The 112,468-nt window shown below is 65.4% G+C and carries 103 protein-coding genes, 1 tRNA gene, 1 pseudogene and 1 riboswitch (2 of these 106 running past the window's edge); of the genes and pseudogenes, 42 read left to right on the top strand and 63 right to left on the bottom strand.

The window, feature by feature from the left end:
• From hflX to ACYVGK_RS14350, 7 genes are all read left to right on the top strand, one after another.
• A protein-coding gene (gene hflX / locus ACYVGK_RS14380; RefSeq protein ID WP_460734886.1) for a ribosome rescue GTPase HflX crosses the window boundary here: on the top strand, positions 1-202 show its end. Its footprint begins 1,130 nt before the window's first position; only the last 202 of its 1,332 coding nucleotides appear in the window; its start codon lies beyond the left edge, outside the window; the stop codon is at positions 200-202.
• A 128-nt stretch (positions 203-330) separates the two neighbouring features.
• Complete coding sequence (hflK, locus tag ACYVGK_RS14375) at positions 331-1,446, top strand: FtsH protease activity modulator HflK (protein ID WP_460734884.1); 1,116 nt, start codon at positions 331-333, stop codon at positions 1,444-1,446.
• Positions 1,443-2,306, top strand: coding sequence for a protease modulator HflC (hflC, locus tag ACYVGK_RS14370; RefSeq protein WP_460734882.1), 864 nt, complete (start codon positions 1,443-1,445; stop codon positions 2,304-2,306). The genes hflK and hflC overlap by 4 nt, the downstream gene beginning before the upstream one ends.
• A gap of 9 nt (positions 2,307-2,315) precedes the next feature.
• Positions 2,316-2,507: a DUF2065 domain-containing protein gene (locus tag ACYVGK_RS14365; RefSeq protein WP_460734880.1), complete on the top strand. Its 192-nt coding sequence runs from the start codon at positions 2,316-2,318 to the stop codon at positions 2,505-2,507.
• Positions 2,508-2,711: 204 nt separating this feature from the next.
• Entirely contained in the window at positions 2,712-4,004 is a 1,293-nt protein-coding gene (locus ACYVGK_RS14360) for an adenylosuccinate synthase (RefSeq protein ID WP_460734878.1), read from the top strand.
• A 181-nt stretch (positions 4,005-4,185) separates the two neighbouring features.
• Positions 4,186-4,695 carry a hypothetical protein gene (locus tag ACYVGK_RS14355; protein WP_460734876.1) on the top strand — a complete coding sequence of 170 codons (510 nt, stop codon included), beginning with the start codon at positions 4,186-4,188 and terminating at the stop codon, positions 4,693-4,695.
• A 24-nt stretch (positions 4,696-4,719) separates the two neighbouring features.
• Positions 4,720-5,973, top strand: coding sequence for an XVIPCD domain-containing protein (locus ACYVGK_RS14350; protein ID WP_460734874.1), 1,254 nt, complete (start codon positions 4,720-4,722; stop codon positions 5,971-5,973).
• Positions 5,974-6,258: 285 nt separating this feature from the next.
• Here the strand turns inward: ACYVGK_RS14350 and ACYVGK_RS14345 are convergent, their stop codons facing one another.
• On the bottom strand, positions 6,259-6,711 hold the full coding sequence (locus ACYVGK_RS14345; protein WP_460734872.1) for a hypothetical protein: 453 nt from the start codon (positions 6,709-6,711) through the stop codon (positions 6,259-6,261).
• A gap of 163 nt (positions 6,712-6,874) precedes the next feature.
• Between ACYVGK_RS14345 and ACYVGK_RS14340 the strand changes: the two genes are divergently transcribed.
• Complete coding sequence (locus ACYVGK_RS14340) at positions 6,875-7,984, top strand: S-(hydroxymethyl)glutathione dehydrogenase/class III alcohol dehydrogenase (RefSeq protein WP_460734870.1); 1,110 nt, start codon at positions 6,875-6,877, stop codon at positions 7,982-7,984.
• A gap of 1 nt (position 7,985) precedes the next feature.
• Entirely contained in the window at positions 7,986-8,819 is an 834-nt protein-coding gene (gene fghA, locus ACYVGK_RS14335; protein ID WP_460734868.1) for an S-formylglutathione hydrolase, read from the top strand.
• Positions 8,820-8,917: 98 nt separating this feature from the next.
• On the opposite strand, the gene ACYVGK_RS14330 is transcribed toward fghA, so the two are convergent.
• Genes ACYVGK_RS14330 through ACYVGK_RS14320 form a run of 3 tightly spaced genes read right to left on the bottom strand, consistent with a single transcriptional unit; the run spans position 8,918 to position 11,388 of the window.
• Entirely contained in the window at positions 8,918-9,274 is a 357-nt protein-coding gene (locus tag ACYVGK_RS14330) for a hypothetical protein (protein ID WP_460734866.1), read from the bottom strand.
• Positions 9,275-9,326: 52 nt separating this feature from the next.
• Positions 9,327-10,106 (bottom strand): LytR/AlgR family response regulator transcription factor, encoded by a 780-nt coding sequence (locus tag ACYVGK_RS14325; protein WP_460734865.1) that lies wholly within the window; start codon positions 10,104-10,106, stop codon positions 9,327-9,329.
• Complete coding sequence (locus tag ACYVGK_RS14320) at positions 10,099-11,388, bottom strand: sensor histidine kinase (protein ID WP_460734863.1); 1,290 nt, start codon at positions 11,386-11,388, stop codon at positions 10,099-10,101. Before ACYVGK_RS14320 ends, ACYVGK_RS14325 begins: the two co-directional genes overlap by 8 nt.
• Positions 11,389-11,708: 320 nt before the next feature.
• Between ACYVGK_RS14320 and ACYVGK_RS14315 the strand changes: the two genes are divergently transcribed.
• The 3 genes from ACYVGK_RS14315 to ACYVGK_RS14305 all read left to right on the top strand — a co-directional run bounded on the left by ACYVGK_RS14315 (position 11,709) and on the right by ACYVGK_RS14305 (position 16,461).
• Complete coding sequence (locus ACYVGK_RS14315; protein ID WP_460734861.1) at positions 11,709-14,369, top strand: M1 family metallopeptidase; 2,661 nt, start codon at positions 11,709-11,711, stop codon at positions 14,367-14,369.
• A 151-nt stretch (positions 14,370-14,520) separates the two neighbouring features.
• The gene (locus ACYVGK_RS14310) at positions 14,521-14,802 is read left to right on the top strand and encodes a hypothetical protein (RefSeq protein WP_460734859.1); all 282 of its coding nucleotides are present in this window, start codon (positions 14,521-14,523) and stop codon (positions 14,800-14,802) included.
• A 297-nt stretch (positions 14,803-15,099) separates the two neighbouring features.
• A complete protein-coding gene (locus ACYVGK_RS14305; protein ID WP_460734857.1) occupies positions 15,100-16,461 on the top strand; it encodes a hypothetical protein in 1,362 nt (453 codons plus the stop codon).
• 87 nt (positions 16,462-16,548) lie between these two features.
• On the opposite strand, the gene gcvP is transcribed toward ACYVGK_RS14305, so the two are convergent.
• The 3 genes from gcvP to ACYVGK_RS14290 all read right to left on the bottom strand — a co-directional run bounded on the left by gcvP (position 16,549) and on the right by ACYVGK_RS14290 (position 22,410).
• Positions 16,549-19,434 (bottom strand): aminomethyl-transferring glycine dehydrogenase, encoded by a 2,886-nt coding sequence (gcvP, locus tag ACYVGK_RS14300; RefSeq protein ID WP_460734855.1) that lies wholly within the window; start codon positions 19,432-19,434, stop codon positions 16,549-16,551.
• A gap of 59 nt (positions 19,435-19,493) precedes the next feature.
• Positions 19,494-19,636: riboswitch (glycine riboswitch) on the bottom strand.
• Positions 19,637-20,018: 382 nt separating this feature from the next.
• Positions 20,019-21,386, bottom strand: coding sequence for a sensor domain-containing diguanylate cyclase (locus ACYVGK_RS14295; protein WP_460734853.1), 1,368 nt, complete (start codon positions 21,384-21,386; stop codon positions 20,019-20,021).
• Positions 21,387-21,486: 100 nt separating this feature from the next.
• Positions 21,487-22,410 (bottom strand): LysR family transcriptional regulator, encoded by a 924-nt coding sequence (locus tag ACYVGK_RS14290; RefSeq protein ID WP_460734851.1) that lies wholly within the window; start codon positions 22,408-22,410, stop codon positions 21,487-21,489.
• Between the two features lie 104 nt (positions 22,411-22,514).
• On the opposite strand from ACYVGK_RS14290, the gene ACYVGK_RS14285 reads away from it, so the two are divergent.
• From ACYVGK_RS14285 to ACYVGK_RS14270, 4 genes are all read left to right on the top strand, one after another.
• Positions 22,515-23,156 carry an NAD(P)-dependent oxidoreductase gene (locus ACYVGK_RS14285; RefSeq protein ID WP_460734849.1) on the top strand — a complete coding sequence of 214 codons (642 nt, stop codon included), beginning with the start codon at positions 22,515-22,517 and terminating at the stop codon, positions 23,154-23,156.
• A gap of 49 nt (positions 23,157-23,205) precedes the next feature.
• Positions 23,206-24,132, top strand: a complete 927-nt coding sequence (locus tag ACYVGK_RS14280) for an alpha/beta fold hydrolase (protein WP_460734847.1) — start codon at positions 23,206-23,208, stop codon at positions 24,130-24,132.
• A 34-nt stretch (positions 24,133-24,166) separates the two neighbouring features.
• The gene (locus ACYVGK_RS14275) at positions 24,167-24,592 is read left to right on the top strand and encodes a VOC family protein (RefSeq protein WP_460734845.1); all 426 of its coding nucleotides are present in this window, start codon (positions 24,167-24,169) and stop codon (positions 24,590-24,592) included.
• A gap of 134 nt (positions 24,593-24,726) precedes the next feature.
• A complete protein-coding gene (locus ACYVGK_RS14270; protein WP_460734843.1) occupies positions 24,727-25,980 on the top strand; it encodes a multidrug effflux MFS transporter in 1,254 nt (417 codons plus the stop codon).
• 175 nt (positions 25,981-26,155) lie between these two features.
• On the opposite strand, the gene ACYVGK_RS14265 is transcribed toward ACYVGK_RS14270, so the two are convergent.
• On the bottom strand, positions 26,156-27,421 hold the full coding sequence (locus ACYVGK_RS14265) for an amino acid permease (RefSeq protein WP_460734841.1): 1,266 nt from the start codon (positions 27,419-27,421) through the stop codon (positions 26,156-26,158).
• Positions 27,422-27,609: 188 nt separating this feature from the next.
• Entirely contained in the window at positions 27,610-28,695 is a 1,086-nt protein-coding gene (locus tag ACYVGK_RS14260; RefSeq protein WP_460734839.1) for an aromatic ring-hydroxylating oxygenase subunit alpha, read from the bottom strand.
• Positions 28,696-28,851: 156 nt separating this feature from the next.
• Between ACYVGK_RS14260 and ACYVGK_RS14255 the strand changes: the two genes are divergently transcribed.
• Together ACYVGK_RS14255 and ACYVGK_RS14250 are read left to right on the top strand one after the other, a co-directional pair.
• Complete coding sequence (locus tag ACYVGK_RS14255) at positions 28,852-29,163, top strand: antibiotic biosynthesis monooxygenase family protein (protein WP_460734837.1); 312 nt, start codon at positions 28,852-28,854, stop codon at positions 29,161-29,163.
• A gap of 83 nt (positions 29,164-29,246) precedes the next feature.
• Positions 29,247-29,951, top strand: coding sequence for a glutathione binding-like protein (locus tag ACYVGK_RS14250; RefSeq protein ID WP_460734954.1), 705 nt, complete (start codon positions 29,247-29,249; stop codon positions 29,949-29,951).
• A 340-nt stretch (positions 29,952-30,291) separates the two neighbouring features.
• Here the strand turns inward: ACYVGK_RS14250 and ACYVGK_RS14245 are convergent, their stop codons facing one another.
• The 7 genes from ACYVGK_RS14245 to ACYVGK_RS14215 all read right to left on the bottom strand — a co-directional run bounded on the left by ACYVGK_RS14245 (position 30,292) and on the right by ACYVGK_RS14215 (position 38,002).
• Complete coding sequence (locus ACYVGK_RS14245) at positions 30,292-32,277, bottom strand: M2 family metallopeptidase (RefSeq protein WP_460734835.1); 1,986 nt, start codon at positions 32,275-32,277, stop codon at positions 30,292-30,294.
• Between the two features lie 116 nt (positions 32,278-32,393).
• A complete protein-coding gene (locus ACYVGK_RS14240; protein ID WP_460734833.1) occupies positions 32,394-34,490 on the bottom strand; it encodes a phosphocholine-specific phospholipase C in 2,097 nt (698 codons plus the stop codon).
• A gap of 329 nt (positions 34,491-34,819) precedes the next feature.
• Positions 34,820-35,275: a hypothetical protein gene (locus tag ACYVGK_RS14235; RefSeq protein WP_460734831.1), complete on the bottom strand. Its 456-nt coding sequence runs from the start codon at positions 35,273-35,275 to the stop codon at positions 34,820-34,822.
• 156 nt (positions 35,276-35,431) lie between these two features.
• A complete protein-coding gene (gene minE / locus ACYVGK_RS14230; protein ID WP_460734829.1) occupies positions 35,432-35,695 on the bottom strand; it encodes a cell division topological specificity factor MinE in 264 nt (87 codons plus the stop codon).
• A gap of 1 nt (position 35,696) precedes the next feature.
• Positions 35,697-36,506, bottom strand: a complete 810-nt coding sequence (gene minD, locus ACYVGK_RS14225) for a septum site-determining protein MinD (RefSeq protein WP_460734827.1) — start codon at positions 36,504-36,506, stop codon at positions 35,697-35,699.
• 120 nt (positions 36,507-36,626) lie between these two features.
• Positions 36,627-37,400, bottom strand: coding sequence for a septum site-determining protein MinC (gene minC, locus ACYVGK_RS14220; RefSeq protein ID WP_460734825.1), 774 nt, complete (start codon positions 37,398-37,400; stop codon positions 36,627-36,629).
• A complete protein-coding gene (locus tag ACYVGK_RS14215) occupies positions 37,397-38,002 on the bottom strand; it encodes a GNAT family N-acetyltransferase (protein ID WP_460734823.1) in 606 nt (201 codons plus the stop codon). The genes minC and ACYVGK_RS14215 overlap by 4 nt, the downstream gene beginning before the upstream one ends.
• Before the next feature lie 194 nt (positions 38,003-38,196).
• Between ACYVGK_RS14215 and ACYVGK_RS14210 the strand changes: the two genes are divergently transcribed.
• The 5 genes from ACYVGK_RS14210 (at position 38,197) to ACYVGK_RS14190 (ending at position 42,638) form a co-directional block, all read left to right on the top strand.
• Positions 38,197-39,405 (top strand): sensor histidine kinase, encoded by a 1,209-nt coding sequence (locus ACYVGK_RS14210; RefSeq protein ID WP_460734821.1) that lies wholly within the window; start codon positions 38,197-38,199, stop codon positions 39,403-39,405.
• The gene (locus tag ACYVGK_RS14205; RefSeq protein ID WP_460734819.1) at positions 39,402-40,055 is read left to right on the top strand and encodes a response regulator; all 654 of its coding nucleotides are present in this window, start codon (positions 39,402-39,404) and stop codon (positions 40,053-40,055) included. Before ACYVGK_RS14210 ends, ACYVGK_RS14205 begins: the two co-directional genes overlap by 4 nt.
• A gap of 316 nt (positions 40,056-40,371) precedes the next feature.
• Positions 40,372-41,430 carry a polyketide cyclase gene (locus ACYVGK_RS14200; RefSeq protein WP_460734817.1) on the top strand — a complete coding sequence of 353 codons (1,059 nt, stop codon included), beginning with the start codon at positions 40,372-40,374 and terminating at the stop codon, positions 41,428-41,430.
• A gap of 149 nt (positions 41,431-41,579) precedes the next feature.
• A complete protein-coding gene (locus ACYVGK_RS14195; protein ID WP_460734815.1) occupies positions 41,580-41,954 on the top strand; it encodes a DUF423 domain-containing protein in 375 nt (124 codons plus the stop codon).
• A 9-nt stretch (positions 41,955-41,963) separates the two neighbouring features.
• The gene (locus ACYVGK_RS14190; RefSeq protein WP_460734813.1) at positions 41,964-42,638 is read left to right on the top strand and encodes a DNA-3-methyladenine glycosylase family protein; all 675 of its coding nucleotides are present in this window, start codon (positions 41,964-41,966) and stop codon (positions 42,636-42,638) included.
• A gap of 6 nt (positions 42,639-42,644) precedes the next feature.
• Here ACYVGK_RS14190 and ACYVGK_RS14185 read toward each other — a convergent pair whose 3' ends face one another.
• The 11 genes from ACYVGK_RS14185 to ACYVGK_RS14135 form a co-directional block, all read right to left on the bottom strand.
• Positions 42,645-42,941 carry a hypothetical protein gene (locus ACYVGK_RS14185; protein WP_460734811.1) on the bottom strand — a complete coding sequence of 99 codons (297 nt, stop codon included), beginning with the start codon at positions 42,939-42,941 and terminating at the stop codon, positions 42,645-42,647.
• A 47-nt stretch (positions 42,942-42,988) separates the two neighbouring features.
• Positions 42,989-43,786 carry a M15 family metallopeptidase gene (locus ACYVGK_RS14180; protein ID WP_460734809.1) on the bottom strand — a complete coding sequence of 266 codons (798 nt, stop codon included), beginning with the start codon at positions 43,784-43,786 and terminating at the stop codon, positions 42,989-42,991.
• A 9-nt stretch (positions 43,787-43,795) separates the two neighbouring features.
• Entirely contained in the window at positions 43,796-44,359 is a 564-nt protein-coding gene (locus ACYVGK_RS14175) for a hypothetical protein (RefSeq protein WP_460734807.1), read from the bottom strand.
• A gap of 136 nt (positions 44,360-44,495) precedes the next feature.
• A complete protein-coding gene (locus ACYVGK_RS14170; RefSeq protein WP_460734805.1) occupies positions 44,496-44,681 on the bottom strand; it encodes a hypothetical protein in 186 nt (61 codons plus the stop codon).
• A 31-nt stretch (positions 44,682-44,712) separates the two neighbouring features.
• On the bottom strand, positions 44,713-45,261 hold the full coding sequence (locus ACYVGK_RS14165) for a PH domain-containing protein (RefSeq protein ID WP_460734803.1): 549 nt from the start codon (positions 45,259-45,261) through the stop codon (positions 44,713-44,715).
• 10 nt (positions 45,262-45,271) lie between these two features.
• Positions 45,272-46,588, bottom strand: coding sequence for an alpha/beta hydrolase (locus tag ACYVGK_RS14160; protein WP_460734953.1), 1,317 nt, complete (start codon positions 46,586-46,588; stop codon positions 45,272-45,274).
• A 48-nt stretch (positions 46,589-46,636) separates the two neighbouring features.
• Complete coding sequence (locus tag ACYVGK_RS14155) at positions 46,637-46,807, bottom strand: DUF4177 domain-containing protein (RefSeq protein WP_460734801.1); 171 nt, start codon at positions 46,805-46,807, stop codon at positions 46,637-46,639.
• Positions 46,804-46,995, bottom strand: a complete 192-nt coding sequence (locus ACYVGK_RS14150) for a type II toxin-antitoxin system antitoxin (protein ID WP_460734799.1) — start codon at positions 46,993-46,995, stop codon at positions 46,804-46,806. Before ACYVGK_RS14150 ends, ACYVGK_RS14155 begins: the two co-directional genes overlap by 4 nt.
• Positions 46,996-47,008: 13 nt before the next feature.
• Positions 47,009-47,182, bottom strand: coding sequence for a hypothetical protein (locus ACYVGK_RS14145; protein WP_460734797.1), 174 nt, complete (start codon positions 47,180-47,182; stop codon positions 47,009-47,011).
• 34 nt (positions 47,183-47,216) lie between these two features.
• Complete coding sequence (locus ACYVGK_RS14140; protein ID WP_460734795.1) at positions 47,217-48,080, bottom strand: SPFH domain-containing protein; 864 nt, start codon at positions 48,078-48,080, stop codon at positions 47,217-47,219.
• A gap of 155 nt (positions 48,081-48,235) precedes the next feature.
• Positions 48,236-49,150 carry an SdiA-regulated/phytase-like domain-containing protein gene (locus ACYVGK_RS14135; RefSeq protein WP_460734793.1) on the bottom strand — a complete coding sequence of 305 codons (915 nt, stop codon included), beginning with the start codon at positions 49,148-49,150 and terminating at the stop codon, positions 48,236-48,238.
• 121 nt (positions 49,151-49,271) lie between these two features.
• Between ACYVGK_RS14135 and purT the strand changes: the two genes are divergently transcribed.
• Positions 49,272-50,471, top strand: coding sequence for a formate-dependent phosphoribosylglycinamide formyltransferase (gene purT, locus ACYVGK_RS14130; RefSeq protein WP_460734791.1), 1,200 nt, complete (start codon positions 49,272-49,274; stop codon positions 50,469-50,471).
• A 32-nt stretch (positions 50,472-50,503) separates the two neighbouring features.
• On the top strand, positions 50,504-50,896 hold the full coding sequence (locus ACYVGK_RS14125) for a hypothetical protein (RefSeq protein ID WP_460734789.1): 393 nt from the start codon (positions 50,504-50,506) through the stop codon (positions 50,894-50,896).
• A gap of 92 nt (positions 50,897-50,988) precedes the next feature.
• On the opposite strand, the gene ACYVGK_RS14120 is transcribed toward ACYVGK_RS14125, so the two are convergent.
• The 5 genes from ACYVGK_RS14120 to ACYVGK_RS14100 form a co-directional block, all read right to left on the bottom strand.
• Entirely contained in the window at positions 50,989-51,336 is a 348-nt protein-coding gene (locus tag ACYVGK_RS14120) for a hypothetical protein (RefSeq protein WP_460734787.1), read from the bottom strand.
• A 124-nt stretch (positions 51,337-51,460) separates the two neighbouring features.
• Positions 51,461-52,207 (bottom strand): arginyltransferase, encoded by a 747-nt coding sequence (locus ACYVGK_RS14115; protein WP_460734784.1) that lies wholly within the window; start codon positions 52,205-52,207, stop codon positions 51,461-51,463.
• A gap of 110 nt (positions 52,208-52,317) precedes the next feature.
• A complete protein-coding gene (locus ACYVGK_RS14110) occupies positions 52,318-53,166 on the bottom strand; it encodes a hypothetical protein (RefSeq protein ID WP_460734782.1) in 849 nt (282 codons plus the stop codon).
• Between the two features lie 3 nt (positions 53,167-53,169).
• A complete protein-coding gene (tesB, locus tag ACYVGK_RS14105) occupies positions 53,170-54,054 on the bottom strand; it encodes an acyl-CoA thioesterase II (RefSeq protein WP_460734780.1) in 885 nt (294 codons plus the stop codon).
• 249 nt (positions 54,055-54,303) lie between these two features.
• A complete protein-coding gene (locus ACYVGK_RS14100) occupies positions 54,304-54,885 on the bottom strand; it encodes an N-acetylmuramoyl-L-alanine amidase (protein WP_460734778.1) in 582 nt (193 codons plus the stop codon).
• A gap of 50 nt (positions 54,886-54,935) precedes the next feature.
• Between ACYVGK_RS14100 and ACYVGK_RS14095 the strand changes: the two genes are divergently transcribed.
• Genes ACYVGK_RS14095 through ACYVGK_RS14080 form a run of 4 tightly spaced genes read left to right on the top strand, consistent with a single transcriptional unit; the run spans position 54,936 to position 58,753 of the window.
• Entirely contained in the window at positions 54,936-55,439 is a 504-nt protein-coding gene (locus ACYVGK_RS14095; RefSeq protein ID WP_460734776.1) for an MOSC domain-containing protein, read from the top strand.
• Positions 55,440-55,496: 57 nt separating this feature from the next.
• Complete coding sequence (locus ACYVGK_RS14090; protein ID WP_460734774.1) at positions 55,497-56,021, top strand: hypothetical protein; 525 nt, start codon at positions 55,497-55,499, stop codon at positions 56,019-56,021.
• Positions 56,018-58,162 (top strand): bifunctional 23S rRNA (guanine(2069)-N(7))-methyltransferase RlmK/23S rRNA (guanine(2445)-N(2))-methyltransferase RlmL, encoded by a 2,145-nt coding sequence (gene rlmKL / locus ACYVGK_RS14085; protein ID WP_460734772.1) that lies wholly within the window; start codon positions 56,018-56,020, stop codon positions 58,160-58,162. Before ACYVGK_RS14090 ends, rlmKL begins: the two co-directional genes overlap by 4 nt.
• A gap of 27 nt (positions 58,163-58,189) precedes the next feature.
• Positions 58,190-58,753, top strand: coding sequence for a class I SAM-dependent methyltransferase (locus tag ACYVGK_RS14080; protein WP_460734770.1), 564 nt, complete (start codon positions 58,190-58,192; stop codon positions 58,751-58,753).
• A gap of 54 nt (positions 58,754-58,807) precedes the next feature.
• On the opposite strand, the gene aqpZ is transcribed toward ACYVGK_RS14080, so the two are convergent.
• The 9 genes from aqpZ to ACYVGK_RS14035 form a co-directional block, all read right to left on the bottom strand.
• Positions 58,808-59,524, bottom strand: a complete 717-nt coding sequence (gene aqpZ / locus ACYVGK_RS14075; protein WP_460734768.1) for an aquaporin Z — start codon at positions 59,522-59,524, stop codon at positions 58,808-58,810.
• 117 nt (positions 59,525-59,641) lie between these two features.
• The gene (locus tag ACYVGK_RS14070) at positions 59,642-60,079 is read right to left on the bottom strand and encodes a hypothetical protein (RefSeq protein ID WP_460734766.1); all 438 of its coding nucleotides are present in this window, start codon (positions 60,077-60,079) and stop codon (positions 59,642-59,644) included.
• A 208-nt stretch (positions 60,080-60,287) separates the two neighbouring features.
• Entirely contained in the window at positions 60,288-61,148 is an 861-nt protein-coding gene (locus tag ACYVGK_RS14065; RefSeq protein ID WP_460734764.1) for a pirin family protein, read from the bottom strand.
• Complete coding sequence (locus tag ACYVGK_RS14060; protein WP_460734762.1) at positions 61,145-61,519, bottom strand: hypothetical protein; 375 nt, start codon at positions 61,517-61,519, stop codon at positions 61,145-61,147. Before ACYVGK_RS14060 ends, ACYVGK_RS14065 begins: the two co-directional genes overlap by 4 nt.
• Before the next feature lie 109 nt (positions 61,520-61,628).
• Positions 61,629-62,297, bottom strand: coding sequence for a deoxyribonuclease V (gene nfi, locus ACYVGK_RS14055; protein ID WP_460734760.1), 669 nt, complete (start codon positions 62,295-62,297; stop codon positions 61,629-61,631).
• Positions 62,294-62,824 carry a phosphoglycerate mutase family protein gene (locus tag ACYVGK_RS14050; protein ID WP_460734758.1) on the bottom strand — a complete coding sequence of 177 codons (531 nt, stop codon included), beginning with the start codon at positions 62,822-62,824 and terminating at the stop codon, positions 62,294-62,296. Before ACYVGK_RS14050 ends, nfi begins: the two co-directional genes overlap by 4 nt.
• Before the next feature lie 59 nt (positions 62,825-62,883).
• The gene (locus ACYVGK_RS14045; RefSeq protein WP_460734757.1) at positions 62,884-63,672 is read right to left on the bottom strand and encodes a hypothetical protein; all 789 of its coding nucleotides are present in this window, start codon (positions 63,670-63,672) and stop codon (positions 62,884-62,886) included.
• Between the two features lie 50 nt (positions 63,673-63,722).
• Positions 63,723-67,196: a transcription-repair coupling factor gene (gene mfd, locus ACYVGK_RS14040; RefSeq protein WP_460734755.1), complete on the bottom strand. Its 3,474-nt coding sequence runs from the start codon at positions 67,194-67,196 to the stop codon at positions 63,723-63,725.
• Between the two features lie 148 nt (positions 67,197-67,344).
• On the bottom strand, positions 67,345-67,962 hold the full coding sequence (locus tag ACYVGK_RS14035) for a GNAT family N-acetyltransferase (protein WP_460734753.1): 618 nt from the start codon (positions 67,960-67,962) through the stop codon (positions 67,345-67,347).
• A 61-nt stretch (positions 67,963-68,023) separates the two neighbouring features.
• Between ACYVGK_RS14035 and ACYVGK_RS14030 the strand changes: the two genes are divergently transcribed.
• The 4 genes from ACYVGK_RS14030 (at position 68,024) to ACYVGK_RS14015 (ending at position 71,609) form a co-directional block, all read left to right on the top strand.
• Entirely contained in the window at positions 68,024-68,374 is a 351-nt protein-coding gene (locus ACYVGK_RS14030) for an MmcQ/YjbR family DNA-binding protein (protein ID WP_460734751.1), read from the top strand.
• Positions 68,358-69,668 (top strand): chromate efflux transporter, encoded by a 1,311-nt coding sequence (gene chrA, locus ACYVGK_RS14025; protein ID WP_460734748.1) that lies wholly within the window; start codon positions 68,358-68,360, stop codon positions 69,666-69,668. Before ACYVGK_RS14030 ends, chrA begins: the two co-directional genes overlap by 17 nt.
• Before the next feature lie 67 nt (positions 69,669-69,735).
• Complete coding sequence (locus ACYVGK_RS14020; RefSeq protein ID WP_460734746.1) at positions 69,736-70,650, top strand: cation diffusion facilitator family transporter; 915 nt, start codon at positions 69,736-69,738, stop codon at positions 70,648-70,650.
• A 35-nt stretch (positions 70,651-70,685) separates the two neighbouring features.
• Positions 70,686-71,609: a YwqG family protein gene (locus ACYVGK_RS14015; RefSeq protein ID WP_460734951.1), complete on the top strand. Its 924-nt coding sequence runs from the start codon at positions 70,686-70,688 to the stop codon at positions 71,607-71,609.
• Here the strand turns inward: ACYVGK_RS14015 and ACYVGK_RS14010 are convergent.
• Positions 71,606-72,463 (bottom strand): 23S rRNA (adenine(2030)-N(6))-methyltransferase RlmJ, encoded by an 858-nt coding sequence (locus ACYVGK_RS14010; protein WP_460734744.1) that lies wholly within the window; start codon positions 72,461-72,463, stop codon positions 71,606-71,608. The two genes, ACYVGK_RS14015 and ACYVGK_RS14010, sit on opposite strands and share 4 nt — an antisense overlap.
• Before the next feature lie 58 nt (positions 72,464-72,521).
• Between ACYVGK_RS14010 and creB the strand changes: the two genes are divergently transcribed.
• From creB to creD, 3 genes are all read left to right on the top strand, one after another.
• Positions 72,522-73,211, top strand: a complete 690-nt coding sequence (creB, locus tag ACYVGK_RS14005) for a two-component system response regulator CreB (protein ID WP_460734742.1) — start codon at positions 72,522-72,524, stop codon at positions 73,209-73,211.
• Between the two features lies 1 nt (position 73,212).
• The gene (creC, locus tag ACYVGK_RS14000; protein ID WP_460734740.1) at positions 73,213-74,667 is read left to right on the top strand and encodes a two-component system sensor histidine kinase CreC; all 1,455 of its coding nucleotides are present in this window, start codon (positions 73,213-73,215) and stop codon (positions 74,665-74,667) included.
• A 181-nt stretch (positions 74,668-74,848) separates the two neighbouring features.
• On the top strand, positions 74,849-76,243 hold the full coding sequence (gene creD, locus ACYVGK_RS13995; protein ID WP_460734738.1) for a cell envelope integrity protein CreD: 1,395 nt from the start codon (positions 74,849-74,851) through the stop codon (positions 76,241-76,243).
• A 148-nt stretch (positions 76,244-76,391) separates the two neighbouring features.
• Here creD and ACYVGK_RS13990 read toward each other — a convergent pair whose 3' ends face one another.
• From ACYVGK_RS13990 to ACYVGK_RS13920, 15 genes are all read right to left on the bottom strand, one after another.
• Positions 76,392-76,940, bottom strand: a complete 549-nt coding sequence (locus ACYVGK_RS13990) for a phosphatase PAP2 family protein (protein WP_460734736.1) — start codon at positions 76,938-76,940, stop codon at positions 76,392-76,394.
• Positions 76,937-78,115, bottom strand: coding sequence for a glycosyltransferase family 4 protein (locus ACYVGK_RS13985; protein WP_460734734.1), 1,179 nt, complete (start codon positions 78,113-78,115; stop codon positions 76,937-76,939). Before ACYVGK_RS13985 ends, ACYVGK_RS13990 begins: the two co-directional genes overlap by 4 nt.
• A 227-nt stretch (positions 78,116-78,342) precedes the next feature.
• Positions 78,343-79,224 (bottom strand): DUF6999 family protein, encoded by an 882-nt coding sequence (locus ACYVGK_RS13980; RefSeq protein WP_460734732.1) that lies wholly within the window; start codon positions 79,222-79,224, stop codon positions 78,343-78,345.
• Positions 79,221-81,149 (bottom strand): 3-oxoacyl-[acyl-carrier-protein] synthase III C-terminal domain-containing protein, encoded by a 1,929-nt coding sequence (locus tag ACYVGK_RS13975; protein ID WP_460734730.1) that lies wholly within the window; start codon positions 81,147-81,149, stop codon positions 79,221-79,223. The genes ACYVGK_RS13980 and ACYVGK_RS13975 overlap by 4 nt, the downstream gene beginning before the upstream one ends.
• 130 nt (positions 81,150-81,279) lie before the next feature.
• A complete protein-coding gene (locus tag ACYVGK_RS13970; protein WP_460734728.1) occupies positions 81,280-82,041 on the bottom strand; it encodes a sterol desaturase family protein in 762 nt (253 codons plus the stop codon).
• Positions 82,042-82,234: 193 nt separating this feature from the next.
• A complete protein-coding gene (gene dxs, locus ACYVGK_RS13965; protein ID WP_460734726.1) occupies positions 82,235-84,157 on the bottom strand; it encodes a 1-deoxy-D-xylulose-5-phosphate synthase in 1,923 nt (640 codons plus the stop codon).
• Between the two features lie 147 nt (positions 84,158-84,304).
• Complete coding sequence (locus tag ACYVGK_RS13960) at positions 84,305-85,444, bottom strand: hypothetical protein (RefSeq protein WP_460734724.1); 1,140 nt, start codon at positions 85,442-85,444, stop codon at positions 84,305-84,307.
• 160 nt (positions 85,445-85,604) lie between these two features.
• On the bottom strand, positions 85,605-86,294 hold the full coding sequence (locus ACYVGK_RS13955; protein WP_460734721.1) for an HNH endonuclease: 690 nt from the start codon (positions 86,292-86,294) through the stop codon (positions 85,605-85,607).
• 209 nt (positions 86,295-86,503) lie between these two features.
• A complete protein-coding gene (locus tag ACYVGK_RS13950) occupies positions 86,504-88,309 on the bottom strand; it encodes an acyl-CoA dehydrogenase C-terminal domain-containing protein (RefSeq protein ID WP_460734719.1) in 1,806 nt (601 codons plus the stop codon).
• A gap of 133 nt (positions 88,310-88,442) precedes the next feature.
• A complete protein-coding gene (locus ACYVGK_RS13945) occupies positions 88,443-88,928 on the bottom strand; it encodes an LEA type 2 family protein (protein WP_460734718.1) in 486 nt (161 codons plus the stop codon).
• A 334-nt stretch (positions 88,929-89,262) separates the two neighbouring features.
• Complete coding sequence (locus ACYVGK_RS13940; RefSeq protein WP_460734716.1) at positions 89,263-89,916, bottom strand: response regulator; 654 nt, start codon at positions 89,914-89,916, stop codon at positions 89,263-89,265.
• 59 nt (positions 89,917-89,975) lie between these two features.
• Positions 89,976-90,692 (bottom strand): sensor histidine kinase, encoded by a 717-nt coding sequence (locus ACYVGK_RS13935; protein WP_460734714.1) that lies wholly within the window; start codon positions 90,690-90,692, stop codon positions 89,976-89,978.
• Complete coding sequence (locus ACYVGK_RS13930) at positions 90,689-94,009, bottom strand: protein kinase domain-containing protein (RefSeq protein WP_460734712.1); 3,321 nt, start codon at positions 94,007-94,009, stop codon at positions 90,689-90,691. The genes ACYVGK_RS13935 and ACYVGK_RS13930 overlap by 4 nt, the downstream gene beginning before the upstream one ends.
• A complete protein-coding gene (locus tag ACYVGK_RS13925) occupies positions 94,006-94,917 on the bottom strand; it encodes an FHA domain-containing protein (RefSeq protein ID WP_460734710.1) in 912 nt (303 codons plus the stop codon). Before ACYVGK_RS13925 ends, ACYVGK_RS13930 begins: the two co-directional genes overlap by 4 nt.
• A gap of 81 nt (positions 94,918-94,998) precedes the next feature.
• Positions 94,999-95,868: a DUF6689 family protein gene (locus tag ACYVGK_RS13920; RefSeq protein ID WP_460734708.1), complete on the bottom strand. Its 870-nt coding sequence runs from the start codon at positions 95,866-95,868 to the stop codon at positions 94,999-95,001.
• A 326-nt stretch (positions 95,869-96,194) separates the two neighbouring features.
• Here ACYVGK_RS13920 and ACYVGK_RS13915 point away from each other — a divergent pair, with 326 nt between their 5' ends.
• Both ACYVGK_RS13915 and ACYVGK_RS13910 read left to right on the top strand, forming a co-directional pair.
• Positions 96,195-97,598, top strand: a complete 1,404-nt coding sequence (locus ACYVGK_RS13915; protein ID WP_460734706.1) for a S8 family peptidase — start codon at positions 96,195-96,197, stop codon at positions 97,596-97,598.
• A gap of 262 nt (positions 97,599-97,860) precedes the next feature.
• Entirely contained in the window at positions 97,861-100,332 is a 2,472-nt protein-coding gene (locus tag ACYVGK_RS13910; RefSeq protein ID WP_460734703.1) for a S8 family serine peptidase, read from the top strand.
• Positions 100,333-100,588: 256 nt separating this feature from the next.
• Here the strand turns inward: ACYVGK_RS13910 and ACYVGK_RS13905 are convergent, their stop codons facing one another.
• A complete protein-coding gene (locus ACYVGK_RS13905) occupies positions 100,589-100,819 on the bottom strand; it encodes a hypothetical protein (protein WP_460734701.1) in 231 nt (76 codons plus the stop codon).
• Positions 100,820-101,244: 425 nt separating this feature from the next.
• On the opposite strand from ACYVGK_RS13905, the gene ACYVGK_RS13900 reads away from it, so the two are divergent.
• Together ACYVGK_RS13900 and ACYVGK_RS13895 are read left to right on the top strand one after the other, a co-directional pair.
• The gene (locus ACYVGK_RS13900; protein ID WP_460734699.1) at positions 101,245-106,380 is read left to right on the top strand and encodes an amino acid adenylation domain-containing protein; all 5,136 of its coding nucleotides are present in this window, start codon (positions 101,245-101,247) and stop codon (positions 106,378-106,380) included.
• A 515-nt stretch (positions 106,381-106,895) separates the two neighbouring features.
• Complete coding sequence (locus ACYVGK_RS13895) at positions 106,896-107,360, top strand: hypothetical protein (protein ID WP_460734697.1); 465 nt, start codon at positions 106,896-106,898, stop codon at positions 107,358-107,360.
• Positions 107,361-107,544: 184 nt separating this feature from the next.
• On the opposite strand, the gene ACYVGK_RS13890 is transcribed toward ACYVGK_RS13895, so the two are convergent.
• Positions 107,545-107,620: transfer RNA gene (locus ACYVGK_RS13890), tRNA-Phe, on the bottom strand.
• A 164-nt stretch (positions 107,621-107,784) separates the two neighbouring features.
• Between ACYVGK_RS13890 and ACYVGK_RS13885 the strand changes: the two genes are divergently transcribed.
• The gene (locus ACYVGK_RS13885) at positions 107,785-108,222 is read left to right on the top strand and encodes a DUF6491 family protein (protein ID WP_460734695.1); all 438 of its coding nucleotides are present in this window, start codon (positions 107,785-107,787) and stop codon (positions 108,220-108,222) included.
• Positions 108,223-108,226: 4 nt separating this feature from the next.
• On the opposite strand, the gene ACYVGK_RS13880 is transcribed toward ACYVGK_RS13885, so the two are convergent.
• The 4 genes and pseudogenes from ACYVGK_RS13880 to ftsY form a co-directional block, all read right to left on the bottom strand.
• Positions 108,227-108,499, bottom strand: coding sequence for an oxidative damage protection protein (locus tag ACYVGK_RS13880; RefSeq protein ID WP_460734693.1), 273 nt, complete (start codon positions 108,497-108,499; stop codon positions 108,227-108,229).
• A gap of 3 nt (positions 108,500-108,502) precedes the next feature.
• Complete coding sequence (gene mutY, locus ACYVGK_RS13875; protein ID WP_460734691.1) at positions 108,503-109,573, bottom strand: A/G-specific adenine glycosylase; 1,071 nt, start codon at positions 109,571-109,573, stop codon at positions 108,503-108,505.
• Positions 109,573-110,838 (bottom strand): AsmA family protein, encoded by a 1,266-nt coding sequence (locus tag ACYVGK_RS13870; RefSeq protein ID WP_460734689.1) that lies wholly within the window; start codon positions 110,836-110,838, stop codon positions 109,573-109,575. Before ACYVGK_RS13870 ends, mutY begins: the two co-directional genes overlap by 1 nt.
• Positions 110,835-111,851, bottom strand: a pseudogene (gene ftsY / locus ACYVGK_RS13865) (signal recognition particle-docking protein FtsY); the annotation flags it as partial. The pseudogene ftsY and the gene ACYVGK_RS13870, both read right to left, overlap by 4 nt.
• A 209-nt stretch (positions 111,852-112,060) precedes the next feature.
• Between ftsY and rsmD the strand changes: the two are divergent.
• On the top strand, positions 112,061-112,468 hold the 5' portion of the coding sequence (gene rsmD / locus ACYVGK_RS13860) for a 16S rRNA (guanine(966)-N(2))-methyltransferase RsmD (protein WP_460734687.1). 261 nt of this gene lie beyond the right edge of the window; the window shows 408 of its 669 coding nt (coding positions 1-408); it begins with the start codon at positions 112,061-112,063; its stop codon lies off the right edge, out of view.

Raw genomic sequence — 112,468 nt, 5'->3', positions numbered from 1 at the left:
TTCGCAGGCTGCGCGCCTGCATGCCCGTCTGCACGCGATCGGCGCGATCCGCGAGGAGACTCACGACGAGCATGGCTGGCGCCTGCAGGTCGACCTGGCAATTGCCGACGCACAGAAGCTGTTCGCCCAGGCGCACGGCGAGGCATTGCGGCCGCTGCTGGAAGCGGCGGGGGCACTCGACGACGGAACGCCCGAGTGGTGATCGCCGCATCGCTGCGCATCGGTCATGCTCGGCGCTGTCTTGTTGAAGACGTCTTGTTTGAGGCCTTCCCGGCACTCACCTAGAATCGACGCGCGCCCCCGGGCGTGACCGTCCCCTTTGGAGCAGGCATGGCCTGGAATACCCCTGGAAGTAGCGGCTCTGGCAACAATCCGTCCGGTCCGGACGGACGCCGTCCGCAGCGCCCCCGCAAGCCGGGTGGCGGGCTCGACACCGTGTTCGATGCCTTGCGCAGCATCTTTGGCGGCGACGGCGGGATCTGGCGTTGGGTCGCCATCGTCTTCGGCCTGTGGCTGGTGTTCAGCACCTTTGTTCTGGTGACCGAACAGGAGCGCGGCGTGGTCCTGCGCTTTGGCAGCTTCGCCCGCATCCTGCAGCCCGGGCCGCATTTCAAGGCGCCGTGGCCGATCGAGACGGTGGAGAAGGTCAACGCCACTCAGAGCAACGCCTACAGCGAAAACGTGCCGGTGTTCACCCGCGACGGCAACATGGTGAATGTCGAGATCAACGTGCAGTACCGCATCGGTGATCCCTACCTTTACGAATTCGGCACGCGCGACGCGGACCAGACGTTGAAGGAAGCCGCGCAGAGCGCGGTACGCGAGCAGGTTGGCCGCTCGGACCTGGACACTGTCCTGAACGCGCGCGGTGAGCTCACCGTGTCCGTGCGCGAACATCTGCAGAAAGCATTGCAGGCGTACCGCACCGGTCTGGTGCTGACCGAACTCAACCTGCCCAACGCGCGTCCGCCGGACGACGTCAAGGACGCCTTCGACGAAGTGCAGCGCGCGCGCGCGGAAAAGAACACTGCCATCAACGACGCCCAGGCCTATGCCAAGCGCATCGTGCCCGAAGCACGCGGCGAAGCCGCGCGCACGCGCACGGTGGCCGAAGGCTACAAGACCGCGACCATGGCGCGCGCGCAGGGCGATGCCACGCGCTTCTCGCTGCTGGTCGACCAGTACAAGTCCGCGCCGGATGTCACGCGCAAGCGCCTGTGGCTGGAAACGGTGCAGGAGGTGTTGACCGAAAACCGCAAGATCGTCGGTGGCGATTCGCGCCAGCTGATCTACGTGCCGATGGAAGACAAGCGCACGGCGCCGGGCGCGGCCAACGCGCCGTTGCTGACACCGGATGTACTGTCGCCCGCGGTGACCGCGGGGACGGAAGCCGCACGTCCGGCGCGTAGCCCGCGACCGACCCGCGAGGAGGAGGACCGCCGATGAGATTTTCCCTGTGGATCGCCATCGCCGTCAGCGCACTGCTGGCGTTGCTCGGCTCCGTGTTCGTCGTGCGCGAAGGCCACAGTGCCATCGTGTTCCGCCTGGGCACGATCGTGCGCACCGATATCGGCCCTGGCCTGCACTTCAAGATGCCGCTGGTCGAGAACGCCAGCGTCTTCGACCGCCGCATGCTGGTGCTGCCCGCCGAGTCGGAGCGCTACCTCACCGAGGACAAGCAGGACGTCAGCATCGACTTCTTCGCCCTCGGCCAGATCGAGAACCTGCGGGTGTTCTACCGTGCCACCGGCGGCAGCGAAGAAGTCGCCGTACAGCGCCTTGCGCCGATCATCCGCGACTCGCTGCGTAACGAGATCAACGCGCGCACGCTGCAGGAAGTGGTTTCCGGCGATCGCACCGCGGTAATCGGCCGCCAGCTGAAGGCGATCAATGAAGGCGCGCAGACACTGGGCGTGAAGATCGTCGACATCCGCATCAAGCGCATCGAACTGCCGCAGGACAGCAACGTCGTGGGTTCGGTCTACGACCAGATGCGCTCGCAGCGCAAGCAGGTCGCCAGCCAGTTGCGTGCCGAGGGTGTCGAGCAGGCCCAGGTCATTCGTGCGCAGGCCGATCGCGACCGCGCCGTCATCCTGGCCGAGGCCGAGCGCGATGCGCAGAAGTCGCGAGGCGAGGGCGATGCCGAAGCCGCGCGGTTGTATGCCCAGGCGGCGAACAAGGATCCGGGGTTCTATGCCTTCCAGCGCAGCCTGCAGGCCTACCGCGCGTCTTTCTCCGACGGGCAGAGCGTGATCGTGCTGGATCGCGACGATCCGTTCCTGCAGTACATGAAGTCGGATCGCTGACGCGACGTGATGAGGGTCGAATTGCTGTCCGCGGTGTGCCTGGTCGCCGTGGCCGAGGGGTTGTTCCTCTTCGTGGCCCCGCGCGTCTGGAAGCGGGCCGTCGAGCAGCTGTACCAGCTGTCGGACACCGGGCTGCGCCTTCTGGGGGGCATGTTCGTGGCCGCCGGGCTGATTTCGCTGGTCCTGATCCGGCAGTTCTAGGCCTCAGGGGCCTCCGTACGGCCGGGGAGGGGTAGCCCCCTCCCCCCAAAACCCGGATAATGCACAAAAGCCGGATGGGGCCACGCCCCTCCGGCTTTTTCCGTGTCGCGCCGCCGAATAATCGGCTTACGGGCGACTCCCTCGCGCCGTAGCGCGTCAGTTGAACCCGCTTTGCGGGAAGCCAGATCTTGGAGTTCTAGACCGATGGGTCAGTCAGTCGTGGTGTTGGGCGCCCAGTGGGGCGATGAAGGCAAGGGCAAGATCGTCGACCTGCTGACGCAGGACATCGGCGCGGTCGTGCGCTTCCAGGGCGGCCATAACGCCGGCCATACCCTCGTCATCGGCGGCAAGAAGACCGTCCTGCACCTGATTCCGTCGGGCATCCTGCGCGACGACGCGCTGTGCCTGATCGGCAACGGCGTCGTGCTGCACCCGGGCGCGCTGCAGAAGGAAATCGCCGAGCTCGAAGCCAACGGCGTCGAAGTGCGCTCGCGCCTCAAGATCAGCCCGGCCACGCCGCTGATCATGCCGTACCACATCGCCCTGGATCAGGCCCGCGAAAAGGCCGCCGGCAAGGGCGCCATCGGCACCACCGGCCGCGGCATCGGCCCGGCGTACGAAGACAAGGTCGCGCGTCGCGGCATCCGCGTCGCCGACCTGCGCTATCCGGCCGAGCTCGCCGAGAAGCTGCGCGTGACGATGGACTATCACAACTTCGTGCTGACGAAGTACCTGGGCGTGGAAGCCGTCGATTTCCAGAAGACGCTCGACGAAGCGCTGGCCTTCGGCGAATACGTCGAGCCGATGAAGTCCGACGTCGCCGGCATCCTTCATGACCTGCGCAAGCAGGGCAAGCGCGTGCTGTTCGAAGGCGCGCAGGGCTCGCTGCTCGACATCGATCACGGCACTTATCCGTACGTCACCTCGTCGAACACCACCGTCGGTGGCGCCTACGCCGGCACCGGCGTCGGTGCGGACGCGATCGATTACGTCCTCGGCATCGCCAAGGCCTACGCCACGCGCGTCGGCGGCGGTCCGTTCCCGACCGAACTCAACGACGAGATCGGCCAGGGCATCCGCGACCGCGGCCAGGAATACGGCGCTACCACCGGTCGTCCGCGCCGTTGCGGCTGGATGGACATCGTCGCGCTCAAGCGCGCCGTCGCCATCAACGGCATCACCGGCCTGTGCATCACCAAGCTCGACATCCTCGATGGCATGAAGACGCTGAAGGTCTGCATCGCGTACGAGTACCACGGCAAGCGCAGCGAATACGCGCCGCTCGATGCCGCGGGCTGGGAAGAGTGCACGCCGGTGTACCTGGAGTTCCCCGGCTGGGACGAATCCACCGCCGGCATCACCGAATGGGACAAGCTCCCGCCGGCGGCACGCGCGTATCTGCGCGCGCTGGAAGAACTGTCGGGTTGCCCGCTGGCCATCGTGTCGACCGGTCCGGATCGCGATGCGAATATCGTGTTGCGGGATCCGTGGGGTTGATTGCTCACACTCCCGCTGTCTGAGATAGGACAAAGCCCCGCCAAGTGCGGGGCTTTGTTTTTTATCGTCAGATTTGTCTGACAGACACGTATTACGTCACGTGGCATGATCCTGTGGCGACTCGCCAATAAGGCGGCGAGCATCTGTGATGCCGAGGGTTGTTCAAGGGAAGGAGCCAATGATGTTTCAGCAAAGTGTGAGGTGGGTGGTTGTAGGCGTGGTTGCTTCGCTAGCGGCAATTTCATTCGTCGCCTGCGCGCCAAAGGCTTCCCCGGTCACTGCAGATTCCGGGTCAAGGAAGGAAAGCTTGCCGGCAGCAGTGAATGCAAATAGGGGGGCGCAATGCCCTGCCCAGAAGTTCGAAGAGTTTCTCGGAAAGTTTGCCAACGATGTAAAGGTGCAACGCGCATTCACGCGTTATCCCTACGTGACTACCGTGTACGACAGTGTCGATCTGGAGGCGGATCCCAAGGTAAGCCGACTCACTGAAGCCCAAGTCGCATTCCCGGTGATGCTGAGCGATAAGGAGCTGGCTGAGCATGGGGCAAGCATGCATCCCGAGCGCAAGTCGGAAGATTGGTATGAAGTTCCGACGCAAAGCGAAGGTAGTGGTGCATACACCATGACCTTTACCTTTCGTTATCAGGACGAGTGCTGGTATCTAACCGAATCTATTGATGCATCAACCTGAATGCCCTGATTCAAGGAGGAAGAAATGGGCGGGAAATACAGAGTCGTTGAAAGTGTGGGGAACACGCTTCAGAACGTGCATTCATACGAGGATCTAGAGAAGCACCACCCTACATGGCGGGAAGATCCAACCAAGAGGCACTACACCAGCATTGACGGACGGCGTGAGGAATTCGTTCCCTCGCCATCTGGCGAGAGGTTGGTTAGCAAGGACTTCGTGCTGATGTCGGACGCTGGCTCAGCCGTGAATGTGCCATCGCCTGTGGAGGGTTATGCACGGCGATCGCCAAAGCTGGATCGCTGGGGTACGGTGCAAATCTATGATGGCCCCGGAAAGGATGCTCGACTGATCGCTCAAGTGCGGCACATGGACCCAATCCACGTTTCGGATGGCGAGCACATCCAGTACGGGCAACCGCTGGGGCAACAAGGGCGCAAATCACCCCCAGGGACCAAGGTGGGCCTGCATACCCATATGGATGTGGCAGAAACTCATCTGAAGGAGTTCAAGCAGTACATCCATGATCTCGATGCTGGGGTCATCACGCCTGATGGTCAATTGCATCGTTCGCAAAATGCCTCCTCGGAGCAACATGCTCCTTTGCCGCAGAGCGATAAGCAGCCTGCCGCTGTTGCTGCCACCAGAAAGGACGGCCAAACCATTGATCATGGTGACCATGGTGCGGCGGTCCGCGACATCCAACAGCAGCTCCACAACCTCGGCTATGTCGGTCCCCAAGGTCATCCCCTGAAAGTCGACGGCGATTTCGGTGGCAACACCGAACACGCGGTGCGCGCGTTCCAGAAGGCGCACGGCCTACACGTCGATGGTGTCATTGGGTCAGATACTCAAAAGGCCCTGCTGAACGCCGAGAAAGCGCCGCTGCTGTCCGAGAAAACCCACCCGAGCCACCCGCTATTTCAAGAGGCCCAGCAAGGCCTCCGGCAGTTGCCGTCCGGTACGTTCCGGAACACGGAAGAGTTGAACAACACCGCCGCAACCTTGGCGCAGAAGGCCAAGGAAAGCGGCATTTCCCACATCGACCATGTGCTGATGAACACCCGCGGCGACGGCGTGTTTGCGGTGCAGGGCAATCCGCAGGACCCTGCGCGCCATCTGGCATCGGTGGACAAGGGGCAGGCGATGATGCAATCGGTGGAGCGAAGCACCGAGCTGATGGCGACGCACGATGGCAGCCGTCTCCAATCCGCTCAGGTGCAGACGCAGATGCAGCACCAGGAGCATCGCAGCGGCCTTTCGATGGCGATGCGGCCGTAGACGCGTACCGACATCCATGGCTCACGGGAAAAGGCCTCGCATCTGCGAGGCCTTTTCGTTGCAGAAATCACGCGCTCCAGCCGCGAACCACCGTCGCAAGCCGGCCACCGAGCCTTGCACGCGAGGCCTTCCGCTCGCTCGCCCGCCCGCGATCACCCCTCGCCCCGCTTGCGAGGAGAGGGCCGCTTCGCGTAAGCGAAGCAGGGTGAGGGGAGGTGAGCAAAGGCGCCATACGAAAATAGCCCCGCATGCGCGGGGCTCTTGTAGCCGACACCAGCGGCGGCACTAGCCTCGCGAAGCCATCGCCCGTTCGATGAAGTTCAACACCTCGGCGATACTCACGCCGAACGAGCCCGCGTTGCCGGCATCGAACTCCTGCTTCCATTGCGAGTATCCCTCCAGATAGGCCGGGTCGGGCGAGGCCATGTGAACGTACTCGGCGTTGCTTCGTTCGAACGTCTGCGCCGTCACCGGGATATGCGGCATCCCCTCGATAACAGGATTGCCGGGGGCGCCCTTCACGCGAATGCCACTGAGCGACACGTGATAGATCTTGCCCGTACCCATGGGGTGCTCATCGATGCGATTGATCAGCACCATCGGCACCTCGTCGGGTGTCCGGCCGTTGCAACGCCAGACCTGTCCGACGGCGAAGTCCGGGTGTGAAGAGGAGTTGGCCATGGCCGTGATCCCAAGAGGAAAGGGCCATGATGCCGTGTGCCGCGCGTTGCGGGCCATGCCGATTCAGGCCGCTTATTCCCGCCTCTCGACGCACTGGCCATTGGCGCGCGGACGGTGCCTTTTCTGACTGCCCGGCGCACGGCTTTGCGCACATAATCGGCCGCTCCGTATGCGGCGCGCCGCCCTGCGGCATCGCATTCCGCTCATAGAAGGAAAAACCATGAAATCACGCGCCGCCGTCGCATTCGCCCCTGGCCAGCCGTTGCAGATCGTGGAAATCGACGTCGCGCCTCCGCGCGCGGGAGAGGTGCTGGTCCGCATCACCCATACCGGCGTCTGTCACACCGATGCGTTCACGCTCAGCGGCGACGATCCCGAGGGCCTGTTCCCTGTCGTGCTCGGACATGAAGGCGCAGGCGTGGTCGTGGAAGTGGGTGATGGTGTCACCAGCGTGAAGCCGGGCGACCACGTGATCCCGCTGTATACCGCCGAATGCGGCGAATGTTTGTTCTGCAAATCCGGCAAGACCAACCTGTGCGTGTCGGTGCGCGCGACGCAGGGCAAGGGCGTGATGCCGGATGGTACTTCGCGGTTTTCCTACAACGGCCAGCCAGTGCATCACTACATGGGATGCTCGACTTTCAGCGAGTACACGGTCGTTGCCGAAGTGTCGCTGGCAAAAATCAATCCGGCGGCGGATCACGAACAGGTTTGCCTGCTCGGTTGTGGTGTTACCACCGGTATCGGTGCGGTTCACAACACGGCAAAGGTGCAGCCGGGCGACACCGTCGCGGTATTCGGACTGGGTGGCATCGGTCTGGCGGTGATCCAGGGCGCGCGCCAGGCAAAGGCCAGTCGCATCATCGCGATCGATACGAATCCGGACAAGTTTGCTACGGCCAGGGAAATGGGCGCCACCGACTTCATCAATCCGAAGGATCACGACAAGCCCGTGCAGCAGGTGGTCGTCGAGATGACCGGTTGGGGCGTGGACCATAGCTTCGAATGCATCGGCAACGTCAACGTGATGCGTGCCGCGCTCGAATGTGCCCATCGCGGCTGGGGCCAGTCGGTGATCATCGGTGTCGCGGGCGCCGGGCAGGAGATCTCCACGCGTCCGTTTCAGCTGGTGACCGGGCGCACGTGGAAGGGCACCGCCTTCGGCGGCGTCAAGGGACGCAGCCAGTTGCCAGGCATGGTTGAGCAAGCGATGCGTGGTGAGATCCAGCTTGCACCCTTCGTCACGCACACCCTGCCGCTGGATCGAATCAACGACGCCTTCGATCTCATGCACGAAGGAAAGTCCATCCGCACGGTGATCCATTACTGACATGCAAAGGATCGAGAGTCACGCCTGCTTCGGCGGCAGCCAGGAAGTCTGGCAGCATCGTTCCAGCGTGCTGGACTGCGACATGCGCTTCGGCATCTATCTGCCGCCTCATGTGCGACACGCGAGATGTCCGGTGTTGTACTGGTTGAGCGGCCTGACCTGCACCGAACAGAACTTCATTACCAAGGCTGGTGCGCAGCGCTACGCGGCCGAGCACGGCGTGATTCTGGTCGCTCCCGACACCAGTCCGCGTGGCGAGCACGTCGCGAATGCCGACGGGTACGACCTGGGGCAGGGCGCGGGCTTCTATCTCAATGCCACGCAGGCACCATGGTCCGCGCATTACCACATGCACGACTACGTCCTCGAAGAGCTTTCATCGCTGGTCGAAGCCAAGTTCGATGCAACCGATGCGCGCGCCATCAGTGGCCATTCGATGGGTGGACATGGTGCCCTGGTGCTTGCGCTACGCAATCCTGGCGTCTATCGCAGCGTCTCGGCATTTTCGCCGATCGTTGCGCCTTCCCAGGTGCCCTGGGGGCAAAAGGCATTCGCGGCGTACCTGGGGGAAGACCGCAGCGCTTGGAAAGATTGGGACGCCTGTGAACTGCTACGCGTAGCCCGTGCAGAGCGGCTTATGCTGTTGGTGGATCAGGGCGAAGCCGATGAGTTTCTCTCAATGCAACTCCAGCCCGAGTTGCTGGAAGCGGCCTGTCGCGAGAGCGGCCATCCGCTGACGCTACGCCGCCATGCCGGTTACGACCACAGCTATTACTTCATTTCTAGCTTCATCGGCGATCACATCGCGCATCACGCGGTGGCGTTGCATCGTTAGCTCCTTCCGGCAGTGCATGGGGTTTGCCTCAACGGGAGGTAGATGCGGAGAAGACGACCGTAGTCGCCTCCAGAGCAACGGTCCCTGCTGGGCCCGTTCTACTGGGGCCGCGAACAATCCCGACGCCTCGCCGCGTCATCCTCGGCCACGCACGCATCGAATTCCCGAAGGCCGATCACCTCGCGCTGGCTTCCAGCCGGAATAGTGAGGCGATCCATCGGTCGATCGCCGCAATTCCCGTCCAGGGATGCGCACCGGCGAGGGAATAGCGTGTAGTGACACGCGCCACTCGCGCTGGCAATGCATTCAAAGTGCGCGACGCCGGCTTCGAAGCGGGTGCGGCTATAGATGGCGTCGGCGCCATCGACAGTGGATCGGGTGATCAACGTCGTGCCGCTGGAGGCAAAGCCGAACAGAGCCAGAAGAAAATAGATCGCGGCGATGAGGGTGTGCATGACGGCTCCTTGCAGTCACTGCGTATGAGGGCAATGGCGGCGTGCAAAACGGCTACATGTGCCGGAACAGCGCCATGAACGGCTGGCTGACGGTCAGCGTCTCGGGTCGGTTCTTCAGTCGGACCGTGCCCTTGCCGGTGTCGTCGCGCACGATCGAAGCGATCGCCTTGAGGTTCACGATGGTGGAGCGATGAATCTGCTTGAACGTATCGGTGTCCAGAACTTCCAGCAGCTCGCGGATCGGCGTACGCAGCAAGGCCTCGCCCTCGGCCGTCATCACCGTCGTGTATTTGTTGTCGGCGCGGAAATAGGCGACGTCGTCGACAAGGATGAGTCGCGTCTCGCGGCCCGCGCTCGCGGTCAGCCAGGTAAGCGGTGGGCGTGATGTCTGCTTCGGCAGTGCCGCACCCAGGCGCTCCAGTACCTCGCTCAACGCCGCAGCGTCGCTGGTGCCGGAAGCCGCGCGCAGCTTGAGCCGCTGCACGGTGGCCGCCAGGCGCTCGGGTGCGATCGGCTTCAGCAGGTAGTCGATCGCGCCGCGATCGAAAGCGTCGATGGCGTATTGATCGTACGCCGTGACAAAGACGATCTGCGTTTGCGGGCTGGCCTGCGCCGCCGCTGCAGCGACTTCCAGTCCGGTGAGGCCCGGCATGCGGATATCGAGGAACGCAACATCGGGCTGGTGTTCATCGATCGCTTCCAGCGCACTGGCGCCATCTTCGCACTCGGCGATGATTTCCAGCTCCGGCCATGCCATTCGCAACTGTTCGAGCAGGGCGCTGCGCAGCAGGGCCTCGTCTTCGGCGACGACGGCAGTGATGCTCTTAGACATTGCTGGGGCTCTCCATCGATGCCGAAGTAGAGGCGGCGGCCCCACTTGTTGCGGACGTCGCCGACGGCAGAACGATGGTGGCGGCGACACCGGTAGGGAAGTTGGCGACAACGGCGAGCGAAGCCTTGTTGCCGTACACCAGCTGCAGGCGTTCACGCACGTTCTTCAGGCCGATGCCGGTTCCGCTGGTCTTCGCGTTGAAGCCTTCGCCGTCGTCGGCGACGGTAACCGACACGGTGCCGTCGCTTTCACGCGCACGTATCCACACGGTTCCTCCTGCCGTGCGCGGCTCCAGGCCGTGCTTGATCGCGTTTTCAACCAGCGTCTGCAGCATCATCGGCGGAAGCATCGTCCCACGCAGGCCTTCCGGTACGTCGGTTTGCACGGACAGGCGCTGTCCCATGCGGATTTTCAGAATTTCCAGATAGGCCAGCGCGCGCTCCATTTCATCGCCGAGCGTGGCCAGCTCATCCTGCGTGCGCGGCAACGAGTGGCGCAGGTACTGGATCAGGTGACCCAGCATCTCGTCGGCACGCAGCGGATCGGTACGGGTCAGGTACTGGGCACTGGCGAGTGTGTTGTAGAGGAAGTGCGGCTCGACCTGTGCGTGCAACAGATTGAGGCGGGCGACAGTGAGCTCCTTCTCGGTCGCGGTTTGCGTGGCGGCATCGCGTTCGTTGCGACGACGCTCGGAGACGCGACGCGCAATCGCGCGGGTGATCGCATTCGCGTTCTCCAGGTTGGTGCCATCGTCGACCCGAAACCAGTCGCTCCACGCACCGCTTTCCGGTTCGCAGATCAAGGTGACGCTGCCGGTTCCGTTGACGGGCGCGACCGTGGCCAGAATCTGGTTGCGGGTGCTGCCGAACCAGTACATCGGGTGGTACTTGCCCAGCGGGCGATCGCCATAGGTTTCCTGGCGCTGCACCTTGGCCCGGATCTGCAGGCTGTCGCGGGCACTCTCGATTTCATGGGTGCGCGGCAGCTCGCGGATCGCGGCGTCGAGCAGGTCGAAGGCCTCGCCTGCTTCGAACGGAATCTCGATCTGGCGGCGCTGGCGGTTGCCGAGCGATGCGTTCTCGCTGCCGTCGATCAGGCGGATGCGGCGAAGATGCGAAAACGCACTGGTGACCACCAGACCCAGTGTGAGGAAGGTGAACAGCACGATCGGCGTCTGGATTTCGCCGAGGAAGGGGATCTCGGACCAGAAGGCGTTCGCCAGGACCATGACCAGCACCCAGGCGATGGCGATGCGGGCGACGAAGAAGATGTTTCGGATCACGGCGGCTTCCGCGGCATTGGTTGCGGCGAAGAATAGCGGCCAGCAGCGCACTGGGAGGCTGCCTGCGACGGAACCGCGGCCAGCGGGATGAAGCTGCCGATCGGGAGGACGAATCCCGGGCCCCGCCCGGTTGCCGGGAGCTACCATGCGCAGCGGTGCGGTGTGCAATCAGTGCCAAATCGCCATGCCTGCACATCCAGCCGTGACTTCTGGCGCTCGGTGCCTGTAGGCGCAGCCGGCACCATGGTCCGTCCCTTCACCCCTTGGTTCGCGTCGACAGGCCCATGGTCGAGACGCTGGCCACCAGCACGAGAAACCACATGCGTCGCACCCTGGTTACCGCAATCGCGCTCGCCCTGGCGGGCACTGGCTCCGCCCTGGCCGCACAGCCGCAGACGGCAGCCGCTCCAGTAACGGCGCCGGAAGTGAAAGACGCCACCACCCAGCTCCCGCGAACGGTACGGCCCACGCACTACGACGTTGCCGTCGTACCGAATGCGCAGGCCATGCGCTTCGACGGCCATGTCGCCGTCACCCTCGATGTGCTGGAAACGACGCGATCCATCACCCTCAACGCCGCCGACATGACGTTCGCCAACGCGACGCTCGCTGGCGCGGGACGCAAGCCGCTGACAGCAAAGGTGTCGGTCGACAACGAAGCGCAGACGGCTACTTTCGCCTTCGACCAACCGCTCGTTCCGGGGCGCTACACGCTGACCACCGACTACACCGGCAAGATCGGCACTCAGGCCAATGGCCTGTTCGCGATCGACTACGACACCAAGGCCGGCAAGAAGCGCGCGCTGTACACGCAGTTCGAAAACTCCGATGCGCGCAAGTTCGTACCGTCGTGGGATGAGCCCAACTACAAGGCCACGTTCACTCTGACCGCGACGGTGCCATCCAACCAGATGGCCGTCAGCAACATGCCGACGGCCGAATCGGTCGATCTCGGAAACGGCACCAAGCGCGTGAAGTTTGTGCAGTCGCCGAAGATGTCGACCTACCTGCTGTTTTTCGGCCTGGGCGACTTCGAGCGAGCGACGCTGATGGCGGGCGACACCGAAGTCGGTGTGGTCACCCAGACCGGCATGCTTGAGCAGGCCCGGTTCGCCCTGGAATCCTCGGTCGGCGTGCTGAAGGAATACAACGACTACTTCGGCGTGAAGTACCCGCTGCCCAAGCTCGACAACATCGCATCGCCTGGCACCAGCCAGTTCTTCGGCGCGATGGAGAACTGGGGCGCGATCTACACGTTCGAACACACGCTGCTGCTGGATCCGTCGATTTCGACCCAGTCCGACAAGCAGGGCATCTATTCCGTCGCCGCACACGAGATGGCGCACCAGTGGTTCGGTGACCTGGTCACGATGAGCTGGTGGGATGACCTGTGGCTCAACGAAGGCTTCGCCACGTGGATGGCCGGACGCACCACCGCGAAGCTGCATCCGGAATGGAACACGCAGCTCTCCGTGGTCAGCAGCCGCGAAAGCGCGATGTCGCGCGATGCGGTCGCTTCCACGCACCCGGTTGTGCAGCACGTGGAAACGGTGGAGCAGGCCAGCCAGGCCTTCGACGCCATCACTTATTCCAAGGGCGCGGCGGTGATCCGCATGCTGGAAGGTTATGTGGGGGGCGATGCCTGGCGCGATGGTGTGCGCAACTACATGAAGGCGCACGCTTACGGCAACACGGTCTCCGACGATCTGTGGCGTCAGATACAGGCGGCCGCCGGCAAGCCGGTGCTCGATATCGCGCATGACTTCACCTTGCAGCCGGGCGTGCCGCTGATCCGGGTCGAGTCGGCGACGTGCGCGAACGGCAAGACCACGCTGAAGCTGACCCAGGGCGAGTTCACCAAGGACCGTCCCGACAAGCAGCCGTTGCAGTGGCGCGTCCCGGTGATCGCGCAGACCCTCGGCGGCGAACCTGCGCGCACCGTCGTGACCGGTGGCGCGGGCACGCTGGAAGTGCCGGGTTGCGGCGCCGTGGTGGTCAACGCGGGGCAGAGCGGCTACTACCGCACGCTGTATGCGGCGCCGCAGTTCGATGCAATCAAGAAGGGCTTCGCGAAACTCGCGCCGATCGATCAGATGGGTTTGATGGGCGATGCCTGGGCGCTGGGTATGGCGGGCATGCGCCCGGCGTCCGACTTCCTGGAACTGGCCAAGGCGACACCCGTCGATGCCGATCCGCAGATCTGGGGCGAAATCGCCGGCTCCCTGAGCAGTCTGGACGACTACTACCGCGGCGATGCGCAGCGCCAGACAAAGTTCCGCCGCTTCGCGATCAAGACCCTCACCCCGGTGTTCGCACGCGTGGGTTGGGAAGCGAAGGCGGGTGAATCCGACCCGGTGACGATCCTGCGCACGGATCTGATCGAAGTGCTGGGTTCGCTCGGCGATGCCTCGGTGATCAACGAAGCGCGCCGTCGTTATGCCGCCAGCGAAACCGATCCCAACGCGACGCCGGCTGCGCTGCGCAAGACCATCCTGCATGTCGTGGCGCGCAACGCCGACACCGCCACGTGGGAGAAGCTGCACACCGCCGCACTGGCCGAGAAGACGCCGCTGGTGAAGGACGAGTACTACGCGCTGCTGTCGGCCGCGGAAGATGCCGGCCTGGCCCAGCGTGCGCTGGAGCTGGCCCTGACCGGTGAGCCGGGCGAGACCAACAGCGCCAACATGATTTCGCAGGTGGCTTCGTGGCATCCGGAACTCGCCTTCGACTACGCCGTTGCGCATCGCGAGTTGGTAAACGCCAAGGTCGATACCACGTCGCTGAGCCGCTACTACCCTGGCCTGGCCCGCAACTCGATGGATCCAGCGACGGTGGACAAGTTGAAGGCGTTTGCCGATCAGTACATCGCGGCTGGTTCGCGCCGGGCGACGGATACCGCGATCGTCAACATCCAGTACCGGGTGAAGGTGCGAAAGGAGCGCCTGCCGGCGATCGATGCGTGGCTGAAGAGCAACGGCTGATCCGGCTGGTATGGAATTGAAAAAGGCCCCGCAATCGCGGGGCTTTTTTTGGTGAGCATTCCGGTAGGAACGACGAAGCGAGGAATGTCGCGACGAACGACATCCGGCTGAAACATACTAGGCAGACAGCTCGATTCAGGCGTCAAAACCAATGACAGTAGATCGCAAGTTTGCGGTTCCTAACTCGCTCATCCTCGCCGCCATTGGTCTCGCGCTGGCTGCTACGGGTTTGCTCATTGCCTTCCCCGGCAATCTGTTCATATGGAACGTCGGGTCATGGACGCTCGCTTTTGCGCTGCTTGCCTTGCTGGGCCTGGTCCTGAGTTCGGGCCACTCGCTCGTCACCAATCCTCGCGTGAGAACCTGGCAGCGGATCGCGTCCTTCGCGTTGGGTCTCGTCTGCCTGGCTGTCATTGCCATCGGCTCGCTCTAGGCGACACCAGTGTCCAGCCGATCCATGGCGCCCGCCCTGGTTTCATGCGGCGAAGCGCTCCGGAAGGGCTCGTTTCGCCGGTCCCGGTGAACGAAGCGGCAAAACAACTGTGATTCCCGTTTCAGACTCCGCCTCGTCCGATTGACGCCCGTCCGGGCCGCTCACACCATCGGGTTTGGCCTTCGCTGGACTGTCGAGGATCGTATGTTTCGGAGCGCCGTTCGCTGGGTTTCGGGCCTGGCCTGCTTTGCATTGCTGCTGCCGTCCGCGATGGCGCAGTGTCCAACTTCATTGCCCGTGCAAGGCGCATCGCCGCCGCAGCCGATCTTCCCCGTGGACAACTGGTGGAATACCGACATCAGTTCGGCGCCGGTCGATCCTGCGTCCGCCAACTTCATCACCTTTATCGGCGGTACGCGGCGCCTGCATCCGGATTTCGGTGGTGAAGAGTCGCCAGGCAGCGCGGCGATCTACGGGTTTCCGTACGCGATTGTCAGTGGTACGCAGGCCAAACAGGCGGTCACGTTCGACTACTGGGACGAGAGCGATGGCGTCGACAGTACCGGGAAGGGTGTGCCGTTCTATCCGATTCCCACGCAGGCGATCACCCAGACGCACTGGGTCGAAGGCGGCGCGGCTGGCAATGTCGATCAGCGTTCCAGTTCGGATCGACACCTGCTGATCATCGATTGCACCAATCGCCATTTGTACGAGCTGTACAACGTCTGGTACTCGTCCTCACAGGCGCGCTGGTTCGCGGGATCGGGCGCGTTCTTCGACCTTTCGCGCAACGATCGTCGGCCGGAAGGTTGGACGTCGGCGGATGCGGCAGGACTGGCGATCTTTCCGGGGTTGGTGCGTTACGACGAAGCAGCGGATCCCGCGGTGACGGAAATCCGTCATGCCTTCCGCGTGACCGTGCGGGCCAGCAATGGACATGTCTATCCGGGTTCGCATACCGCCGGCAGCACGAGCGGTGCGTTGCCGATGGGCGCGCGGTTGCGGCTGAAGACCAGCGTGAACGGTGCCGATCCGGCGACGCGCACCAGCGATCCGGCGGCGCGCAAGATCTTCCGTGCGATGCAGAAGTACGGACTGATCGTTGCCGACAATGGTTCGGACATGTACATCTCCGGCACCTTCGACGTGCGCTGGAACAACGATGTGCTCAACCCGGCGTTCAGTACGCTGTCGGCGAGCGACTTCGAAGTCGTCCAGTTGGGATGGAAGCCGGCCAGCGTGGTGTTGAATGCGGTCAGCGCGAATCCATCGACGGTGAACGGCGGTCAGTCCTCCACGGGCACCGTCACGCTCAGCGCCGCGGCGCCTGCGGGAGGCGCGACCGTGTCGCTGGCCAGCGCCAGCAATGCGTTTTCGGTGCCCGCCAGTGTGCTGGTGCCGCAAGGCGCGACCAGCGCCAGCTTCACCATCACCACACAAAAGACACTCGATGCTGCGTCGGGCACGCTGTCGGCCAGCTATGCAGCCGCCACGCGCACGATGGTGTTCACCGTCAATCCGCGTTTGGTTGGCGCCCCCGTCTGCAGGCTGCAGGAAGCGTGGTTCGTACCCACTGCGCAGTCGTCGGCACCGTCCGCCATTTCCGTGAAAGGTTCACGGCAGGTGACTCGCGCCGTGAAGGCCCGCAGCAGGAAATAGGCGAACCGTCAGGAGCGTCGATTCTGTGCGCAAAAGAAAAGCCCCGCAGATGCGGGGCTTTTCTGTTGCCTCAGTCGAACAAGTCGATTACGCCTCGACTTCATCCTTGTACGCATCCACCGGAATGCAGGCGCACATGACGTTCTTGTCGCCGTAGACGTTGTCGACGCGTGCGACCGGCGGCCAGTACTTCTGCAGCTTCAGCGACGGCAGCGGGAAGGCGGCCAGTTCGCGCGGGTAGGCGTGGGTCCAATCGCTCGCAGACACGGCCGTCGCGGTGTGCGGGGCGTTCTTGAGCGGGTTGTCTTCGCGATCGAGCTTGCCTTCCTCGACAGCGCGGATTTCGTCGCGGATCTGGATCATCGCGTCGATGAAGCGGTCGAGTTCGTGCTGCGATTCGGACTCGGTCGGTTCCACCATCAGCGTGCCGGCGACCGGGAAGCTCAGGGTCGGGGCGTGGAAGCCGAAGTCGATCAGGCGCTTGGCCACGTCTTCGGCGCTGATGCCGGTCGAGTCTTTGAGCGGACGCAGGTCGAGGATGCACTCGTGCGCGACCAGGCCGTTACGACCGGTGTAGAGCGTCTCGTAGTGCGGCGCCAGGCGCTTGGCGATGTAGTTGGCGTTGAGCAGCGCAACCTGGGTCGCCTTGCGCAGGCCTTCCGCGCCCATCATGGTCACGTACATCCAGCTGATCGGCAGGATCGAGGCGGAACCGAAGCTCGCCGCGCTGACCATGCCGACGTCGCCGTTGCCCACGCCCTGCGTGCGCAGGGCGTTCTTGTCGAGCGCACCCGGCAGATAAGGCGCGAGATGCGACTTCACCGCGCACGGGCCGACGCCCGGACCGCCGCCGCCGTGCGGAATGCAGAAGGTCTTGTGCAGGTTGAGGTGCGAGACGTCCGAACCCCACTTGCCCGGCTTGGCCACGCCGACCAGGGCATTCATGTTGGCGCCGTCGGTGTACACCTGGCCGCCGTGCTTATGGATGATCTCGCAGATCTCGACGACTTCTTCCTCGAACACGCCGTGCGTCGAGGGGTAGGTCATCATGATCGCGGCGAGACGGTCGCTGTACTTCTCGGCGTTGCGGCGGATGTCGTCGACGTCGACGTTGCCGTTGCTGTCGGTCTTGGTGACGACGACGGTCATGCCGCACATCTGCGCCGAAGCCGGGTTGGTGCCGTGCGCGGAATCCGGAATCAGGCAGATGTCGCGCTGCGACTGGCCGTTGGCGCGGTGGTAGGCGCGGATCGCGAGCAGGCCGGCGTATTCGCCCTGCGCGCCGGAGTTCGGCTGCAGGCTGACGGCGTCGTAGCCGGTGCACTCGACCAGCATCGCTTCGAGGCCGTCGATCAGTTCCTTGTAGCCCTGCGCCTGGTCGGCCGGGGCGAGCGGATGCAGGTTGCCGAATTCCGGCCACGTCACCGGGATCATTTCCGCGGTGGCGTTGAGCTTCATCGTGCACGAACCCAGCGGGATCATGGTGCGATCCATCGCCAGGTCCTTGTCGGCGAGTGCGCGCATGTAGCGCAGCAGTTCGTGCTCACTGTGGTGCGTGTTGAAGACCGGGTGGGTCAGGAACGCGGAGGTGCGCTTGAGACCGGCCGGGATCGCATCGCTGGTGGCGGCATCGAGTGCGTCGATGTCGGCGGTGGCACCGAACAGCGCGGCCACTGCGACCACGTCGTCACGCGTGGTGGTTTCGTCGAGGCTGATCGAGACGCTGCTGGCGTCGATCGCACGCAGGTTGATGCGCGCGGCCTTGGCCTTGGCGTGCGCCGCAGCGGCATCGATGCCGGTGACGTGCAGGGTGTCGAAGAAATCCGGACCGACATTGACGCCGGCCTTGCCCAACGCGGCGGCTAGGATCGCGGCGAGGCGATGAGTGCGCTGCGCGATGCGAATCAGGCCTTCCGGACCGTGATAGACCGCGTACATCGACGCCATCACCGCCAGCAGTACCTGCGCGGTGCAGATGTTGGACGTGGCCTTCTCGCGGCGGATGTGCTGTTCGCGCGTCTGCAGGGTGAGGCGGTAGGCCGGCTTGCCTTCGGCGTCGACCGACACGCCGATCAGGCGGCCCGGCATCGAGCGCTTGTAGGCATCGCGGCAGGCCATGAACGCGGCGTGCGGACCACCGAAGCCGAACGGCACGCCGAAACGCTGCGAGTTGCCGACCACGATGTCGGCGCCCCATTCGCCCGGAGCGGCGATCAGGGTCAGCGCGAGCAGATCGGTGGCGACGGCAACCAGGCCGCCGCGTGCATGCACGGCGTCAGCCAGCGCCTTGTAATCGCCGATCTGACCGAAGGTATTGGGGTACTGCAGCATCACGCCGAAGGCGTCGAGGTTCATTGCATCGGCGTCGTTACCGACCACGATCTCGATGCCCAGCGGTTCAGCGCGGGTGCGGATGACTTCCAGCGACTGCGGATGCACGCCGTTGGAAACGAAGAAGACGTTCGACTTCGACTTGCACGAGCGCTTGGCCAGCGTCATCGCTTCGGCGGCGGCGGTGGCTTCGTCGAGCAGCGAGGCGTTGGCGATCTCCATGCCCGTCAGGTCGGCGCACAGCGTCTGGAAGTTGATCAGCGCTTCCATGCGGCCCTGCGAGATCTCGGCCTGATACGGCGTGTAGGCCGTGTACCACGCGGGGTTCTCGAGGATGTTGCGCAGGATGACGTTCGGGGTGTGCGTGCCGTAGTAGCCCTGGCCGATGAACGACTTGAACACCTGGTTCTTGGTCGCGACCTCGCGGATCTTGGCGATGGCTTCGACTTCGGTGATCGGCGCCGGCAGCGCGAGCGGGTTGGCGGACTTGATCGAAGCCGGGACGATGGCGTCCGTCAGCGCTTCGAGGGAGTCATGGCCGACGACGCGCAGCATGTGCGCGATTTCGGCGTCATTGGGGCCGATATGGCGCTCGAGGAAGGCGTCGTGGTGTTCGAGTGCGCGAAGCGAGGTGTGGCTCATCGAAGGGGCATCCGGAGTAGGCCTAAGTAAAGGCCGGGACGTGCGGAACTCGCACGTTGGAGTGCCCCTCTGTCCTTTTGCCTGAGAGTTTGGAAGCGCGCGGGGTGGGGAGGGTGATCCCTGCGCGGCTTCTTGCCCCTTCGGCGCCGGTTCTCGCGATGGTGTCCAGCCGCTGCGAGTCGGTCTCTCCAGAGTTTTTCGCGACACGGAAGTACGTGGGCCTGAGCGATTCCGGGCGGTTGCGCCTTCGGCAGCGGCCCCGTCCCCTGTCGGTCCGGTCCGCTTCTCCCACCGTGTGCGTGGAAGCGGGAATTATAGCCGTTGCGAGCGGGCTGCCGCTGCGTCTCAGGGACAGCTCCCCACATGGTCGCCTGGGACGGCTCGTTCAGTTTCCCGGCCGCCTGGCCGCTCGGTGTGAACCCTCGCCCCGCTTGCGGGGAGAGGGACCGCGTCGCGCAGCGACGCAGGGTGAGGGGGCGTGTCGCGAGAAGCAAAAGCCGCCCCTCATCTGCCCTTCGGGCATCTTCTCCCCGCACGCGGGGAGAAGATGATTAGTAGTTCCCAGACGCGTTCGCGCCGGTTAGCTAGGAAGTGGCAACGACCGTTCCGCAGGAGTCGTCCGCATCCGGCAGATCGTCGGCACTGAACACCCGATTGCGTCCGGCCGCCTTCGCCGCGTACAGCGCCTGGTCCGCGCGCTTGAGTACGACCTCGATGCGCTCGGCGCCGTGGATGCAGGCGACACCAATGCTGATCTTGGGTTCGATTGAGTCGCCCCAGTCGCCGGTCAAGCAGAGCGCATCGACGCGCGTGCGCAGGCGTTCGGCCACGATCGCGGCGCCGGCGCCGGTCGTGTTGGGCAAGACCACGCCGAATTCCTCTCCGCCCAGCCGGCCGAGCACATCGCTGTCGCGCAACTCGGCACTCAATGCTTTCGCCAATGCCTTCAGCACATGGTCGCCGACGTCGTGGCCGTAGCGATCGTTGATCGGCTTGAAATAGTCGATATCGACCATCAGCACCGCCAGCGGGTGTCCGTAGCGGACCGCACGCGAGAACTCGCGGCGCGCGCTCTGCAACAGGCTGCGGCGATTGCGTACGCCGGTGAGCTCGTCGGTGTTCGCTTGCCGCGCCAACTTTTCCTTCAGCTGGTAGAACTCGGTGAAGTCAGTAGCGATGCCCAGCAGCGCGACGACATCGCCATTGGCATCGCGCTGGGGAATCTGCACGACCCAGAAGTGGCGAACTTCGCCGCCCGGCATGCACACGATCTGCTCGCCGGATTGGGTTTCCCCGGTCGCGAACACGCGATCGTCGAGCACGCGCCAGTTGGCGGCCACTTCGGCTGAAACCAGCTCCTCGTCGGCATGGCCGATGAGTTCCGTCGGCGTACGTCCTGCGACCGCCGCCATCTTGGCGTTGGCATAGGTGTAACAACGCGCGCGGTCCTTGGTGTAGATGCAGGCGTCGACGTTCTCGAGTACGGATTCGAGCAGCGCATTCTTGTGGCGCAACTCGGATTCCATCTGCTTGAAGTGGGTGATGTCGGTGGAGATGCCGGCGATGCCGGTGATGTGTCCACGCGCATCGCGCACCGGCGCTTTCACGCTGAAATAGGTGCGCGGATCGCGGCCGGGCTGGGCCAGCTGTTCTTCGGCCTCCAGACGCCTGCCGCCCTCGATCACGCTGCGATCGTTCTTCCACAGCGCCTGGGAGCGCGGCGGATCCCAGAAGTCGGTGTCGTCGTGGCCGAGGATTTCGGTAAGCGGTTTTTGATACAGCTTGTGCATGGCGCGATTGGCGAAGGTGTATTTACCCGCCAGGTCCTTGGCATAGACGAAAGCCGACAGCTCGTCCATCGCCGCGCGCAGGATGCGCAGTTCCGCGATGAGCCGACGTATCCGGCGTTTTGGCGCCGGCACGCCGTCCGATGGCGAGTGCTGTATGAGCATGGAGGCAAGGTAGCCGCCGGGATGTGGAGCTTTCATTAAGACGCCCCGGCATTTCGTGACGTGGATTGCACTCGTTCCGCGACCGGGTTTGGGATTGCTGTTATCCGTTAGCCCGCCAGTCACGAAAGAAGTCGATGAAGTGCCGGACCTTGCCCGCCGGCTGGCGCGTGGCCGGGTACACCAGATGGATGCCGCCGCTGGGCAACGACCACTCGGGCAGGAGCTGGCGCAGGGTTCCGTCGCGCAGATCGGCGGCGGCAGTGAAGTCGGCGACTACGGAAATGCCCGCCCCCCCGCGCAGCAGACCAAGCACGCCTTGCGGCGAGCTGGCGCGCAGGCCGGAGCGCATACGCACCGTGACCTGTTTGCCGCTACGGCCAGAGAAGCGCCAGGTCAAAGGGCTGCGCAGCAGACTCAGCGCGATCCAAGCATGCGAGGCGAGTTGCTCCGGCTGCCTGGGCGTGCCGTGCTGCGCCAGATAGGCCGGTGCGGCCACGGCCATCTGCGAGAAGTCGCCAATCCGCACCGCGCGCATCGTCGAGTCGCGCAGCCAGCCGAAGCGCACGGCGATGTCGATGCGTTCGCCGACGAGATCGAGCACATCGTCAGTGGCGATCAGATCGACCTGCAGACGTGGATGTTCGCGATGGAACGCCGCGAGCGCAGGACCGAGCACGTTGGCGGCGTAGTCGGATGGCGCGGTGATGCGCAGCGTGCCGCTGGGTTCTGTAGTGGCTTCGTTGAACTGCGCCACCGAAGCCGCCAATTCGTGCAGCAACGGCGCGGATTCGTCGAGAAGTCGCTGGCCGGCTTCGGTCAGCTCGACGCGCCGCGTGGTGCGGGTGAACAGCGCGCCGCCGAGTTCGTTCTCGAGCTTGGCGATCTGCTGGCTGAGCACCGTCTTGTTGATGTCCAGCCGCTGCGCCGCCGCGGTGAACCCGCCGGCTTCGGCCACGGCGAGAAACCATTGCAGGCGATCCAGCGAGACGGTGCGACGGGGGCGGGTGGCAGGCGATGCGGGCATGCCATCGATTGTCCACCATTCGTGGACAATAATTTCAGTTTATGGGGATTTATCCGGACAGTCCGCAGGCGGAGACTGCGCCCACCCCAACCGAGGAACCTTCCATGAAGATCATGCTTATCGGCGCCAGCGGCTATGTCGGCAGCGCCCTGCTCAACGAACTGCTGGAGCGCGGCCACCAGGTCACTGCGGCCGTGCGCAACCCCGAACGGCTGCCGGCGCACCCCGCGCTCACGGCCGTGTCGGTGAACGTCCAGGACGCGGCTTCGATCGCATCCGCGGCCCAAGGCCATGCGGCCGTGATCAGCGCCTTCAGCCCCGGCCTGGCCGATCCCGATCTGTACGCGAATCACGTCGCGGGCGTCGCCTCGATCATCGACGGCGTGAAGCGCGCCAAGGTCGCGCGGCTGCTCATGGTCGGCGGCGCCGGTGCGCTGGAAGTCGCCCCGGGCGTGCAACTGGTGGATACACCCGAGTTCCCGGCGCAATGGAAGCAGACCGCGCTGGCGACCCGCGAAGGCCTGCATCGGTTGCAGAACGAGTCCTCGCTGCGCTGGAGCTTCCTCGCGCCCGCGGCCCATCTGGAACCGGGCGAACGTACCGGTCAGTTCCGTCTGGGCAATGGCGAGTTCCTAGTCGATGCGCAGGGCAACAGTCACATCAGCGTCTCCGACTACGCGGTCGCCATGGTCGACGAGCTCGAACAATCGCGTCACGAACGCCGCCTGTTCAACGTCGCCTACTGATCCAGCCCCGCACGCTTCATCATTTGTCATCCATCAAGGAGGAAAGACCATGCTGCTGCCCACCATCCATCACCGTCATGTCGATATCGACGGTGTCCGCGTGTTCTATCGCGAAGCGGGACCGAAGGATGCACCGGCGCTGTTGCTGCTGCATGGCTTTCCGTCATCGTCGCAGCAGTTCCGTCGCCTGATGGATGCGCTGGGTGGGCGCTATCGGCTGGTGGCGCCGGACTATCCCGGGTTCGGGCATAGCGATGCGCCGTTGCCGGTATCGGCGGGCGGCGTGTTCGAGTACAGCTTCGATCGCCTCGCCGACGTCATCGAGAAGTTCTGCGAAGCCGTCGAGCTGCGTCGCTTCGTTCTGTACATGTTCGATTTCGGTGGCCCGGTAGGCATGCGCGTGGCCGAGCGCCACCCCGATTGGATCAGTGGCGTGATCGTGCAGAACGCCAATGCGTACGAGGACGGGCTGAGTCCGATGGCGCGGGATCTGGTTGCCTTGCAGCCAGGCGATGTCGCGGAGCAGCAGCTGGGTCATTTGCTGACCCTGGAAATGACCCGCAATCAGTACCTCGGCGGCACTAGCGATGCCACGCGCGTGGCCCCCGATGGCTGGACGCTGGACCAGCACTTCCTCGACCAGCCCGGTCGCAAGCGCATCCAGATCGAACTTGCGCTGGACTACGCCAGCAACGTCGCTCGCTATCCCGCGTGGCAGGCATGGATGCGCGAGCACCAGCCGCCGGCTCTCGTGGTGTGGGGACGCAATGATGCGTTCTTTCCCGAGCCCGGTGCGCATGCCTACCTGCGCGACCTGCCCGATGCGGAGATACATCTGCTCGACACCGGCCACTTCGCGCTCGAAGAAGAAGCGCCTCGCATCGCGACGCTGATCGACGAATTCGTGGCGCGCATCACGCTGCAGCGTTCCGCGGCCGTGCCTCATGGCATGGGACGGGAGGCGCAGCCGGCTTGATATCCTCGCAGACCCCGCGCCTCAGGATGACCGCATGCGCCAGCAACCGCCTTTCGCTCTGCAACAGATCGATCACGTGGTGCTTCGGGTGAAGGACGAGGCGGGAATGATCGCTTTCTACTGCGACGTGCTCGGCTGCACGCTGGAACGTCGCCAGGACGAAATCGGTCTCGTCCAGCTGCGCACCGGACGATCGCTGATCGATCTGGTGCGCATCGACGGCAAGCTCGGCGCCATGGGCGGTGCGGCGCCGGGCCCGGAGGGGCGCAACATGGACCATCTGTGCTTGCGCGTTGAGCCGTTCGATCGCGATGCGATCGTCGCCTACCTGCAGGCGCGGAATGTACGCATCGGCGATTTCGGTTCGCGTTATGGCGCCGAGGGCGAAGGGCCGTCGCAGTACCTGTTCGATCCCGAGGGCAACGTTGTGGAATTGAAGGGCGCTCCCGCCCGCGATTGAATGAAACACCCGCCCTCGATCGAATGAAACACCCAGGAAATGATGCCGCGCGGGCGGCTGGGGAAATGAAGCTCCGCGGCAATGGCTGATCCATTCCCCCGGATCAGCCCGCACCAAACCAAGCACCCAACAACATGACCGATACCGCGCGTTCAACTCTGTCTTTCCGCCGCCTGGCCCTGCTGCTGGGCGGCCTGGCCATGTTCGGGCCGTTCTCGATCGACACGATCTTCCCGGCGTTTCCGGCGATCGGCGCGCAGCTCGACGCCGACAAGGTGCAGATCCAGCAGACGATCAGCGTCTATCTGGTCGCCTATGCGCTGATGAGTCTCGTCCATGGCCCGTTGTCGGATGCGATCGGCCGCCGGCGCGTGATCATCGGCGGCCTGATCGTCTTCACCTTCGCTTCGATCGGCTGCGCGTTGTCGCGCGACCTGACCACGCTGCTGGCGTTCCGCGCGCTGCAGGGGCTGTCGTCGGGCGTGGGCCTGATCGTCGGACGTGCGGTGATCCGCGACGTGCTGCATGGCGAGGCCGCGCAACGGCTGATGAGCCAGGTCTCGATGATCTTCGGCATCGCACCCGCCATTGCGCCGATCATCGGCGGCTGGATTCTGGGCTGGACCGCGTGGCCGGTGATCTTCTGGTTCCTGGCCGCGTTCTCGGTGCTGTTGCTGGTGGTGACCTGGCTGGGCTTGCCGGAGACTCACGCGAAGGAAGCGCGGTTGCCGCTGCGTGCAGGACCTCTGCTGCGCGATTACGTCTCCATCTTCGCCAATCCACGTTTCCAGCGGCTGGCGGCCGTGAGCGCGTTCAACTTCGCCGCGCTGTGGTTGTTCATCTCTTCTGCGCCGGCGTTCGTGGTCGATCATCTCGGCCTGGGCGAAAGCGATTTCGGCTGGTTCTTCATCCCGATGATCGGCGGCATGGTCACCGGCGCCTTCGTGTCCGGCCGTTTCGCCGGCAAGGTCAGCGGCGAGAAGCTGGTGCGCATCGGCTTCACCGCGAGCGCGATCGCGATGCTGCTCAACGTCGCCTATACCTTGCTGGTCGCAAAGGCGACCGTGCCGTGGGCGGTGATTCCGATCTCGCTCAATGCGTTCGGCATCGCCCTGGTATTTCCGATCGTCACGCTGGCAATTCTGGACATGTATCCGCGCCAGCGCGGATCGGCCTCGTCGCTGCAGGCGTTCACCAGCCTGGTGTTGAATGCATTGATCGCGGGCGTGCTGTCGCCGCTGATCAGCGCGCATGTGCTGTGGATGGTGATCGTGGCGTCGGTGTTCCTGTCGCTGGCATTCGGCTTCTGGACCTGGGAGAAGCGCGTGTCGAAGCCGTTGCAGGCGCCGGTCTGCGAGGCGGAGACGGTGCCGGGTGAGACGCTGTAGGGATGTTCGATCCGACGCTGGAATGCGTGGATTCGTTGTAGAGTGGAGCTTGCTCCGCTGCTGTTGATTCTCGTGGATCCAGGCCTGACTTGCGGTTGACGCGCCGAGCCGGCTCGGCGCTACGCAAGCAAAGGCAGCGGAGCAAGCTCCGCTCTACAAAGAGCCTGTGCCTGCGTTACACCTTGCGCCGCGACATCAGATACACCGGCAATCCCGCGGCGACCAGCACGACGCCCCACACCAGCGATTCGCTGCCCACACCGATCAGTGCGTACAGGCTGTAGATCAAGGCAAGTATCGCGACCACGCGTCCCGTGCCATCCCCACGCCGCAGCCATGCCGCGCTACTGACGAAGTAGGGCAACAGCGTCGCCGCGGTCGACAGCAGGATGGCGAAGGTGAACAGCTGCACCAGTGACTTGCTGAAGTTGGCGAACACCAGCAGTGTGGCCAACGCGCCCGCGATCAACACGCCCGCGGCCGGCGTGCCGCGCGCGTCGAGACGCGAAAAGATCGGCGGCATCACGCCATCGCGGGCCGCGGCCATCGGTACCTGCGCCGAGATGAGCACCCAGCCGTTCAAGGCGCCGAGGCACGAGATCGCGGCGACCGCCGCAATGCCGACGCCTGCCGCGGGACCCCACAACGAGCGCGCGGCATCGGCCATCGGCGCGGCGGATTTCGCCAGTTGCTCGGCGGGCAGCAGGCCCAGCACTGCGCTGCAGGCGAGGATGGTGGCGAGGCCGGCCAGGCTGGTGCCCAGCAACGTCGCACGTGGCACCGTCTTCTCTGGATTGTCGATTGAGCCGGCCGGCACGGTCGCCGCTTCCAGGCCCAGTAGTGCCCACAGTGTTAGTGCAACCGTGGCGTTCACCACGTGTGGCAGCGATTCGCCGGTGGGATTCAACGGGTGGTAGTGACTGCCGTCGACGAACCACACCGCGACGCCGCCGAATACCAGTAGCGGCACGAACTTCAGCACGGTCAGCACCACCTGCGCGCGGCCGACTTCGCGCACGCCGACCAGATTGATCGCGATGCAGGTCCACAGCGCGACCAGGGCGCACGCCGCCGAGCGCAGCGGCGTCGCCGTCAACGTCGGGAAGATCGAGCCGATACTGCCGGCGAACGCCACCGCAATCGCGGCATTGGTCGTCCAGGTCGAGATCCAGTAGCTCCAGGCGATCACGAACCCGGCCAGATCGCCGAAGCCGGCACGCGCAAAGGTGTAAGGGCCGCCGGTCTGCGGCCAGCGCGTGGCCAGCTTGGCGAACGTGAGTGCCAGCATCACCGCGCCGAACAATGTGATCGCCCAGCCGATCAGACTGCTGGCGCCGTAAGGCGCCAGCGAGGCGGGCAACAGGAAGACACCGCTGCCGATGATGCTGCCGACGACGAGGGCTGTGGCTGACCAGAGGCCGAGTGGGCGTTGCTGGGACATGGGACCTCGTCAGTTGTCGGTTGTGTGTTCTGCTCCCTCCCTTTCGCCGCAGGCGAAGGGGAGGGAGGGGGCGAGCGCCGCAGGCGCGAGTGCAGTTGCTGTTGTTCTTCGTAGAAGCAACCGCAAAAGCACCCCCTCCCGACCTCCCCCTTGCGCTTCGCGCAAAGGGGAGGGGAAAAGCAAAAAGCTCAGCCCGCTTCGCGATACACCTTGCGCAGCAGTTCGTGGAAGTGATGCACGGCGTTCTCGCGCAGCGGATTCAGGCGTCCGGGTTCGTACGAGCCCGACGAGAGTCCGCGTTGCACGTCTTCGCAGATGGTCAGGTCCTCGAACTGCACTTCATCGCTGAAGTTCAGGTCGTTGAGCCGGCGCTGCGCGGCATCCTCGGATTCGTCCAGCGTGTAGTAGAAGTCGAATTCCACGCGGCAACGGTCCACGCCCTTGGGGATCACGCGATTGGTCTGCAGGCGTCCAGGCAGGATGTTGAGCATCGTGTTCGGCCACATCCAGTAGTACAGAGCGTCGCCCTCACCGTACAGGCCGTCTCCGCTTTCGAGCGGGCTGAACTGGTACGAGTACCACTTCGCGGTATCGGTGATGTAGCTGCGGTAGTCGAGCAGCTTGTTCAGGCCCGGATGGATATGCGGGACGTGATACCCCTCGAGGTAGTTGTCGACATACACCTTCCAGTTGCAGGCGACGTCGTAGCCGACGCGATGGTGGTGGCCGTACAGCTCAAGATGGCGGTTCGCGCCCAGGCGCTCGTCGATGCCTTTCACGAAGGCCTCGAACGGCGGCGCGTTGGCTTCATCCACGGCGGCGAACACCATGCCCTGCCACACACGTACCGCGAGTTGCGGCAGCTTCACCTGATTCACGTCGAAGTCGGGTGCGGTGCCCATTTCCGGCGCCGAGCGCAGCGTGCCCTCGAGGGTGTAGGTCCAGCCGTGATAGCGGCAGCGCAGCGACTTCGCCGCGAGGCCATCGCATGATGCGATCGGTCCGGCCCGATGGCGACAGACGTTGTGGAACACGCGGATTTCGCCGTCGGCGCCGCGCACGGCGATCACCGGCAGTCCTGCGAAATCGCCGACCACATGATCGCCGGCATGGCGCAGCTGGCACACGTGCGCCAGCAGCTGCCAGCCACGGTCGAAGATCAGGCGCCGATCCGTGGCAGCCATGGCAGGGTCGAAGTAGTAGCGCGCCGGCAGGGCGGTAGCGTGGTCCAGCGGCTGCGGGGCGAGGTCGTGCGCAATGTCGGATCGGTTCATGCGCCGAGTATCTCGCTCTTTTTGGCCGGCCCGCCAGAGGTGCCGGTACCGCGGGTCGGGCAGGGAACTGGTTCCCGGAAAGCGCCTGGATCTGGTTCCCGCAAGGGACAGCGCGGATCGCATTCTGTCGGTCAGAAACCACTTGAGGAGCAATGCATGGTCACCGTGATCTGGGATACCTGGTTGAAACCCGGCGCCGAACAGGAAGGCATGCGCCTGACCCGCCGGATCTGGTCGGACATGCGCAGCTTCGAGGGCTATGTGTCGCATCAGCTGTATCTGGACAAGGAAGCACCCGGCCATGTGTTGGCCCTGGGCACCTGGCGGAGCCGCGAACACGCCGACCGGGTTCGCGATCAGTACAAGGACTCCGACACCATCCGCCAGCTGACCCCGCTGCTCCTGCGTCCTCGCGATCGCTGGATCACGCAGCTGGACGCCCTGGCCGAAGCGCCCGTGCTGATCTGACGCATGTCCGGACCTTCAAGTTCGGATAGCCAACGCGACGTATGCCCGCTTCAATCCTCATGTCCATCCACCACGAGAACACCATGATCGATCTGTACTACTGGGGCACGCCAAACGGACTCAAGCTCAAGCTGTTCATGGAAGAAAGCGGCCTGCCGCATCGGATAGTTCCGGTGAATATCGGCAAGGGCGAGCAGTTCGAGCCAGAGTTCCTGGCGATATCGCCGAACAATAAGATCCCCGCGCTGGTCGATCACGATCCAGTTGGCGGTGGTGCTCCGATCCCGCTGTTCGAGTCCGGCGCGATGTTGTTGTACCTGGCCGAGAAGACCGGCCGCTTCCTTCCCACGGATGCGCGTGGCCGCGCCGAAGTGCTGCAGTGGTTGTTCTGGCAAGTCGGTGGCCTGGGTCCGATGGCGGGGCAGAACGGTCACTTCGTGGTGTTTGCGCCGGAACGGGTGCCGTATGCGATCGAACGCTACGTCAAGGAAACCAACCGGTTGTACGGCGTGCTCGACAAGCGCCTGGCCGATCGCGAGTTCATTTCCGGCGACGAGTATTCGATCGCCGATATGGCGACCTATCCGTGGATCGTGCCGCACGAACCGCATGGCCAGGATCTCGACGACTTCCCGCATCTCAAGCGCTGGTTCGAGGCGATCAAGGCGCGGCCGGCGACGGTGCGTGCGTATGAAGGCGTGGCGCCGGCGTATGTGGGCGGGCGTAATGCGCTTTCGGAAGAGGAACGGCGGATTTTGTTTGGGCAGACGGCGCGCGCGACGGCTTGATTCTGCGGCGGCGAAAGTCTGGTTCTTACCCTTCTCCCCGCTCGCGGGGAGAAGGTGCCCGAAGGGCGGACGCCCCGAAGGAAGCACCCTTGGGGTGTGAGGGGAGGCGAGCGTAGCGAGCTGCCTTGTCGCTCAAGCACAAGAAACAGCAAAGGCAACTCGCTGCGCTCGCTCCCCCTCACCCGCCCTTCGGGCACCCTCTCCCCGCAGGCGGGGAGAGGGACCAGAAGTGAAGAAGGACCAACTAGAAGCGGCAGGAGCTCAGACGCGTTCTGTCATCCCCAAAAACAAAAGGCCGGCAAATGCCGGCCTTTTGCGCTACTGCAGTCCGATGTTGCGATCAGCCTGCCGCCTTCTTCTCCGCCGGAGGCGCCGCAGCCTTGGCCGCATCCGCATTCCACCCGCAGGTCTTGCCTTCGTTCTGTTGCTTCAGCCACGCCTGCAGCGGCGAGAAGTATTCGAGGATCGCGGAGGCGTCCATCTTCTCGCCACCGGTCAGCTCCTTCAGCGTCTGCTGCCACGGCTGGCTTGCGCCCTTGCTCAGCATCGCCTGGTACTTCGCGCCGGCGGCCTTGTTGCCGTAGAAGCTGCACTCGTGCAGCGGGCCCTTGTAGCCCGACGCATCGCACAGCGCCTTGTAGAACTGAAACTGCAGCACGTGCGAGAGGAAGTAACGCGTGTACGGCGTGTTGCCCGGCACGTGGTACTTCGCGCCCGGATCGAAGAAGTCTTCGCCACGCGCGGTCACTGGGGCGACGCCCTGGTACTTCGCCTTCAGCTCCCACCACGCCTGGTTGTAGTGATCCGGCTTGATCGTGCCGTCGAACACACCCCAGCGCCAGCGGTCGATCATCAGGCCGAACGGCAGGAACGAGACCTTGGCCAGCGCCATGCGCATCTGCGCGTTGATCACTGCCTCGTTGCTCGCCTTCTGCTCGCCGACCAGGCCGATCGACTGCAGGTAGGCCGGCGTCATCGACAGCACGATGGTGTCGCCGATGGCTTCGTGGAAGCCATCGTGCGCACCCTGCTGGAAGATCGGCGGCTGGCCGTTGTAGGCCATGTAGTAATAGACGTGGCCGAGCTCGTGGTAGATCGTGGTGAAGTCTTCCTCGTTCGGCTTGATGCACATCTTGGTGCGCACGTCGCCGGCCATGTTGATGTCCCACGCGCTGGCATGGCACACGACGTCGCGATCGCGCGGCTTGATGAACTGCGTCTTGTCCCAGTAGCTCGCCGGCAGCTTGGCCATGCCCAGCGAGGTGTAGAAATCCTGGGCGCGCTCGGTCATCTCCTTGGCTTCCGCCAGGTCGGCCTGCTGCGCGATATTGCTGCGCTCGTCGTACGAGGCATCGTGATCGAGGCCCCGCAGCAGCGCGGCTTCCTTCGCGTCTCGCGCCTTCTTCAGCGTGCTGGTGATGTCGAGGTTGCCTGCCTGCGCGTCGCTGTACGGCTGCAGGATCGGCCACAGGTTGCCCCAGTCCTGCTGCCACATGTTGCCCATCAGATGCGCCGGCAGCATGCCGCCCTGCACGTGGCCGCGATCGCCGTACTTCTTCTCCAGCTGCGTGCGGGTGTAGCAGTGCAGCTGTTCGTACAGCGGCTTGATCTGCAGCCACAGGCGGTCGGTTTCGGCGGAGATTTCGGCCGGCGTCATGTCGTAGCCGGAACGCCACAGCTCGCCGGTATCGGCGAAGCCCATGTCCTTGGCGCCGGTGTTCGATAGGTCGACGAAGTGGGTGTAGTCCTGGCGCATCGGCTGCGCGATGGTGTGCCAGCCCTGCCAGGCGTCGAGTTGTTCTTCGTACGTGGCGGCGGGATCGCGCAGCACGTCTTCGAGTTCGCCGAGCTGGCGGCACTTGCGCGCGCTGCCTTCGCCCTTGCAGTACTCGCCCGAGCCGTACATGCCTTCCAGCTTGGTGGCCAGGCCGGTGAGTTCTTCCAGCTTCTTCGGATCCTTCGGCGGCGGCATCGACACCGAGAGCTTGAGCAGCTTGATCGCGCGTGCGGTCTCGGGCGACATCTTCTGCCCTTCGAACTTGCGCGATTCCTCGATCCACTTGTTGAGCTGCGACAGGAAGCGTTCGTTCGCCTTCGCCGTCAGCATCTCGGTGTCGCCATTGATGTACGTCGAAGACGTCCACTGCGCCGCGTTGAGCTCGGGGTAGATCTTGCGCATCTCTTCATTGACGCGCGCGACGAACTGGTCGGCGGTTTCGCCCTCCGGGGCCTTCCCGGCTTCAACGGGCGCCTGCTCCTTCTTACAGGCCGACAAGGTGAGGCCCGCGGCTACGGCGAGCGCGAGCAGGACATGACGGTGGTTCACGGGCAATCCTCTTCGGGCGCCCGGGCGGGCGCGAGAATCGCGAGGCTAGTGTGGGGAAGCGGGGGCTGCAAGTGATGGCGGCCGCCGGGAGGCGACCGCCATCAAGGTTTGTGCCGTCAGGCACCGATCGCCGGATCGCTGCAGGTGGCCAGTCCGTTTTCCATATGCCCCGCTACGCGGCGCAGGTAGCCGGCATCGGAGCTCGAGGTGACGCTCAAGTCATACCAGTGCCCGCTGGCGCTGATCGTCCAGGCATCGTCGATACTCGCGCCCGCGGCGAGCGTGTGGGTGCGTGCCGCCGCGGTGCTGTAGCGGTTGGGCTTCACCGTCAGCGTGCACGCCACACTGCCGGTGTTGCGCAGACGCAGCACGATGCGGCCGCCGGCGGGGTCGTAGATCGCCTGGACTTCCGGTTGCGCCTTGCCCGCGCCGGCTAGCGCGACATCGCCCTTGAATTCGCGCAGGAAGCCGTTCGGGCCGAACGCGCGCAGGTCGTACTTCCCGGCCGTGACCGCCACCGCGCTCCAGTAGTCGGACAACTGCTTGCCGGCTTCCACGGTGTAGAACCACGGGCCGTCGCTGCGGTTGAGTGAGTACACGTTGAAACCGGCGCCGGCCGAACCGGTATTGACGAAGTCGAGCCAGTACTTGCCGGCCGCAATATCGACACGGCCATTGACGTGCAGCTCGTAGGGCAGGGCGCACGCGGGACGCTGGCCGGATTCCTGGTGCGGCATGGCCTGCTTGGTCGGAACGCGCGGCGCGGTGAGTTTGCACGTGGCATCGGCGTCGCCGATGTTGCCGGCGGTGCTAGGCAGCGTCGTCGGCCATGCGTTGTCGGGATCGGCGAACTCGAGCGTAGTAGTGAGGTCGCCACACACCGCGCGACGCCAGGCGCTGATGTTGGGTTCCATCACGCCGAAGCGCTGTTCGAGGAAGCGGATCGTCGAGGTGTGGTCGAACACCTGCGAATTGACCCAGCCGCCCTTGCTCCACGGCGAGATCACGAACATCGGCGTGCGCGCGCCCAGACCGACGGGGACGCCACCGTAGTTCTCGGTGCTGGTGTCGACCGTGCTCAGGCCCATGTTGCTGTCGAGTGCCGGCAGCGGCGCGGGCACGTGATCGAAGAAGCCGCCGTTCTCGTCGTAGTTGACGATGAACACCGTCTTCGACCACACCGCCGGATTGGCGGCCAGGATTTCGAGCAAGCGTGCAGTCAGGGATTCGCCGTAAGCCGGCGACGCCGCGGGATGCTCGCTCATGATGTAGGGCGCGACCAGCCACGACACCTGTGGCAGCGTGCCGGCTTCGACGTCGCGTTTGAATGCGTCGATCAGGTATTCGCCGCGCGAGGAATCCTTGTTGGCCGCGGTCGAGCCCGCCACCCAGGCGCGGCCGCGCTGGTACAGCGGCGAGGATGTATCGAGCTTGCGGAAGTTCTTGAAGAACGGCAGCGAGTTGTCGCCGTAATTGTCGTACTCCTGGTAGACCTTCCAGCTCACGCCGGCGTTCTGCAACCGCTCGGCGTAGGTGGTCCAGGTGTAGCCGACGAAGTTCGGATTGTCTTTCGACATGTCCGCGGTCCAGTTGCCGTCGTCCGCGTTGTTGACCGCCTGCGTGCCGCTGTTGCCCACGGTCAACCCACTGGTGCCGGTGAACATGTGCATGCGGTTGGGGTTGGTCGGCCCCAGCAGCGAGCAGTAGTACGCATCGCACACGGTGAAGGCATCGGCGAGTGCGTAGTAGAACGGCAGGTCGGCGCGGGTGAAGTGACCCATGCAGAACTGGCCTTTCACCTGCACCCACGCGTCGTAGTTCTTCCACAGCGTGTGCGTGCCCTTCCAGTCGTGGTGGATGTCAGCCAGGCATTGCGCGGCGGTGGTGTCCGTATCGAGACGGAACGGCAGCGTTGTCTTGCTGCTGCCGATGCGGTTGGGCTGCTGAAACACATTCTTGCCACCCGGCAGCGGAATCGGACGCGGGTCGTCGAAGCCGCGCACACCACGCAGTGCGCCGAGGTAATGATCGAACGAGCGGTTTTCCTGCATCAGGATCACCACGTGCTGCACGTCCTGGATCGTGCCGGTAACGATTGCGGGTTCGACCGCGAGTGCATCGCGGATCACTTTGGGCAACAGCTGGATGCCGACGGCGCCGACGGCGGCGCCCGCGGAGAGTTTCAGGAAATGACGGCGACGTTCGGAAACCATGGCGTTCCTCGCGGTGGTTGCGTGTTGCGGCCGGATTGTTGGGTGGCGTGATTGCCGGGAAATGACTGAATGCGAGCAGGCGACGGCAGCGGGCGCCCGATGCAGTGGCGCGGAGCGTGCCGCACGAGTTAAGCCCTTGCAAACGCAAGCGATGTGCGGTTCGCCTTACGGTTCTCGGTTGTACTTGGTTGTGCGATACGCCGACGTGTTTTGGCGATAAATCAGCGCGGCTCACATGCTTTTCGGCACTTGGAACAGTAGCGGGCGCGTGAGGACCGCAAGCACCGCGTAGCCCGACTTACGAATTCGAACTGTACTTGTGCAGCGCGCTATGGACGTTGCGCCAACCCGCGTTCGATCAGCCACTGCCATGCGGCTTCGGCGTCATGCTCGAAATAGGCCCGGGCGGAACCGAGGCGGAAGGTGTAACCCCATTCATCCATGTCCGCGAGGATGCGGTCGCGGCCCACGCCGGGAAGCTCGTCACCAAGCAACGCCTGCAGCACGCAGACCGCGTCTTCTTCCTCGACCGAATCGGTGGCGTCGGTGTGGACCTGTGCGCGACGTTCGATCGGCAGCACGATCAGATGCGCCGCTTCGTGCAGCAGCGAGTGCACCGGCGTGTCGAGCCGGGCGTAGACGGTGGAACCGATCAGGCCGGCCTCGTTGTCGCCCCAGTAACTGCCGGGAATGGCTTCGCCGCCGGATACCAGCTGGAATTGCAGGTCGTGGCGGGCGAGGAGGGCGACGACGTCGGGAATCGCGATGTCGGCAAGAGTGAGCATTGCTTCTGCTTCTGCCCCCTCCCTTTCGCCGCAGGCGAAGGGGAGGGTTGGGGAGGGGTGCTTTTGTCGTGGCTCGTGATGTTTCGGGAGACAAGAGCAACCGCAAAAGCACCCCTCCCCAACCCTCCCCTGCGCTTCGCGCAAGGGAGGGAGAATTCACGCCTGTGCGGGGTGTTCCGGCAGCGCGACGGAGATGTCGAGCACCTTGTTGTCGCCTTCGCCGATCAGGTCGACCTTTACGGCTTCGTCCTCGACCTTGACGTACTTGCGGATCACTTCCAGCAGTTCACGCTGCAGCATCGGCAGGTAATCGGGGCTGCTGCCGCGGCCGCTGCGCTCGTGCGCGACGATGATGCGCAGGCGATCCTTCGCAATGGAGGCAGTGGGCTTCTTTGCGATCAGGAAATCGAACAGACCCATCTCAACCTCCAAACATCTTGCTGAAGAAGCCCTTCTTTTCCACCTGGGTGAAGCGCATCGGACGGTCTTCGCCCAACAGGCGCGAGACGGCATCGTCGTAGGCCTGCGCGGCGTCGGATTCGGTTTCCAGAATCACCGGTTCGCCCTTGTTCGAGGCGTTGAGCACATCACCGGATTCGGGGATCACGCCGACGCTCTTGAGGCCGAGGATTTCCTCGACGTCGCCGATGCTGAGCATCTCGCCGGTTTCCACGCGCTTGGGGCTGTAGCGGGTCAGCAGCAGGTGCTCCTTGACGCGCTCGCCGTTTTCGGCGCGTTTGGTCTTGGAGGCGAGCAGGCCGAGGATGCGGTCGGAGTCGCGCACCGAGGACACTTCCGGATTCACCACGACCACAGCCTGGTCGGCGTAGTACATGGCCAGGAATGCGCCCTTCTCGATGCCGGCGGGCGAGTCGCAGACGATGTAGTCGTAGCTGTCGCTCTTCAGTTCCATCAGCACCTTCTCGACGCCTTCCTTGGTCAGCGCGTCCTTGTCGCGCGTCTGCGAAGCCGCGAGCACGTGCAGGTTGTCGAAGCGCTTGTCCTTGATCATGGCCTGCTTGAGCGAGGCTTCGCCGCTGATCACGTTGACGAAGTCGTACACCACCCGACGCTCGCAGCCCATGATCAGGTCGAGGTTGCGCAGACCGACGTCGAAGTCGATGACGGCGACCTTATGGCCGCGACGGGCCAGACCGCAGGCAACGCTGGCGCTGGTGGTGGTCTTGCCCACGCCGCCCTTGCCCGAGGTCACAACGATGATTTCTGCCAAAATTTCTCTCCCAGTCCTGTTCGGCGCATGCGCCGTTTTTCTTGTAATGGCGGGTCTATGGCCCGCGTCGAACCACTATTTACAACAAAAACACGCCGGGCAGGGCCCGGCGTTCGTGAATCAGTCAAGCGCGGCGATCTTCAGCTCTTCGCCCTCGAGCCAGATCTGCACGGGTTTGCCACGCAGCTCCTTCGGGATTTCCTCCAGCACCTTGTAGCGGCCGGCGATCGCGACGAGTTCGGCATGGAATTCGCGGCAGAAGATCCGCGCCTGCGCCCAGCCCTGCGCGCCGGCGAGAGCGCGGCCGCGCAGCGGGCCGTAGATGTGGATCGAACCGTCGGCCATCACTTCCGCGCCGGCGCCGATATTGGCGAGCACGCTGAGGTCGCGGTTGGCGGCGTAGACCTGCTGGCCCGAGCGCACCGGGGTGGATTGGATCAGTCCCGGGGCATTCGGGGTGGGCGCGGCGGCTGCCGGGGCCGGTTCGGTCGCGGCGGCGCGTTCCGGCTTGGCACGCGGCGGGGGCGGCGGTGTCGATTCGGGCTCACCGTCGCGTTCATAGGACGCGCGGAACTTGGCCAGCAGTGGCAGGCCGAGTTGTTCGGACAGGCGCTCGATCTCGCTGGTGCCGTAGGCCAACGCCACCGGCAGCACGCCGGCGTCGCGCAGGCCGTCGATGAGCTGGCGTGCGGTATCGACGTCGGGCGTCTGCGAGAGGCCGCCGAAGTCGATCACCACGGCGGCGCGCGCGAACAGCTTGGGCGCGCGCTGCACGCGGCCGCGCATCTCGTCGACGAGACGCGGGACGTCGAGGTTGCGGATGCGGAGGTTGGCGATGCCGACCTGGCCGATCTTCAGATCGCCGGCCAGTTCGTAGTCGACCGCCACGCTCATGGATGCGTCCCGGTGGCGCGCGGCGCGAGGTGACCGATGGTGGCGCGCGGGCGGCTCAGCCACGGCACGTCCGGCAGTCGGTCGCCGTAGGTCTCGTGCACCCAGGAATAGCTGCACAGTGCTTTCATCAACATGGCTGCACGCACTCCGGTTTCGGCCATCACGTGCTGGCCGGCCTCGCGGAAGCCGAAGCTGCCATGGAACAGCAGCACCGGGTCGTTGGTGCCGTCGAGGAACACTTCGCAGGCCATGTGCGGATAGCGCAGTTCGGCATAGCTCTGCGCGTCGGCATAGAACGCGCGGCCGACACCGCCGCCGCGGCGACGGCTGGCGACCACGATGCGGTCGATGTAGAAGAATTCCGGGTAGCGCTCGCGGAACCAGCGGAAGTTGCTGCTGTCGTGATCCGAACCCGAGCCCATGCCGATCAGGAAGCCGACCAGCGTTCCGTCGCGTTCGGCGACACGGAAATACTCGGCGTGATCGAAAAAGTACCGTAGTCGCGTCGCGTCCAGCGGCAGGATGGCGGGTCCGGCGGCGTTGTTGAGAGCGAGGACGGAATCCAGCTCGTGCTCACGCACGTCGCGGACAACGATCGACATTTCGTCGTGACTCCATGGTTTCTGGCCGGCGGCGGCCCAGTGCCGACGACCCGGCGATTATCGCATGGCCCGCAGGGGCGGGCGAATTCCCTGGCCCGGCGAGGGCGCGGGGACTGTGCCGATTCCGGCCAGAAACCTCATGTGCATGACTTTCGGACGGCTCCGCTACAGCAGCGAGTGGTTAGCATGGGTTCATGCTTTCAAGGCTCAACCACTCGCGACTGCTCCGCTACGCCGGTTTGTTCACCTGGGGCGCGGTGGGTTTGTGGCTGCTCAACGTCTGGCTGGATCCGGCTGTCGTTCCGCCCCAGCCTGGGGAAGCTCCCGCCCTCAACATCATGCGCTGGCTGGCCGTGTACCTGGCTTTCGGCCTGGTCTATTGGTGGATCACCCGGTCGCTGGGTCAGCGCCGGCCCGGAATTGCCGACCATGCCCTGCTGCTGGTGCTGACCGCCTGCGCGATCGGCGTGAGTTACTTCTCCGGTACCGGCCTCGGCAGCATCCTGCTGATGGTGATCGCGGGCCTGTTGCCCTGGTTGTTGCCTCTGCCTGTCGGCGTTGCGTGGCTGATCGGGGGCAACATCGCGATCATTCCGGTCTTTATCGATGCGCTGGATTTTCCACCGGCGCTGGCTGCCCTGCAGTCGATGGGCTACCTGGGTTTCTCGAGCTTCGTCTTCGTCACCGCACTCGTCGCGCGTCAGCAAGCCGAGGCACGCGAGGAGCAACGCCGCCTCAATGCCGAGCTGCGCGCCACCCGCGCGCTGCTGGGCGAGAGCGTGCGTGTCAACGAACGCACCCGCATTTCGCGCGAGCTGCACGATCTGCTCGGTCACCACCTGACCGCGCTGAGCCTCAACCTGGAAGTCGCCGGTCACCTCGCGCCCGAAGGGCGTGCGCGTGAGCATGTCCAGCAGGCCCACACCCTGGCCAAGCTGTTGCTGACCGACGTGCGTGAAGCCGTCAGCCAGCTGCGCGAGGGCGGGGCGATCGATCTGGCTGCGGCGCTGCAGCCGTTGTCGGAGAACGTGCCGGCGATCGACATCCACATGGATATCGAGACGCCGCTGACCCTCGACGACCCTGAGCGTGCGCACGTACTGCTGCGTTGCACGCAGGAAATCATCACCAATGCGGTGCGTCACGCCAACGCACACAACCTGTGGATCCATGCGCGTCGCGAAGGTGGCAACATCATCGTGGATGCGCGCGATGATGGACGCGGTGCAGATGCGGTCGTAGCCGGCAATGGCCTGCGCGGCATGCGCGAACGCCTGGTCCAGCACGGCGGTGATCTGCGTATCGAGACACAACCCCGGCCTCACCCCGAGGCGGGATTCCGCCTGCGGCTGACCCTGCCGGCCTCGGCCACCCTGGCCGCAAGCGAAGGAGCGATTGCATGAGTGAAAAGAGCATCCGTGTGCTGCTGGTGGACGATCAGACCCTGGTGCGCCAGGGCGTGCGTTCCCTGCTGGCACTGGCCGAAGGCATTGACGTGGTCGCCGAGGCCAGCGACGGCAAGCAGGCCGTGGAAATGGTCCCGCAGGTACAGCCGGACGTCGTGCTGATGGACATGCGCATGCCGGTGATGTCGGGGCTGGAGGCGCTGCAGGCGCTGGCCCGCACCAATTCGCTGCCGCCGACGATCATCCTGACCACCTTCGACGACGACCAACTGGTACTGGCCGGGTTGAAGGCGGGCGCCAAGGGCTACCTGCTCAAGGACGTGTCGCTGGAGCAGTTGGTAGGTGCAATCCAGGCCGTGGCTGATGGCGGCTCGCTGGTGCAGCCGGCGATGACCCAGCGCCTGCTTTCGGGCCTGGAGCACATGCGCAACGACTTCGTCAGCCTCGATCGTCCTGATCCGCTGACCGAACGCGAGACTGAAATCCTGCGTCTGATGGCCGGTGGCTTTTCCAACAAGGAAATCGCCAATTCGCTGGGCGTGGCCGAAGGCACGATCAAGAACCACGTGTCGAACATTCTGTCCAAGCTCGGCGTGCGCGACCGGACCCGCGCCGTGCTCAAGGCTTTCGAGCTGCAGCTGGTGTAAGGCTGGGCACGCGAGAAGGGGCCCGACTTTCCCGCTATGGGCAGTCCCTCACCCCTTGCCCTCTCCCGCAAGCGGGAGAGGGGGAGTAGGGGCCGTGCAGTACCCGCTCCGGCCCGTGCGCTGGCGCGAGAAGGCTCCTGCCTTCGCCGCCCACTTATTTGATGGGCTTTGCGTTTTCGTGGCGGTCCACCCTGATATGCCCGCCCCTTATGCCATTCCTGCCCCATACGGTGCTGCCGCGCGGCCGCTGGCTGGGTTACGATTGCCGACTTGCACCCCCGGCCGATTGCCGAGACCGGGCCCTGGAGAAACCTGAATGACCCGTTTGCTCGAGATCCTGATTTCCCTGGCGATCGTCGCCGTGCTGTTTACTGTCGTCGGCTTCATCCTGCCGTCGAGCCGTCATCTGGAAAGTTCGGTTGAGACCAACCGCAAGATGACCATCGTCTTCGACACCTTGAACAGCGCGCGTCGCTTCAAGGACTGGAACCCGTCGGTAGCTGGCGATCCCAAGATCAAGATCAACGTGTCCGGCCCGGAAAGCGGCGTCGGCTCCAAGGTGAGCTGGGACTCCGAAGAGAAGGCCCTGGGTCAGGGCAGCTGGACGATCTCCAAGAGCGAACCCGGCAAGCTCATCGCCTACGCGATCGAAGACATCGACCGCGGCCACGACAAGCGCTCGGAGTTCACCTTCGAACCGACCGGCAAGTCTGGCCGCAACATCAAGATCACCCAGAGCTATGACGTCGACTACGGCCTGAACCTGCTGGGTCGCTATTCCGGCCTGTACGTGACCAGCAACGTCGGCGAGAAGATGAAGCTCGGCCTGAGCAGCCTGAGCAACATGCTGGCCACGATCCCGAACCTCGATTACACGACCCTGGCGCCGACCGTGGCCGATCGTGCCGGCGAGAACCTGCTGGTGCTGAACGCCGCGGTTCCGCTGAACCAGATCACGATCCAGGCCCAGATGAAGACCAACATCGAGTGGATCAAGAAGAACATGGCCGCCAATGGCCTGGAAGCTGCCGGTCCGGTGCGCATCATCACCAACGAAATCGGCAGCTCGATCTATTCGTTCGACGTCGCCCAGCCGGTCCGCAAGGCCGGTAGCGATCCGACGGTCAAGCTGGAAGGCCTGAGCCTGAGCAACAACGTCGAGCTGCTGTACAACGATCCGACCAGGATCGTCACCGTGCCGTTCAAGGGCCACATGTCGAACCTGCAGAACGCGCGTGATGGCCTGCGTGCCTGGGCGATGACCCGCGGCTACGAGACCACCGAGCGCGCCTACGAGACGTGGAAGAACGGCATCGACGCCGGCTTCGCTCCGGGTCAGATCGGCGAGTACGACGTGGTCTGGGCGGTCAAGTAAACCTCCGCCAAAATGCTTCATACGGAACGCCGCGCATTGCGCGGCGTTCTGCTTTTTTCGGTCCCGATTCTTCAACTGCGTCAATTCGTGCACACGCTTGGAGGCGCAGGGCACTACAAAGCATGCAAGGCCGGGGCTATCGTTGAGCCATGACTCTCGTTACTGAAACTTCGTTCTTCCGGCGCGCGCTGGTCGCGGCAGGCGCGGTGTTCTCCGGCTTGGCGATCGCGTTGTCCGCCTATGCCAGCCATGCCGCCGATGGCGCGGCGAAGACATCGCTATTTGTCGCCGCGGCGCTCGCGCTGGCCCATGGCATTGCGTTGTGCGCGTTGGTCCCGCAAGCGCTGCGACGACTGGGCCTGATCGCCCTGGCCGGACTTCTGCTGGGGACCTTGCTGTTTTCCGGCGGCATCGTGTTCCGTCATTTCGCCGGCTACTCGCTAGGGCTCACGCCATTCGGCGGCGGCCTGATGATCGTGTCCTGGCTTGTGTATGCAGTCGATGCCCTGAAACGCGACTACTGAGATATCGCCATGCCCCGACATCGTCGTGGATTCGACACCGCCGCCGCGTTCGAACATCTCTCGCGTCGCGATCGCAAGCTCGGTACCTGGATGAAGAAGCTGGGTCCGATCGATGCGGACCCGCGTTGGCGCAAGGCCTTCGATCCGGTCGATGCACTGGCACGTGCGATCCTCTATCAGCAGCTCAGCGGCAAGGCGGCTGCGACCATCGTCGGTCGGGTCGAAACCGCGATCGGCAGCAATCGTTTCCATTGCGACACCTTGGCGAAGATCGACGACGTCGGGCTGCGGGCATGCGGCGTTTCCGGCAACAAGACGCTGGCGCTGCGCGATCTCGCGGCGCGCGAAGGGCGTGGCGAGATTCCCGACCTGCGCCGCATGAGTACGATGGACAATGACGCCATTATCGAAGCGCTGACGCCTATCCGCGGCATCGGTCGCTGGACGGTCGAGATGATGCTGATGTTCCGGCTGGGACGTCCCGACGTGTTGCCGGTGGACGACCTGGGTGTGCGTAAGGGAGCTCAGGTGGTCGACAAGCTCGACGAGATGCTCAAGCCCAAGGAGCTGTTGGACCGTGGCGAGCGCTGGGGTCCCTACCGCACTTACGCGAGCCTGTATCTCTGGCGCATCGCGGACGCGGGCACGAAGGCCAAGGAGCCGACCAAACGCTCGCAGGAATAGAAGTGCTCACGCCCTGGCTTCGGCAGTGAGTAGGGTCATGAGGCTCACCAGCGCGAGGATCAGGCCTTGCAGCAGCAGGAAGGCGACGGTAGCCGCGATGCGGGTGCCGCCATCGGCAGTGATTCCCAGGCGCCAGAAGATTGTCGTGGCGGCAAGTCCGATCATCGTGTAACCCAGCAGCAGCACGAGCATGCCGCCTCCGGCGCGCAGTGCGGTGGCGCCGTTGAAAACGATGAAGTCGATGCAGCAGGTCGCGGCTGCCAGCGCGACGGCCCAGGACAACCATTTCGTCATCGGGTTCATCGCGATTCGCGGCTTGCCCTCCTGCGGTTGCGATCAGGCACCGGCCGTCAGTCGGTGTAATACCAGTGCCAGGGTTCGTAGACGATGCCGTGCGGGTTGTGGCGCGGATAGCTCATCACGAAGTTGTAGCCCTCGGCGTTGTTCTGCAACCAGGCGAACGCGGGCGTGTGTTCGAACGACTCTTCCGCCGGAGGCTCGCCGGGCGTGCCGAGATCCAGTGCACGACCGGAATGATGTTCGCTGTAACCCGGCGCGGCGTTGACCGTGAGGATCTGTTCCACCGTCTGCCCGCGCGCCAGCTTCCGCTCGAAGATGCCGAGCTGGTAATCGTGGCTGCGGTACCCGGAAATGGCTTCCAGCACGACGCCGTCATGCAGCGCGGCCGTCTGCATGGAACGCCATGCGCGCGCCGCCGGCGACACGAGCCATAGCGGGCGGCGGTAGCGATCAAATCCGGCGAAAGTAAGGGCGACGGGCTCGGCCACCAGCGGCAGCCCGGTGCGCTCGCCATAGCCATCATCCAACCCCAGTGCGTGCAGACGGTCCTGCAGACGTTCCAACGGCAATTCGCCGATGACGTCCAGACCGCTACGACGATGCTCGCTGAGGTGGTCGAGAGCGGACAGCGCAATGTCGATGCCGGGCTCGCGGCGCAGATGCGTCACTAGCGCCAGCAGGCCCTCGGGAAGGTCGGCTGCGAGGTACTGCCCGTCGCGTTTGCGACGCAGCACGTGACGTGCGCGCGACACAGCGCGCGCATCGTGGTTGCTGCGCGCACGCAGCAGGCCGCCGGGCCAGATTTCGATGTCGGGGGTATTGATCAGCAGGTATGAGGCCGGGCGCATGGGCGCAGGTTAGCCCGGGTCCCGCCGTGGTGCCATCGCATTGAGCGCAGCTAGCAGGGATTGCGGTTGCTGCAGTGAGATCAACAGATGCGGACCATCGCGTTCAGGCAGCCACAGCACGCGGCGGCGTTCGGTCAGCAGGTAGAAGCCTTTGCCCCATTGGCGTGTACGGAACCAGCCAGCCTGATAGCCGGACGAAGAAATGCCGAGCGTCCTGCGGCCGGGGAGCAGTTCGGTGCGTTCTTCCAGGTCGATGATGCGTGCGCGTTCGAGTTCGAGCGCCGCCGCCGGCACGCGCCGGGTATGGATTCCGGCCCTTATGACCAGCACACCCGATTCGAGCATGACCGAGCGACGCCACTGCAACAGGCAGAGTATCGCGAGCACCAGCAACGCACCGGCCGAAACAGCCCACGAAACGGGCCACAGCGTGCTCTGCGAGAGGTCCGGTGCAAGCTCGATCGACAGGCCGATGGCCGCCGCCGTGGCGACAGCGGCAAGAAGAATCTTCAACTTCGCCGATGGCGGTTCGATGACGGCGTAGCTGCTATTGGCGGCGCGTAGGTCGGCCATCGCGAAGTCCCCGGTGCTGGTTCCGGGGATTCTGGGGCTCGGTTCACGCCGTTGTGTCCATCCATTGCGATTTTGGGAAGCGCCGTCCCGATGGCGCGAGGACGTCCATCACAATGAGCGGACAGGGCGGCGTGCCTCAGCGGCGTGATTCGCGCCAGGTCAGCGCGGACAATCCGCCACTGACCACGGTGGCAATTCCGCTGGCCCACAGTGGGATATGCACGCCGTTGACCACGACGTCCCAACCCAGCACGACGCGGGTGAGCTGCAGGAGTCCAATCAATGCCAGCAGGAGGCAGGCGAGGGAGGTGAACGGCTTCATTGCACTCTCCATTGCGCGCATCGGCGCGAAGTCAGGTCTTGGTACCGGTCCGGGTCTGCAGGGCATCGAGCAGGGCTTGCGGTTTCGCCAAACTGAGCAGCAGGCGGCGGCCGGATCGTTCGCTTATTACAAGTACACGTGAAGCATCGGTCACCAGCACGAAGGCTCGGCTTCGATCACGAAGACGGAAGTGCCCCATTTTCAGGCCGGGAACGCTGGTTCCGAACAATTTGATCGTAGGCTTCCATTCCCTGCGTTCGCGCAGATCGACCACGCGTGCTGTCGCAAGGTCCAGGTCGCCGATGGCGACGCGGCGCGTGTTCACACCTGCGGCGATGACGAGCGTGCCATCGACGATGCTGATTCGACGCCGATGCAATATCAGCGCGATCATGCCGCCGATCGCGAGGGTGAACGGGAGCATTACCCATGCTTCGGGTTGTCGCTGCATCAGCACGACGGCGCCGATCACGACTGCCAGCATCGCCAGGCCCGGCAGCAACCAGATCAGCCGCGCATCGGCGGGCAGCAGCGGGAAATCGGTGGGGATGGAATCGCGGATGCGGGATGTAGCAGTCATGGCCTCGCTCTCAGTGCTTGCGAATCCACACGGCCACGTCGTCGATCACGCGCGCGTCGACATGTCCCGGGGTCTGGTATTCGGCGAGCGTGCCCGGACCTTCGCCTGCGATGGCGAGGTGGTTCAGTGCGGGGTAGTGCTTGAACGTGGCGCGCGACTCCTTGCCCAGTGCTGCCTGCCAACGCTGCCAATCGGTATCGACAACCTGGATGTCGCGCGCTCCTTGCAAGAGCAGCAGCGGCTGGTGGATCGCCTTGGCTTCGGCGACGGGGTTCACCGTGTCGATGCTGCGCCAGTACGCGGCCGGCAATCCCATCGGGGTGTCCTGCGGCGGCACCTCGGCGCCTGCGCGAATGCGGGTGACCTGCTGCGCGAGTTTGTCGATCATCGCCGCTTCCTCTGCGGAGACGTCGCCGCTCATGGCGGCCAGGCGGCGGTTCTGTTCGATCAGGATGTCGAGCAGCGGCCGCGAAGGCGCCGCCAACAGAATGACGCCGGTGGCATTGGCGCGCTGGGCGATACGCGGGGCCATCATGCCGCCCTGGCTGTGACCAAGAATGTAGATGCGCTTGCCATCGACTTCCTTCAGCGTGCGCAGCAACGCGACAGCGGCGACCGCATCCTGTGTAGTCTCGGTATCCACGGTCAGCGGGTTGTCGACGTAATCACCCGGGCGCGCCTTGGTGCGTTTTTCGTAGCGCAGCACTGCGATGCCTTCGGCGGCGAGTCCGCGGGCGAGATCGAGGAAGGGGCGATTCGGTCCGATGGTTTCGTCGCGATCCTGCGGGCCGGATCCGTGCACCAGCACCACGGCCGGGAAGGGGCCTGCGCCCTTTGGCAGGGCGAGAGTGCCGGGCAGTGAATGCCCGTCGTTACCGACGGCGACCTCGCGTTCGATATAGGGAGCATCGGCCGGTGCGGCAGCAGCCGGCGGCGGAGGTGCCGGCTGGATCAGGAAGCCGGCGATCTGGCCCGACGTATCGATCGCGACCTTAGCCACCAGTTCCAGGTTGGCGTAGTGCAGCGGAATGACCACGAGGGTCATGAGGCCTTGCGGTTGCGCCACAGCTTCGCCGCGGCCTTTGGCAGCGCCAGCCTGCGCCGGTAGCGATTCCCAGACCTGCTTCAGCTTTTCGGCCGGCACAGCCGTGCGCATCTGTTCGGTAAACCCATTGGCTGCAGCTTCATAGCGTCCTGCATCGAGGTCATCGAGCAGCTGGGACGCGATCGCAGTCGGATCCTTTGCGGTCGGTCCTTTCGACTGGGCCATCGCGACCGAAGTGGTGGCGAGGAAAAGACATATCACTGGTAACAGGCGTTGCAGCATGCGTTTCACATCAAATCCCTCTGGGTGAAGCGGAAAGGGGAGCAAGGGTCAGACTTCCTTCTTCAGGTACAGCCAGGTGCCGAAACCGGTTTGCACGACATTGACCAGTTCCCAGCCCTGATTGCCCAACTGCGAGAGGGTTTCCTCCAGTTGTTTGGGCCGCAGGCCGAGGAACTTCGGTTTGACTTCGACCACCTTGTAGTTGAAACGCCTGCTCATGGAGATTCCGTACCCTTGTCATCGTTGTCTTCTGCAGGACGGGGCAGCCGCCCGGCCTTGCGTAGTGCATCGCGCAGCACGTATTCGATCTGTGCGTTGAGGCTGCGTAGTTCGTCGTCGGCCCATCGCTGCGCCGCGTTGAGCACTTCGGCGTTGATGCGCAGCGGATAGGCCTTCTTCTCGCTCATGCGTGCAGCGACATCAACCGCCGGTGGCGACGGCGGTGCCGATGCCGCAGATGAGCAGGACCAGCGACACGGCCGCCGCGGCCTGGAACCCGCGCGGACGCGCGTTGCGTCGGCGGCGCAGGTACATGGCGATCGGCAGGATCGGCAGCAGGGCGATCAGGACGGCAGAGCCGTGGAAGGCGTTCATTGCTGTTCTCCGGTATGTCGGCAGGTCGTGCGGGTCAGTACAGCGTGCCGGCGTTGACGATCGGCTGCGTGGCGCGTTCGCCGCACAGCACGACCAGCAGGTTGCTGACCATCTGCGCCTTGCGCTCCTCGTCGAGATGCACGACGCCGTTCTTCTGCAGCTCGGCCAGCGCCATTTCGACCATGCCCACCGCGCCGGCGACGATGCGGGTACGCGCAGCAATGATGGCGTTAGCCTGCTGGCGCTGCAGCATCGCCTGGGCGATTTCCGGAGCGTAGGCGAGGTGACTGATGCGCGCGTCGAGCACCTGCACGCCGGCGTCGGCGAGGCGGTCGGCCAGTTCCTGCTTCAGGTGTGCGCTGATTTCGGTGGCGTGGCTGCGCAGCGCGAGCTGGCCTTCTTCGTGCTGGTCGTACGGATAGCTGGTCGCCATCGCGCGCAGCGCCGATTCGGACTGGATGTGTACGAAGCTCTCGTAGTCGTCGACGTTGTAGACGGCCTCGGCGCTGTCTACGACCTGCCAGACGATCACCGCGGCGATCTCGATCGGCGAACCGTCGAGCTCATTGACCTTCAGCTTGCCGCTTTCGAAGTTGCGCACGCGCTGGCTGACCTTCTTCTTCGTATAGAAGGGGTTGTTCCAGCGCAGGCCGTTGTCCTTGACCGTGCCGACGTACTTGCCGAACAAGCTCAGCACCGCGGCCTGGTTGGGTTCGACCATGTACAGGCCGCACAAGGTGAAGCCGCCGAGGACGGCCAGCACCAGGGCCGCGACCACCATGCTGCCCATATGCGTGACATTGCCCGTGTAGAAGAGCCAGCCGGCCAGGAGCTCGGCCCCCAGGCAGGCGAGCAGGGTGGTGATGCCGGGGAGGGACTGGATGGGGTTCTCTTTCATGGCGGTCTCCGTGTGTGGCTGTATCTGATATCAATTTGATATCAGTTGAAAGTAGATTCCGACGAGCGGCAATCGACGGGCACGCCAAGCCGCCACCGGCGCGGGGGTCCACGTGACGGAAAGAGGCAATTAAAGGAGAGCCGGCTTCCAGCGGGTTACGGCACGATCCGATACAGCGGTGCCGGGATGAATTCACCGGTGGCGTACAGCGCCTTGCCGTCGGCGGTCCAGCCCAGGGCCTCGGCCTGTGGGATCCAGGGCAGTTCGATGACCCGTGGCGCACGGGCGACGGCCTGGGCCCAGGATTCGCCGTTGCGGCGCGGATAGAGGAGCAGGTTGCGATAGGTCATCACGGCCAGCGTGCGGCCGTCGGGGGCGATGTCTGCCGCCGTCACCTGATTCATGATCCGCGCCTGCTTCGCATTGGCGCGCAGCTCCCGGGCGGTTGGTTGCGGCACGCCGGCGAGCGTGCCGATGAGCTGTGCAGTCTGCACTCCGGACTGCGCACGCAGGGGCAGGGAGAAGACTTCCGGTGGCTGCCGTTTCTTCGAGAACAGCAGGATCTGGCCCGCGCGTTCGTCGACCGCGACCGCCTCGCAGTCGCGCGCACCGTCCGGCCAGCGGAAGGCAATCGACCAGGCGGGCCTGAGCCGGGCGTTTTCCAGCTGCGCGGGTTCCTCGATCGCATGCAGCTGCAACGTGCGGCGCAGGCCGCCGTTGTCGCCGGTGTCGGCGATGAGCAGGTAATCGCGACCGCCCAGCCGGAATGCGGCCATGTCTTCCCAGTCGGTCTTGGTCACGCCTTCGATACGCACCGTCGCCAGGCGATCGCCGTCGGGATTCACCGCGAACAATCGCGGTGGATTGCCGCCGTCGTCATGCAGCCACAGCACGTTGCGATGCCGGCGCGAGGCGGCCAGGCCGCTGATTTCGGCCAGTTGCGAATCCAGCAGCACACCGGCCAGGGAGCCGCTGCCCGAACTCGTCGCCGGCGCCGCATCGCGCGAGCAACCCGCCGCACACAGCAGGGCGCACGCGAGCAGCGGAGTGAGGTGGCGAAAACGCGACATGGCCGAAGCATCGCACGCGTCCCTCGATCCGGCCATGTCCCGGATTGGTCCCATCACGACTTGCGGCGACCGGTAAACTAGCGCCCCTTTCTGCCTCGCGCCACGTGCGCCCGCGATCGTCATGACCCAGCTCGGTACGCCTCTTTCTCCGCATGCCTTCCGCGTGCTCCTGCTCGGATCGGGCGAACTGGGCAAGGAAGTGGCGATCGAGCTGCAGCGCTATGGCGTGGAAGTCATCGCCGCCGATCGCTACGCCAACGCGCCGGCGATGCAGGTCGCGCATCGCAGTCACGTGCTCGACATGCTCGACGGCGCCGCGATCCGCGCCCTGATCGCGCAAGAGCAACCGCATCTGATCGTTCCCGAGATCGAGGCGATCCACACGCAGACCTTGGTCGAGCTGGAGCACGAGTTCGCTCAAAGCGGCGCCGCGACCCGCGTCATCCCGACCGCACGCGCCGCGCGTCTTACCATGGACCGCGAGGGCATCCGCCGCCTCGCCGCGGAGACGCTGGGTTTGCCGACGTCGGCATATCGCTTCGTAGACACGCTCGAGGACTACCGCGACGCGGTGCAGGCGATCGGCTTGCCATGCGTTGTGAAGCCCGTAATGTCCTCGTCGGGCAAGGGCCAGTCGCTGGTGCGTACCGAAACCGACATCGATGCCGCCTGGGATTACGCGCAGACCGGCGGTCGCGCGGGCGCGGGCCGCGTGATCGTCGAAGGTTTCATCCACTTCGATTACGAAATCACCTTGCTGACCGTGCGCCATCGCGACGGGACCAGCTTCTGCGACCCGATCGGCCATCTGCAGCGTGACGGCGACTACCGCGAGAGCTGGCAGCCGCAGCCAATGTCGCCCAAGGCGCTGGAACGCGCGCAGCAGATCGCGAAGGCGATCACCGACGACCTCGGTGGCTGGGGTGTGTTCGGTGTCGAACTGTTCGTTCAGGGCGACGAGGTGTGGTTCAGCGAAGTCTCGCCACGCCCGCATGACACCGGTCTGGTTACGCTGATCTCGCAGGATCTGAGCGAATTCGCACTGCATGCCCGCGCCATCCTGGGGCTGCCGATCCCGGCGATCCGCCAGAACGGACCCTCGGCATCCTGCGCGGTCCTGGCGCACGGCCATGGCGTGCCGGTGTTCGCCGGCGTCGACGCCGCGCTGACGCAGGCTGATACTCAGCTGCGCCTGTTCGGCAAGCCGCGCGTCGAGGGCCACCGCCGCGTCGCCGTGACACTCGCGCTGGCGCAGGACATCGAACAGGCGCGGCAGCGCGCCTGCGATGCGGCGGCGGAATTGCAGATCGAACTGCGCTGAGCGCGATCAAACCGACCCGGAGTAGTTCCGCAATGAACGAAGCGCACGGCTACTTTGTCTTCCTTCATCCCCAGGCACTCGAAGTTCTGGGGGCGCCGATCAAGCCTTACCTGCTGGGCGAAGGCGAGAGCCAGCACATCCTGTGTCGCGAGATCGATACCGCAGGTGCGCTGATCGAAATGATGCTCGCCGGACAGACGCCGGATGGCAAGACCGTGCAGATCGAGCTGATGGTGCCCGGCTCGATGGTGCGCATGATCGTGTCGGCGCACGGCGACGAGCAGTTCGGGTTCCAGCCGCGCTTCGGCGGCTCGCCGCTGCAGACGTTGCCGCCGGTGGGTCCGACCGCGGCGGCGCCACAGGCGGCCCCGCAGGATGTGCCGACGGCCACCGGTGCACCGACGCAGACTCCGCCCAAGCCCTAATACGCGACATCCGTGTAGGCTGGGTTGGGTTAACCAACCCAGCGCATGCACGTGGATGCTGGATTGGTGAAGCCAACCCAGCCTACGCCTCCCTAGAGCGAGCAGCCGTAACGCGAGAGCTCTTCCTTCGCGACGTCGTGGGTGATGCTGCAGGCCTGCGGCAGGGTGGCGCGATGTTCCGGATTGCCCGCCGCTTCCTTCCAGGTGGTGAACATCTGATGCGCTTCGGCAGTCAGTGCGGCGCGACGGTTCGCGGGCACCTTGTTGTGGATGCAGCTGTTGACCTTGGTCAGGTAGTCGTCGCACTGGAGTACGCCGACGATGTTGTCGCCGGGCTCGCTGGCGTTGTGCGATTCGGCCTGGGAACACGCGGACAGCGCGAGGCTGCACAAGACCGCGCTGGACAGCGCGGCAGCCGCGAAGGACGTCGGAAGTTTCATGATCGGCTCGAAACAGGCAGGCCGCATCGCGGCGATGCCGTGTACTTCACTGCGTGCGTGTTACCGCGTGATGAATGGACGATGGCAATGCCTAGTCCGTCGCGTAGTTCCGGCCGAGAGGTGCCTAGCGAACGAACTCCAGTTCGCGCCATTCCCGCCCGTCGAACCCTTCCAGCGGCTGGAAGCGCCGCTTGTAATCCATCTTGCGATGGCCAGCGATCCAGTAGCCCAGGTACAGATGCGTGCGCCCAGTACTGCGCGCCCATTCGATCTGCTTGAGGATCGCCAGCGTGCCGAGGCTGCGTTCGACGAGATCCGGGTCGTAGAAGGTGTAGACGGCGGAGATCGCCGAATCCACGACATCGGTGACCGCCACGGCCAGCAACCGGCCACTGCCGTGGTCGGCGTGCTCGCGCAATTCGATGAAGCGCCCTTCGCTCCAGCTGCCGACGAGGAACTGGTCGAATTCGGTCGCGCCGTGCCCGTCCATGCCGCCGCCCGCATGCCGGCCGGCGAGGTAGCGCCGGTACAGCGCGAGCTGTTCCTCGGTGCGTTCGGCAGGTTGCACGCGCATGTCGACGTCGGCATTGCGCGCGAGGCAGCGGCGCTGGCTGCGATCGGGCCGGAAGCGGGCGATCGGGATGCGCACGGCCACGCAGGCCCGGCACTGCGCGCAGTGCGGCCGGTAGACGATGTCGCCGGAACGGCGGAAACCCCAGCCGAGCGCCAACGGGTACCACTGCTTCATGCGCGGATCGCGCGGATCGAAGACGAGGTCGCGCGCGACGCGTTCCGGCCAGTACCCGCAGGCATGCTCCGTGGTCTGGAACAGGCGGAAATCGTCTGCGTGCTGGATGGGGTCGGTGCCCATGGCGGCAGCATACCGCCGGGCGTGCAGATGTTGCGTGGTCGGGCGCAAATGCTCTGTCGCGCCGCCGTCGTCACCGCGCGGCTTGGGCGGGCCGGGCCCGCCCCACGGGATCAGCCGTTCAAGCCGTAGGAGGCAACGTGACGCAGCACCTTCACCACCTGCCAGGCGCCGCCGACGCGCTTCACTTCCAGCGTCTTGTAGTGCGCGTACTGGCCGTGATGGAACGACTCGAACTCGACCGTGCCGGCATCCGGACCGGTGGGCTTGAAGCCACGGACGGTTACCAGCAGCGCCGGCTTGCCGGTGGCGGCCTGGTAGCTGCCGCGGTCGGGATTGAATTCGCGCACACACTGCGACATCGGCACGACTTCATTCGACGGCTGCTTCATCGCCGCGACCACCGCGCCCGAGGCATCGGCGTCGTCGATCGCCAGACAGAGCACCAGCCTTTCCTTGGCCAGTTCCTTGGCGAATACCGCCAGCGCCAGCGATTCGGGCGTACCGCCCTCGCGTCGGGCCTGGTCGGACACCGCCGGAGCGGCAGGGGCCACGACGGCCTGACGCGGCGCATAGCAACCGCGCAGCATCGCAAGCACGATGATCACCGCCATGCCGGCCAGCAGGATCAGCTTGAAGCGGAACATGCGCTTCTGTGCCGGCGACTTCTCGTAGCGCGCTTCCTCGGTGCGGAAACTCAGCGGCAGGAAGCTGTCGCTGGGGTTAGTGGATTCGAGCAGGCCCCGGTCGCGCAGGATTTCGCGTGCGCGGGTGTGGTCTTCCGAATGCACCACCCAGACCGCCGGCTTGGGCGCCGAATCGTCGCTATAGCTGGCGCGGCTGCGCATTTTGCCCTTGTAGCTGCGGCCATTGGTGATGCGCACCTCGATGCCGGCATCGCGCAATAGCTGAGCAACTGCTTCGACGTTTTCGAGGCGAAGACTCGTGAATACCTGACGCATGGGTTACTTCGCCTTGGTGTCTTGCACGACGCGGATCAATCCTTCCTGTGCGGTGCTCGCGACGAGCCGGCCGGCGCGGTCGTAGATCATGCCGCGCGCCAGGCCGCGCGAGGATTGCGCGCTGGGGCTGTCGATCGAATACAGCAGCCAGTCGTCCGCACGGAAAGGACGGTGGAACCACATGGCATGGTCGAGCGAAGCCATCTGCACGTTCGGCTGGTAGTAGCTGATCCCGTGCGGGAACGTCGCCGTGCCGAGCAGGTGGAAATCGGAGGAGTACGCAAGCAGCGCACGATGCAGCTCAGGCGCATCGCCGACTTTCTCCGAAAGGCGGAACCACACGTGCTGGTAAGGCGGCCGCTTGGGCGGATTGAGCTCGTCGCGCGGATACACGTGACGGAACTCGAACGGTCCCTGGCGCGACACCCAGCGCTGCACCTTGGTCGGCAGCGTGGCGAGGATTTCCGGCGCCAGTGCCGGCGCGGGATCGATGTCCTCGGGCTTGGGCACTTCGGGCATCGACAGCTGGTGCTCGCCGCTGTCCTCGTCCTTCTGGAACGAGGCTGCGAGGAACAGGATCGGCTGACCGTGCTGGATCGCGGTCACCCGGCGCACCGAGAAGCTGCCGCCGTCGCGCGTGCGGTCGACCATGTAGACGATGGGCGCTTCGATGTCGCCGGCACGCAGGAAGTAGGCGTGCAGCGAGTGCGCATTGCGCGGGTCGCTGCCTGAATCCATGGTCGCCTGCGCAGCCGAGAGCGCCTGGCCCAGCACCTGTCCGCCGAACACGTATTTGGTGCCGATGTCGCGGCTTTGGCCGCGGAACAGGTTGTCCTCCAGGCGTTCGAGCGAGAGCAGTTCGATGAGCTCGGAAACGGGGGAGGTCATGGGCAGCGGTACTCTGGCAACAAGACCGTGATTATAGCGGTCGCGGATTGCCCGCCCTTTGCCCCTGCATGCAGCCCTTCAGGACGTCAGCACGGCGTAGCCGCGGTTCTGATAGGCGATCAACACGAGGGTGCGGCTGGAGCTACTGGCGAGCTCGTAGGGCGGGTCTTGACCCGCCTTGCCGATTCCCCGGCGGGTCAAGACCCGCCCTATGGAACTCAGATCCGCCCGCGGTGTGTGCGGGCAGTGTCAGCCTGGCGAAGGAATCAGCCGTTGCAGGTCCACGGCTCCCAGTACGCGCTGCCACGGAAACAGCGGCCCCGGATCGCACTTGCGCGGCACCTGTACCGACGGATCGTCGGAAGCGGCTTCGGTCGTGGTGTCGAGGTCCTCGTGCCCGGCGATCTGCCGCAGCGACGAGACTTCGATCTGCAGCTTCCGCAACAGCGCGACCAGCGAGGCGATCTGCGCGCCGGTGTACGGCTCGTCCATCGTCTGATGGCGTGAGTCGTGCCAGTTCGGATAGCGGCCGGTGTTCACCAGTTCGATGCCGATGGCGCGGGCGTTGTAGCCACGCACATGGTGCGCGATGCGTTGCAGCGGGACGTACTGGAAGATGCGGCCGTCGCGATCGATGTAGTAGTGGCCGCTGTTGCCGGTGCCTGAGCCGTAGTGCACGCGCTCGCCGAATTCGCGCGCCATCGCCATGTCCGGCAGCTCGGTGCAATGGATTACCACAAGGTCGATCTGCGCCAGTGGGCGCTCGTCCAGGAGGGCCTGGTAGGGCAGCAGGTCGACGGTGACAGGCAGCGGCGGCGGCTCGGGCAACATGCGGCGGATGCTAGCATTCGCCTTTGTTCCACTCGTCCAAGGGGGCCGTAATGACTTTGCCACCCCCGGATTCCGAGCTGGGCCGGCTGATGGCGACCCTGCCGCGCCCGGGACGGCTGGATTGGATCGGCCTGCGCCCCGCGCGCGGCCTGGTCATGGATGAGGTCGCCGAAGTCGAAGCGATCGCCGGCCGAGGCTTGGTCGGCGATCGCTATTCCGCGACCAACGGCAGCGGCAAGCGTGGCGTGACCCTGATCCAGGCCGAGCACCTCCCGGTGATCGCGGCCTTGTCGGGCCATGCATCGGTGGCTGCCTCGTTGTTGCGGCGGAACCTCGTCGTCTCCAGGCTGCCCTTGATCGCGCTGAAGGAGCGACGCTTCCGCATCGGCGTGGTCGTGCTGGAGGGTACCGGCGACTGCGACCCGTGTTCGAACATGGAGAAGGCGTTGGGTCCCGGTGGCTTCAACGCGATGCGCAGCCATGGCGGCCTGTGCGCGCGAATCGTCGAAGGCGGTGTGATCCGCCTCGGTGATGCCGTGGTCGCGCTGACCTGACGCCTCCTCACCCACGTATTCCGTCGCGCGCGTGCGCGCAACTTGATCGCAAGCAACATGCCCGGACACTGCATCCTCTGCCACGGCTTCGAAAGCGGCCCCGACGCCACCAAGGTCACCGCCCTGGCCGACGTCGCGCAGCGTCTGGGCTGGACCCATGAACGCCCGGATTTCACCGACCTCGACGCGAGGCGCGAAGTGAGCGAGCTCGGCGACGTGTTTGCGCGCGTGCAGCGCCTGCTCGCACTCGCGCGCGATGCCGTGACGCGTGGCCCGCTGGTATTGGCCGGATCGAGCCTGGGCGCCTGGATTTCCGGCCAGGTATCGCTGCAGGTGCCGGTAAGGGGCCTGTTCCTGATGGCACCGCCGATCGCGCTGGATGCCGCGCATCCGATCGACGCCGCGCAGGTGCCGGTCAGCATCATCCACGGTTGGGACGACGAACTGATCCCCGCCACGCAAGTCGTCGACTGGGCACGCGCACGGCGCGCGCGCCTGTTGTTGGTCGACGACAGCCATCGCCTGTCGGCGCACGTCGAAGCCAGCGCCGTGGCATTCGCTCAATTCCTGGAGTCGTTGTGAAGTTCTTCGCAAGTTGCGGTAAGGGTCTGGAATATCTGCTCGCGGACGAGCTTGTGGCGCTGGGTTGCGCGCGTGCGACGGCGACGATCGCGGGCGCCAACACGGAAGGCTCGCTCGCCGACGCGCAGCGCGTGGTGTTGTGGTCGCGCCTGGCCAGCCGCGTGCTTTGGCCATTGGCGGAGTTTGATTGTCCGAACGAACTCGCCCTGTACGAAGGCGTAGCCGCCATCGACTGGCCGCAACACCTGCAGTCGGGCCACACGCTGGCGGTCGATGCGCATGTGTCCGGCGAAGCTCTCACCCATGCGCGTTATGCCGCGCAGCGGGTCAAGGATGCGGTAGTCGACGTGATGCGCGCGCGCACCGGTGCGCGCCCGGATGTCGACGTCGAAGCGCCCGACCTGCGCCTGAACCTGGTCGTGCGCAAGGGCAGGGCGGTGCTGTCGGTCGATCTCGGTGGTGGTCCGATGCATCGACGCGGCTGGCGGCGCATGCAGGGCGAAGCGCCGCTAAAGGAAAACCTCGCGGCTGCGGTGCTGCTGCGCGGCAACTGGTCGCGCGTGCATGCCGAAGGCGGCGCGTTGTGGGATCCGATGTGCGGCAGCGGCACGCTCGTGATCGAAGCCGCGCTGATGGCGGCCGATGTGGCGCCCGGGTTATTGCGGCATGGTAGTTCGCTTCCCAGCGGCTGGCGTGGATTCGACGTCGAGTCGTGGAAGCGACTGCGCGTCGAGGCGATCGAGCGCGAAGCGAAGGGGCGAGCGGCATTGCGGCCCGTGTTCCGCGGCAGCGATCTCGATCCGCACGCGATCCGTGCCGCGCGCGAGAACGCAATCGCTGCGGGCGTGGAAGAAGCGATCGAATGGAGTGTCGCCGATGTGCGCCAGGCCGGCGACGCTGCGGCGCCAGCGGACAAGGGTCTCGTCGCCTGCAATCCGCCCTACGATGCGCGACTGGCTGCCGATCCGGCGCTGTATCGCGCGCTGGGCGATGCGCTGAAGCGCAGCGCGCCGCAATGGCGTGCCACGCTGTTGTGCGGCGATGCGGATCTGGCTTTTGCGACCGGTCTGCGCGCGGCAAAGAAATACCAGCTATTCAATGGCGCAATCGAATGCACGCTGATCGTCGCCGATCCCATCGCGCCGCCGCAGCGTGAGCGAAGTGCCGAGCAGCAGGCCTTGTCCGAAGGCGCGCAGATGGTCGCCAATCGCCTGCGCAAGAACCTGCGCAAGCTGAAATCCTGGCGCGAACGCGAGGGCGTGTACTGCTACCGCGCCTACGACGCGGATATTCCCGAATACGCCGCGGCCATCGACGTCTACGAGACCGTCGACGCCGTGCCGCGCACTTTCCTGCACGTGCAGGAATACGCCGCACCCGCCGAGATCCCATTGGACGTACAACGTCGCCGCCTCAACGAGACGCTGGCAGCCGCGCGCGAAGTCCTTGGGGTGCCGCGCGAACAGACCGCATTGAAGACCCGTGCCCGCGGCAAGGGCGGGAGCAAGTACGGTCAGTTCGATACCCGCGGCGAATTCGTCGTCGTGCGTGAGGGTGACGCGCTGTTGCGCGTGAATCTGTTCGATTACCTCGACACCGGCCTGTTCCTCGACCACCGGCCGATGCGCCTGCGCATCGCCGAAGAGGCCAGTGATGCGCGCTTCCTCAATCTGTTCGCCTATACCGGTGCCGCCACCGTGCATGCGGCGCGGGGCGGCGCGCGCCACACCACCACCGTCGACCTGTCCGCCACCTATCTGCAATGGTGCGCCGACAACCTGCGCGAGAACGGTATGGGTGGTTCGAAGCACCGGCTGGTGCAGGCCGACGTCATCGAATGGCTGGAGCACGATCAGGGCGAGTACGACCTGATCTTCTGCGATCCGCCGACCTTCTCCAATTCCAAGCGTGCCGACGACTTCGACGTGCAGGCCGCGCACGTGGAGTTGCTGCGAGCCGCAGTCGCGCGCCTGTCGCGCGAGGGTGTACTGTACTTCTCCAACAATTTCCGCCGGTTCCGGCTGGACGAAACAGCGGTGGCGCAATTCGCGCACTGCGTCGAAATCAGCCGTGAAACCATCCCGCCCGACTTCGAGCGCGATGCACGCATCCACCGCTGCTGGAAGCTGACCCGGCTCTGAGACATGAAGCGAGCGCGTCCCGGTGTCATGAAGTTTTTCTGGCAATGGCTGAAGAATCCATTGCGCACCGCTGCGGTCGTTCCTTCGAGTTCCGAACTCGCCTACGCGATGATCGGCGAGCTGCCGGAAGGCACGCAGCGGGTCATCGAACTCGGCGGTGGTACCGGTGCGATCACGCGCGAGCTGCTGGCAGCCGGCATCCATGCCTCGCAATTGTTCGTGCTTGAACTCAACGAGGAATTGCACGCCCACCTGCACACGCGTTTTCCCGGCGTGTGCGTGGTGCTGGGCGACGCGCGATCGCTGCCGGAACTGGCCGCCGGATGCGGTTTCCTCGATGACGGCCCCGCCGATGCGATCGTTTCCGGCCTGGGCCTGCTGACCATGCCGCCTGCCCTGCAACAGGAAATCCTGTCAGCGGCATTCCAATGCCTGCGTGCCGACGGTGTCCTGGTGCAGTTCACCTACGGGCCCGCGGCGCCGGTGGCCGAATCCGTGGTGAGGCAATTGCGGCTGAGGGTTCATCGCGGTGATTTCGTGCTGCGCAATGTCCCCCCGGCTACCGTGTACGTGTATTCACGACATACATAACGAAGAGGCCGCGTCATGCGACGTGGCCTCCTGATTTCTCACGGTGGCGCCGGATCAGTCGCGATCGAGCATCCGGTGCAGATAGCCCCCCATCAGGCCGCCGAGGATGGGCGCCAGCCAGAACAGCCACAGCTGCGAGATGGCGCCAGAGCCTGCAAACAGCGCAACGCCGGTGGAGCGTGCCGGATTCACCGAAGTATTGGTCACCGGGATGCTGATCAAATGGATCAGCGTCAATGCCAGGCCGATCGCGATCGGGGCGAATCCGGCCGGGGCGCGCGGGCCCGTCGCACCAAGGATGACGACGAGGAACATGCCGGTCATGACGACTTCGCACAGGAACGCGGAGGCGACGTTGTAGCCGCCGGGTGACAGCTCACCGTAGCCATTGCTGGCAAACGCGCCTGCGGCATTGCTATCGATGGTGAAGGTGCCGTTGCCTTGGGCGATCTGCATCAGGATGAAGCCGGCGAGGATCGCGCCCGCCACCTGCGCCACGATGTACGGCAGCAGATCGCGCGCGGCGAAGCGACCACCGGCCCATAGGCCGAGACTCACCGCTGGATTGAAGTGGCCGCCTGAAATGTGGCCCAGCGCGAAGGCGCCGGTGAGCACGGTCAGGCCGAATGCCAGTGATACCCCGAGCAGGCCGATTCCGAGCGGATTGCCATCGCCACCGAACTTCGCCGCCAGCACCGCACTTCCACAACCGCCCAGCACCAGCCAGAACGTGCCGATGAACTCGGCACCGAGTCGCTTCACCATGAGCATGCTCCCCGAACGCCAGCCCGGGATGGACCGGTCCGGGCCGATGCTACTCCTGGACCAACCACAAAAAAAAAGCGCCGGCGGTTGCCCGCCGACGCCGCTTGTTGCCTCGATCGTGTGTCAGTTGCTGGTCAGTCGCGTCGCGCCGAACTTCAGCGATTGCGTCTGCTGCAGCACCTGTCCCAACTGTTCCTGCGAATCCGCCTGCATCCACATGTAGGCCACGCGACCGTCGGGCAGCTTGACCACGGTTTCGCGCGCCTGGACCTGCGTGCCGGCGATTTCGGTGCGATACCAGGTGACTTCGCGACCGTCGATCGATACGCGCTCCGCCTTGTTCGCGCCCTTGGGCTTGAACGGTGCGTCCTTCGCGATCGTCATGCCGAAGGCTTCAGTGCCGTCCGCACGTAGTGCGCGGCAGAAGTCGGAATCCGGACTGCCTCGATGTTCCCAGGTCAGGCCGGTGTCGGCGGAAAGATACGGGCAAGCGCCCACGTCCTGGGCCGCAGCGGTGCCGGCCAGCGGCAGCAGCAGCAAGAGCCAAATAGGCTTGTTCATCGACACACCCCCTGATTGCAAAAAATTGCGGCGTTCGTTAAGGGCCGATGAAACCGTGCCCTTGCGACCGAACATAGCGCCCTTTCGGGGGCTTGACAAATTCCGGTGTTTCACTTCCGTGAACGGGGCGTCTGGCTTGGCCGAATTTGTTTCGCCTGCAACTAGGCCCATTTAAATCAATGGGTTATGGGTGCTCGTGAATTCGGATTCAGCGATCTGGTAGCGGAATGAACTCGGTCTCACCCGGGACTGCGCCAAATCGACCCTCGATCCAGTCCTGCTTGGCCTGATCTATGCGTTCCTTGGAGCTCGACACGAAGTTCCACCACATGTGCCGCGGGGCATCCAGCGGTTCGCCGCCCAGCAGCATCGCCTTCAGCGGTGTCTTGGCGCGCAGGCGAGGGCGTGTGCCGGGGTCGAGTACGACCAGGTGCTGCACCGGAATATCCGCGCCATCGAGTTGCGCATCACCTTCGAGCACATACAGCGCACGCTGGGCATGACTGTCTTCGAGTGCCAGTTCCGCGCCGGCATCCAGATCGATCGCGACATACAACGTGTCGGCGAATACGCGTACCGGCGATTCTTCGCCATAGCCGCGCCCGGCAACCACACGCAACCACGCGCCATCGCGACGTTGCTGCGGAAGCGTTGCCGCCGCGTGATGGAAGAATTCTGGCGCGATCTCCTCGTACGCGCGCGGCAACGCGACCCAGGTCTGCAGGCCGTGCACCGGGTGCGCGTGTTCGCGCACATCCGGCGGGGTGCGTTCCGAGTGGGCGATGCCGCGGCCTGCGGTCATCCAGTTCACATCGCCGGGCTCGATGTCCTGCACGCTGCCCAGCGTGTCGCGATGAGTAATGCGTCCCGACCACAGGAACGTCACCGTCGCCAGGCCGATATGCGGATGCGGACGCACATCGACGCCGCGCCCGGCTTCGAACATCGCTGGCCCCATGTGATCCACGAATACGAATGGGCCGACCGAGCGCGCCTGCAGCGATGGCACCGCACGGCGCACCTGGAAGCCGCCCAGATCGTGCACGCGCGGTTGAATGATGAGCGTCATGGTGTGGCTCCGCGGGCTTCTATGCGCACGGTGACCTGCGGGTTTGCGCCGGGCGCGAGCGCCACCAGCTGCAAGCGCCATGCGCCGATGTGCGTCGACAAGATGCGTTCGGTATTCAGCGTGACGCGCGAGGCCGGTGCGCCCTTGTCCGCGTAGTCGAAGAGCACGTCGGCATCGCCCGCCCGCACGCACTGCACTTTGGGAGGGCAACGTGAATCGTTGGCGATGCCGACGTAACGCAGGGTCGTGGCGTCCGGCAGCGTGACCTGCTGGTTTACGGTCAGCGCGATGTCCTGGTTTGGCGCGACCGAGCCGCCTGTGGCGCAGCCGGACAGCATGGTGAGTACACCCAACACGAAGAAACGGGACATGGCAGCTCCGGCCTATGGGGAATGCCAAGGCTAGCGCAATCGCGCGCGGTCAGATGCACGTACTTGCGACCGTGCGAGGAACGGACATTCCCGCCGTTCTGCGCAGAAATCACTCGTCGCGACGGGAGGCCAGGCGGTCGGCGAGCCGGGTCGGTTCGGGCAGGCGATAAGTGGTGACGAAACGCATCGTCATCTCCGGCGCGGTAGCCATCGCCACCCGGTGCCCGGGCGAAACGACCAACGGCAGGGAGCCGGGCTTGCTGCGCAGCAGCCAGCCGATCTGCGCACCCTCGTCGCGCAGGGTGGTGAAGGCGCCGCGCATTTCGTGCAGCACGATCGATGGCGTGCCGACAAGGATCTTCTTCGCCACGCCGATGGTCGGCAGGTTGGCCGCGACACCGAAGTGCGAGGCGACGCCGAACCGGCGGGGATGGGCGATGCCCTGGCCGTCGATGAAGGCCAGGTCGGGTCGCGTCGACAGCAGCGCGAGCGCTTCGAGCAGGGCCGGTAATTCGCGGAAGCTCAGCAGGCCGGGAATGTAGGGCATGCGGGTACTCACCCGGGCCACGTGCGACTCCAGCACCTGCTGGCTCTCGGCATCCAGCAGGACGGCCGCTGCACGGGTCGTTGCGCCGTCGTCCTCAAAGCCCACGTCGAAGCCGGCGACCGTGCGGAGCGGCTTGGCGAAGTCGTCCTTCAACCGCACCTGCTTGGCCAGCTCGACCTGCAATGCGCGCGCTGCAGCGACATCGCCATCCCACGCCGTCGGATTCGTCATGGTTGACGCGTCCAGTCGTAAGTGGCGTTGCCGGCGGAATCGATACGCACGGTCATGCGCCGGTCGAATTCGTCGTCCGCCATCGGTGCAACGTCGCACTGGCAGAGTGCAGCGGCGATGGCGGGCGCCGTGTTGCTGTGCCCGACCAGCAGCACCGTTCCGTGCGGATGCGACTTGCGCAGCTCCGCGGCGAATTCGGCGGCCGGTTGCCTGGCGTCGTAGGTTGTTACGGCAAGTCGGTGCGCCTGGGCGGAGGGCAGCGCGGTCTGCTGCGTACGTCGATAGGCCGTGGCGTACACGGCGGCCAGCGGAGCATCGCGCAGGGAGTCGGCGAGCCGATTGGCGCGCGCGAGCCCTTCTGCGGTCAGAGTCGGATCGCGCGGATCGTCGTTGCCCTTTTCCGCATGCCGCACAATCACGTACGTCGTCGTCGCATCCGCGTCGATGGATTCGCCAAGCGCATGCGCGCAGCCGACGAGCAGGGTTGCCGACAATGCAGCCGACAGCAGGGGGGCAAACAAGCGCATGGACAGACTCTGGAAGCTGGTGCGCCTGCGGACCTGCGGGCACACGAACGATGATGCTGCTACGCGGCCTCCGTGGCCGCGCGAATGGATGGACGGCCCAGGCGCTTGATGGCCTGCACGCCGAATTGCAGGACGAACGCAGCAGCCAGGCCGGCAATGAACGCGACTGCCGTGGTGACGGCCGGCAGCAGTACCGCGAGCGTGACGCAGAATGCCGCGAAAGAGAAATAACCCGCCATCATCCCGCGCACCAGCTGCGCCACATAGGCCGGCCCCTGACTGCGCTGCGAGAACATGCACAGCACGCTGGCCAACACCGGGAACATGGCCATCAGCCCGCTCCAGCGAGAGCCGAGCGCGCCGGCAGCGCCGGTCACTGCCGCGACCAGGAGTGCACCGGCGGTCATGCGAGCGAGTATTTCGGTGTACGGCGCCGGCTTGGCGGTCGTAGTCGGCGAGGCGGCTGGCAGGCTGCGCGGCGCCAGCCAAAGTGCGCCGAGAGTGATGACGGTCGCCGCCATGAGTGGCAGTTGCAGGTGTGCCAGCGCGAATGCCGTCGCTGCCCAGGCCGCAAGCGCCGCTGGCAAGGACCACCACCAGGCCCGCGAGCGGCACATCCATGCATAGACGACGCCGAACACCAGGGCCGCGATCACCGCCGAGACCGATGCCGCGGCAGCATTAGCTGCAAACGCATGTCCACGTTCGATGCAGATGAAGAGCAGGATCGGGCCCGCGACCAGCGGAAACCCGGCCATCATCCCTGCGACCTGCGGACCCCAGCGGCGTGCGGCCAGGGTGATCAGCACGATGAAGATCGGAACGATCAGAAGTTTCAGTGCCAGCAATGCAGGTTCCTTGTTTTCTCAGCGATGGACAAATGGCGTCGCTGTACGCATTAGGCCGCCGGTCGCAGCGCCAGCATCAGCCCGCGTGCCGCATTGAGACGGGTGGCCGCATCGGGAAGTTCGAGCGTCAGTCGCAATTTGTCCGATCCTTCCATCCGATAGAGCTTGGGTTGGCCCTGGATCATCTTGATGATCGACATTGGATCGACCTTGGGCTTCTCGACAAAATGCACGCGGCCGCCCTTGTCGCCCAGGTCGAGCTTGCGGATGCCCAGTTCGGTGGCTTGCAACTTGAGGTCGGCGATCGCGAACAGGTGTTTGCCCGCGTCCGGCAGCAGGCCGAAGCGGTCGATCATCTCGACCTGCAGTTCGCGCAGCTCCTCGCTGTCGCGCGCACCGCTGATGCGCTTGTACAAGGTCAGGCGCGTGTGCACGTCAGGCAGATAGTCTTCGGGAATCAGCGCCGGCACGTGTAGTTCGACTTCGGCGCCGCGTGCTTCATGCGCATCGACATCGGGCAGCTTGCCCTGACGGATCGAGCGCACCGCGCGTTCCAGCAGTTCGGTGTACAGGCTGAAGCCGACTTCGGCCATCTGCCCGCTCTGGTCCTCGCCCAGCAGCTCGCCGGCGCCGCGGATTTCCAGGTCGTGCGTGGCGAGGGTGAAGCCTGCGCCGAGTTCGTCCATGGCCGCGATCGCGTCCAGGCGCTTGCGCGCGTCGTCGGTGATCGCCTTGCGATCAGGCACGACCAGGTAGGCATAGGCGCGGTGGTGCGAACGACCGACGCGGCCGCGCAGCTGGTGCAGCTGGGCCAGGCCGAAGCGATCGGCGCGATGGATGATGATGGTGTTGGCGTTGGGGATGTCGATGCCCGACTCGATGATCGTCGAAGCCAGCAGCACGTTGTAGCGCTGCTTGTGGAAGTCGAGCATCACCCGTTCCAGCTCGCGCTCGGGCATCTGGCCATGGGCGATGCCGATCCGTGCTTCGGGAACGAGTTCCTCCAGCTGCTTTCGCATCTTCTCCATCTGCTCGACGTCATTGTTGAGGAAGTACACCTGGCCACCGCGCGCGAGCTCGCGCTGGAACGCCTCGCGCAACTGCGCGTCTTCCCACGGCACGACGAAGGTCTGCACCGCGAGGCGATGCGCAGGCGGAGTAGCAATGATCGACAGGTCGCGCAGGCCTGCCATTGCCATGTTGAGCGTGCGCGGGATCGGCGTGGCGGTGAGCGTCACCAGGTGCACGTTGGCGCGTAGTGCCTTCAGCGCTTCCTTCTGGCGCACGCCGAAGCGCTGTTCCTCGTCGACGATGACCAGGCCGAGGTCCTTGAAGCGCACATCGCCCTGCAGCAGGCGATGGGTGCCGACGATCACGTCGATCTTGCCTTCGGAGACCTTCTGCAACTCGGTCTCGATTTCCTTCTTGGTCTTGAAGCGCGACAGCACTTCGACCTTGATCGGCCAGTCGGCGAAGCGATCGCGGAAGTTGCGGTAGTGCTGCTCGGCCAGCAGCGTGGTTGGCACCAGCACCGCGACCTGCTTGCCTGCTGCGGCCGCGACGAAGGCCGCGCGCACCGCGACTTCGGTCTTGCCGAAGCCGACATCGCCACAGACCACGCGGTCCATCGGCTGCGAGCTGGCCAGATCGCGGATCACCGCTTCGATGGCGGAATGCTGGTCGGGGGTTTCCTCGAACGGGAAGGCCGCGGCGAATGGCTCGTACATGGCGCGATCGACATCCAGCGCGAGCCCGGCGCGCGCCCGGCGCTTGGCCTGGATTTCCAGCAGTTCCGCGGCGACGTCGCGGACCTTCTCCGCGGCCTTGCGCTTGGCCTTGGTCCAGGCCTCGCCACCGAGCGAATGCAGCGGCGCGGTTTCCGCCGACGCACCCGAGTAGCGGCTGATCAGGTGCAGCTGCGCGACCGGTACGTACAGGCGGTCGCCCTTGGCGTATTCGATCTCGAGGTATTCGCCGGGCATACCGCCGGCCTCGAGCGTGATCAGGCCGCGATAACGGCCGACGCCGTGGTCCTCGTGCACGATCGGCGCGCCTTCGGTGAGCTCGCCGAGGTCGCGGATGATCGCTTCGGGTTCGCGGCCGGCGCGCTTGCGGCGGCGAGGCTGTGCGGCGCGTTCTGGGAACAACTGGCGTTCGGTGAGGATCGCGAGCGCGGGTTCGCTGATGGCGAAGCCGTCTTCCAGTGGTGCCACGCCGATTGCGAAACGTTCGGCGTTCGCGGCGAAGGTGTTCCAGTCGGCGACGACCGCGGGTCGCAGCTCGGCGGCCTGCAGCAGCTCGAGCAGCGCTTCGCGCCGGCCCGGAGAATCCGCGGCGACGAGTACGCGACCGGGATAGGTGCGCAGGAACGACTTCAGCGCTTCGGCCGGCTGCGCATCCTTCGCCGCAACGGGAAGGGACGGCGCCGGTTGATCGCCCAGCGCGGAGGCGCGTTCGCGCTGCGGATGCATCTCGCCGCAGATTTCGACGCGGTCGCCCTTGTTCAATTGCTCGCGCAATGCGTCCGGCGACAGATACAGCTCGGGCGGCGGCAGCAGCGGACGTTCCAGGTCGTGACGGCGTTGTTCGTAGCGCTCGGCGGTCTGCTTCCAGAACTGTTCGGCTGCTTCCATCGCGCCGTCGGCGATTACCGGCAGTGCGTTGGCCGCGAGGTAGTCGAACAGCGTGGAGGTCTGCTCGAAGAACAAGGGCAGGTAGTACTCGATGCCCGCCGGCGCGAGGCCCGCCTTGAGATCCTGATAGAGCGCGCTGCGGCGCGTATCGACGTCGAAGCGGTCGCGCAGGTTGTCCAGCGCGCGTTTCAGCGCGGCTTCATCCAGTGGCAGCTCACGACCCGGCAGCAGATGCACCGCATCGATCTTGTCGAGCGAGCGCTGCGATTCCGGGTCGAACACGCGGATGGTTTCGATCTCGTCGTCGAGCAGTTCGACGCGGAACGGCGATGCCGCACCCATCGGATACACATCGAGCAGGCCGCCACGTACGGCGAAGTCACCCGGGTCCAGCACCTGCGGCACGTGGCGATAGCCCGCGCCTTCCAGGCGCCGCTTCTCGGCATCGAGATCCAGGCGCTGGCCTACGCGCACGTCGAAACTGCCGCCGACCACGTGCTTCAGCGGTGCCACCCGCTGTAGCAGGGTCTGTACCGGCACGACCACTATCCCGCGCTTGAGCGTCGGCAGGCGGTGCAGCGCGGCCAGGCGTTGGCTGACGATGTCGGGGTGTGGACTGAACTGGTCGTAGGGCAGCGTTTCCCAGTCCGGGAATGGCAGCACCGGCAGCGAGGCATCGTTGCCGACGAGCGTGCGCAGGTCGGATTCGAGCTGGTTCGCGCCGTGGTTGTCGCGCGCCACCACCAGCAAGGGGCCGGCATGCGCCATCGCTGCAGCGGCGATGTGGAAGGCCAGTGCGGAAGGCGAGGCGGGCGCACGCCACCAGGCGCGTTGCTGGCCGGGCTTCGGCAGGGGCGGAGCGGGGAAGCGAAATGAGGCGGAATCGTTCATGGAGTCAATGCGCAAAAACGACGGCCGCGCCGGACGCAGGCGTCCAGCGCGGCAAAGGCGCGCAGTTTACCGCGGGGTGGTGGCGTGGGCCGGCGGCAGGGCGGGAAACACTATCCCGCCATCATCGGCGGTCCGCCGATGGCGCGCCTCAACGCGCTTGCTGCGGCTGATACGACGGTCGCTGCTGTTCGGGCGGCACGCGGCCGTGGCTGCGCGGCTTCAATTCCAGGGTCACGCGGACCAGGCCAGGCGATTCCTGGCGGAATGCGCGTTCGAAGCCGAGAGAGTGCGCGAGCGACAGCATCGGTCCGTTGTTCTCGAGCACGTCGCCATACAGGCAGTTGAGCTTCTTGCCCTTGGCCCACTTCACCAGCCGGGTCATCAGATAGCGGCCAAGGCCCATCTGCTTGATGTAGCGGCTGACGAGAATTGCGAATTCCGCGTCGCGGCCGTTGTCGTCGATCGCAACGCGCGCGACCGCACCGATCAGCGCCTCGCCCGGCGGCAGCGGCTCGGCCACGACCAGGGCGAATTCGTTGCGTGGATTGACGTGGGTGAGGCGCTCAACGGTTTCCGGAGCCAGCTCTTTCACCGTGTGCAGGAAGCGCTGACGGATCTCGTCGGGTTCCAACAGCCCGAAGCCGGCGCGCAAGGGCTCGGCATCCTCGGGACGAATCGGTCGGATCAGGACCTGTCGCCCGTTGGCGAGCGTCACGCGTTCATGCCAGGGCGGAAGGCGTTCGCGGGTGGAAGAACCTTCAGTCATATGCGGATATTGGCACACTGTTCGTTTAGAACTTCATCACACCCGTTCGGGTGGTCATCACATGAATGAAACATCTCTGCGCAAACTCACCGCCGACTGGCCCGGTGTCGAGGCCGGAATCAAATGGGAAGACGATCTGGTCTTCACCGTGGCCGGAAAAATGTTCTGCGTGACCTGCATTCGCGGGCCGCACAAGGGCTCGATCAGCTTCAAGGTGGAGGACGAACGGTTCCTCGAATTCACCGGCCGGCCGGGCTTCATTCCCGCGCCGTACCTGGCGCGCGCGCATTGGGTGCAGATCGCTTCGGCCAAGCCGTTGCCTGCGAGCGAACTGTGCGAATTGGTCCGCCGCAGCTACGAGTTGGTCCGGGCCAAATTGCCGAAGAAGACCCAGCGTGAACTTGCAGACTGAAAGCGGACCCGCCAAACGCGCGCCGCCTGTGCGTTTCGGCGAAGCATTGCGCTTCTGGTGGCTGCTGGGTTGCATCAGCTTCGGCGGCCCGGCCGGACAGATCGCGATCATGCACAACGAGCTCGTCGACAAGCGGCGCTGGATCAACGAAGAAGCGTTCCTGCGTGCGCTGAATTTCTGCATGCTGCTGCCCGGGCCGGAAGCGATGCAGCTGGCGACCTGGTTGGGCTGGCGTCTGCACGGTTTGCGCGGCGGCATCGCGGCGGGTGCGTTGTTCGTGTTGCCGGCCGCAGTGTTGATGGCGCTGTTGAGCTGGGGCTATCTGACCTGGCAATCGTTCCCGCTGATGAGTGGCGTCGTGTTCGGCCTGCAGGCGGCGGTGCTGGGGATCATCGTGCATGCGGCGCAGCGCATCGGTAGACGCGTGTTGAAGACGCCGTTCACGGCCGCGCTTGCGTTGTTCGCGTTGCTGGCGATCGCGGTCGTGCGCGTGCCGTTTCCGTTGTTGTTGCTCGCTGCGGCGTTGGCAGGATGGCTGGTGTGGCGTTGGCGACCGCGCTGGCTGCCGGCTGCGGAAGCCGCGGCTTCCGGACATGCCGCCATGCCGCGCTCCAGCATTCGATACGCGTTGCGCGTCGGTGCCGCCTGCCTGTTGTTGTGGTGGTTGCCGATCCTCGCGCTTGGTGCCTGGCTCGGTCGTGACAGTACGGCCTTCGGCATGGGGCTGTTCTTCAGCAAGACCTCGCTGTTGACCCTGGGCGGCGCGTACGCCGTCCTGCCGTATGTGGCGGCGCAGGCGGTCGAGGTGCAGGGCTGGCTGACGCAGGCGCAGATGATGACCGGCCTGGGACTCGCCGAAACCACGCCCGGGCCGTTGATTCTGGTGCTCGAATTCGTCGGCTTCACCGGTGGCTGGCAGCATCCGGACCTCGCGACGCCGCTGATGTCCGCCGTGTTGGGCGCATTGGTGAGCGTGTGGGCGACGTTCCTGCCCAGCTTCCTGTTCGTGCTCACCGCGGCGCCATGGATCGAGCGCATCGGGCGCTGGCCGCGCGCCAACGCGATGCTGGCGGCGGTGACCGCCTGCGTGGTCGGCGTGATCGCGCATCTCGCGCTGTGGTTCGGCTGGCGTCTACTGGCTGCACAGGCCTGGCCGGCGATGGTCCTGGCCCTCGTCATCGCGGCGCTCGTATATCTGGGCCTGACGCGTTGGCGTTGGCCGGTAGCCGCCGTGGTGCCGGCGGCGGGCTTGCTAGGCGCCATTTCGCAGGTCTGGCTTCCGCTGGTCGCATAAAGGCCAGCAGCGGGTGCGATGTTAGAATTCGCCGGCTTTTCAGCCCGATAAGACAGGAACACACAGCATGGCCGGTGGTGGTGATTCAACTCGCGCGATCTTCTTCGCGTTGGGCGCCAATTTTGCGATCGCGGTGTCCAAGGGCGTCGCGGCATTCTTCACTGGCTCCAGCGCCATGATGGCCGAGACCGTGCATTCGCTCGCCGACTGCGGCAACCAGCTGCTGTTGCTGTTGGGCATGCGCCAGGCCAAGCGTCCGCCTTCGCCCGACTATCCGCTGGGCTATGGCAAGGCGATCTACTTCTGGTCGTTCCTGGTCGCGCTGATGCTTTTCAGCGTTGGCGGCATGTTCTCGCTGTACGAAGGCATCCACAAACTCCAGCATCCCGAACCGCTGAAGCAGTGGTGGTGGGCCGTGGGTGTACTGGTGTTCGGCATCGTCGCCGAAGGCATGTCGATGCGCGCCTGCCTGGAGGAAGTGAACAAGGCACGCGGTTCGCGCACGCTGTGGCAGTGGTTCCGCCAGAGCCGCCAGGCGGAGCTGGTGGTGATCTTCGGCGAAGACCTCGCTGCGCTGCTGGGTCTGGTGCTGGCGCTGGTCGCCATCGTGCTCTCGGTGATCACCGGCAATCCGCTGTGGGACGCCATCGGCACGATCGCGATCGGCTCGCTGCTGGTGGTGGTGGCCGTGTTCGTGGCGATCGAAGTCAAGGCGATGCTGATCGGCCAGAGTGTCGATCCCGAGCGCGAGCTGGAAATGCGCCGCTTCATCGAAGCGCGTGAGGAAGTCGGTCGCGTCATCAGCCTGATCACGCTGCAACTGGGCAGCGAAGTGATGGTCGCGGTGCAGGCGGAGATGAGCGAGCGCCAGACCACGCATCACCTCGCCGAAGAGATCAATCGGGTGGAGCGGGCGCTCAAGGCGGAGTTCCCGGAAGTGCGCTGGAGTTTCTTCGAACCGGATCTGAAGCCGCAGATCTGATCGCAAACTGACAGGAAGGGGGCGGTGTGAAGTTGATGGAGATCCTGTTCTACGTCATTGGCATCGCCGCCGCAGGTTGGTTTGGGGCGATGGTGGTCAAGCGGCTGTCCCCACCGCCCGGGTCGCTAATTGCACCGGTATCTGCGTCCACGCGTACCAAGCGCGTCGACGTGTCGGCCGAGACGATCCTCGCGCCCTATGCCACGGCATTGGCGAAGACACAGCGGCCCACCCTGAGCATCACCCTGGAGCCGATGCCCGGCGACGACGTACTCGCGAGCAAGGTCGGCGGGCGCGCGTACTGGCGTGATGGCCACGACTATCCGCGCGGCGGGAATGGCCAACCGCTGTTCCTGCTGGCGCAGATCGACTTCTCCCAGGCGCCCCCAATTCCGGGTTATCCCGACAGCGGCCTGCTGCAGTTCTTCATCGCCAACGACGACCAGTACGGCGCGGATTTCGGGCCCAACGCGTCGTTGCAGAAGGATTTCCGCGTCGTGTACTGGCCGGCGCCGCTGGCCGCGCCCGGGCCATCGACCGTGCCGGCGTCACCCGGCGAGACTTATCTGCCGATGGATCCGCACAAGCCACGGCGGATGCGCTTCGCCGCAGTCAACGAAACCATGGGCGCCGGCGACACCGGCATTGCGACCATCCTCGGCCAGGACGTCTATGCGCTTGCCGAGGAATACGCCGCGCACCATGGCCTGCCGGAAGACGCCGTGGTCGACGCGCTCTACACCCACCTCGCACGCACCGGCCACAAGCTCGGCGGATATCCCTACTTCACCCAGGAAGACCCGCGCCGCGCCGACGATCCGCGCCGACTGCTACTGCAGCTGGATACCGACGATCAGATGATGTGGGGCGATGCCGGCGTCGCCAACTTCTTCATCGACCCCGATGACCTGGCGCGTCGCGACTTTAGCCGCGTCATGTACAACTGGGATTGCCACTAGGGCGGAGTACGCAGCCATTCCACCCGCGCCTGCGGGTGGCGTTCGCCCACGGCGTGGGTCAGGGCGCGCAGGGCCGGTGCCAGTTTTTCGTCGAGCTGGAACGGTGCGTTGAGGATCAGCAGCCCGCTGCCATTCATGTGCAGCGGCGAATCGTCCGGACGCACCAGCAACTCCGCAATCAGCACCGACTTCGCCGGCAAGGTCGCGGCGCGGCGGTAGAACGGCTGCAGGGCGCGGCGCAGCTTGATCGGATACCACAGCGCATAGCAGCCCTGCGGCCAGCGGCCCATTGCATCGCGCAAGGCGTGGAGCGCGGTGTCGAATTCCTCCAGCTGCGATTCGTAGGGCGGATCGATCAGCACCAGGCCACGACCGAACTTGGTCTCGCCGATGCGCGGCGGCAGCAGCGCCTTCATCGCGGCATAGCCGTCGCGTTCGTGCACGGCGATGCGCGGGTCGCGGGCGAAGTTGGCCTTCAGCTGCGCGGCTTCCTCGGGATGCAGTTCGCAAGCGGCGATGCGGTCGTCGTCGCGCAGGGCATGGGCGAGCAGCCAGGGCGATCCCGGGTACGCAGCGCGGCCGTGTTCGTTACGGCAGGCGCGGACGGCCTGCAGATAGCGGTGGATGAGGGGGTTGGCGGGCGCCTCGGCCAATAGCCGGCCGATGCCGCCCTCGGCCTCGCCGGTGCGCTGTGCGGACTGGCTGTCGAGGGCGTAGAGCCCGCGTCCGGCGTGGGTATCCAGCGCGAACAGCGGCGTCGGTTTGGTGGTCAGGGCGTCGCAGATCGCCAGGACGGCGACGTGCTTGAGCACGTCGGCATGGTTGCCGGCGTGGAAGGCGTGGCGGTAATTCATGGCGATAGGGTAGCGCGCCGTGCTCTATCCTTGCCGCAGTTCCGCTTTGCCGCCCCGCATGCCGCGCATCCTGCTAGTCGAAGACGAACCCGCCATCGCCGACACCGTGCTCTATGCGCTGCGTTCGGAAGGCTTCGAGGCGCGGCATTGCCTGACCGGCGGCGAGGCCCTGCGGGTCGCAAACGAAGACGGGTTCGACCTGGCCATCCTCGACGTCGGGCTGCCCGACATCGGCGGCTTCGCCCTGTGCCGCGAACTGCGCCGCGCCAAGGCCCTGGCCGGCATCGAGTTTCCGGTGATCTTCCTCACCGCGCACGATGCCGAAGCCGAACGGATCATGGGCCTGGAAATCGGCGCCGACGACTACGTGACCAAGCCATTCTCGCCACGCGAGCTGGTGGCGCGGGTTCGCGTGGTGCTCCGGCGTGGACACGGTGGCGCCGTGTTCGCCGCCAGCTCCCAAGGCTTCGAACACGACATCGAGGGTCATCGAATCCGCTATCGCGGCCGGTTGCTCGATCTGACTCGCTACGAGTACGGCCTGCTGGCCGCGCTGCTGCAGCGCCCCGGCGCGGTGCTGTCGCGCACGCAGCTGATGGATCGGGTCTGGGGCGATGCGCTGGAGTCCGGCGATCGCACCATCGATACCCATGTGAAGACATTGCGGGCGAAGCTGCGTGCGGTGACGCCGGATACGGATCCGATCCGGACCCACCGCGGCCTGGGCTATTCGCTCGAAACCGCATGACATGAAAACCGGGCTGCGTATCTTCCTGGGCTACTTCGTGATCGTCGCGCTGGCGGGGATCCTGCTGATGCGGGTGTTCGTGGCCGAAGTGAAGCCCGGTGTGCGCCAGGCGATGGAGGACACGCTGGTGGACACCGCCAATGTGCTGGCCGAAGTGGCCAGCGCCGACTTCCTCGCGGGCCATATCGCCGACGGCGAATTCGCGCGCCGCGTGAGCGCCTTGCGTGCGCGCCACGTCGATGCGCAGATCTGGGGGCGCCGCAAATTCGGCACCAGCTATCGCGTCTACGTGACCGATGCGCGCGGCATCGTGGTGTTCGACAGCGACGGGCTCGCATTGGGCCAGGACTATTCGCGCTGGAACGACGTGTACCTCACGCTGCGCGGACGCTACGGCGCGCGCTCGACGCCCAGCGATCCCCAGGATGAGAACTCCTCGGTCATGTACGTCGCCGCGCCCATGCACGACGCGCAGGGCCGTATCGTCGGCGCGCTCACCGTAGCCAAGCCCAACCGCACGATCGCACCCGTGATCGCGCATAGCCAGGCGGTGGTGTTGCGCTGGGGCGGGGTGCTGCTGGGCGCGGCGCTGCTGATCGGACTGATCGCCGCGTGGTGGCTGTCGCGGCAGCTTGGCAGCCTGCGGCGTTACGCCAACGCCGTCACCGTGGGCGAGCGTGCGACCTTGCCGCGCACCTCGGGCGAATTCGACGAGCTCGGTCGTGCGCTGGAAACCATGCGCAATCGCCTCGAAGGCAAGCAGTACGTCGAGCAGTACGTGCACACGCTGACGCACGAGATGAAGAGCCCGCTCGCGGCGATCCGCGGCAGCGCGGAATTGCTGGAAGAGTCGGACGGGCATGCGATGTCCGAGGCCGACCGCGCGCGTTTCGCCACCAGCATCCGCCTGCAGAGCGATCGTCTGGCGCAGATGATCGACAAGCTGCTGGCGCTGGCCGGAGTCGAACACCGGCAGAAGCTGGAAAGCCGCGAAGTAGTAGACGTGAGCGAACTTGTCCGCACCGCGGGCGAACAGTGCGCGCCGCGCCTCGCCCGCAACGGTCTGCACCTGCGGTTCAATCTCCCCGAGCCCATGCCGGCACTGCACGGTGACGCTTTCCTGCTGCGGCAGGCGCTGGTCAATCTGATCGAGAACGCGGCCGACTTTTCACCCGACGACAGCGCGATCGAACTGCGTGTGCAGGCGGAATCGAGCGGCGTCCGCTTCGACGTGCTCGACCGGGGGCCTGGGGTTCCCGACTATGCGCTGACGCGGGTATTCGAACGCTTCTACTCGCTGCCACGTCCGCAGGGTGGCAGTCGCAGCAGCGGGCTAGGGCTGTGTTTCGTGGCGGAAGTGGCTGCACTGCACGACGGGCAGGCGACGCTGGAAAATCGCGAGCCAAACGGGGCCAGGGCGAGTCTGTTCATCGCGGGCGGCCCGCGACCATCTTGAAGAGTCGGGCGGTTTGGGCCGCGCCTGCGGCCGATATTCGTGAATTAGCAGTTCTGCTTTCTGCCGTCCCCGCTAGCCGTACGCTCGCATAGAGCGGACTTCACTTCCGCTTCACCATTCCCCCATCGTCCGCGCACCGGCATTGCCGATCCTGCTGGCAGTCACCCACGCAGGAGGCGCCATGCGTCTGTTATTGAAGATGTTGTTTGTCGGCGGCATGACTATCGCGATCATGATTCCGCTGTTGTTGATCCGCGGCACCATCACGGAACGTCAGTTCTATCGCAACGAAGCCGTCGCCAATATCGCCCGCAGTTCCGCAGGCGCCCAGGCGTTCTCCGGCCCTGTGCTGGTCGTGCCGTACACGGAGACCGTCGAAGTCGAAGAAAAGAACGACCAGGGCGAGGTCGTGCGCAAGCTCAAGCGCGACGGCGCCTCGGGACGCTGGACCTTCTTCCCCGATCGTCTCGACGTGCAGGGCAAGCTGATCCCGAACACGCGGAAGTTGGGCCTGCACGAAGTGCGCGTGTACGAGCTGCAGGCGCTGGCCCGGGCTGGCTTCAACGTGCACATCCCCGCCGACGAGAATCCGGAGCTGCCGCGCAAGATCGGCCAACCCTGGCTCAGCTATGGCATCGCCGATGTGCGTGGCCTGGCAGGTACGCCGCAGTTGCGCGTGGATGGCCGCGAGATGGAACTGCTGGAGGGATTCGGCAGCCGCGACGGCGGTGGCCTGCATGTCCGCCTGCCGACGCCGATCGCCGGTTCGCAGTTGAAGCTGGACACGCGGCTGGATGTGAAACTGGGCGGTACCGAGTCGCTTGCGCTGGTGCCGTTGGCGCGCAGCAATACGTTCAAGCTCGACTCGGCCTGGCCGCATCCGCGTTTCGGTGGCGACTTCCTCCCGCGCCAGCCCAGCGTGAGCGGCAAGGGATTCAGCGCGCAGTGGGAGGTGTCGTCGCTGGCTTCGAACGCGCAGGCGCAGTTCCTCGCCGGCAAGACTTTGCCGTCCATGGAAACCACCCGCGGTTACGCTCGCAGCGAAAGCGATAACGGCCCGGCCTTCGACACTGGCGGCATCGACGCCGTGGGCGTGGCGCTGGTAGATCCGGTCAACGTCTATTCGCAGGCCGACCGCGCGAGCAAGTACGGCCTGCTGTTCGTGGTGCTGACCTTCGTCGGCTTCTTCATGTTCGAGCTGATCAAGCAGCTGCCGATTCACCCGGTGCAATACGGCCTGGTCGGGCTGTCCCTGGCGATCTTCTTCCTGTTGCTGGTGAGCCTGAGCGAGCACATCGCGTTCCATTGGGCCTATCTGGTTGCGAGCGTGGCGTGCATCGGTCTGCTGGGCTTCTATCTCAGTGCGGTGCTGCGCCGTGTCGGCCGCGGTCTGGGCTTTGCGACGATGCTGGCGACGCTGTATGCCGCGCTTTACGGCCTGCTGGTGTCCGAGGACAACGCGCTGGTGCTGGGTTCGGGCCTGCTGTTTGTGATCCTCGCCGCGATCATGGTGATCACGCGCAAGGTGGATTGGTATCAGTTGGGTAGCGGACGTCCCGCGCAATCGGCGGTGTGAGTCATGACGCGAGCGGCGGCCCCGGTTGGGGTCGCCGCTTCGGCTTCCAGATCTTTGTAGAGCCGAGCTTGCTCGGCTGCTTTTTCTCCCGCGTGGTGGACAAAGCAGCGGAGCAAGCTCCGCTCTACAACGCCAGCACTGCTGAGTGCTATGCGAACAGCGACACGCCGGGCACCAGCCACAGCGACAGGCTGGCCAACCCGACACCAATGCCCGTCGCCGCCAGCACATCGCTGGGATAGTGCAGGCCCAGGACCACGCGCGACACCGCTACGCTCGCGGTGAACGGGATCAGCAGCCACGCCAGTACCGGATAGTGGGCGAGGGCGACCAGGCTGAAGGCCACCGCATGCAGCGTGTGCCCGGACGGGAACGAGAACTCGTCCAGCGGCGCCACCCAGGCCCGGATGCGCGCATCGCTGGCGAACGGGCGCGGCCGGCGCGTCCAGCGCTTGAGCACTTTGTACAGCGTCAACGCGATCAGGCCGGTCGCGGCCATGTGCGCAGAAGCCGCGAGGCCCTGCATGCCGTCGATGACGATCAGGGCGGCCATCAGCACATACCAGAACACGCCATCGCCCAATCGGCTGATCGCGGCGAAGTAGGCGCGTGAACTCTGCAGCTCGCCGAGTCGGTTCGCGCGAAGGCACCAGCCGGATTCGTTGGCGAGCAGGCGCTTGGGCAACGTCGTCTTCATGCGACCTCCTGGTTGGCCTGCGTGGCGGATTCGAGCGTGTTCTGTTCGCGACGGCCGGCGAGGTCCTGCAACAGTGCGTCGAAGTCGGCGGCGACCTGGTCCGGACGCAATCCGCTGATCGCCTCGCGTCCGGCACGGCCCATCGCCGCCCGCAGTGCGCTGTCGGTGGCGATGCGAATTACCGCGCTCACGAAGCCCGCGTCATCGCCATCGGCGATCGCGGCGCCATGTTCGTCGTTGCGAAGATGCTCGCGCGCTGCGCCGTAGTCGAACGCGATCGTGGGCACGCCGCTGGCCATGGCTTCGAGCGTGACGTTACCGAAAGTCTCGCTGTGGCTGGGAAACACGAACAGGTCGCCGCTGGCAAAATGCCGGGCCACCGCCTCGTCGCGTTGGATTCCACAGAACACGAAGTCGGGGTTTTCCTGCTGCAGCTTCGCGCGCGCGGGACCGTCGCCGACCCAGACGAAGCGCGCATCGGGCCGCGACTTCTGCAATTCGCGGAACGCACGCACGGCGAGATCGAGATTCTTTTCCGGCGCGATGCGGCCCACATAGATCGCCGCCACGCCATCCTCGCCCACGCCCCACTGCGCACGCAGCGCGGCATCGCGGCGAGCCGGGTCGAACAGTTTCGTATCGACCGCGCGCGGCAACAGCACCACGTCGTTGAAGCCGTTGCCCTGCAGGAACTGCTGCAGCTCGCGCGTCGGCACCAGCGTGGCGTCGGCGCCGTTGTGGAAGCGGCGCATCCAGCGCAGCGCGGTCTGCGCAAGGAAGGCCGCGCCGTAATCGCGCATGTATTCGTCGAAGCGGGTGTGGAAACCGGTCGATGCCGGAATGCCAAGGCGCCGCGCCGCACGCAGGGCCGACCACCCCAAAGGGCCTTCCGTGGCCACATACAGGGCATCCGGCCGTGATTTCTGCCATTGCGCGATGAGCTTGCGCGTGGCCGGCAGGCCAAAGCGCAGGCCCGGGTACCGCGGCAGCGGGGCGCCGCGGACCAGGAACTCGTGTTCTTTGCCGGGAGCATCCGCGGCTTCGTTCGCCTGACGCGGACGGATCACGCAGACCTCGTGGCCGCGGCCGCGCAGGCCCTGTTCCAGGCCTTGCACGGTCAGGGCAACGCCGTTGACTTCCGGCGGATAGGTCTCGGTGACGATCGCGTAACGCATGCGCAGCTCCCGGTTTTGGGGAGATTGCGCGTGCCGCGTGTCCCGGCGGTTGCAGGCGTGTGACGGCCGAATGACGCAGTCACGTGTTTGTAGAGCGGACGCAGGCGTCTTTTGTAGAGCGGAGCTTGCTCCGCTGCCGTTGCATCACGGTTCCGGCCAATGCGAAAGCCGAAAGCAGCCGAGCAAGCTCGGCTCTACAAAGCAAAGGCAGCCGAGCAAGCTCGGCTCTACAAAGCGGGGATCTGTGCCTGCTGACGCTGCATCAGGAACGCGTGCGCCATTTCCGTGGACAGCCCGTGCAGGGTCAGGCGGAAGCCGGCGCGCAGGGTCGACATCGGCACCAGCGGGTGTTTGTTGTTCACCAGCATCAGGTGATTGCGCGCGTCGAGGATCGTCGCGGTATACAGCCCGATGGTTTCGTCCAGCTGCAGCGAGTTGGTCGCGCGCCAGAAATCGCTGTCGGTGAGCAGCAGCTGGTAAATCGGGGTGAACAGCTCGATCGAGCTCTGTAGGTCGAGGAAGTTACGGCGTCGCGCCGGCATGTCCTCCAGCCGCAAGGGTGGTTGGTGCAGCATCGAGAAGTCCGGCTGCGCGATCGGCTCCAGCTGGCGACCGGCTTCGCGCAGGTTCTGGTTGAGGCGGATGACGAAGTTGAAGAGGTTGAGGTCGTGGACCAGGAACATGTCCTCGCGCACGTCCGCGACGACCTGCGGTCGCAACGGATTGGTAGTCACATGCACCGGCGCGTTCTTCGCGATGAACTCGAGGATCTGCGAACCCAGGTGGAAGTGACGCAGGATCAGCCAGTTCGCCTCGGGCCGGATGAAGTTCTCCATGCCCCAGGCCAGTAGCCGGTGCAGTGTGCGCGAGAACGCCATGCGCTTTGGGGTGAACACCTTGAGTACCTGGAACACCACGATCAGCGTGCGCGCCAGCGGCCGGATGAAGGGCAGCAGGTACTGGCGCGAACGCGAGCCCGAATCGGCGAGCCAGGCGCGCTTCACGTCCTCGGCGATCGGCGTGCTCTGGTCGAGATACATCGCGAGCCACGGATTGGGATCGCGCGGATCGTGGCCGTAGGCGAGGAAGTCGGGCGTGGATTGGGTCATGGCATCACATGCTCGAACTGCATTAGGTAGAGCTCGGCGGTGCGGCGGGCGGTCTCGATGATCGCGCGCGCTCCGTGTCCGGTCGCGTCTTCGTGCTCGAGCACGATCTCGACCGCACGCAGCCAGCGCAGCAGATGGTGCTCATCGTTGGCGCCATGGTATTCGAGGAAGCGGAATGCGTCCGCCGGCAGTGCATCCGGGCCCTGCATCAGGCTCGCCTTCATCAGCGGCAGCAGAGCGGGAATGATGCGCTGGCCGGTGCCTTCGATGATGTAGATCGCGCCGAGCAGGCCCAGTGGGTTGGGCGTGGCAGCCAGTGCATGCAGATAGCTGTTGAGCGCCTCACCACCGGGGTTGCGCCGCAACGCATCGAGCTCGCCGGTGCCGCCGGCCCTGCGGTAGTCGGAATACAGGATCTCGTAGTCGTTCTGCTCGTCGCCGGCGTGGGTTTCGATCAGCGACGCCAGGGCTTCGTATGGCGCACGCACCGAGGCAGCACCTTCGCGCATCCATTTGCTGCCTTCGCGTACCTGCGGAATCCAGTTCTCGGCCCAGCGCACGTAGTCGGGCATGGTGAAGCCGCGTTCGCGCAGCTTGCGGATCACGGGCGTGCGCCAGGCGCGCGAGCGGTAGTCGTGCCAGATAGTGGCCAGTTCGCCGAGCAGATGGCGCAGCGCCGCGGGTGCATTGGCGGGATCGTGCGGAGGCGCGATGTGTTCGTCATCCCGGCGCAAGCCGGGATACAGCCTGTCGGCGGCGCCATTTCTCAGTGCGGTTTCAGCAACTGGCGCATCCGCCGCCTCGACTTCGATCAGCACGAACGCCACGGTGAAGCGTCCGGATTCGGGAATGAAACACAGGATCTGCTCACCCGCGCGCAGCGTGCGCGTGCGCAGGAACTCGTCGAGCATGATGAAGATTGATGCCGCGCCGGTATTGCCACGCGAGGTGAGATTGCTGAACCAGCGTTCGCGCGGAATGGCCAGTCCCGCCTTCTGCATCAGCTCATCCACGACCGGCGCGAAACGCTCGGACGAGTAATGGCAGAGGAAGTGATCGACGCGCGCCGGATCGATCCAGCCGCCATGGGCGAGCTTGGCGTATTCGTGCACGCCGACATCGAACAGATGCGGCAGCAGACGAATGTCCTGGCGCAGGAACAACGCACCGTCGGCTTCGGCGTCCTGCCACGAGTCGCGATCGATATGACGGCCGCCCTCCGCATCCATGCCCAGCTGCATGCACACCGGATAGTCGCCGGCGAACGAACGCTGGTGGATGAAGCGCAGGCGCAACCGCAGCCCCTGCGTCGCCGGCTGCGAAGTGAGCTGCAGCGCGCCGGCACCATCCGAGAGCATCCAACGCAGGAAGTGCGCATCGAAATCGGCGTCGTAGCCGCGCGCGGCATAGCGCGAACGCTTGAACAGGCGCGAAGGCATCTCCGCCGCGGCGACCATCGCGTGCGCGTGCGCGCCGAGTTCAACGGCGGACGCAGCGGCTTCCCATGCATTGACGCCCGAAGCACAGATGCCGTGACTGGAAAGGATCTGCATCGGCGGCGCGGACAGTTCGCCCTGCACCATGCTGGTGAAGCCGGGCATCAGCACATCGCCACCGGAAGTGCCGCAGGCCAGCATGCCGATCGCATCCAGCGACGACGGTGCGCCCGACACGTGCGTCGAGGCGAGGCAGTCGCGGATCGCTGCCGCGGCCATCTCCGCGCAGGAGTGCACGGTGCGGCCTTCGTTGTCGATCGCGTAATGGCGGGTGAGGATGCCGTTCTCGCCCAGGATGCGGCGCTTGATCCGGCTGGAGAGCTTGTTGAGCGGCGCCACGTAGGCGTCCATGGCTTCGTTGTCGACGGGAGCGCCCGGCAGGAAGCGGCCGGTGGCGTGGATCCAGGTGCGTTCGAAGCGGGTCGGCATCAACAGTCCTCATGCAGTGGCACGCGTGCGCAGCACGCACGCGACGGATACGCGAACCATGGAGGCAGTCTGGCCGGAAAGAAAGGGGTTCGTTGCCGGTCTCCCTGCAGGAGACCTTCATCGCGGCTGGTCAGTCGGCTGCGGCCTTGTGCGATGCCAGACGCGCATCGGCGGCATGGAGTGGCAATGCGCTGCCGGCCCAGCGATCGAATACATCGAGCAGGAAGCCGTAGTTGCCCTGGTAGCAGGCGTGGTGCAGGTGATGCCGCCGGCTGGCCGCCCGCCAGCCACGTGCGGGTGCAACGCGGCTGAATTCGTAGTTCGAATGGCCCAGGTTGTTGAGCGCGATGCTGAGGATGGTCAGTCCCGCCAACGCCTGCAGGCTGAAATCGTGCATCAGCATCGGCAGCAGCGGCACGCTGCCGAGCAGCATCGCTTCCACCGGATGCAGGGCGTAGGTGGAGAATGGTGTGGCGGTATTCGAACGATGGTGATCGCCATGGAAGCGGCGCAGCAGCCGCGTGTGCAGCAGGCGATGGTTGGCGTAGAAGTGCAGCTCGTTCCAGAAGAACAGCACGGTTGTTTCGCTCGCGATGCGCAGTAGCGACGGATCGTGCGCAAGTCGCGCCCAGCCCAGCTTGAGCATGCCCCACGGCGCGAGCAGGCCGATGCCGAATACGAGGATTGCGCCGATGGATTCGCCGATCTCGCGGCGCAGTTGTCCACACGCGAGCGGACGTGGATCGAGCACGCGTCCATAACCCAAGCGCGGCAGCAGATGCCGCGTGATCCACCAGGTGAAGCCGCCGAAGCTGAAGTACAGCGCCGAGAACCAGGCCGTGCCGTAAAGGACGACCAGCCAAGGCGTCAGTGCGACGAAGGCTTCAGCCATGGTTACGGGGGGCGCCGCGTTCAATCCCCTCGCCCCGCTTGCGGGGAGAGGGACAGCGCCGCGTAGCGACGCAGGGTGAGGGGACGTCCGCGGTGCAGCAAAGGCGGCCCCTCATCCGCCCTACGGGCACCTTCTCCCCGCGCAGCGGGGAGAAGGAGAAAGCGATACCTGCCGTGTATCGGAATGCATCCGCTCAGACGCGATGCAGCGCGGCAGGCGGCGTCTGCACCAGACGCGGCCAACGCGCGAGCACCGCGGTGCGGATGCCGTCGACATCCAGCCCGGCTTCGGCCAGCAGCTGTTCGCGGCTGGCGTGGTGCTGGAATTCGTCGGGCAGGCCGAGGTGCAGGATCGGCAGGGTGATGCCCTCGGCGGCGAGCAGTTCGGCAACGCCCGCGCCAGCACCGCCGGCGACGACGTTGTCTTCCAGAGTGACGAAGCCTTCGTGCGTCTTCGCCAGTTCCAGGATCAGTTCGCGATCGAGCGGCTTCACGAAGCGCATGTTGACGACAGTGAAACCGAGTTCCTCGCCGACCTTTTCCGCGGCCGGCACGATCGCGCCGAAGGCGAGCAGGGCGATGCGCGAGCCGCGACGACGCACTTCGCCCTTGCCGATCGGCAAGATGTCGAGCGCCGGTTGCACGGCGACGCCCGGACCGCTGCCGCGCGGATAGCGCACCGCGGCAGGGCCTTCGTAGCGGAAGCCGGTGCTGAGCATCTGCCGGCATTCGTTCTCGTCGGCCGGCGCCATCACCACCATGCCGGGAACACAACGCAGGTAGGACAGGTCGAGGTTGCCGGCGTGGGTCGCGCCGTCCGGGCCGACCACGCCGCCGCGATCGATCGCGAACAGTACGTCGAGGTGCTGGATCGCCACGTCGTGCACCAGTTGGTCGTAGCCGCGCTGCAGGAAGGTCGAATAGATCGCGACTACCGGCTTGGCGCCTTCGCAGGCCATGCCCGCAGCCAGCGTGACCGCGTGCTGTTCGGCGATGGCGACGTCGAAGTAACGCTGCGGATATTCCTTGCTGAAGCGCACCAGGCCCGAGCCTTCGCGCATCGCGGGCGTGATGCCCATGAGCTTCGGATCGGCGGCGGCCATGTCGCAGAGCCATTCGCCGAACACGTCGGTGTAAGTCGGCTTCTTCGCGCCGGTCTTGGCGACCAGGCCCTTGCTCGGATCGAACGGGCCGACGGCGTGGTAACCGATCTGATCGCCCTCGGCGAGCTCGTAACCCTTGCCCTTGGTGGTGATGATGTGGAGCAACTGCGGACCCTTGAGGGTCTTCAGCGTCTTCATCGCGCCCAGCAGCGCATTGAGATCGTGGCCGTCGATGGGGCCGGTGTAGTGGAAGCCCATCTCCTCGAACAGCGTGGAGGGCACGAACATGCCCTTCCAGTGTTCCTCCCAGCGCTTGACGAACTTCGCCGCCGGCTTGTGCTTGTCGCCAAGCAGCTTCTTGCCGCCTTCACGGATCGCATTGAGCGTGCGGCTGCCGGTGAGCCGGCCGAGCATCTTGGTGAGCCCGCCGACGTTCTCCGAAATCGACATCTGGTTGTCGTTGAGGATCACCAGCAGGTTCGGCTCTTCACCGCTGTCGCCGTGACCCATGCCGCCGGCGTGCATCAGTGCCTCGAAGGCCATGCCGCCGGTCATAGCGCCGTCGCCGATCACCGCGACCACCTTGCGGTCGTCGCCCATGCGCTGCAGCGCCACGGCCATGCCGAGCGCGGCCGAAATCGACGTCGAGGAGTGACCGACGCCGAAGGTGTCGTATTCGGATTCCTCGCGCTTGGGGAATGGCGCGACGCCGTCCTTCTGCTTCACCGTATGGATGGTGTCGCGGCGGCCGGTCAGGATCTTGTGCGGGTAGCACTGGTGGCCGACGTCCCAGACGACGCGGTCGACCGGCGTGTCGAACAGCCAGTGCAGGGCGACGGTCAGTTCGATCACGCCCAGCCCGGCGCCGAAGTGGCCGCCGACCATCGCCACCTGTTCGATCAGGTAGGCGCGCAGTTCGTCGGCAACCGCGCGCAGCTCCTCTTCGGGGAACTGGCGCAGGTCAGCGGGGACCTGGATTCGGGAAAGACGCGGATAGCGCTGCGGATCGATCATGCGGGGGACTGCCACACCAAAACGGCAAGTCGGTCATTGTCCTGCCGGCTGGGATGGGGGGCAAGCTGAAAAACCCGCAGCCGTGCATGGCTAGCCGCGCGCGCGGCGTCACCCTGAGGGGCCGTTGAGTCCTTGGCGGGCGGCTGTTTAGCGTCCGCGCAGGCGTCCGAACAAGCCCGACTTCTGCGGTTCCGGCTCCGGTTCCGGCTCGCGGTAGGGCTCGGCGTAACCGGTGGCGAGGTTGGCGTTGACGAAGTCGGCGACTTCATCGACGGGTACACCGCAGGCGGCGGTGACTTCGTCCAGCGTCGCCGGGCCCTTCATCATCGCGGTGGCGATGCGGAAGTGCTTGGGGAATTCGCGTTCGGTCTGCGGCCACTTCAGCAGGCGATAGCGGGCGCTCGCATCGAAGCCCGGCATCAGTTTGCCCCTGCCGGCTTGCAGCGCACAGAACCAGAGCAGGCGCGACAGCGGTTGGGCCTGGCCGAGGATGGTGGTTTCGTTGGTCCAGGCTGCGGCGTCGACTGGAGCGAAGTCGCCGGCCTTGAGTACCGATTCGACGTGCGACGCCAGCGGTTTGAGCGTGGCCGGGCCGAAGTACTGGTTCTGCTCGATATCCATCAGCACGCTGGTGCCGCCACGCTGCAGGCGTACGCGGCCGCTGAGCTGGCCCGGTGCGAGCCAGTCGATCAGGCTGCGATCGCGCGGCGCGGCGGGTTGTGGAGCAGGAGCGGACACGGGTGCTGGTGCGGGTGCGGCGGCCGCCGGGGCGGTCGCGCTCGGTGCGGGCGGCGCGGCGCTGGGTGCCTCCACCCGCGGCGCCGGCGGAGCGGCGGGGGTGTCGAGGGTGGCAGTCACGGCGGCCGAGGGACGCTGGTCCGGAGCGGCGACTTCCTCGTTGACGACGGGCTTGCTCAGTTCCTCGGGCAGTTGATGCTGCGGGGCCGGAGCGGCGGTGATTCCGTGCGGTGCGGCGCCATCCGCCGTGGGAGCGATCTCCTGCAGCAGTTCGGCGACCGATTCGGCATTGAACGGCTTGCCCAGGCGGAAGTCGGTCTGCGCGCGCGGTGCCGAGGTCAGGCCGATCACGACCTTGCCAGCGCCGTGCAGGCGCAGCCAGCTCATCGGTCCATACATGCTGTCCATGTCGACGACGACGTGCGTGGCGTCCTGCTCGGATACCAGCGGCCAGCGGCCGCCGGCGCGCATGCTCGCTTCGGCGAACGCGGACTTCAGGGCGGTTTCGGTAGCAGCGTCCATGCCGGTGAGGCCGAAAGTCGGGAGCATGTCCGGTCCAATCAGAAGAATGTGACAGAGCGTCGAGTGTTGCCCGTGGAGATGGCAACGGTCAACGCGCGGGGCGCGTCAGCTTGTGACGCTCTCCGGCCAGGTGGGACGGCCATCACGCGGCCGAGCATCGTGTCCCGTGCATGGAAAGGCACGGAATTCAGGCCTGCATGCGTGCGTTCTTCGGCAGCTGGCTCTTAAGGAACGCCATCTGGTCGGCCAGGATGTTGCGGTTCGAAAGGATCAGATGCTCGATCCAGCTCGGGCGATACGGCACCGCGAGCAGCGGCATGCTCGCCTGTTGCGGCGTGCGGTTGCCCTTGCGCGAATTGCAGTGGAAGCAGGCGGCGACCACGTTCTCCCACACGTCGCGCCCGCCCTTGGACACCGGCAACACATGGTCGCGTGTGAGCTGCGGACGCGGGAAGTCGTTGCCGCAGTACATGCACAGGAAGGCATCGCGCGCGAACAGCGCGACGTTGGTGAGCGCGGGCGTGGGATCGAGTGCGTGCGCCCGGGCATGGCCGCGCGCGGCGACGATCGGGTGCAGCTCGAGGATGCTTTGCGAGCCGGTCAGGCGGCAGGTGCCGCCATGCACCTCCAGGCACGGATCGCCCATGGTCCAGGCGACCGCGCCGCGCGCATACAGGCAGGCGGCGTCCTGCCAGCTCATCCAGTCGAGCACTCGGCCGTGGGCATCCAGAGAAAGCAAACGGACCGCATTAAGGCGGTCCGTTGAGGGTCGGGTAGCAAATTCAGGCGTCGAATGGAGGGCCGGATCGCGCGCGAGCATGTCGGCGGCGCGGGTTCCGGTTCGGACAAGCCTCAGAGTGGCTGTGTCGGTCTCCATTGGGAAACCAGCTTATACGCCTATGTTTACGTTTTGTGTACCCGCCCGCGAGAACAACAGGTGACGAGCGTGCCGATGCCGCGCGCGCGGCTTGTGAAAGGCGGCTGCGATATCGCTCTTTCGCCGTCATCCCGGGATTTTCTGCTCCGCTCCCGTCACCTGAATGCGGTGCCACGCTGTCCTGTTTCAGCGCGGAGATCCACTCATGTTCACGCGTCGAATGCGGCTTCTTCCAACGTCGTCAGCGTGCCCGCCGCTGCGCCCATCGCCGCCGCATGCGCCAAGGTCCGCGGCAGGATGCGGGCGAAGTAGAAGCGCGCGGTTTCCAGCTTGGCCTGCTTGAATGCCGACGATTGCGATGAAGCCTGCGCGGTCGCCGCGCTGCGTGCCCACCAGTAGGCGAGGGCGACGTAACCCGAATACATCAGGTAGTCGTACGAAGCCGCGCCGACTTCCTCCGGGTTGGCGAGCGCACGCTGGCCGACCTGCAACGTGAGCTGTTGCCATTGCGCGACCTTCTCGCGCAGCGGGCCGATGAATTCGGCGGCGGCTTCGTTGCCGGGGTATTCGCCATTGGTGCAGGCATCGCAGAACTGCGTGATCATGCCGAGGAACAACTTCAGGCCCGCGCCCTGCAGCTGCATGATCTTACGGCCGAGCAAGTCCAGTGCCTGGATGCCGGTGGTGCCTTCGTACAGCGTGGTGATGCGCGCGTCGCGGGCGAGCTGCTCCATGCCGTGCTCGGTGATATAGCCGTGGCCGCCGAAGCATTGCAGCGCGTGGTAAGTGCATTCCACGCCCCATTCGGTAAGGCAGGCCTTCACGATCGGAGTGAGGAAGCCGACCAGCGTGTCGGCTTGCGCGCGCTCTTCCTCCGACGCCGCGCGCTCTGAAATGTCTACCTGCAGGCCGGCGTGATAACTGAGCACGCGGCTGCCTTCGATCAGCGCCTTGCAAGTGAGCAGCATGCGGCGCACGTCGGGCTGCACGATGATCGGGTCTGCAGGTTTCTCCGGGAATTTCGGACCCGACAGCGAGCGGCTCTGCAGGCGTTCGCGCGAATAGCGCAGCGCGTTCTGCCAGGCACGATCCGACAAACCAAGGCCCTGCACGCCGACACCCAGGCGCGCGGTGTTCATCATGGTGAACATCGCCATCAGGCCCTTGTTCGCCTGGCCGATCAGATAACCCTGCGCGCCATCGAAGTTGAGCACGCAGGTTGCCGAACCATGGATGCCCATCTTGTGTTCGATGCTGCCGCAGCGCACCGCATTGGCTTCGCCGATCGTGCCGTCGCGTGCCACCTTGTACTTGGGCACGATGAACAACGAGATGCCCTTGCTGCCCGCTGGAGCATCGGGGAGCTTGGCCAGCACCAGATGCACGATGTTGCCGGTCATGTCGTGCTCGCCGGCGGTGATGAAGATCTTGGTGCCGGTGATCGCGTAGCTGCCGTCGGCGTTCGGCACGGCCTTGGTCTTGAGCAGGCCCAGGTCGGTGCCGCAGTGCGGTTCGGTCAGGCACATGGTGCCGGTCCAGGTGCCGTCGACCAGCGGCTTGAGGAACACCTCTTGCTGCCACTCCTCGCCATGATGGATCAGCGCATCGGTGGCGCCGTGCGAGAGCAGCGGGAAGTTGCCCCAGGCGAGATTCGCCGCGTCGATCATTTCCTTCAGCGGTACGCCGGCCAGATACGGCAGCCCCTGGCCGCCGAATTCCACCGGCGACACCAGTCCGGTCCAACCGCCTTCCACGAACTGCGCGTAGGCCTCCTTGAAGCCAGGCGGCGTGGTCACCGCACCGGTAGCCTGATCGAACTTGCACCCGATGCGATCGCCGACTTGGTTGAGCGGTGCCAGGACGGTTTCGGTGAAGCGCGCGGCTTCGTCCAGCACCGCGTCAAGCACATCGCGCGATGCATCGGCATGGCCCAGTCGCGCGAATTCGCGTTCGGCACCCAGCACGTCGAACAGCACGAAACGCATGTCGTTGAGAGGGGCTTTGTAGGTGCTCATGTCGGCGGCCAGGGTTGGAGTACGTGGAGTCGAACCCGCGTGTTGAACGCGCGTCCGCGATGGTGTCGGGAGTCTGCTGCCAGCGCCTAGAGTCGGAACTCCAAGCGCAGGCGGGAGCCATGGCTCACTAACGTCAACGCATGACGCCGGGCAGCCCCGGTGCGGGATTGAGCTGGCTGCTGCGCTTCACTTCGAACGTGCGCTGCCGCGCTTCGTCCGGCGTGGCGACGACCGTGCCCTCGAGCGTGTAGGCGATGCTGCGGCCACCGGCGAGTGCGTCGGCCACGGCCAGCTTGGCCGCGGCCTGTGGGGTGAAGACCGTGGTCACCACGTCCGCGGACTCCGGCCCGATCGAGATCGCCGGCTGCGCGGTGACATGCCCGGCCTGGCTGTCGCCGACCGAGAGCGCGAGGTCGACCGAGTCGAAGCGCATCGGAATGCTGCTGAAGTTTTCGATCCGCAGGTCCACCGCCCAGCGTCCATCGGCGCGCACGGTGAGTTGCTGGATCTGCGCCGAGGGTTCCGACACACGGCGGACCAGGCCGCTGGCACAGCCCGCCAGCAGGGATGTCATCAGCAGCGCGCCCACCGTAGTGCGCATCATCAGTCGTGCCTTCATACCGCTCCTGCTGTGAGGCTCAGGGAGCAGCGAGGATACAACGCGCGAAAAGAATGAAGCCCGCCACTCCTGTAGCGGGCTTCGGTGCAGCGCCGAGGGGATGGTTCGGCGCTGCACTGCAGCCGGGTGTCGCCAGGACCGTAGACACCCGGCGTGCGGCTGGCCGCGGCCGCGAAGGCGGCGCGGTCACTAGGACTGCATAGCCAGCATTGGATCTGGCTCGGTCCGCGCCCATCCGGAAACGCCCTCAGTCGGCGCGGGGGAAATCCCCTGTGCCGGGCAGTAATGGTTTGATCCGAACCGCTCGCGATGACGCGGGCGACGCGCGCGCTGGTCAGTCCAGCAGGCCCTTGCGCAGTGCGAAGCGCACCAGCTCCGCGGTATTGCGCACGCCGACCTTGTCGAGCACGCGCGCGCGGTGGTTCTCGGCCGTCTTCGCGCTGATGTCGAGCGCCCGGGCGATTTCCTTGGTGGTCATGCCTTCGGCGATCAGATGGAACACCTCGCGCTCGCGCGCGGTGAGGCGGCCGTAGGGATCGTCGACCTGGCGTTCGGGATGCTGCAGCTGCTCGGCGAGGATGCGCGAAGCCTGCGGGCCGAAGTAGCCGCGACCGTCGCGCAGGCTCTGCACGGCGGCAATGAGTTCGGACGCCGCGCTGTCCTTCACCAGATAGCCGGACGCGCCGGCGCGGACCAGTTGCAGCACGTATTCGTCTTCGCTGTGCATGGTCAGCACGAGCACGCGCGCCTCGGGCAGGGCCTCGCGCAGGCGTCGCACGACTTCAATGCCATTGAGGTGCGGCATCGAGATGTCGGTAATGACGATATCGGGTCGCGTGGCCAGCGCCTTCTCGACCGTCTCCAGGCCGTCGGAGGCCTGGGCCACGACCTGGATGTCGGCGGCGTTCTGCAAAAGGCTGACCAGCGACTCGCGAACCAGCGTGTGGTCGTCGGCGATCAGGACACGGACGGCGTTGTGGCTCCCCATGGACCGTAAGCTGCGCGTGGCGAGGCGCCGGCGTCAAGCGATCCGAAGCAGTGGCCGGATCAACTCGCCTGCAGGGGAACGACCGCGCGCAAGCGGGTGCCTTCGCCCGGCGCCGAATGCAGTTCCATTTGCCCGTCATAAAGGCGCAGGCGTTCGCGCATGCCGCCCAGCCCGCTGCCACCGCTGCGCAGGGCGGTGTCGGGGTCGCAACCCCGGCCATCGTCCGCGACCTGCAGTTGCAGCATTCCGCCGCGCGCGACGACACGCACGAGCACGTTGCGGGCCTGGGCGTGCTTGGCGATGTTGTTAAGCGCTTCCTGGGCGACGCGGAACAGCAGGGTCTGCAGGTCGCCATCGAGTGCGGGCAGCGGACCGATGTCGACGTCGATGGTCAGCCCGCTGGCCTCGCCTTGACTGCGTGCCAGCCAGCGCAACGCGGCTTCGAGGCCGAGGTCGTCCAGCACCGGCGGCCGCAGCAGCCGCGAGAGATGGCGGGTGTCCTCGAGTGTGTCGGTGCATAGCGCGATCGCGGCATCCAGTCCCTCGTGTGCGGCCCGAGCCTGCTCGGGCAGCATGCCGGTGATCGAGGCGAGCCGATGCTTGATCGCGGTTAGGTTCTGGCCGACACCGTCGTGCAGTTCGCGGGCCAGGCGTCGGCGTTCGTCTTCCTGCACCCGCCACACTGCGCGTCCCAGGCGCCGGAACTCGCGTTCGTTGCGCTGCAGTCGCTCGAGCAGGTCCTGATATTGCTGGCGCAGGGCGTCGATGTCGTTCATGGCGCCTGGCATTGCTTCGCGGTGAACAAGCTCTGGATTTCGTGCGAGGCCTCGAACCCGGCACGCAACGCCGTGGGCACATGCGAACGCAGCATGCCCAAGGTCGCGCACGCCTGGTCGGCGGCGCTGCGTGCGGCGTTGGTATCGTCCAGACTTGCCGCGGCGAAATCGTGGATCCGGAACGCATGGCTGTAGTCGCCGCGGCGCAACAGCGGTGCCGCTTCGCGATACACGCGGATGAGGTCGGTTTCGCGGCCATGCGCCGCGCTGGCCTGGGCCATCATCGCTTCGACCCATTCCAGTCGCAGCGGCACATTGCCCAGCGCCGCGATCGGCGCCTCCAGCGGTGCCACGTTATCCGCGCTGTGCAGGGCAACGCGCAGCTCCAACTGGCGGATGCCGGACGCCGTTGCGAGCTGCCTGGCCTGTGTCAGCGCCTGTTTCGAAGCCGCCGCATTGCTGGCGCGCCCCGCCAGCATCGCTTCAAGCAATGCGGCAATGCCGCGCTGTTCGTTGGAGGCCTGCGTGATCGCGTCCTTGAGTCCGCCCAGCGCCTTGTCGGCCTCGGCATCCGCGTGCGCATCCATCAGGGCTTGTACACGCAGCAGGCCGGCATCGGCCTGGCCGCGCAGGTCCTCGCGTTCGCGGAACAATGCCTCGGCCTTGCCGGCCTCATCGATCGCGGCATCCAGATGGCCCTGCTGCAACTCGAGTTCGGCGAGATTGCGCCGGCTTACCGCGGCTTCCTCCAGCATCTGCTGGTGTTCGGCCGATTGCAGCGATGTCGTCAGCTGGCGACGCGCTTCGTTCCATTGGCCACGCGCGATCGCCAGCAAGCCGAGGTTCTGTTGCGTGCGGATCTGGCCGGTGTCATCGCCGAGTTCGGTGAAAGCGGTCGCCGCCTGCACCAGATAGGCCTGCGCATCGTCGTACGCACCGAGCTGGTACTGGACGAAGCCGATGTCGTTGAGCGCCTGCGCGGTGCCGGGCTTTTCACCGAGTTGCTGCCAGGTTTGCAGCGCGCGCCGGAACGCCGCGAGCGCGACCGCGTAATCGCCGCGTTCCTCGGCGAGCACGCCAAGCTCATTGTCGACCGCGGCCATGCCGGCGCGATCGCCGAGCGCGGCATGCAGTTCACCGGCCTGCTTGAGCAGGCTCGCAGCTTCGTCGAATTGGCCGCGTTGACTGAGCAGATTGCCCAGGTTGCGCAGGCTGGTGGCCAGGCCACGCCGGTTACCGACCGCGCGACGCAGCTCGACCGCTTCGCGGTACTGCTTCTCCGCTTCGGAGGTCTGGCCCAGGCGCGCGTAGCCGATGCCCAGTGCATTGGCCGTCTCGGCTTCGCCATAGCGGTTGCCGCTGCGCTTGTAGAGCACCAGCGCGCGCACCAGGTAGTCGTCGACCGCTTGTTGCGCCTGCCCGGCGAGGATCGAGAACTTGCCCAGTTCGAACCACGCGCGCGGATCGTTGGGGTCGCGCCCCACCAGTTTCTGCAGCGCCGACGTCGCCGCCTTGAAGTCGCCGCCGGCACCGAGTGCGCGGGCCTGGCCGAGTTCGGCGAAGGTGTCGTCCGGGGCCTGTGCCAGACGCGCGCGCCATTCGGCCGCGGCGGCGGTGGGATCGCCATCGAGCAGGGCGCGTTCGGCGCGGAAGCGGCGCTGCAGGTAGGGCGACGTCGGCTTCGCGCCGCGTTCGCCTGGATCGAGCGCGTCGTACGCGGCTTCCGCTTCGCCCACGGCTTGCGCCATGTCGACCTGCAGCAACCAGGCGGGCGCGAAGCCGGGCGCGCGCTGTGTGGCCTTGCGCGCCGCGTCCAGTGCCACCAGAGGCTCGCTGCGCTGGCGCGCGATCAGGGCGCTGCCATAGTCGTCGAGCACGCTGTCCATGCATGCGTCTGTTGCCGGCGTCGTGGTGCATATGGGCAGCACGAGCGGAATGGTTTGCGCCTGGGTGCCCAATAGCGTGGCAAAGGTCGGTTGCTTCACCAGCGTCACGAACGCAGTGCCCGGATCAGCAGCGGTCGCACTGGCCTTCTTGCCGTCGCGCATCGAGGCGACTGCGGTCCAGCGGCCATTCGCCGGGCGCAGGTCGATGCTCAACGTCTGGTCGGCGCCGACGATCCTGCGCACGGCTTCGGCGTCCGGCATGACGGTGCCGGAGGGGTCGAGTTGTTGCAGCGCCTGTTGGGTGCGCTCGCCATCGACGATGGCCATCCCGGGTACTTCGTCGATCGCGTAGCGAAGCAGCGAGGTCAAGGCCGCGGCGCGCGCTTCGCCCATCGCCTGCGCAGGCGCCGCGACCGGCATGACCAGCAATCGATGCAATGGCGCGACCGTGACCACGCCGGCTGGTGCAAGCGGATGCAGATAGCGCCATGCCGCGAATCCGCCCAAGCCCAGCATCGCGACCACTACTCCGGAGATCACGATGCCCTTGCGGGTCGCGCGCCAGTCGCGCGGCACCGTGCGCGTATCGATCGCCTGGATCACCGCATCGGCGCTTTGCAAACGATGTGCGGGTTGCACGCGCAGCAAGCGGTCGGTGAGTCGCGCCAGCCACGCCGGTGTCTGCGGTTTCGCCTGGGTCACCGGCGGCGGCGAGCGCAGCATACGTTGCGCCAGGATCTCGCTGATCGTGCCGCCCTGGAATGGCATCGCACCAGTCAGCATCTCGTACAGGATCAGGCCGAGACTGTAGAGATCGCTACGGGCATCGACGCTTTCGCCGCGCGCCTGTTCCGGTGAGAGATAGTCGGGTGTGCCGACCACGGCACCGGACTGGGTCAGGCCATTGCTGGCCAACGAGCGCGCCACGCCGAAGTCGCTGATGTAGGCATTGCCGTCGCGATCCACCAGCACGTTCGCGGGCTTCAGATCGCGATGGATCACGCCGCGTGCATGCGCCGCCGACAAACCTTCGGCCAATTGCCGTGCGATGCGTGCCGCGTCCTCGGGCGCCATCGCGCCGTCGCGATCGAGGCGCCGATCCAGGCCCTCGCCGTCGATGTAATCCATGCTGATCAGCCACTGCCCATCGTGCTGGGCGAGGTCGTGGATGCGCACCACGCGCGGGCTCGAGACCTGCCGCGCCATCAGCAGTTCCTGGCGGAAGCGTTCAAATGCATCGGCGCGCGTGGCCAGTTCCGGGCGCAACTGCTTCAGCGCCACCGGGACATCGAGCGCAAGATCGGTGGCGCGGTACACCACGCCCATGCCGCCGATACCGAGCATGGCTTCGATACGGAAACGCCCGGCCAATACCGTGCCGGGCGCGTGCTGATGCTGGGCGTACAGGCCGGTGGCTGTGGGTGCGGTCATGGGGCGGTATCTGCGCTCCAGGTAGGCGCGGGTTTATCGGCTTTCGCGTGCTCGACGATTGTCTGCCAGCGCGGTGCATTGTCGAGCGACTGCAGGGCGCGACGCGCGAGCAGATACAACGTGGTGCTCTCGGTGAAGGCGCCGAGCAGTTCCAGATCGAAATCGGTAATCGGTTCCCCGGGCCCGCGTCGGTCGGCGTACACGGCACCGAACACCTTGGGGCCGTCGAACAGCGGCAGGCACACCAGCGTCTTCAACCCGCTGGCGATCACCGAGTCGCGTCCTGCCAGCCAGGCTTCGCTGCCGATATCGTTGATCACCAGTGGCTTGCCGTTGGCCAATACCTGTTGAACCGCGCCCACGCTGCCGGAGAACGCCTGGCCGTGCAGTACGTCGGGGTCCAGGTGCAGGCTGGCGCGGACGGTGAAATCGCCGAGCTTGGGATCGGCCAGCAGCACGAAGCCGCGGCTGCAACCGGACAGCTCCACCACGCCGCGCAGCACGTGCGCCGGCAGGGAATCCGACTCCGGTTGCTGCGAGACCTTCAGGGCCATCGCCTGCGACAGGGCCCGGCGTTCGTCCTGGCGCCCGCGCAGGGCATCCGCCTGGACCGCGTCGAACTCGGTGAAGTCGCAGTAACTGTCGCCCAGGCGCAGCCAGCAGTGGTCGGGCAACGGATGATCGGTCACGGCGATGCCATCGACGAAGCTGCCGTTCTTGCTGCCCAGGTCGCGCAACCGCCAGCGCTCTCCCTCGCGGTAGAGCTCGGCGTGATTGCGCGAGACCGAGGCATGTTCGATGACGAGATCGCAGCCCGGATCGCGCCCGATACGCAGGCGCTGGTCGGGCTTGAGCCAGCGGCTCACGGCCGCGGCATCGGGTGGGTACGCAATCAGGCGTGCCTGCATGGCCGCATCTTAGCCCGGCATGGGCGTAACCCGTGCCGGGCTCCTTGACCGGCCAGAGGCTGGCTCCGGCCGTTGGGCTACCTACTGCCCGAAGTCGCGCAGGTAGGCGACGCTGAAGCGCAGGGTGTTCGCACCCGCGATCAGGTTGCCGGCCTGGTTGTCGACGTCGCGCAGGGCACGCCATTCGTTGGGGATGAACTGTCCGGCACGATTGGCGGCGCGCGTGCGGAAGTTGTCGATCGCGCTGATCGCGGTGGCGTAGTCACCGTTGTCGACCGCGCTGTCGATCTGGTTCAACAGCGCATTGAATGCACCGCGCTCGTTGAGCGGGAGAGCGGCAACCTTGTCGCGCAGCCAGCCGATCTTCTCGTCGATCACTGCGCCGGTGCTGCGCGCGTCGATCAGGATCAGGAATTGCGAGAAGCCGCCGTAGGTCGTGCGCGCACGCACGCTGCCTTGGGCGATTTCGTCGGTGACGTCGCGGAACGCGCCACCCAGCGGTGCCTTGAACACGCGCAGCGAGCTGCCGACGGCGTAGGGCAGGGCGTGGGTGTGGATCTCCAGCCGCCCGGTGTTGCGGAAGCTGAGGCCGCCGGTCGCCGGTGGCTCGATGGTAACCAGCAGCGGCAGCGCGCTGGGCAGCGTGGTGAGATTGATGTCGGGCAGTCGCGACAACAAGGACAGATCGGTCAGGCTGACCAGTTGTGCCGATGCGCCAAGACTGGATGGACTCAAGCCGGTGGCGTCCTGGAAATCCAGGAGCACTTCGGCCAACGGCTGCGTGGTCGGCCCGATCACCACTTCGGCATGGTTGCCCGAAGCGCTGGCGGTAACGGGCAGGGTCAGGGACTCCGGCGTCGTCTGCGCCGTGGCCACCGAACTGGCAACGCAGAGCAGCAGGAACGACAGCCCCCTCGCACTCCGGGACAGGGTGTTGGTGAAGACATTCATCGGCCAGCCACTCCGCAAACGATCATCCCCTGCGACCGCCGCGTCCTTGCCGGGTCGTGCGCTGCCGAGCGCAGCGCGTGTTGCGGGCATCTATGCCACACAAGCCGGGCCAGACTAAAGGGGGAGGCCAGTCCCCGTCTGTAGGGGCTTTCCCTCAGATTGGCCAACGGTTCAGTGGGGTGAGCAGGATGTACAGACCTGCTGTACAGATCTCCGGGGGCGGCTGGGGGATTTTCCGGGGCGAAGCTGGTGGCTCTTCCGGATACGGCTTCGTGAGGAAGGCGCGAAGACTGCGTCCAGCCCATTCCGGGCGGTAAGGAGACCTCATGAGCCGCTTCGCTTCAGGCTGTTCAACTTCAGGCCGTTCCCGCAATGGCCTGCGTGTGTGTGCTCTCGCCTTCGGCCTGGCAGCCAGCGGCGTCGCGCTGGCCGACGCCCACCTCGACCCGCGCCTGGTCTCGCGGCTAGCCGCGGCCTTGCCGATCGACCAGTTGCAGATCGTGGTCAGCTACAACCAGACGACTCCGCTCAGCTCAGGCCAGCTTTCCGACCTCAGGCTGCTCGGCATCGACACCGGAATCGCCATGCAAAGCCTGCCCATCGCGGGCGCGCTGGCCACGCCGGCCGAGATCCGCGCACTGGCCAAGCGCAGCGACGTGCGTGCGATCCATCTCAATCGCGATCTCGAGTACTACAACGACGACGCGCGGCGCATGTCCGGCGTGGACCGGCTGCAGGCCGATCCATCGCTGGGATACACCGGCCGTGGTGTCACCGTGATGATCAACGACTCGGGCATCGATGCGACCCATCAGGACCTGACGTACGGCAGCAAGGTCGTGCAGAACGTGCAGGCGCTGACCAATCTCAATTCGATCGTCGGTCTGGGCCGTGCGACGTATCTCGAAGGTCAGTTGAATACCGACATCAGCTCCGGCCATGGCACGCATTGCGCCGGCATCGCCGGTGGCACCGGGGCGGCGTCGGGCGGGTTGTATCGTGGCGTGGCGACGTCTTCGGACATCGTCGGCTACGGTTCGGGCGCCGTGATCTCGATCCTCGATGCGGTCGGCGGCTTCGATTACGCGATCACCAAGCAGCACGCGTTCCGTACGCCGATCAAGGTGATCTCGAATTCGTGGGGCACCAGCGGTGCATTCGATGCGACTGATCCAGTCAACGTCGCCAGCTACGCCGCATACAAGGCCGGCATCGTCAGCGTGTTCGCCGCGGGCAACGATGGCCCCGCGGAAAACACGCATAACCCGTATGCACAGGCACCGTGGGTGATCTCGGTGGGCGCGGCCAACAAGGACGGCACGCTGGCCGACTTCTCCTCGCGCGGTAAGCGCGGCGAGAGCGGCACGTTCACGATGGGCGACGGCGTGCAGTGGACCTACGTCAATCAACCGACGCTGGTTGCCACCGGTGTCGACATCGTCTCCACGCGTGCGCTGACCGGCGCGCTGCCGCTGCTGGCGACGCAGCAGGACCTGTCGCTGGGCGCGCAGGCGGCGTTCTACACCCACATGAGCGGCACTTCGATGGCGACGCCGCACCTGGCGGGTATCGTCGCGCTGCTGTTCGAAGCCAAGCCCGGACTGACGCCGCTCGAAGTGAAGGCCGTGTTGAGCAACACCGCCAATCCGATGGCGGGGCGCCAGCCTTATGAAGTCGGCAACGGTCATGTCGACGCGTTCGAGGCGGCGCAGGTCGCGAAGGGGCTCTGATTCGCCGAGTCCGCGGCTCGATACCGAATGTATGGCAGGGGCTAGCGGCCCGGCAGATCCATGCTGCCGGGCCGCTTTTTTCATGTCATCGAGCCATGACGCCGTACGCCACGGTGCTGAGGTTTTTCCCCTGCATGACCTGAAGGGTCTTCCGGATGGGAACGAATGTGACCGCCGTCAAAACTCTTCCCATGCCCAATTCCGGGCGTATCGGAGATCGAACGTCATGCCGCTTCAAGCTCCCTCTCGCCGCAGCCTCAGGATGAGCGCTCTGGCCGCCGGCCTCCTGGCCAGCGGCGTTGCCCTGGCCGATGCCCATCTGGATCCGACGCTGCTGTCGAAGATGCAAGCGGCTGCCGCTGCAGATCAGCTGCAGATCGTCATCAGCTATCAGCAGTCCGTTCCGGTGACACCCGGCCAGGTCGCCGCGCTGAAGTCGCTCGGCATCGAGAAGGGCGTGACCATGCACACGCTGCCGATCGCCGGCGCGCTGGCCACGCCTGCCGAAATTCTCGCCTTGTCCAAGCGTAGCGACGTCGCGTCGATCTACTTCAACGCGCCGTTGCGCTACTACAACCAGGAAGCCCGCGAGATCACCAGCGTCGCACGTGCCCAGGCCAATCCGGGCGACTACAATCGCGCGCTGCCGTTCAGCGGCAAGGGCATCACGGTGCTGGTCAATGACTCCGGCATCGATGCGACGCACGAAGACGTGAAGTTCGGCGAGCACGTCGTGCAGAACGTGCTCGGTGCGCAGAACATCCTGGCCGAACTGGCCACCGAATTCGCGCCCGGCATCGTGCCCGTGACCTATCTGGAAGGCGTGCCGAACACCGATCTCGGTTCTGGTCATGGCACCCACTGCGCCGGCATCGTCGGCGGCACCGGTGAGCGTTCCAACGGCCTGTACCGCGGCGTCGCCCCGGGTGCCGACATCGTCGGTTACGGGTCGGGCGCGGTGCTGCTGGTGCTCGATGCGGTCGGCGGTCTCGACTACGCGGCCACCAACCAGTTCAGCTATCGCAACACCATTCGCGTGACCAGCAACTCCTGGGGCAGCTCGGGCAAGTTCGATCCGATGAACCCGGTCAACATCGCCACCTACGAGCTGTACAAGCGCGGCATCGTCAGCGTGTTCGCCGCCGGCAATGACGGCCCGGGCGAAGACACGCACAACCCGTATGCGCAGGCGCCGTGGGTGATCTCGGTCGGCGCCGGCGAGAAGGACGGCGTACTCACCGGTTTCTCCTCGCGTGGCAAGCGCGGCGAGAGCGGCAGCTTCACCATGCCCGATGGCAAGACCTGGACCTACGTCAACGAGCCGACGGTCGTCGCTCCCGGCGTCGACATCGTGTCCACCCGCGACACCACCGGCACGTTGCCCGCGACGGAAGCGCAGCACGACGCCGAAACGCTGCAACCTGCATACCTGCCGTTCTATACGCACATGAGCGGCACCTCGATGGCGACCCCGCACGTCGCCGGTATCGTCGCACTGCTGCTGGAAGCCAATCCGAATCTGACTCCGGCGCAAGTGAAGGATCTGCTCAAGCGCACTTCCACCAACATGAGCGGTCGCCTTGCGTGGGAGGCCGGCGCGGGTCACGTCAACGCCTACGCTGCACTCGCCGAAGCGAGCAACACGCGCAACGGCTGGGGTGGCACGGTCAACACGCTGCTCAGCTTCAACAGCAACGCGATCCTGCTGCCGGGTCCGGCGAACGTACCGTTCTCGGTCGACTTCGCTCCGGTCGGTGCGGTGGAAGAGCAGGCCTTCGAAGTCGGTAGCGACATCGCCTGGGTGGCCGCACGCGCGACCATCGGCGAGAACACGCTTGCGCTGGTGCTGACCGATCCGGACGGCAACAAGTACGGCTCGTCGATCGCGCTGCCGGTGCTCGGCGATACCGTTACCGTGGGTGCGCCCGGCAAGGCCGGTACCTGGAAGGTCACCGTCCGTGGCGTCGGTTCCGTGTCCGGAACCGGTCTGGATCCGCTCAAGGTCACCAACGGCTATGGCCTGCCCGGAACCGTCGAAGGCGAGATCAGCTTCCTCAAGAGTGGCGGCTATACCGGCCTGAATGACATCGGTAATCACCCGGCGCGCCAGGCGATCGAATTTGCCGTCTCCAATCGCCTCGTCGACGGCTACAACGACAGGCAGTTTCGTCCCGACCAGCTCCTGCGTCGCGGCGAAATGGCCCGTTACCTGGCCATGGGCGCCAACGTCCGTCAGGCACTGCCGTTCAACGGCGTGGCCAGCTTCACCGACGTCGCCAAGACGGACGCGCTCTATCCGTTCGCTGAAGCTGTGATCGGCAAGGGGGCACCGTTGCGCGACCTGAGCAATGCGCACGACGGCGTGATGGGCACGGTCAACGGCCAGTTCCGTCCGAACGACTATGTCACCCGTGTCAGCCTCGCGTACTCGCTGGTGCAGGCGATGGGTCTGCAGGGCGAAGCGCGTGCCTTTAGTGGTGAGCTCACCGCGTTCTACGACGGCAAGCGCATCGCGATCGACGATGCGGCTTCGATCCCGGCCAGCCTGCGCGGTTACGTGCAGCTTGCGTTGGATCGCGGTTTGATCAATGCACGCTTCGCCGTCACACAAGGACCGTTCGACCTGCAGCCGACGCTGCATGCCTACTTCGATCCAACCAAGACCGTGACTCGTGGTGCGTATGCGGTAGCGGCCGGTCGTTACCTCTCCGCCTATCGCGCAGCGGAAGACTGAGGGGGTTAGCCAACCCCGCTGAGCGAAGCATGGCCCGGCATTGCCGGGCCATGTTTTTTGGTCGAAGTGTGTCGGGATTGCATTGCTTTGGCGTCGTGCGGAGATTTGTTCGCTTTAGCAGGCTGGCGGCCGTTGCGAGTGTCCTGCAGGCCTCATTTCACGCATCCACCAAAATCATGGCCCAAGGGGCGAGTCCACCGGCGAGGGGATTTTTCGGGTGGTTCGAACCGAAGTGCAGCCGTCCATGGCAACGGGCTCAGGAATGCTTCCGTCGCGCCGCCCAGTCCAGTTCGAGTGCCTCGTAGTCGGCTGGCGTCACGAAGGTGTGGGTGAAGGTAGCTTCCACGACCTCGCCTTGCGCGCTGATGCTTCCCTTGTACGAGTAGCTCGGCTGGTTCACGGACGACAACAGGTCCTCCTCCGTGACCAGGTCATCGCGCTTGTCCACGCGCCCGTGCAACGGCCCGCCGATATAGGTAATCAGCATTTTCCGCTCCCAGCAGTAGTCCCGCTCTTGCTTCTGACTACGGGAGACGGCGCCTTCTACGGACACCGTGGCGATGATCCGATGCAGTCCGGCTTATTGCCAAGGCGCCAGGATTTTTTTGCGGGAGTCATTTTTCGGAGCGCAGGCTAAGTGCCTTGCAGGCCCTGAATCTCTTGCTTCCACCAAACCGGTGTAGTCGGGGAGGGAGCCGAATAGGCCCAAACGGTCACCGCCTGTCGTGTCGAAATTCGGGGGGCTGAAAAGGCGGGGTACAGCGTGACCGGATTCCCGATGGGCGCTCGTTTGACAGTATGAGTCGCCGTCTCACGTTGTTGAGCGTGACACCGATCGCGCAGGTTTTGCCCGCACTCGGCTGATCATCGTCTTGATAATCCGCTGCGCGACGAATTGGGGCATGGGGGCACATGTCGGCGACAGTGCAGGTCGAGCTTGCGCGTGAAAAGGTGCGCTTCGATCCTGTCCATGGACGGATCGAGCGCTGGGCCGCGTGCTCGCCCGACTCGATCGCGGCGATCTTCGGTGAGCAGTCGCTGGACTACGCCGAACTCAATCGCCGTGCCAATCGCCTGGCGCGGCACCTGCGAGCGTTGGGAGTCGGGCGGGAGGTCTGTGTCGGCGTGCTGATGGAACGCTCGCTGGACCTGCCGGTGGCATTGCTGGCGGTATTGAAGGCGGGGGGGGCGTTCGTACCGCTGGATCCCACGTATCCGGAAGAACGGTTGGCGTTCATGCTCACCGACACCGCCGCGCCCGTAGTTTTGACACAGTCGTGGTTGCGAGAACGGTTGCCTACCGACGGCCACCCCATTGAATGCGTATGCGTCGATACGGCGTGGGACTCGCTGGCGGAGCTGGCTACGACCAATCTCGACACCGAAGTCGCAGCAGAGCAGCTCGTGTACGTCATCTATACCTCCGGCTCCACCGGCCGGCCCAAAGGCGTGGAGGTGCTGCACAGGGGGCTGACCAACCACACGGCATGGTTGCGCGAGACCATCGGCATGGTTCCCGACGACCGCATCCTGCAGTGCAATTCGATCAGTTTCGACGGCACGTTGGTGGAATTCTTTGGCCCGCTGCAGAGCGGCGCTGCGCTGGTGCTGGCCGCACCCGAGCGACAATTGGACATGCCGTACCTGGCGGCCCTGATCGTCCAGGAACAGGTCACTTTGTTGAACTGCGTTCCGTCGTTGCTGCGCGGCCTGCTATCCGAGCCCTCGCTGGTCGCGGGACGGTTGCGCTATGTGGCCTGCGGCGGCGAAGCCATGACGGCGGAGTTGGCTCGCCGGCTCCGCGCGGTCGTCCCGCGCGTGCGATTGGGCAATTACTACGGGCCAACCGAAACCACCCTCAACGCAACCTACTTCGAGGTCCCCCATGACCTCGCATCCGATGTGATGGTGCCGATTGGTCGGCCTATCCATAACGTCTGGTGCGAAGTGCTCGATGCGGAACGTCGCCGCGTGCCGCCCGGCGTGATCGGTGAGTTACATGTGGGCGGCGCGGGCGTGTCCCGCGGCTACCGTAACCAGGCACGGCTGACTGCCGAGCGTTTCATCGATCACCCCTTGCATCCGGGCGTGCGCATGTATTGCACCGGCGACCGGGTGCTCCAGCGCTCGGACGGTCAGCTTCACTTCATCGGTCGCACCGATACGCAAGTAAAGGTGCGTGGCTATCGAATCGAACTGAGCGAAGTGGAGACGACGCTGGCCGCGATCGATGGTGTCGCGGAGTGTGCAGTGGTGTTGCGTGAGGACGCGCCGGGAGAGCCCCGGCTCGTAGCCTATGCGTCGGGCGTGGGCCTGAAAGCAGGCGAGCTGCGCGAGGCATTGCGGCAGCGCCTGCCTGGGCACATGGTGCCCACGGCTTTCGTGTTGCTTCAGCAACTCCCGATGTTGGCCAGTGGCAAGATCGACCGCACGCGACTGCCGGTGCCCTCGCGCGAATCCATCGCCGAGCGCGCGTTCGACGCGCCACGCGGTGAACTCGAGCAGGAGGTTGCCGGGATCTGGCAGTCGCTTCTGGGCCTGGAGCAGGTTGGCCGCGACGACCATTTCTTCGAACTCGGCGGGCACTCGCTGCTGCTGGTGGCCATGCTGCGCCGTTTGCACGAACGCGGGCTCACGGCGGACACCCGCATGGTGTTCGCCCATCCCACGCTTGCAGGGCTGTGCGCAGCGATGGCCGTGTCGCAACACACAGCAACAGCAGCGGTGCCTGGGGCGAGCGTGGCGGAAGACGGGATCACCTCAGTGATGTTTCCGCGGCTCGATCTCGATGCACAGGAGCTGGCTCGGCTAGTAGCCGAGGTGCCGGGCGGAGCCGGCAACATACAGAACATCTATCCACTATTGCCGCTGCAGGAAGGGATGTTGTTTCAACATTGCCTGCAAGAGCAGGGCGATGCCTATCTGTCGCGACGGTTGTTCGCCTTTGATTCGAGTCAGCGCGCGGACCGGTTCCTTGCCGCGCTTCAACAAGTGATCGATCGGCACGACGCCTTTCGCACGGCGATATTCTGGCGTGGCCTGTCGCAGCCGGTGCAGGTGGTGTTGCGCCACGCCGAACTGCCGGTGGTCAGGCTTCGCAACAGGAACCACGGCGCCCCCGCCCTTCTGACGCAGACCGATCCTCTGACTTGGCGCATGAAACTCGACGAGGCTCCGCTGTTCTCCGCCTTCGTGGAGGGTGACGCGGAGGGCGATGGTTGTACGCTCGCCTTGCTGTCCCACCACATCATCAATGACCGCGTGTCCCAAGATGTGCTCTGGGATGAGGTCGCGGCGATCCTGGCGGATGTGCCGGAAAGCCTATCCGAGCCGGTTCCGTTCAGCAGGTTCGTCGACCAGGCATTGTCCCGCGACGAGTCGGATGCAAAAGCCTATTTCGAACGCGAGCTCGGCGATCTTTCCGAGCCCACCACCCCGTTTGGGCTGGTCGATGTCCGCAACGATGGCCACCAGGCCTTGGAGAGTCGCATTCGGCTGGAGCCTGCGATGTGCGCTCGGCTGTCCGCTGCGGCGCGCGCGGCTGGCGTGAGCGTGGCGGTGCTATTCCATGTGGCCTGGGCAATGGTGCTCGCGCGTTGCACCAACACCGACGACATTGTTTTCGGCACCGTACTGTCCGGTCGCCATGCCAGCGGAGGCGAGGTCGGCCGATGTGTGGGCCTATTGATGAACACCCTGCCGCTACGCGTCAAACTGGCGCAGCGCAGCGTGCACCGGACCGTTGCATCAGTGCATGCACAGCTGGCGGAGCTGGTGGCATACGAGCACGCATCGCTGGTGCTTGCGCAATCCTGCAGTGCCGTGCCGTCGCCTTCGCCGCTGTTCAATACCTTGCTCAACTACCGCCATAGCGACGGGGGCCGCTTTGAGCCCGGCAGTGGCGTCGCCCGCCATCCGAGCCTGTTCGGTATCACGCTGCTGTCCGACGAGCAACGCACCAACTATCCGATCTACCTGGCCGTAGATAAATCCATGGATGGCTTCGCCATCACTGCCCAGTGCATCACTGGGGCCGATCCGGCACGTATCGCCAGGTATGCGTCCACGGCGATCACGGCGCTGGTTTCGGCATTGGAAGTCGGTGGGGGCGACGACATCTCCACACTCGACGTGCTACCCGACGATGAGTATGGGCGACTCGTATTCGACTGCAATGCGACCGGCCGGCCCCTCGGACGGGGGCGGGTGGTCGACCAGCTAGCCGCGCAGATGGCCCGGCATCCCGATGCACCGGCGCTGCGCTTCGACAACGAGCGAATGAGCTATCGAGAGCTGTGCGCACAGGTGGATCGGGCTGCGCGCTTGTTGCGTTCGCGAGGGGTGAGACGTGGCTCCCGAGTCGGCGTGTGTCTACCGCGCGGCACCGGGATGGTGGTTACGCTACTGGCGATTCTGCGGGCGGGCGGTGCCTATGTGCCGCTTGATCCCGAATACCCTCGGGCGCGTCTGGAATACATGTCCGGCGATGCGGCGTTGGATCTGATGGTGGACATCTCGGGGCGATGGGAGTCGATCGTGCCCCCGGAGCGCACATTGCATCTCGCGGACCTGGTTGCGGATGCGGACGACGGGACCGACATCGAGTGGGCTGCGGATCCAGAACGCGACGCGCGCGACGAAGACCCTGCCTACGTGATCTACACCTCCGGTTCGACCGGAAAGCCCAAGGGTGTCGTCGTGCCGCATCGGGCGCTGGAGAATTTCCTCGCCAGCATGGCGTCCACACCCGGACTCACCGCATCCGACCGCCTGATGGCGGTGACGACGCTAAGTTTCGACATCGCCGCATTGGAACTGCTGCTGCCCTTGTGCGTCGGTGCCGAAGTGATCATCGCGAGTCGTGCGGTTGCATCGGATGGCGTGGCGCTACGGCAGTTGCTGGAATCCACCCAGGCGACCGTCATGCAGGCCACTCCTGCGACTTGGCGCATGCTCGTCGACGCCGGCTGGGAAGGTGGCAAGCAATTCAAGATCCTGGTTGGCGGCGAGGCATTGGCCGACGACCTGTCCCAACAGTTGCTCGCGCGCAGCGGCGAGACGTGGAATCTCTATGGCCCCACCGAAACTACGGTCTGGTCGACTTGCTGGCAGGTCCGCTCCGAGCGCGCGATCTCGATCGGCCGTCCGATCGCCGACACCGCGATCTACGTGCTCGATGCCCACATGCGCCCCTGTCCGATCGATGTGGCGGGCGAGATCTACATCGGCGGTGCCGGGCTCAGCCTGGGCTATCACGACCGGCCTGAGTTGACCGCACAACGGTTCGTCGATGATCCCTTCGGCGGCCGAGAGCCCGGCGCACGCCTCTATCGAACAGGGGATCGTGGGCGCTGGTGCGACGACGGCTTGCTCGAGCATCTCGGGCGCCTGGACTTCCAGGTGAAGCTGCGGGGACACCGTATCGAGCCCGGAGAGATCGAAGCCCGTCTGCTCGCCCATCCGCAGGTTGCGAATTCGGTGGTGGTGGTACGGGAGGAAATCCCGGGGGGGCCGCGCCTGGTTGCCTATGTGGTCCCAGCGTCGGATACGCCGGACGCGAATGCATTGCGCGCGCATCTACGTGCGGTGCTTCCCGAGTATATGGTGCCCAACCACATCGTCTTCCTGCCGCACTTGCCGCTGGCACCCAACGGCAAGCTAGACCGCACCGCCCTGCCGGCACCGGATACCGCGCAAACCGCAACCGGTATGGGGTTCGAGTTGCCCCGCGGCGACGTCGAACAGACGATTGCGAACATCTGGAAAGACCTGATTGGCGCGGCGTCGGTCGGACGCCACGACAACTTTTTCGAACTGGGCGGTCATTCGTTGTTGGCGATGCGTGCCGTTGCACGGATCGAGGCGCTCATCGGCGTCAGGATCACCGTGCTTCAACTCGCCACGGGCAGCCTGCGTATCCTCGCTGAACAGGTGATGGCGAATTCACGATCACGAAAGATGCGCTCGCTGGTCGGACTGTTGGAGCGTGGTTGGCGCCGGCTGCGCACGACGCTGTCAAGCATCAGGCGCGCAGCGTGGAATTCCTGAGCTGAGACGGCTTCGTGCCGCTTAGGCCTCGTGGAGCGCAGTCCCCCAAGGGGACCTCCGTTGGGCGTAACCGAAGGGCATTGCGCAATGCGCTGGACGAACATGAGGTCAAGTTCGTTTGCCCGATGCGCACACAGCAGATCTCGTAGGGCGTGATAGGCGAGCATTGCGACGACGCGGTCCGGAGTCGTCGCGGCGAAATCCTGCGAATGCTCTGAGGTGGCAGCGCCGCCTTGAATGGAACGGGAAAGCTGATGCCTCCTCAATTCTTCTGGCGCAATGCTCTGCGTCTATTGCTCGCCCATGCGGCCGGGCGTGTTTGCATCGCATTGGCGCAATGTGCCGCACTGGTTGGCTATCGGCGTCGCCAACTGATCTGCATTGGCGGCTCACAGTAACGGCCAGCATTGGCATGGCCCTGTCATCTCGCCGGCTCTGAATATTCCGCGGCGGTCGTCCCGGGCGGCCGCTATTGATGTGGTTTCACCAACCGACCATCAAATGGAGCAAATGTCATGAAGACGAAACTCGGAACAAACCTTGGCGTGGCGCTGCTGGGCCTGACGATGCCATTGCTGGCACTGGCGGCAAACGAAACCGCGTCGGGGGCCGGTCACATCACCGCGGGGGGCGAATTGCGCACCTTCGCGTTCGTGGCCAACAAGGACAGTGCAGGCAACACGCTCGGCGAATTGCAGCTCGACAATCGCGCGCTCAACGCCAAGATCCACGCAGACATCAACTGCCTATCGGTGGCCGGCAATGTCGCGACCATGAGCGGCACGGTGCAGGCTGCCACCAACTTCCCGGTCGGCACACCGGTATGGGTAAAGGTTGCCGACAACGGCGAGGGCAGCAACGCGCCGTCGGATCAGATCACGCTGCTGCTGTTGTTTACCGCCGGTCCGGGGATTCCGTGTTCGCAGGACATCCCGCTGCAACTGCAGGACATCGAGCAAGGCAACGTCCAGGTGCATTGAGGCGGAGGCGCACTTCCTACCAGCAAGGCCGGCAACCGCCGGCCTTGCTCATGTTTGCGGAGGCCTGCACCGGTGCTCGAAACGAAATGCCAGACAACGGCGATGGAAGATGCATGACCCAAAAACAGAAAGCCCCACAGGGCTGAATGCCTTGCAGGGCCTACATTTCACGTTTCCACCAAAATGGTGGCCGGGGAGGGAATCGAACCCCCGACACGGGGATTTTCAATCCCCTGCTCTACCAACTGAGCTACCCGGCCGTGTCACAAACCGTGGACGGCCGTGAAGGAGGCGGAATGATACGGGGCGAGCGGGCGGCTGGCAAGCAGGATCGACGCTGAACATGGTGTCGGGCGCGTGCGCCGGCGCTGGTGCGTGGGAGCATGATGGCTACAACCCCCACTTCACTGGCAAGGAGGCGGCCATGAAAGCCCTACGAATCCTGTTTGCCGCGCTTGCGCTCACGGCATCGGCCTGCGCGACTGGCGGCATGTCCGAAACCGAGAAACTCGCCCTCTACCGTGCACATGCGCAGCCGCCGGTGCAGAGCCTCCGTTACCTCAGCCGCATCGATGGTTGGACGCCGCTGGGCGACAGGGCGCTGGCGATCTGGACGCGACCCAACGAGGCCTACCTGCTCGAAGTCGATGGGTGTCCCGATCTCGACTTCGCCCAGGCGATCGGACTGACGCACAACTTCGGCACGGTCTATTCGCGTTTCGACAAGGTGATTCCGCGCGTAGGTGCGGGCGTGCCGCAGCCGATTCCGTGCTACATCCGCGAGATCCGCCCGCTCGACGTCAAGGCGATCAAGTCGGCGGAGAAGGACATGCGCAAGCAGCGCGAGGCGGCCAGCAGCTGAGGCCTCATTCCTCCGGCGGCACGTAACCTGCGGGCTTTTCCGCATCGCCGCCGAAGAGGAACTTCTGCATCTCGCCCTCAAGGAAGGCGCGGTGCTGCGGATTCATGGGCGAGAGCCGGTTCTCGTTGATCAGCATGGTCTGGTGCGCGAGCCATTTCGCCCATGCGGTCTTGCCGATATGCGCGAACACGCGCTTGCCCAGCTCGCCCGGCCATGGCACGAAATCCAGGCCTTCGGTGTCGCGGTGTTCGTACTCGCAGAAGACGGTGCGGGGCATGAATCAGGCTTCCAATAATTTGCGGATCGGCGCCGGAATCCCGAGCGCCGCGAATTCGCCGCGGCCGACCCAGCGCAGGTCGTCATTGTCGCCGACGCGTTCGCGCAAGGCGATGTCGCGCAGGCGCAGCGGCTGCAGGCGCAGTTTGTAGTGGCTGAAGGCGTGGTCGATCGTGGGCAACGCTTCGGCGGTGGTGAAATCGTCGTGCGATTGCTGCTCGAACCAGTGCTGGAGCGAAGCGGTATCGTCCGCCTGCGGCAGCGTCCACAACGAAGCCCAGATGCCGGTCGGCGGCCGGCGTTGCAGCAGGATCTCGCCGCGCGCGTTTTCCAGCCACAGCACACACGCGTGCTTCTGCGGCACGGTCTTGCCTGGCTTGGGCGTGGGCAGTTCGGCGATGCGGCCCTCGCGGCGCGCGACGCAGTCGTCCTGCATTGGGCACAGCACGCAGGCAGGATCGCTACGGGTGCACAGCGTCGCACCCAGGTCCATCTGCGCCTGGGTGTAGTCGGCCATGCGTTCGTGCGGCAGATGCGATTCTGCGAGCGACCACAATGGCTTCTCCACCGCCGGCGTGCCGGGATAACCGTCGATGCCGTGGAAGCGGGTGAGCACGCGCTTGACGTTGCCGTCGAGGATGGCATGGCGATCGCCCCAGGCCTGCGACAGGATCGCTGCCGCGGTGCTGCGGCCGATGCCGGGCAGGGCCGTGAGGGCGTCGATGTCGCGCGGCAGCTCGCCGTCGTGCAGCTCCACGCAGCGTTGCGCCGCGGCCTGCAGGTTGCGTGCGCGGGCGTAGTAGCCCAGTCCCGACCAGAGCGCCATGACGTCGTCGCGCGATGCCGCGGCGAGGGCCGGCAACGTCGGCAGCGTGGCGACGAAGCGTTCGAAGTAGGGAATGACGGTCTTCACCTGCGTCTGCTGCAGCATGATTTCCGACAACCACACGCGATACGGTGTACGCGGGTGTTGCCAGGGCAGGTCGTGGCGACCGTTGACGTCGAACCAGCGCAACAAGCGCGGGGCGAAGTCGTCAGTGCCGTCATCGGGAATGGATTGGGAACGCCGCACCATCAGTCCTTAGCTCCCTCATCGCTCATTTCGATGTCCACGCCTTCGAGCCTCGCGCCGGAGATCTCCATCGTCGGCGTCGTCAGCCGGCCCGACAGTGGTGGCAGCGGGGAAGCTTGCTTCGCCTCGATCCAGCCCAGCACGCGGGGTAGGCGGAAGCGGCCGTCGAACCGCGTGGCATCGCGCTGCAGCTGCAAGGCGGCTTCGTCGTCGAAACTCGGTGCGCCGTCGTAGCGCAGCGCAAACGGCAACGGTGAGTGCGACTGGCCCAGTGGCGGCGGCAACGCCGGCCACGCCTGCGGCCATTGCGCGAGCGCGCCATCCAATTGCAGCGTCAACTTGCGCCCGAGTGCGAGGGTGCCATGGGCATCCAGCGGAGGGAGAGGGTTGTCGTCGCCATCCTGACGCGGTCGCAGTGCCAAGCCGGCGGGCGCCAGCGTCCACGTCGCTTCGTCGAAATGCAGTGGGCCGTACAGCCCAAGCGCGAACGGCAGTTGCGTCGTCGGAGTTTCCAGCCGCGCCGCCATGCCCAGACGCGCCGGGGTGATGCGCAGATCGTCTGCGCCGAAACGCAGTGGCCCCGACAACTGCACGGTCGCGGGCAATCGCCAGTCGCGTCCGCGCTCGATGCTGATGCGGCCATGCGTGGCGAAGCCGGTCGTACCGGCCTTGATCAGCGCTTCGGGGTGCACGATCGCCACCGCCAGGTCCACCGGAATGGTCAACGGTGCGTCGAGGTAGCGACCGCGCAGGCGTGCGCGCAACGGATGCGCGCGATCGAGCACCGGCATGTCGGCCTGGATGCCATCGATGCGCCAGTCGTTGTTGTCGATCGCACCGTCGCGGATTCGCAGGCCGTCAATGAGCGTCGGCAGGCGTTTCTCCGACGGCGGACGCGTAGCGAGCCAGTGTTGTAATGCCGGCAGGTCGAGGCGGGGTGCGTCGAGTTCGATCCGGCGCACGATCAGATCCTTGCCACCCGCGCGCAGGGTCGACCACGGCAGAGCGACATAGATGCGACTCGCGGTCAGCAGCGGTTTCGCGGCCTTGGGCTCGCGTACGGTGACGTCGCGCAGAACAAGCATCGGCGTACCGCGCAGCTGGTATTGAGCGGTGCCGGAGGCTTTGATTTCCAGTCCCAGCGAGGCGCCGAGGCGGTTGGTGACGATGGCGGCGACACTCTGCGGTCGCGACAGCCAGCGGCCTGCGATCAGCAGCGCGATCGCAGCAAAGATCAGGGCAAGCAGAATGCGACGGCGGCGCGTCATCCGTTGCCGTTGCCGAGGGCTTCCGGAAGCAGGGCGTCGACAAATGCTTCCGCATCGAACACGCGCAGGTCTTCCGGACGTTCGCCGATGCCGGCGAAGCGGATCGGAATGCCGAATTCGCGTGCCAGCGCGAACACCACGCCGCCCTTGGCGGTGCCGTCGAGCTTGGTGACCACCAAGCCGGTGACACCGACCGCGGCATGGAACTGGCGCAGCTGCGACAACGCGTTCTGACCGGTAGTGCCATCGATCACCATCAGCACTTCGTGCGGGGCATCGGCATCCAGCTTCTGGATCACGCGTTTGATCTTGCCCAGCTCGTTCATCAGACCCTGCTGGGTGTGCAGGCGACCAGCGGTGTCGGCGATCAGTACCTCGGTGCCTCGGGCCTTGGCGGCCTGCAATGCGTCGAAGGCAACCGACGCGGCATCCGCGTTCTGTCCCTGCGCGACAACCGGCACGCCATTGCGTTCGCCCCAGGCCTGCAGCTGCGCGACCGCGGCAGCACGGAAAGTGTCGCCGGCGGCGAGCATCAAGGGACGGCCTTCGTCCTTGAAGCGCTTGGCCAGCTTGCCGATGGTCGTGGTCTTGCCGACGCCGTTGACGCCGACGGTGAGCAGCACGAACGGCGTGGTGTTGCGATCGATTTCCAGCGGTTTCGCCACTGGTTGCAGCAACGCGATGAGATCGCCACGCAGCGCGGCGAGCAACGCGTTGGCGTCGGTGAACTCGCGCGCCTTCATGCGCTTGCGCAGATCGTTGACCAGGGTCGAGGTCGCGCTGACGCCGACGTCGGCCATCAGCAGCGCGGTCTCGATCTCGTCGAGCAGGTCGTCATCCAGGCGCGGGTTGCGCGAGAACAGCCCGCCGAGGGTGCGCGCGAAGGCGCTGCCGCGCAGGCGATCGCGCCAGCCCTTGCGGCCGGGAGCGGCGGCCGGGGCGGCTTCATCGGTAGCCAGCAATGCGGCCGGCTCGACCTCCATCGCCGCGGCGATGATCTCCGCCGGCACCGGTTCGGTTTCGCGCAGGCCGTCATCGGCCGGTGCTTGCGTCGCCGGGGCGCCGGTGTCGAGAGTCGGATCGGCCGGAGGCGTGCGGGCATCGCCAGGCGTCGCCGGCGACGCGTCGGGCTTCTTGCGGCGGAAGAAATTGAGCATCAGCGAGGGAAGCGGAGAGTGCGCGAGAATGTGGACATGATAGCCCCCTCGCTTCCTGCCGCCCGATGAGCCGTCCGCATTCCCGCACAGGCCAGGCGGCACCCGGAAAGACCGCACCTGGAAAAATCCGCATCATCGGCGGCCGCTGGCGCGGCACGCGCCTGGACGTGCCCGATGCGCCCGGCCTGCGTCCGACCAGCGACCGCGTGCGCGAAACCCTGTTCAACTGGCTGCAGCCGGCGCTGCCGGGGGCGCGCGTGCTCGATCTGTTCGCGGGCAGCGGGGCGCTCGGCTTGGAGGCGTTGTCGCGCGGCGCGGGGTCTGCGGTGCTGGTCGAGCGCGACACGAAGCTGGCCGCCGCATTACGCACCATCGCCGCACGACTGCAGGGCGGCGAAGCCGCGAATGTAGTGCAGGCCGATGCGCTCGCCTGGCTGCGTGACCAGCCGGACGGCAGTTTCGACCTGGCCTTC

It is taken from the genome of Lysobacter tyrosinilyticus (assembly GCF_054779815.1).
This window is presented reverse-complemented; position numbering and strand designations above follow the sequence as displayed.

Excerpts from the sequence above, each read along its gene's own strand:
- ACYVGK_RS14315 (WP_460734861.1), top strand. The coding sequence starts at position 11,709 with ATGCGTCGCACCCTGGTTACCGCAATCGCGCTCGCCCTGGCGGGCACT.
- ACYVGK_RS14125 (WP_460734789.1), top strand. The coding sequence starts at position 50,504 with ATGAACGAAGCGCACGGCTACTTTGTCTTCCTTCATCCCCAGGCACTC.
- ACYVGK_RS14150 (WP_460734799.1), bottom strand. The coding sequence starts at position 46,995 with ATGAGCGAGAAGAAGGCCTATCCGCTGCGCATCAACGCCGAAGTGCTC.
- ACYVGK_RS14070 (WP_460734766.1), bottom strand. The coding sequence starts at position 60,079 with ATGAACAAGCCTATTTGGCTCTTGCTGCTGCTGCCGCTGGCCGGCACC.
- ACYVGK_RS13915 (WP_460734706.1), top strand. The coding sequence starts at position 96,195 with ATGAGCCGCTTCGCTTCAGGCTGTTCAACTTCAGGCCGTTCCCGCAAT.
- ACYVGK_RS14185 (WP_460734811.1), bottom strand. The coding sequence starts at position 42,941 with ATGAACCCGATGACGAAATGGTTGTCCTGGGCCGTCGCGCTGGCAGCC.
- ACYVGK_RS14340 (WP_460734870.1), top strand. The coding sequence starts at position 6,875 with ATGAAATCACGCGCCGCCGTCGCATTCGCCCCTGGCCAGCCGTTGCAG.
- ACYVGK_RS14100 (WP_460734778.1), bottom strand. The coding sequence starts at position 54,885 with ATGTTGCCCGAGCCGCCGCCGCTGCCTGTCACCGTCGACCTGCTGCCC.
- hflK (WP_460734884.1), top strand. The coding sequence starts at position 331 with ATGGCCTGGAATACCCCTGGAAGTAGCGGCTCTGGCAACAATCCGTCC.
- ACYVGK_RS13920 (WP_460734708.1), bottom strand. The coding sequence starts at position 95,868 with ATGAATGTCTTCACCAACACCCTGTCCCGGAGTGCGAGGGGGCTGTCG.
- ACYVGK_RS13970 (WP_460734728.1), bottom strand. The coding sequence starts at position 82,041 with ATGGCTGAAGCCTTCGTCGCACTGACGCCTTGGCTGGTCGTCCTTTAC.
- ACYVGK_RS13955 (WP_460734721.1), bottom strand. The coding sequence starts at position 86,294 with ATGGAGACCGACACAGCCACTCTGAGGCTTGTCCGAACCGGAACCCGC.
- ACYVGK_RS14200 (WP_460734817.1), top strand. The coding sequence starts at position 40,372 with ATGACCCGTTTGCTCGAGATCCTGATTTCCCTGGCGATCGTCGCCGTG.
- ACYVGK_RS14265 (WP_460734841.1), bottom strand. The coding sequence starts at position 27,421 with ATGTCCCAGCAACGCCCACTCGGCCTCTGGTCAGCCACAGCCCTCGTC.
- ACYVGK_RS14310 (WP_460734859.1), top strand. The coding sequence starts at position 14,521 with ATGACAGTAGATCGCAAGTTTGCGGTTCCTAACTCGCTCATCCTCGCC.
- aqpZ (WP_460734768.1), bottom strand. The coding sequence starts at position 59,524 with ATGCTCATGGTGAAGCGACTCGGTGCCGAGTTCATCGGCACGTTCTGG.
- creB (WP_460734742.1), top strand. The coding sequence starts at position 72,522 with ATGCCGCGCATCCTGCTAGTCGAAGACGAACCCGCCATCGCCGACACC.
- ACYVGK_RS14215 (WP_460734823.1), bottom strand. The coding sequence starts at position 38,002 with ATGTCGATCGTTGTCCGCGACGTGCGTGAGCACGAGCTGGATTCCGTC.
- fghA (WP_460734868.1), top strand. The coding sequence starts at position 7,986 with ATGCAAAGGATCGAGAGTCACGCCTGCTTCGGCGGCAGCCAGGAAGTC.
- ACYVGK_RS14235 (WP_460734831.1), bottom strand. The coding sequence starts at position 35,275 with ATGCTCACTCTTGCCGACATCGCGATTCCCGACGTCGTCGCCCTCCTC.
- purT (WP_460734791.1), top strand. The coding sequence starts at position 49,272 with ATGACCCAGCTCGGTACGCCTCTTTCTCCGCATGCCTTCCGCGTGCTC.
- ACYVGK_RS14365 (WP_460734880.1), top strand. The coding sequence starts at position 2,316 with ATGAGGGTCGAATTGCTGTCCGCGGTGTGCCTGGTCGCCGTGGCCGAG.
- ACYVGK_RS13980 (WP_460734732.1), bottom strand. The coding sequence starts at position 79,224 with ATGACCCAATCCACGCCCGACTTCCTCGCCTACGGCCACGATCCGCGC.
- ACYVGK_RS13945 (WP_460734718.1), bottom strand. The coding sequence starts at position 88,928 with ATGAAGGCACGACTGATGATGCGCACTACGGTGGGCGCGCTGCTGATG.
- ACYVGK_RS14360 (WP_460734878.1), top strand. The coding sequence starts at position 2,712 with ATGGGTCAGTCAGTCGTGGTGTTGGGCGCCCAGTGGGGCGATGAAGGC.
- ACYVGK_RS14155 (WP_460734801.1), bottom strand. The coding sequence starts at position 46,807 with ATGAGCAGGCGTTTCAACTACAAGGTGGTCGAAGTCAAACCGAAGTTC.
- ACYVGK_RS14180 (WP_460734809.1), bottom strand. The coding sequence starts at position 43,786 with ATGCGCCCGGCCTCATACCTGCTGATCAATACCCCCGACATCGAAATC.
- ACYVGK_RS14285 (WP_460734849.1), top strand. The coding sequence starts at position 22,515 with ATGAAGATCATGCTTATCGGCGCCAGCGGCTATGTCGGCAGCGCCCTG.
- ACYVGK_RS13935 (WP_460734714.1), bottom strand. The coding sequence starts at position 90,692 with ATGAACGACATCGACGCCCTGCGCCAGCAATATCAGGACCTGCTCGAG.
- minC (WP_460734825.1), bottom strand. The coding sequence starts at position 37,400 with ATGAGCGTGGCGGTCGACTACGAACTGGCCGGCGATCTGAAGATCGGC.
- ACYVGK_RS14165 (WP_460734803.1), bottom strand. The coding sequence starts at position 45,261 with ATGACTGCTACATCCCGCATCCGCGATTCCATCCCCACCGATTTCCCG.
- ACYVGK_RS14120 (WP_460734787.1), bottom strand. The coding sequence starts at position 51,336 with ATGAAACTTCCGACGTCCTTCGCGGCTGCCGCGCTGTCCAGCGCGGTC.
- ACYVGK_RS13870 (WP_460734689.1), bottom strand. The coding sequence starts at position 110,838 with ATGACGCGCCGCCGTCGCATTCTGCTTGCCCTGATCTTTGCTGCGATC.
- ACYVGK_RS14280 (WP_460734847.1), top strand. The coding sequence starts at position 23,206 with ATGCTGCTGCCCACCATCCATCACCGTCATGTCGATATCGACGGTGTC.
- ACYVGK_RS14035 (WP_460734753.1), bottom strand. The coding sequence starts at position 67,962 with ATGACTGAAGGTTCTTCCACCCGCGAACGCCTTCCGCCCTGGCATGAA.
- ACYVGK_RS13975 (WP_460734730.1), bottom strand. The coding sequence starts at position 81,149 with ATGCCGACCCGCTTCGAACGCACCTGGATCCACGCCACCGGCCGCTTC.
- mutY (WP_460734691.1), bottom strand. The coding sequence starts at position 109,573 with ATGGTGCGGCGTTCCCAATCCATTCCCGATGACGGCACTGACGACTTC.
- ACYVGK_RS14080 (WP_460734770.1), top strand. The coding sequence starts at position 58,190 with ATGAAGTTTTTCTGGCAATGGCTGAAGAATCCATTGCGCACCGCTGCG.
- nfi (WP_460734760.1), bottom strand. The coding sequence starts at position 62,297 with ATGACGAATCCGACGGCGTGGGATGGCGATGTCGCTGCAGCGCGCGCA.
- ACYVGK_RS13905 (WP_460734701.1), bottom strand. The coding sequence starts at position 100,819 with ATGCTGATTACCTATATCGGCGGGCCGTTGCACGGGCGCGTGGACAAG.
- ACYVGK_RS13910 (WP_460734703.1), top strand. The coding sequence starts at position 97,861 with ATGAGCGCTCTGGCCGCCGGCCTCCTGGCCAGCGGCGTTGCCCTGGCC.
- ACYVGK_RS14295 (WP_460734853.1), bottom strand. The coding sequence starts at position 21,386 with ATGCTCATACAGCACTCGCCATCGGACGGCGTGCCGGCGCCAAAACGC.
- ACYVGK_RS13925 (WP_460734710.1), bottom strand. The coding sequence starts at position 94,917 with ATGCAGGCACGCCTGATTGCGTACCCACCCGATGCCGCGGCCGTGAGC.
- ACYVGK_RS13900 (WP_460734699.1), top strand. The coding sequence starts at position 101,245 with ATGTCGGCGACAGTGCAGGTCGAGCTTGCGCGTGAAAAGGTGCGCTTC.
- ACYVGK_RS14290 (WP_460734851.1), bottom strand. The coding sequence starts at position 22,410 with ATGCCCGCATCGCCTGCCACCCGCCCCCGTCGCACCGTCTCGCTGGAT.
- ACYVGK_RS13950 (WP_460734719.1), bottom strand. The coding sequence starts at position 88,309 with ATGAGCACCTACAAAGCCCCTCTCAACGACATGCGTTTCGTGCTGTTC.
- ACYVGK_RS14325 (WP_460734865.1), bottom strand. The coding sequence starts at position 10,106 with ATGTCTAAGAGCATCACTGCCGTCGTCGCCGAAGACGAGGCCCTGCTG.
- ACYVGK_RS14135 (WP_460734793.1), bottom strand. The coding sequence starts at position 49,150 with ATGTCGCGTTTTCGCCACCTCACTCCGCTGCTCGCGTGCGCCCTGCTG.
- ACYVGK_RS14210 (WP_460734821.1), top strand. The coding sequence starts at position 38,197 with ATGCTTTCAAGGCTCAACCACTCGCGACTGCTCCGCTACGCCGGTTTG.
- ACYVGK_RS14270 (WP_460734843.1), top strand. The coding sequence starts at position 24,727 with ATGACCGATACCGCGCGTTCAACTCTGTCTTTCCGCCGCCTGGCCCTG.
- hflC (WP_460734882.1), top strand. The coding sequence starts at position 1,443 with ATGAGATTTTCCCTGTGGATCGCCATCGCCGTCAGCGCACTGCTGGCG.
- ACYVGK_RS14345 (WP_460734872.1), bottom strand. The coding sequence starts at position 6,711 with ATGGCCCGCAACGCGCGGCACACGGCATCATGGCCCTTTCCTCTTGGG.
- ACYVGK_RS14330 (WP_460734866.1), bottom strand. The coding sequence starts at position 9,274 with ATGCACACCCTCATCGCCGCGATCTATTTTCTTCTGGCTCTGTTCGGC.
- minE (WP_460734829.1), bottom strand. The coding sequence starts at position 35,695 with ATGGGTCTGTTCGATTTCCTGATCGCAAAGAAGCCCACTGCCTCCATT.
- gcvP (WP_460734855.1), bottom strand. The coding sequence starts at position 19,434 with ATGAGCCACACCTCGCTTCGCGCACTCGAACACCACGACGCCTTCCTC.
- ACYVGK_RS14250 (WP_460734954.1), top strand. The coding sequence starts at position 29,247 with ATGATCGATCTGTACTACTGGGGCACGCCAAACGGACTCAAGCTCAAG.
- ACYVGK_RS13990 (WP_460734736.1), bottom strand. The coding sequence starts at position 76,940 with ATGAAGACGACGTTGCCCAAGCGCCTGCTCGCCAACGAATCCGGCTGG.
- ACYVGK_RS14240 (WP_460734833.1), bottom strand. The coding sequence starts at position 34,490 with ATGGTTTCCGAACGTCGCCGTCATTTCCTGAAACTCTCCGCGGGCGCC.
- ACYVGK_RS13885 (WP_460734695.1), top strand. The coding sequence starts at position 107,785 with ATGAAAGCCCTACGAATCCTGTTTGCCGCGCTTGCGCTCACGGCATCG.
- ACYVGK_RS14195 (WP_460734815.1), top strand. The coding sequence starts at position 41,580 with ATGACTCTCGTTACTGAAACTTCGTTCTTCCGGCGCGCGCTGGTCGCG.
- ACYVGK_RS14145 (WP_460734797.1), bottom strand. The coding sequence starts at position 47,182 with ATGAACGCCTTCCACGGCTCTGCCGTCCTGATCGCCCTGCTGCCGATC.
- ACYVGK_RS14355 (WP_460734876.1), top strand. The coding sequence starts at position 4,186 with ATGTTTCAGCAAAGTGTGAGGTGGGTGGTTGTAGGCGTGGTTGCTTCG.
- ACYVGK_RS14255 (WP_460734837.1), top strand. The coding sequence starts at position 28,852 with ATGGTCACCGTGATCTGGGATACCTGGTTGAAACCCGGCGCCGAACAG.
- ACYVGK_RS14060 (WP_460734762.1), bottom strand. The coding sequence starts at position 61,519 with ATGTCCCGTTTCTTCGTGTTGGGTGTACTCACCATGCTGTCCGGCTGC.
- ACYVGK_RS14260 (WP_460734839.1), bottom strand. The coding sequence starts at position 28,695 with ATGAACCGATCCGACATTGCGCACGACCTCGCCCCGCAGCCGCTGGAC.
- ACYVGK_RS14095 (WP_460734776.1), top strand. The coding sequence starts at position 54,936 with ATGACTTTGCCACCCCCGGATTCCGAGCTGGGCCGGCTGATGGCGACC.
- ACYVGK_RS14140 (WP_460734795.1), bottom strand. The coding sequence starts at position 48,080 with ATGAAAGAGAACCCCATCCAGTCCCTCCCCGGCATCACCACCCTGCTC.
- ACYVGK_RS14115 (WP_460734784.1), bottom strand. The coding sequence starts at position 52,207 with ATGGGCACCGACCCCATCCAGCACGCAGACGATTTCCGCCTGTTCCAG.
- ACYVGK_RS13930 (WP_460734712.1), bottom strand. The coding sequence starts at position 94,009 with ATGACCGCACCCACAGCCACCGGCCTGTACGCCCAGCATCAGCACGCG.
- creD (WP_460734738.1), top strand. The coding sequence starts at position 74,849 with ATGCGTCTGTTATTGAAGATGTTGTTTGTCGGCGGCATGACTATCGCG.
- ACYVGK_RS13985 (WP_460734734.1), bottom strand. The coding sequence starts at position 78,115 with ATGCGTTACGCGATCGTCACCGAGACCTATCCGCCGGAAGTCAACGGC.
- ACYVGK_RS14050 (WP_460734758.1), bottom strand. The coding sequence starts at position 62,824 with ATGCGCTTGTTTGCCCCCCTGCTGTCGGCTGCATTGTCGGCAACCCTG.
- ACYVGK_RS14090 (WP_460734774.1), top strand. The coding sequence starts at position 55,497 with ATGCCCGGACACTGCATCCTCTGCCACGGCTTCGAAAGCGGCCCCGAC.
- ACYVGK_RS14015 (WP_460734951.1), top strand. The coding sequence starts at position 70,686 with ATGGAGATCCTGTTCTACGTCATTGGCATCGCCGCCGCAGGTTGGTTT.
- ACYVGK_RS13895 (WP_460734697.1), top strand. The coding sequence starts at position 106,896 with ATGAAGACGAAACTCGGAACAAACCTTGGCGTGGCGCTGCTGGGCCTG.
- creC (WP_460734740.1), top strand. The coding sequence starts at position 73,213 with ATGAAAACCGGGCTGCGTATCTTCCTGGGCTACTTCGTGATCGTCGCG.
- ACYVGK_RS14020 (WP_460734746.1), top strand. The coding sequence starts at position 69,736 with ATGGCCGGTGGTGGTGATTCAACTCGCGCGATCTTCTTCGCGTTGGGC.
- ACYVGK_RS14030 (WP_460734751.1), top strand. The coding sequence starts at position 68,024 with ATGAATGAAACATCTCTGCGCAAACTCACCGCCGACTGGCCCGGTGTC.
- tesB (WP_460734780.1), bottom strand. The coding sequence starts at position 54,054 with ATGACCTCCCCCGTTTCCGAGCTCATCGAACTGCTCTCGCTCGAACGC.
- ACYVGK_RS14190 (WP_460734813.1), top strand. The coding sequence starts at position 41,964 with ATGCCCCGACATCGTCGTGGATTCGACACCGCCGCCGCGTTCGAACAT.
- ACYVGK_RS13960 (WP_460734724.1), bottom strand. The coding sequence starts at position 85,444 with ATGCTCCCGACTTTCGGCCTCACCGGCATGGACGCTGCTACCGAAACC.
- ACYVGK_RS13880 (WP_460734693.1), bottom strand. The coding sequence starts at position 108,499 with ATGCCCCGCACCGTCTTCTGCGAGTACGAACACCGCGACACCGAAGGC.
- ACYVGK_RS14065 (WP_460734764.1), bottom strand. The coding sequence starts at position 61,148 with ATGACGCTCATCATTCAACCGCGCGTGCACGATCTGGGCGGCTTCCAG.
- ACYVGK_RS14350 (WP_460734874.1), top strand. The coding sequence starts at position 4,720 with ATGGGCGGGAAATACAGAGTCGTTGAAAGTGTGGGGAACACGCTTCAG.
- ACYVGK_RS13940 (WP_460734716.1), bottom strand. The coding sequence starts at position 89,916 with ATGGGGAGCCACAACGCCGTCCGTGTCCTGATCGCCGACGACCACACG.
- ACYVGK_RS14160 (WP_460734953.1), bottom strand. The coding sequence starts at position 46,588 with ATGCTGCAACGCCTGTTACCAGTGATATGTCTTTTCCTCGCCACCACT.
- ACYVGK_RS14170 (WP_460734805.1), bottom strand. The coding sequence starts at position 44,681 with ATGAAGCCGTTCACCTCCCTCGCCTGCCTCCTGCTGGCATTGATTGGA.
- ACYVGK_RS14205 (WP_460734819.1), top strand. The coding sequence starts at position 39,402 with ATGAGTGAAAAGAGCATCCGTGTGCTGCTGGTGGACGATCAGACCCTG.
- ACYVGK_RS14275 (WP_460734845.1), top strand. The coding sequence starts at position 24,167 with ATGCGCCAGCAACCGCCTTTCGCTCTGCAACAGATCGATCACGTGGTG.
- mfd (WP_460734755.1), bottom strand. The coding sequence starts at position 67,196 with ATGAACGATTCCGCCTCATTTCGCTTCCCCGCTCCGCCCCTGCCGAAG.
- dxs (WP_460734726.1), bottom strand. The coding sequence starts at position 84,157 with ATGATCGATCCGCAGCGCTATCCGCGTCTTTCCCGAATCCAGGTCCCC.
- ACYVGK_RS14010 (WP_460734744.1), bottom strand. The coding sequence starts at position 72,463 with ATGAATTACCGCCACGCCTTCCACGCCGGCAACCATGCCGACGTGCTC.
- ACYVGK_RS14175 (WP_460734807.1), bottom strand. The coding sequence starts at position 44,359 with ATGGCCGACCTACGCGCCGCCAATAGCAGCTACGCCGTCATCGAACCG.
- ACYVGK_RS14110 (WP_460734782.1), bottom strand. The coding sequence starts at position 53,166 with ATGCGTCAGGTATTCACGAGTCTTCGCCTCGAAAACGTCGAAGCAGTT.